This is a genomic window from Limosilactobacillus caviae (assembly GCF_014635905.1).
Taxonomy (GTDB): Bacteria; Bacillota; Bacilli; order Lactobacillales; family Lactobacillaceae; genus Limosilactobacillus; species Limosilactobacillus caviae.
On sequence record NZ_BMDS01000003.1, the window covers coordinates 115,344 to 230,686 of the forward strand.

102 protein-coding genes, 2 tRNA genes, 1 other RNA gene, 3 pseudogenes and 2 other annotated features (1 of these 110 only partly in view) are annotated in these 115,343 nt (G+C 38.8%); of the genes and pseudogenes, 87 read left to right on the plus strand and 21 right to left on the minus strand.

What is annotated here, in order from left to right; all coding sequences use genetic code 11:
• A protein-coding gene (locus tag IEU90_RS05355; protein WP_188357833.1) for an NEAT domain-containing protein crosses the window boundary here: on the minus strand, window positions 1-285 show its 5' end (the start). The gene continues 1,524 nt to the left of window position 1, outside the view; only the first 285 of its 1,809 coding nucleotides appear in the window; its start codon is at window positions 283-285; its stop codon lies off the left edge, out of view.
• Between the two features lie 200 nt (window positions 286-485).
• On the opposite strand from IEU90_RS05355, the gene IEU90_RS05360 reads away from it, so the two are divergent.
• The gene (locus IEU90_RS05360; RefSeq protein ID WP_153710132.1) at window positions 486-1,844 is read left to right on the plus strand and encodes an LPXTG cell wall anchor domain-containing protein; all 1,359 of its coding nucleotides are present in this window, start codon (window positions 486-488) and stop codon (window positions 1,842-1,844) included.
• Window positions 1,845-1,968: 124 nt separating this feature from the next.
• Here IEU90_RS05360 and IEU90_RS05365 read toward each other — a convergent pair whose 3' ends face one another.
• Window positions 1,969-2,808: a DNA-binding domain-containing protein gene (locus tag IEU90_RS05365; protein WP_153710133.1), complete on the minus strand. Its 840-nt coding sequence runs from the start codon at window positions 2,806-2,808 to the stop codon at window positions 1,969-1,971.
• 254 nt (window positions 2,809-3,062) lie between these two features.
• On the opposite strand from IEU90_RS05365, the gene argF reads away from it, so the two are divergent.
• Window positions 3,063-4,070, plus strand: a complete 1,008-nt coding sequence (gene argF, locus IEU90_RS05370; RefSeq protein WP_182597764.1) for an ornithine carbamoyltransferase — start codon at window positions 3,063-3,065, stop codon at window positions 4,068-4,070.
• A gap of 16 nt (window positions 4,071-4,086) precedes the next feature.
• Window positions 4,087-5,019, plus strand: a complete 933-nt coding sequence (gene arcC, locus IEU90_RS05375; RefSeq protein WP_153710135.1) for a carbamate kinase — start codon at window positions 4,087-4,089, stop codon at window positions 5,017-5,019.
• Between the two features lie 46 nt (window positions 5,020-5,065).
• On the opposite strand, the gene IEU90_RS05380 is transcribed toward arcC, so the two are convergent.
• Both IEU90_RS05380 and IEU90_RS05385 read right to left on the minus strand, forming a co-directional pair.
• Window positions 5,066-5,974, minus strand: a complete 909-nt coding sequence (locus tag IEU90_RS05380) for a DMT family transporter (protein ID WP_188357834.1) — start codon at window positions 5,972-5,974, stop codon at window positions 5,066-5,068.
• Between the two features lie 87 nt (window positions 5,975-6,061).
• A complete protein-coding gene (locus IEU90_RS05385; protein ID WP_225431294.1) occupies window positions 6,062-6,586 on the minus strand; it encodes a matrixin family metalloprotease in 525 nt (174 codons plus the stop codon).
• 328 nt (window positions 6,587-6,914) lie between these two features.
• On the opposite strand from IEU90_RS05385, the gene IEU90_RS05390 reads away from it, so the two are divergent.
• The 10 genes from IEU90_RS05390 to IEU90_RS05435 all read left to right on the plus strand — a co-directional run bounded on the left by IEU90_RS05390 (window position 6,915) and on the right by IEU90_RS05435 (window position 16,843).
• A complete protein-coding gene (locus IEU90_RS05390) occupies window positions 6,915-7,286 on the plus strand; it encodes a cupredoxin domain-containing protein (protein WP_153710137.1) in 372 nt (123 codons plus the stop codon).
• A complete protein-coding gene (locus IEU90_RS05395; RefSeq protein ID WP_153710138.1) occupies window positions 7,286-7,573 on the plus strand; it encodes a cupredoxin domain-containing protein in 288 nt (95 codons plus the stop codon). Before IEU90_RS05390 ends, IEU90_RS05395 begins: the two co-directional genes overlap by 1 nt.
• Window positions 7,573-9,519, plus strand: coding sequence for a copper-translocating P-type ATPase (locus IEU90_RS05400; RefSeq protein WP_153710139.1), 1,947 nt, complete (start codon window positions 7,573-7,575; stop codon window positions 9,517-9,519). The genes IEU90_RS05395 and IEU90_RS05400 overlap by 1 nt, the downstream gene beginning before the upstream one ends.
• 108 nt (window positions 9,520-9,627) lie before the next feature.
• On the plus strand, window positions 9,628-10,107 hold the full coding sequence (locus IEU90_RS05405; protein WP_188357836.1) for a DUF7679 family protein: 480 nt from the start codon (window positions 9,628-9,630) through the stop codon (window positions 10,105-10,107).
• 64 nt (window positions 10,108-10,171) lie between these two features.
• Window positions 10,172-10,244: transfer RNA gene (locus tag IEU90_RS05410), tRNA-Gln, on the plus strand.
• 97 nt (window positions 10,245-10,341) lie between these two features.
• Complete coding sequence (locus IEU90_RS05415) at window positions 10,342-10,671, plus strand: hypothetical protein (protein ID WP_153710141.1); 330 nt, start codon at window positions 10,342-10,344, stop codon at window positions 10,669-10,671.
• Window positions 10,672-10,731: 60 nt separating this feature from the next.
• Window positions 10,732-12,288, plus strand: a complete 1,557-nt coding sequence (locus IEU90_RS05420; protein WP_153710142.1) for a cation:proton antiporter — start codon at window positions 10,732-10,734, stop codon at window positions 12,286-12,288.
• A gap of 53 nt (window positions 12,289-12,341) precedes the next feature.
• Window positions 12,342-12,414 (plus strand) — tRNA-Glu (locus IEU90_RS05425).
• Between the two features lie 151 nt (window positions 12,415-12,565).
• Window positions 12,566-13,447 (plus strand): hypothetical protein, encoded by an 882-nt coding sequence (locus IEU90_RS05430; RefSeq protein WP_229723605.1) that lies wholly within the window; start codon window positions 12,566-12,568, stop codon window positions 13,445-13,447.
• A 285-nt stretch (window positions 13,448-13,732) separates the two neighbouring features.
• On the plus strand, window positions 13,733-16,843 hold the full coding sequence (locus tag IEU90_RS05435) for a mucin-binding protein (RefSeq protein ID WP_188357837.1): 3,111 nt from the start codon (window positions 13,733-13,735) through the stop codon (window positions 16,841-16,843).
• Between the two features lie 112 nt (window positions 16,844-16,955).
• Here IEU90_RS05435 and IEU90_RS05440 read toward each other — a convergent pair whose 3' ends face one another.
• Window positions 16,956-17,522, minus strand: a complete 567-nt coding sequence (locus IEU90_RS05440) for a hypothetical protein (protein ID WP_153710154.1) — start codon at window positions 17,520-17,522, stop codon at window positions 16,956-16,958.
• Window positions 17,523-17,727: 205 nt separating this feature from the next.
• On the opposite strand from IEU90_RS05440, the gene IEU90_RS05445 reads away from it, so the two are divergent.
• The 5 genes from IEU90_RS05445 (at window position 17,728) to IEU90_RS05465 (ending at window position 23,662) form a co-directional block, all read left to right on the plus strand.
• Window positions 17,728-18,753 (plus strand): serine hydrolase domain-containing protein, encoded by a 1,026-nt coding sequence (locus tag IEU90_RS05445; RefSeq protein WP_188357876.1) that lies wholly within the window; start codon window positions 17,728-17,730, stop codon window positions 18,751-18,753.
• 206 nt (window positions 18,754-18,959) lie between these two features.
• Complete coding sequence (gene arcA, locus IEU90_RS05450) at window positions 18,960-20,189, plus strand: arginine deiminase (protein WP_153710155.1); 1,230 nt, start codon at window positions 18,960-18,962, stop codon at window positions 20,187-20,189.
• Between the two features lie 114 nt (window positions 20,190-20,303).
• On the plus strand, window positions 20,304-20,765 hold the full coding sequence (locus IEU90_RS05455; protein WP_153710156.1) for an arginine repressor: 462 nt from the start codon (window positions 20,304-20,306) through the stop codon (window positions 20,763-20,765).
• 20 nt (window positions 20,766-20,785) lie between these two features.
• A complete protein-coding gene (locus IEU90_RS05460; protein ID WP_182602919.1) occupies window positions 20,786-22,207 on the plus strand; it encodes a basic amino acid/polyamine antiporter in 1,422 nt (473 codons plus the stop codon).
• A gap of 48 nt (window positions 22,208-22,255) precedes the next feature.
• Entirely contained in the window at window positions 22,256-23,662 is a 1,407-nt protein-coding gene (locus IEU90_RS05465) for an amino acid permease (protein WP_188357838.1), read from the plus strand.
• A gap of 150 nt (window positions 23,663-23,812) precedes the next feature.
• Here the strand turns inward: IEU90_RS05465 and IEU90_RS05470 are convergent, their stop codons facing one another.
• Genes IEU90_RS05470 through IEU90_RS05480 form a run of 3 tightly spaced genes read right to left on the minus strand, consistent with a single transcriptional unit; the run spans window position 23,813 to window position 26,132 of the window.
• The gene (locus IEU90_RS05470; protein ID WP_188357839.1) at window positions 23,813-24,073 is read right to left on the minus strand and encodes a hypothetical protein; all 261 of its coding nucleotides are present in this window, start codon (window positions 24,071-24,073) and stop codon (window positions 23,813-23,815) included.
• A 14-nt stretch (window positions 24,074-24,087) separates the two neighbouring features.
• Complete coding sequence (locus IEU90_RS05475) at window positions 24,088-24,795, minus strand: type 1 glutamine amidotransferase (RefSeq protein WP_153710158.1); 708 nt, start codon at window positions 24,793-24,795, stop codon at window positions 24,088-24,090.
• Complete coding sequence (locus tag IEU90_RS05480; RefSeq protein ID WP_188357840.1) at window positions 24,795-26,132, minus strand: Mur ligase family protein; 1,338 nt, start codon at window positions 26,130-26,132, stop codon at window positions 24,795-24,797. The genes IEU90_RS05475 and IEU90_RS05480 overlap by 1 nt, the downstream gene beginning before the upstream one ends.
• Window positions 26,133-26,360: 228 nt before the next feature.
• Here IEU90_RS05480 and IEU90_RS05485 point away from each other — a divergent pair, with 228 nt between their 5' ends.
• The 27 genes from IEU90_RS05485 to IEU90_RS05615 all read left to right on the plus strand — a co-directional run bounded on the left by IEU90_RS05485 (window position 26,361) and on the right by IEU90_RS05615 (window position 51,476).
• On the plus strand, window positions 26,361-26,933 hold the full coding sequence (locus IEU90_RS05485) for a thymidine kinase (RefSeq protein WP_188357841.1): 573 nt from the start codon (window positions 26,361-26,363) through the stop codon (window positions 26,931-26,933).
• Between the two features lie 24 nt (window positions 26,934-26,957).
• On the plus strand, window positions 26,958-28,040 hold the full coding sequence (gene prfA, locus IEU90_RS05490) for a peptide chain release factor 1 (RefSeq protein ID WP_182597494.1): 1,083 nt from the start codon (window positions 26,958-26,960) through the stop codon (window positions 28,038-28,040).
• A complete protein-coding gene (gene prmC / locus IEU90_RS05495) occupies window positions 28,033-28,899 on the plus strand; it encodes a peptide chain release factor N(5)-glutamine methyltransferase (protein WP_153710161.1) in 867 nt (288 codons plus the stop codon). The genes prfA and prmC overlap by 8 nt, the downstream gene beginning before the upstream one ends.
• Window positions 28,900-28,904: 5 nt before the next feature.
• Window positions 28,905-29,933, plus strand: coding sequence for an L-threonylcarbamoyladenylate synthase (locus IEU90_RS05500; protein WP_153710162.1), 1,029 nt, complete (start codon window positions 28,905-28,907; stop codon window positions 29,931-29,933).
• Between the two features lie 110 nt (window positions 29,934-30,043).
• Window positions 30,044-31,279: a serine hydroxymethyltransferase gene (gene glyA, locus IEU90_RS05505; protein ID WP_153710163.1), complete on the plus strand. Its 1,236-nt coding sequence runs from the start codon at window positions 30,044-30,046 to the stop codon at window positions 31,277-31,279.
• A gap of 92 nt (window positions 31,280-31,371) precedes the next feature.
• On the plus strand, window positions 31,372-32,007 hold the full coding sequence (gene upp, locus IEU90_RS05510) for a uracil phosphoribosyltransferase (protein ID WP_153710164.1): 636 nt from the start codon (window positions 31,372-31,374) through the stop codon (window positions 32,005-32,007).
• Between the two features lie 136 nt (window positions 32,008-32,143).
• Window positions 32,144-33,871, plus strand: coding sequence for a phosphoenolpyruvate--protein phosphotransferase (gene ptsP, locus IEU90_RS05515; RefSeq protein ID WP_153710165.1), 1,728 nt, complete (start codon window positions 32,144-32,146; stop codon window positions 33,869-33,871).
• 100 nt (window positions 33,872-33,971) lie between these two features.
• Window positions 33,972-35,087 carry a YibE/F family protein gene (locus IEU90_RS05520; RefSeq protein WP_188357842.1) on the plus strand — a complete coding sequence of 372 codons (1,116 nt, stop codon included), beginning with the start codon at window positions 33,972-33,974 and terminating at the stop codon, window positions 35,085-35,087.
• Window positions 35,084-35,857: a YibE/F family protein gene (locus IEU90_RS05525; RefSeq protein WP_153710166.1), complete on the plus strand. Its 774-nt coding sequence runs from the start codon at window positions 35,084-35,086 to the stop codon at window positions 35,855-35,857. The genes IEU90_RS05520 and IEU90_RS05525 overlap by 4 nt, the downstream gene beginning before the upstream one ends.
• 148 nt (window positions 35,858-36,005) lie before the next feature.
• On the plus strand, window positions 36,006-37,277 hold the full coding sequence (locus IEU90_RS05530; protein WP_188357843.1) for a solute carrier family 23 protein: 1,272 nt from the start codon (window positions 36,006-36,008) through the stop codon (window positions 37,275-37,277).
• 296 nt (window positions 37,278-37,573) lie between these two features.
• Window positions 37,574-38,281, plus strand: a complete 708-nt coding sequence (gene atpB / locus IEU90_RS05535; RefSeq protein WP_153710168.1) for a F0F1 ATP synthase subunit A — start codon at window positions 37,574-37,576, stop codon at window positions 38,279-38,281.
• Between the two features lie 24 nt (window positions 38,282-38,305).
• Window positions 38,306-38,524 carry a F0F1 ATP synthase subunit C gene (atpE, locus tag IEU90_RS05540; protein ID WP_003666561.1) on the plus strand — a complete coding sequence of 73 codons (219 nt, stop codon included), beginning with the start codon at window positions 38,306-38,308 and terminating at the stop codon, window positions 38,522-38,524.
• Window positions 38,525-38,566: 42 nt separating this feature from the next.
• A complete protein-coding gene (gene atpF / locus IEU90_RS05545) occupies window positions 38,567-39,085 on the plus strand; it encodes a F0F1 ATP synthase subunit B (RefSeq protein WP_153710169.1) in 519 nt (172 codons plus the stop codon).
• Complete coding sequence (gene atpH / locus IEU90_RS05550; RefSeq protein WP_153710170.1) at window positions 39,075-39,617, plus strand: ATP synthase F1 subunit delta; 543 nt, start codon at window positions 39,075-39,077, stop codon at window positions 39,615-39,617. The genes atpF and atpH overlap by 11 nt, the downstream gene beginning before the upstream one ends.
• A 31-nt stretch (window positions 39,618-39,648) precedes the next feature.
• Window positions 39,649-41,178: a F0F1 ATP synthase subunit alpha gene (gene atpA, locus IEU90_RS05555; protein WP_153710171.1), complete on the plus strand. Its 1,530-nt coding sequence runs from the start codon at window positions 39,649-39,651 to the stop codon at window positions 41,176-41,178.
• Between the two features lie 35 nt (window positions 41,179-41,213).
• A complete protein-coding gene (locus IEU90_RS05560) occupies window positions 41,214-42,161 on the plus strand; it encodes a F0F1 ATP synthase subunit gamma (protein WP_188357844.1) in 948 nt (315 codons plus the stop codon).
• Between the two features lie 24 nt (window positions 42,162-42,185).
• Window positions 42,186-43,613 (plus strand): F0F1 ATP synthase subunit beta, encoded by a 1,428-nt coding sequence (gene atpD, locus IEU90_RS05565; protein ID WP_153710172.1) that lies wholly within the window; start codon window positions 42,186-42,188, stop codon window positions 43,611-43,613.
• An 11-nt stretch (window positions 43,614-43,624) separates the two neighbouring features.
• The gene (locus IEU90_RS05570) at window positions 43,625-44,056 is read left to right on the plus strand and encodes a F0F1 ATP synthase subunit epsilon (RefSeq protein ID WP_153710173.1); all 432 of its coding nucleotides are present in this window, start codon (window positions 43,625-43,627) and stop codon (window positions 44,054-44,056) included.
• Window positions 44,057-44,183: 127 nt separating this feature from the next.
• Window positions 44,184-44,447, plus strand: coding sequence for a DUF1146 family protein (locus tag IEU90_RS05575; protein WP_153710174.1), 264 nt, complete (start codon window positions 44,184-44,186; stop codon window positions 44,445-44,447).
• An 18-nt stretch (window positions 44,448-44,465) separates the two neighbouring features.
• Window positions 44,466-45,782, plus strand: coding sequence for a UDP-N-acetylglucosamine 1-carboxyvinyltransferase (murA, locus tag IEU90_RS05580; protein WP_153710175.1), 1,317 nt, complete (start codon window positions 44,466-44,468; stop codon window positions 45,780-45,782).
• A gap of 117 nt (window positions 45,783-45,899) precedes the next feature.
• Complete coding sequence (locus IEU90_RS05585) at window positions 45,900-46,892, plus strand: rod shape-determining protein (protein WP_153710176.1); 993 nt, start codon at window positions 45,900-45,902, stop codon at window positions 46,890-46,892.
• Window positions 46,893-46,898: 6 nt separating this feature from the next.
• Entirely contained in the window at window positions 46,899-47,132 is a 234-nt protein-coding gene (gene yidD / locus IEU90_RS05590; RefSeq protein ID WP_153710177.1) for a membrane protein insertion efficiency factor YidD, read from the plus strand.
• A 26-nt stretch (window positions 47,133-47,158) separates the two neighbouring features.
• Window positions 47,159-47,383, plus strand: a complete 225-nt coding sequence (locus IEU90_RS05595) for a DUF2969 domain-containing protein (protein WP_163704866.1) — start codon at window positions 47,159-47,161, stop codon at window positions 47,381-47,383.
• A gap of 48 nt (window positions 47,384-47,431) precedes the next feature.
• Window positions 47,432-48,625, plus strand: coding sequence for an FtsW/RodA/SpoVE family cell cycle protein (locus IEU90_RS05600; RefSeq protein WP_188357845.1), 1,194 nt, complete (start codon window positions 47,432-47,434; stop codon window positions 48,623-48,625).
• 12 nt (window positions 48,626-48,637) lie between these two features.
• Entirely contained in the window at window positions 48,638-48,931 is a 294-nt protein-coding gene (locus IEU90_RS05605; RefSeq protein ID WP_153710179.1) for a glycine cleavage system H family protein, read from the plus strand.
• 142 nt (window positions 48,932-49,073) lie between these two features.
• Window positions 49,074-50,207, plus strand: a complete 1,134-nt coding sequence (locus IEU90_RS05610) for a D-alanine--D-alanine ligase family protein (RefSeq protein ID WP_153710180.1) — start codon at window positions 49,074-49,076, stop codon at window positions 50,205-50,207.
• 423 nt (window positions 50,208-50,630) lie between these two features.
• Window positions 50,631-51,476 carry a helix-turn-helix domain-containing protein gene (locus tag IEU90_RS05615; RefSeq protein ID WP_188357846.1) on the plus strand — a complete coding sequence of 282 codons (846 nt, stop codon included), beginning with the start codon at window positions 50,631-50,633 and terminating at the stop codon, window positions 51,474-51,476.
• Window positions 51,477-51,548: 72 nt separating this feature from the next.
• On the opposite strand, the gene IEU90_RS05620 is transcribed toward IEU90_RS05615, so the two are convergent.
• Window positions 51,549-52,403, minus strand: coding sequence for a helix-turn-helix domain-containing protein (locus tag IEU90_RS05620; protein WP_188357847.1), 855 nt, complete (start codon window positions 52,401-52,403; stop codon window positions 51,549-51,551).
• Between the two features lie 110 nt (window positions 52,404-52,513).
• Here IEU90_RS05620 and IEU90_RS05625 point away from each other — a divergent pair, with 110 nt between their 5' ends.
• From IEU90_RS05625 to IEU90_RS05655, 7 genes and pseudogenes are all read left to right on the plus strand, one after another.
• Window positions 52,514-54,565, plus strand: coding sequence for a glycosyl hydrolase 115 family protein (locus IEU90_RS05625; RefSeq protein ID WP_188357848.1), 2,052 nt, complete (start codon window positions 52,514-52,516; stop codon window positions 54,563-54,565).
• A gap of 18 nt (window positions 54,566-54,583) precedes the next feature.
• Entirely contained in the window at window positions 54,584-56,161 is a 1,578-nt protein-coding gene (locus IEU90_RS05630; RefSeq protein WP_188357849.1) for an MFS transporter, read from the plus strand.
• A 486-nt stretch (window positions 56,162-56,647) separates the two neighbouring features.
• Window positions 56,648-58,072, plus strand: a complete 1,425-nt coding sequence (locus IEU90_RS05635) for a sugar porter family MFS transporter (RefSeq protein WP_369932893.1) — start codon at window positions 56,648-56,650, stop codon at window positions 58,070-58,072.
• Between the two features lie 12 nt (window positions 58,073-58,084).
• Window positions 58,085-59,710 (plus strand): xylulokinase, encoded by a 1,626-nt coding sequence (locus IEU90_RS05640; protein WP_188357850.1) that lies wholly within the window; start codon window positions 58,085-58,087, stop codon window positions 59,708-59,710.
• Between the two features lie 3 nt (window positions 59,711-59,713).
• Window positions 59,714-60,442, plus strand: coding sequence for an L-ribulose-5-phosphate 4-epimerase (locus IEU90_RS05645; protein WP_153710186.1), 729 nt, complete (start codon window positions 59,714-59,716; stop codon window positions 60,440-60,442).
• A 53-nt stretch (window positions 60,443-60,495) separates the two neighbouring features.
• Window positions 60,496-61,917, plus strand: a complete 1,422-nt coding sequence (araA, locus tag IEU90_RS05650; protein ID WP_188357851.1) for an L-arabinose isomerase — start codon at window positions 60,496-60,498, stop codon at window positions 61,915-61,917.
• 99 nt (window positions 61,918-62,016) lie between these two features.
• Window positions 62,017-62,573 (plus strand): annotated as a pseudogene (locus tag IEU90_RS05655) (sugar O-acetyltransferase).
• A 99-nt stretch (window positions 62,574-62,672) separates the two neighbouring features.
• Here the strand turns inward: IEU90_RS05655 and IEU90_RS05660 are convergent.
• The 7 genes from IEU90_RS05660 to IEU90_RS05685 all read right to left on the minus strand — a co-directional run bounded on the left by IEU90_RS05660 (window position 62,673) and on the right by IEU90_RS05685 (window position 67,686).
• Entirely contained in the window at window positions 62,673-63,515 is an 843-nt protein-coding gene (locus IEU90_RS05660; protein ID WP_153710189.1) for an aldo/keto reductase, read from the minus strand.
• Window positions 63,508-64,605, minus strand: coding sequence for a GntR family transcriptional regulator (locus IEU90_RS05665; protein WP_153710190.1), 1,098 nt, complete (start codon window positions 64,603-64,605; stop codon window positions 63,508-63,510). The genes IEU90_RS05660 and IEU90_RS05665 overlap by 8 nt, the downstream gene beginning before the upstream one ends.
• A gap of 111 nt (window positions 64,606-64,716) precedes the next feature.
• Window positions 64,717-65,205 carry a universal stress protein gene (locus IEU90_RS05670; RefSeq protein WP_153710191.1) on the minus strand — a complete coding sequence of 163 codons (489 nt, stop codon included), beginning with the start codon at window positions 65,203-65,205 and terminating at the stop codon, window positions 64,717-64,719.
• Window positions 65,206-65,288: 83 nt separating this feature from the next.
• Complete coding sequence (locus IEU90_RS05675; protein WP_153710192.1) at window positions 65,289-65,585, minus strand: hypothetical protein; 297 nt, start codon at window positions 65,583-65,585, stop codon at window positions 65,289-65,291.
• 80 nt (window positions 65,586-65,665) lie between these two features.
• Window positions 65,666-65,853: non-coding RNA, 6S RNA (gene ssrS / locus IEU90_RS11560), on the minus strand.
• A gap of 36 nt (window positions 65,854-65,889) precedes the next feature.
• Complete coding sequence (locus tag IEU90_RS05680; RefSeq protein ID WP_153710193.1) at window positions 65,890-67,194, minus strand: replication-associated recombination protein A; 1,305 nt, start codon at window positions 67,192-67,194, stop codon at window positions 65,890-65,892.
• Between the two features lie 3 nt (window positions 67,195-67,197).
• Window positions 67,198-67,686, minus strand: a complete 489-nt coding sequence (locus IEU90_RS05685) for a YueI family protein (protein WP_188357852.1) — start codon at window positions 67,684-67,686, stop codon at window positions 67,198-67,200.
• 136 nt (window positions 67,687-67,822) lie between these two features.
• Between IEU90_RS05685 and IEU90_RS05690 the strand changes: the two genes are divergently transcribed.
• Window positions 67,823-68,095: a hypothetical protein gene (locus IEU90_RS05690; RefSeq protein WP_153710195.1), complete on the plus strand. Its 273-nt coding sequence runs from the start codon at window positions 67,823-67,825 to the stop codon at window positions 68,093-68,095.
• Between the two features lie 48 nt (window positions 68,096-68,143).
• Here the strand turns inward: IEU90_RS05690 and IEU90_RS05695 are convergent, their stop codons facing one another.
• Window positions 68,144-68,551, minus strand: coding sequence for a VOC family protein (locus IEU90_RS05695; protein WP_153710196.1), 408 nt, complete (start codon window positions 68,549-68,551; stop codon window positions 68,144-68,146).
• A gap of 22 nt (window positions 68,552-68,573) precedes the next feature.
• Complete coding sequence (locus tag IEU90_RS05700) at window positions 68,574-69,317, minus strand: DUF6198 family protein (RefSeq protein WP_153710197.1); 744 nt, start codon at window positions 69,315-69,317, stop codon at window positions 68,574-68,576.
• 252 nt (window positions 69,318-69,569) lie between these two features.
• Between IEU90_RS05700 and yaaA the strand changes: the two genes are divergently transcribed.
• Complete coding sequence (gene yaaA, locus IEU90_RS05705) at window positions 69,570-70,325, plus strand: peroxide stress protein YaaA (protein WP_188357853.1); 756 nt, start codon at window positions 69,570-69,572, stop codon at window positions 70,323-70,325.
• 159 nt (window positions 70,326-70,484) lie between these two features.
• On the plus strand, window positions 70,485-71,801 hold the full coding sequence (locus IEU90_RS05710; protein ID WP_188357877.1) for an NCS2 family permease: 1,317 nt from the start codon (window positions 70,485-70,487) through the stop codon (window positions 71,799-71,801).
• A 94-nt stretch (window positions 71,802-71,895) separates the two neighbouring features.
• Here the strand turns inward: IEU90_RS05710 and IEU90_RS11475 are convergent.
• From IEU90_RS11475 to msrC, 3 genes and pseudogenes are all read right to left on the minus strand, one after another.
• Window positions 71,896-71,997 (minus strand): annotated as a pseudogene (locus IEU90_RS11475) (adenosine deaminase); the annotation flags it as partial.
• A 112-nt stretch (window positions 71,998-72,109) separates the two neighbouring features.
• The gene (rpsD, locus tag IEU90_RS05720) at window positions 72,110-72,715 is read right to left on the minus strand and encodes a 30S ribosomal protein S4 (RefSeq protein WP_188357854.1); all 606 of its coding nucleotides are present in this window, start codon (window positions 72,713-72,715) and stop codon (window positions 72,110-72,112) included.
• Between the two features lie 196 nt (window positions 72,716-72,911).
• Window positions 72,912-73,368: pseudogene (gene msrC / locus IEU90_RS05725) on the minus strand (free L-methionine (R)-S-oxide reductase MsrC).
• 114 nt (window positions 73,369-73,482) lie between these two features.
• On the opposite strand from msrC, the gene ezrA reads away from it, so the two are divergent.
• The 32 genes from ezrA to IEU90_RS05885 all read left to right on the plus strand — a co-directional run bounded on the left by ezrA (window position 73,483) and on the right by IEU90_RS05885 (window position 115,323).
• Complete coding sequence (gene ezrA / locus IEU90_RS05730) at window positions 73,483-75,186, plus strand: septation ring formation regulator EzrA (RefSeq protein ID WP_308738382.1); 1,704 nt, start codon at window positions 73,483-73,485, stop codon at window positions 75,184-75,186.
• 226 nt (window positions 75,187-75,412) lie between these two features.
• Window positions 75,413-76,561, plus strand: a complete 1,149-nt coding sequence (locus IEU90_RS05735; RefSeq protein ID WP_153710201.1) for a cysteine desulfurase family protein — start codon at window positions 75,413-75,415, stop codon at window positions 76,559-76,561.
• 21 nt (window positions 76,562-76,582) lie between these two features.
• Window positions 76,583-77,803 carry a tRNA uracil 4-sulfurtransferase ThiI gene (thiI, locus tag IEU90_RS05740; protein WP_188357856.1) on the plus strand — a complete coding sequence of 407 codons (1,221 nt, stop codon included), beginning with the start codon at window positions 76,583-76,585 and terminating at the stop codon, window positions 77,801-77,803.
• 42 nt (window positions 77,804-77,845) lie between these two features.
• Window positions 77,846-78,064 (plus strand) — a binding site (T-box leader).
• 72 nt (window positions 78,065-78,136) lie between these two features.
• Window positions 78,137-80,791, plus strand: a complete 2,655-nt coding sequence (locus IEU90_RS05745; protein WP_188357857.1) for a valine--tRNA ligase — start codon at window positions 78,137-78,139, stop codon at window positions 80,789-80,791.
• Between the two features lie 362 nt (window positions 80,792-81,153).
• Window positions 81,154-82,572, plus strand: coding sequence for a cytochrome ubiquinol oxidase subunit I (locus tag IEU90_RS05750; protein WP_153710203.1), 1,419 nt, complete (start codon window positions 81,154-81,156; stop codon window positions 82,570-82,572).
• Window positions 82,573-83,589, plus strand: coding sequence for a cytochrome d ubiquinol oxidase subunit II (gene cydB / locus IEU90_RS05755; RefSeq protein WP_153710204.1), 1,017 nt, complete (start codon window positions 82,573-82,575; stop codon window positions 83,587-83,589).
• A 5-nt stretch (window positions 83,590-83,594) separates the two neighbouring features.
• Window positions 83,595-85,325, plus strand: coding sequence for a thiol reductant ABC exporter subunit CydD (cydD, locus tag IEU90_RS05760; RefSeq protein WP_188357858.1), 1,731 nt, complete (start codon window positions 83,595-83,597; stop codon window positions 85,323-85,325).
• Window positions 85,318-87,063 carry a thiol reductant ABC exporter subunit CydC gene (gene cydC / locus IEU90_RS05765; protein WP_188357859.1) on the plus strand — a complete coding sequence of 582 codons (1,746 nt, stop codon included), beginning with the start codon at window positions 85,318-85,320 and terminating at the stop codon, window positions 87,061-87,063. The genes cydD and cydC overlap by 8 nt, the downstream gene beginning before the upstream one ends.
• A 53-nt stretch (window positions 87,064-87,116) precedes the next feature.
• Window positions 87,117-88,331, plus strand: coding sequence for an NAD(P)/FAD-dependent oxidoreductase (locus IEU90_RS05770; RefSeq protein ID WP_188357860.1), 1,215 nt, complete (start codon window positions 87,117-87,119; stop codon window positions 88,329-88,331).
• A 102-nt stretch (window positions 88,332-88,433) separates the two neighbouring features.
• Entirely contained in the window at window positions 88,434-89,747 is a 1,314-nt protein-coding gene (locus tag IEU90_RS05775) for a bifunctional folylpolyglutamate synthase/dihydrofolate synthase (RefSeq protein ID WP_153710208.1), read from the plus strand.
• Between the two features lie 66 nt (window positions 89,748-89,813).
• Window positions 89,814-90,431 carry a JAB domain-containing protein gene (locus IEU90_RS05780; protein WP_153710209.1) on the plus strand — a complete coding sequence of 206 codons (618 nt, stop codon included), beginning with the start codon at window positions 89,814-89,816 and terminating at the stop codon, window positions 90,429-90,431.
• A 141-nt stretch (window positions 90,432-90,572) separates the two neighbouring features.
• Window positions 90,573-91,574 (plus strand): rod shape-determining protein, encoded by a 1,002-nt coding sequence (locus IEU90_RS05785; RefSeq protein ID WP_153710210.1) that lies wholly within the window; start codon window positions 90,573-90,575, stop codon window positions 91,572-91,574.
• A 132-nt stretch (window positions 91,575-91,706) separates the two neighbouring features.
• A complete protein-coding gene (gene mreC, locus IEU90_RS05790; protein WP_153710211.1) occupies window positions 91,707-92,564 on the plus strand; it encodes a rod shape-determining protein MreC in 858 nt (285 codons plus the stop codon).
• A gap of 5 nt (window positions 92,565-92,569) precedes the next feature.
• Window positions 92,570-93,106: a rod shape-determining protein MreD gene (mreD, locus tag IEU90_RS05795; RefSeq protein ID WP_153710212.1), complete on the plus strand. Its 537-nt coding sequence runs from the start codon at window positions 92,570-92,572 to the stop codon at window positions 93,104-93,106.
• Between the two features lie 50 nt (window positions 93,107-93,156).
• Window positions 93,157-93,498 (plus strand) — a binding site (T-box leader).
• Between the two features lie 71 nt (window positions 93,499-93,569).
• Window positions 93,570-94,217, plus strand: a complete 648-nt coding sequence (locus IEU90_RS05800; RefSeq protein WP_163704835.1) for an amino acid ABC transporter permease — start codon at window positions 93,570-93,572, stop codon at window positions 94,215-94,217.
• A gap of 15 nt (window positions 94,218-94,232) precedes the next feature.
• Window positions 94,233-94,883: an amino acid ABC transporter ATP-binding protein gene (locus IEU90_RS05805; protein WP_153710213.1), complete on the plus strand. Its 651-nt coding sequence runs from the start codon at window positions 94,233-94,235 to the stop codon at window positions 94,881-94,883.
• Window positions 94,884-94,900: 17 nt separating this feature from the next.
• Window positions 94,901-95,749: an amino acid ABC transporter substrate-binding protein gene (locus tag IEU90_RS05810; protein ID WP_153710214.1), complete on the plus strand. Its 849-nt coding sequence runs from the start codon at window positions 94,901-94,903 to the stop codon at window positions 95,747-95,749.
• Between the two features lie 216 nt (window positions 95,750-95,965).
• Window positions 95,966-97,213, plus strand: coding sequence for an EF-P 5-aminopentanol modification-associated protein YfmF (yfmF, locus tag IEU90_RS05815; protein ID WP_188357862.1), 1,248 nt, complete (start codon window positions 95,966-95,968; stop codon window positions 97,211-97,213).
• Window positions 97,214-97,217: 4 nt separating this feature from the next.
• Window positions 97,218-98,516 carry an EF-P 5-aminopentanol modification-associated protein YfmH gene (gene yfmH / locus IEU90_RS05820; RefSeq protein WP_153710215.1) on the plus strand — a complete coding sequence of 433 codons (1,299 nt, stop codon included), beginning with the start codon at window positions 97,218-97,220 and terminating at the stop codon, window positions 98,514-98,516.
• Window positions 98,517-98,602: 86 nt separating this feature from the next.
• Window positions 98,603-99,637 (plus strand): helix-turn-helix domain-containing protein, encoded by a 1,035-nt coding sequence (locus IEU90_RS05825; protein WP_153710216.1) that lies wholly within the window; start codon window positions 98,603-98,605, stop codon window positions 99,635-99,637.
• A gap of 26 nt (window positions 99,638-99,663) precedes the next feature.
• Window positions 99,664-100,251 carry a CDP-diacylglycerol--glycerol-3-phosphate 3-phosphatidyltransferase gene (pgsA, locus tag IEU90_RS05830; protein WP_153710217.1) on the plus strand — a complete coding sequence of 196 codons (588 nt, stop codon included), beginning with the start codon at window positions 99,664-99,666 and terminating at the stop codon, window positions 100,249-100,251.
• Window positions 100,252-100,520: 269 nt separating this feature from the next.
• A complete protein-coding gene (locus IEU90_RS05835; RefSeq protein ID WP_188357863.1) occupies window positions 100,521-101,768 on the plus strand; it encodes a competence/damage-inducible protein A in 1,248 nt (415 codons plus the stop codon).
• Between the two features lie 89 nt (window positions 101,769-101,857).
• Window positions 101,858-102,946, plus strand: a complete 1,089-nt coding sequence (gene recA, locus IEU90_RS05840; RefSeq protein ID WP_153710219.1) for a recombinase RecA — start codon at window positions 101,858-101,860, stop codon at window positions 102,944-102,946.
• Window positions 102,947-103,208: 262 nt separating this feature from the next.
• Window positions 103,209-104,732: a ribonuclease Y gene (gene rny / locus IEU90_RS05845; protein ID WP_153710267.1), complete on the plus strand. Its 1,524-nt coding sequence runs from the start codon at window positions 103,209-103,211 to the stop codon at window positions 104,730-104,732.
• 174 nt (window positions 104,733-104,906) lie between these two features.
• On the plus strand, window positions 104,907-107,552 hold the full coding sequence (mutS, locus tag IEU90_RS05850) for a DNA mismatch repair protein MutS (protein WP_188357865.1): 2,646 nt from the start codon (window positions 104,907-104,909) through the stop codon (window positions 107,550-107,552).
• Between the two features lie 11 nt (window positions 107,553-107,563).
• Window positions 107,564-109,564 (plus strand): DNA mismatch repair endonuclease MutL, encoded by a 2,001-nt coding sequence (mutL, locus tag IEU90_RS05855; RefSeq protein ID WP_153710220.1) that lies wholly within the window; start codon window positions 107,564-107,566, stop codon window positions 109,562-109,564.
• A 12-nt stretch (window positions 109,565-109,576) separates the two neighbouring features.
• Window positions 109,577-110,176, plus strand: coding sequence for a Holliday junction branch migration protein RuvA (gene ruvA, locus IEU90_RS05860; protein WP_153710221.1), 600 nt, complete (start codon window positions 109,577-109,579; stop codon window positions 110,174-110,176).
• A 14-nt stretch (window positions 110,177-110,190) separates the two neighbouring features.
• Window positions 110,191-111,210, plus strand: a complete 1,020-nt coding sequence (ruvB, locus tag IEU90_RS05865; protein ID WP_188357879.1) for a Holliday junction branch migration DNA helicase RuvB — start codon at window positions 110,191-110,193, stop codon at window positions 111,208-111,210.
• 8 nt (window positions 111,211-111,218) lie between these two features.
• Window positions 111,219-112,298 carry a tRNA-ribosyltransferase family protein gene (locus IEU90_RS05870; protein WP_153710223.1) on the plus strand — a complete coding sequence of 360 codons (1,080 nt, stop codon included), beginning with the start codon at window positions 111,219-111,221 and terminating at the stop codon, window positions 112,296-112,298.
• An 80-nt stretch (window positions 112,299-112,378) separates the two neighbouring features.
• On the plus strand, window positions 112,379-112,846 hold the full coding sequence (gene yajC / locus IEU90_RS05875) for a preprotein translocase subunit YajC (protein ID WP_188357866.1): 468 nt from the start codon (window positions 112,379-112,381) through the stop codon (window positions 112,844-112,846).
• Window positions 112,847-112,975: 129 nt separating this feature from the next.
• Window positions 112,976-113,947: a DHH family phosphoesterase gene (locus IEU90_RS05880; protein ID WP_153710224.1), complete on the plus strand. Its 972-nt coding sequence runs from the start codon at window positions 112,976-112,978 to the stop codon at window positions 113,945-113,947.
• Window positions 113,948-113,949: 2 nt separating this feature from the next.
• Window positions 113,950-115,323: a DEAD/DEAH box helicase gene (locus IEU90_RS05885; RefSeq protein ID WP_153710225.1), complete on the plus strand. Its 1,374-nt coding sequence runs from the start codon at window positions 113,950-113,952 to the stop codon at window positions 115,321-115,323.
• Window positions 115,324-115,343 lie beyond the last annotated feature (20 nt).

Here is a 115,343-nt window from a genome sequence, read left to right on the forward strand (position 1 = left end):
ATAATCAGCTCCATTATCCATGTGCAGGATTAGTTGCAAATGATTATCCTTAACTTGAACTTTTACTTGTTGAGCAAAAAAGTTTTGTGCAACCGAGTCTTGCGTTGGATCGTCAGCTTTCTTAAACGCGCCCGTAACTTCATATTCCCCATCTTGGTACTGTTCATCTGCATGGACAGTTATTGCAGGAATGAGTGGAGTGAGAGCGATGCAGGTTGGACTAGTCAGTAAAGTGATACTGGCAAGTAGCGAAAACCAGGTTGAGCTTGTAAATGAGTGCTTCAAAGTTATTACTCCTCCTTGATTAAGCAAATGATAAAAAAGTGAAGGATTAAATTTTGTTTAAAAATAATTTCTCCACCGCCTATTTTAGCAGACTTATCAAACAATTTGGGAATTAAGTTTTATTAAGTGCTTGCGTTTACATTAGAATACTGTAATAATTAAAATGATTTTTGGTTATATTTTTTGGAGGTATTTTTATAATGGTTAATAATTTGAAAAAGAAAATCCTGATGGCAGCGACCGTTTCAGGAGCATTAGCATCTGTTACAATTGCTGGCAACGTTACAGCTTATGCCGATTCAAACGATCAATCATCTGATAACGTATCTATTAAAACAAGCACTGATAACGCTGTAACAAATGCTCAGGCTACAGTTACAACAGCTAAGACAAACGTAGAAGATACCCAAACTTCATTAAATCAGGCTAAGGGCCTTCAAAGCGATGCTCAGCAGAAAGTTCAGCAGGCAACTGATGGGGTAAACAATGCTCAAAATCAAGTAGCTACTGCACAAAAGGCACTTGAAAATGCTAAAGCTGCTCAACCTACAGCGCCAACAAATAAGCCAGTAACGGTTGATATGGAATTCGTAAAACCTGATGGCAGCCGTTCTTTAGCACAAAATTTCTTTGCAAATAAGGCTACTGCAGAATTAAATGATAATCAAAATGCTAATATTACAATCCATATGACAAAAGGAACCCAATATGTTAAAGGCCTTTCATACAACGGAGAAGCACTTACACAAACATCAACGGGTGATTGGACCTTTACAGCACCGCTTGAGAGTGAGTATCAAATTGATATGAACTTAAATACGCCAATTGGAGCGATGAAACAATCAGCTATCCTTAAGGCAGATGTCAAAGGGGCATTGCAAGATCAGCTTGCGGCACAAACACAAGTGGCAAATGCTGCGAAGGATGTTGCAGATAAGGAAGCTGCCCTTCAAACAGCACAACAGAATTTGAAGGATCAGGAAACCGCTTTGGCTAATGCAAATGCAGAATTAAAAGACGCAGATGCAAAGGTAGCTAATGCACAGACACAGTTAGACCAAGCTCAACAAGCATTAGTTGCTGCTAACGAAAAATTAAAAGAAGCCCAAAGCAAAGTTGAAATTCCAGCTAACCATTCTAAAGACACACCTACTGACCAAGGGAAAACTGAAGTAAAGAATAATGACGATGGTCAAGCTACCAGTGACACAAACAATGTTAACGATACTAAAGCATCGACAACTGACAACGATGCAAAACCAGAATCAGTCGTTAACAAGCAAGAGAATGCAGCTGCTAGTGATAACCAACAACAAAAGACACAGACAAAGCCGGTTATGGTTGTTACAAAGGATGTAGCTGCTAATGAAACAGCAGCACAAAAGAATGTTACTAAGGTAACACCTGGTAACACCGAAAAAGTTGTTGTTCGTCAGGCTAACACAAATAATAATGTTAAGTTGCCTCAAACTGGTAACCAACATCAAGTTATTGCATTAGCTCTTGGTAGTGCAATGCTTGCATTTGCTGGTGTTATTCTTCGCAAAAAGTTTAATTAATAAAAAGAAAGATAGGACATAGAGCCTATTCCTATTATTGATATAAAAAGCGAATAGTATGGTATAAATATGGCCTCTAAAGCTCGGGATAGCCGAACCTTAGAGGCCTATTTATGATTTCTTTTTACTTTACCTCCTGAATTAACCCATTGAAAAAGTGTTTGAGTGATACTTGTCCGCCTGTCTTGCGTTCTTCTTTGAGAAATTGCATTTCATTATGGATATTCTTGTACTCATACAGGTTATTGGCATATTCGAGGATAATATCATTTTCTGGATAGTCCATGCACATATGGGCAAGGTTACTGAGACCAGTTTTTATATCGCGACGAATTCGCTGAAAAATAATTTTCTTTTCCCGATCATTACATTGAAATAATTCTTCAAAGTCAACTTCATCAAAATTAATATCACGTTCAATCATTGTATTAATAAGCCTGTTAATTGCAGTTGCTCCATTTCCAGACGTAATACCGAGAAAACGCAAAATAGATTGAGCGTTTTCTTTTTTTTTGTTTTTACCACTAATTGTTACTGTATTATTATTTGTCGCTGCTCCGCTAACAAGGTCTAAAACTTGAAGAAGACGATTGGACATATTAATATTTTGCGCCGCTAGTTTAATAACCGATTTAACTTCTGCAATATTTAAGGGCTTTTCAATAAAGAAATCAATACCATGTTGGTATGCGCTTGTTTTTACAGAAGGGAGGATTGCCTGAGCAGTCATAATGAAATGCGGATAATGATGACTATCCTGGATCTTTTGAATAAGCCGCACTCCATCCATTTCCGGCATTGCATAATCAATAAACATAATATCAATTCCCAACCGCATTGCGTCATCATAGGCCTGCTGCGGATTGGAAGTTGTCCCGACTACGGTATTATTAAAATCATTTTCAATAATATTGGATAATAAATGAATAATTTTACTGTCATTATCTAAAATATAAAAATTCATGTATTTTCACCGATTTCTTGATGTTATTTGAAGTATTTTGAAACTTAGCTTTATTTTACACTTTGTGAAGATTGGGGACAATAGCAACGTTATTTTACAAATGTGAAGCTGTTTCCGCTTACATCACTGTGAACAAAGGACTTGATGTTAGAAAATATCTAAATTTTTTGAAGGTATTTTTTGAAGCTGTTTGAAGTATTTTGAAACTTTTTCCTATTATAGTAATTGTATTAAGACCTTAGGAGGAAATAAAAATGGCTTTTAATTTACGTAATCGTAGTTTCTTAACTCTTGCAGATTTTAACACTCGGGAAATGGAATACATGCTTGACCTTGCAGAAGACCTAAAGAAGGCTAAGTATGCCGGCACAGAAGGAAAGAATCTTGAAGGCAAAAACATTGCTTTGATCTTTGAAAAGAGTTCTACTCGTACCCGTTGTTCTTTTGAAGTTGGCGCAAAAGACGAAGGTGCTCATGTAACTTACCTTGGTCCTTCAGGCTCACATATTGGTCACAAGGAATCAGTTAAGGATACTGCTCGTGTTCTTGGTGGAATGTTCGATGGTATTGAATATCGTGGATTCTCCCAACGTAATGTTGAAATTTTAGCTAAGTACTCTGGTGTTCCCGTATGGAATGGTTTAACTGATGAAGATCACCCAACACAAGTACTTGCTGACTTCTTAACAGCTCATGAAGTTTTGAAGAAGCCATACAAGGATATTAAGTTTGCTTTTGTTGGCGATGGTCAAGATAATGTTTCAAATGCATTGATGCTTGGTGCTGCAGTAATGGGCATGGAATACCATGTTGTTACTCCTAAGGAATTGGAACCAACTAAGGAAACATTAGATAAGGCTAACGCAATTGCTGCCAAGACTGGTGCAAAGATTGTCGTTACTAATGACATCAAGGAAGGTGTCAAAGGAATGGACGTAATCTATGCTGATGTTTGGGTATCAATGGGTGAATCTGACGATATGTGGGAAAAGCGGATTAACCTCCTTAAGCCATACCAAGTAACGATGGATGTTATGAAGGCAACTGAAAATCCTAATGTTCTCTTTGAACACTGTCTTCCTGCATTCCACAACCTTGATACTGAAGTCGGTAAGGAAATCGAGAAGAAGTTTGGTTTAAAGGAAATGGAAGTTACTGATGAAGTCTTTGAAAGTGAACATTCAGTTGTCTTCCGTGAAGCTGAAAACCGGATGCACACTATTAAGGCAGTCATGGTTGCAACTTTAGGTGAAAAGAACTAATTAGGAGGCATTTGCCATGGCTAAAGTAGTCGTTGCTTTAGGGGGAAACGCATTAGGCAAATCACCCGAAGAACAGTTAAAACTTGTAAAAAATACAGCTTCTTCCTTAATTGGTTTAATTGCCGCGGGAAATCAAGTGGTTATTAGTCACGGTAATGGTCCCCAAGTTGGTGCCATCAATTTAGGAATGAATTTTGCTGCCGAAAATGGTAAAACTGCAGCTTTTCCATTTCCAGAATGCGGTGCTATGAGCCAAGGATACATTGGCTATCATTTACAACAAAGCTTAGAAAATGAATTGCACCGTCGTTGGATGAATAAGAGCGTTGCAACAATCGTGACCCAAATTGCGGTTGATCCTAATGATCCAGCTTTTGAGAATCCATCAAAGCCGGTTGGTGATTTTTACACTAAAGAGCAAGCTGATGAGATTGCAAAAGAAAAGGGTTATACCTTTAAAGAAGACGCTGGACGTGGGTATCGTCAAGTTGTTCCATCTCCATTGCCGATGAAGATTATGGAGCTTGATAGTATTAAGACTTTGATTGATGCAGATAAGCTTGTTATTGCCGGTGGTGGCGGTGGTGTACCTGTTATCATTAGTGATAAGGGACTAAAAGGAGTTCCAGCGGTTATCGATAAGGACCGTTCAAGTGCACTTTTAGCTGACAATATTGATGCTGATAAATTAATCATCTTAACTGCGGTTGACCATGTTTATATTAACTATGGAAAGCCGGATGAAAAAGCACTCAAGACATTGAACGTTGCGGAAGCTCAGCAATACATGAAAGAAGACCAATTTGCTGCTGGTAGTATGTTGCCTAAGATTGAGGCGTGTCTTTCATTTGTTGAAGGTCATCCAGAACGTGAGGCATTAATTACTTCATTAGATGGTCTTGATGATGCTCTTGCAGGCAAAGTCGGCACAGTTATTCGCGATAATTAATAAAAGGAAAGTGGTTAGGTAAAAAATCCTAAATCACTTTCCTTTTTTATTCTTTAATTTTCTGTGGAATACGAATATTAATTGCCAGAACTGCAACAATAACTAAGATTGATCCAAGAATATCTGCTCCTGTCATTTGCAAATGAAAGATTAGGACAGAACCAATCGTGGCCGATAAAGGCTCAAATGCGTCCATCAAACTAAATGTTGTTGCATCAATATATTTCAATGAATTATTAGCCAATTGGAAGGGGATAATCGTCCCAATAATCAGAATTCCTAATGTGTATAGCCAAACTGATGGAATGTTGGGAACTTGTGGTTGGTTGGGATGGATAAGTAATAAAATTAGCCCGGCAAATAGTAGTCCCCAGCCAGTAATAATCAGTGAAGGAACCTGCCCTTCTCGAAGCATGTCTTGCGGAATAAGGGTATTGGTTGCGACACCAATTGCAGAAATTATTCCCCATATAAGAACACTAAGCGTCATGGCTAAATGGTTGAATTGCCCATGAGTTGCGATAATAAAAACACCTAAAAAAGCAATAATTGCACTAATTATTTCAATCCGTCGTGGTGGAAGGTGACGAAAGACAGCTTGATAGGCAATGATAAAAAATGGGCCAATAAACTGGAGAATTGTTGCGATTGATGCATTTCCATATTGAACAGCCATAAAATAGGCATATTGAACGGGAACAAGCCCAAAAACGCCATATGCAAAGATAATCCATGCAGAGTGAAGATCCTTAAAAATTCGGAAGGGATGTTCACCACGAATTTGGCTTAATAAGACTAAAATAATTCCTGCCGATATCATCCGTACCTGTGTTAGCCACATGGATGTAATTGAACTGCTGACATTAAAAAGGGCCTTTGCGAAAAGCCCTGAAATACCCCAAAAAGTACAGGCAGTGATAATCATTGCTGTACCTAAAACTTTTTTATTTGACATACAAATACTCTTTCCAATTAGATTTTCTATTTCATTTTACCATACCAATTCTTTAAGGAGGGAGTCAGACTTTTTTTATTTTGTTGCTCATTTGTTCGTATTTCCCTCTACAATGACAGGGTGTGGAGTGCTGGAATATAAGGCTTTAACAGCTTGAATGTCCCGTGGTTGAATAGGGTAATATGAACCAGCTGGCTGCATTACAGAAGTTTTGTCAGTATGTTGTAGACCAATTGCGTGTCCTAGTTCGTGTTCTGCAGTATTGACGATTCGTTCCTGGGAGTACCCAAAAGCAGGATTCAATAGATAATAGGAATTTAGTTCAACCGTGGCATGAAGGTAATATCCGGTTGCAGAGTTCATACTTGTATTAGTAAGCCCAGCTGCTCCATTATTTGGATCATTTACGGCTGAAACAGTAATATTAGCGTTTTTATCGTTAACTACTTTGAAGGTAAAAGCTGCGGTGTTGTTCCATTGGGTAATTGCGGTTTCAGTAGCATTCTTTAATACTGGATTCTTGATGTCGATATAAATAGTCGCAGAGTTCTGCTGCCACCGTGCATCGGTAGGCGTATCTTGTGTGTCTGCTTGCTGATCGGTGCTTTGCATAGTTGGCGTGGCGATTTCTTTGCCGGTTATTCGGTGTAACCATGATTGAGTGAAGACTTGTGCATTATGGATGCCAATATTAAATTGTTCTTGAAAAGTAGAATTATTTTGATAAAACCAGATAATACCACCGAAGAATAATAAGTAAAATAAAATTAATGAGAAATTAAATCGTTTGATTAGTTACACCTCCTGACAATCAAATTTTAATTAAAAACTACTAAAACGTCCATTATTTAATGTCGTTCTTTATATGTTGACATTTGTAAACTTAAATAGTAAGCTATAACCATAATATGATTACAATTGTAAACGAGAGAAGGTGGGAATGTTGAGGATTGCAGTTATTATTGTTGCGCTGCTCTTAATTACCTTTATTATTTGGTGGTTCTTTGGAAAACACACAGAAGCTGCCGCAAATTCAACAATTGTTAATGATGAACAAACGGCGACAATTGTAGTTAACGGTGGGTATTCACCATCAACGGTGATTTTGAAAAAGGGGATACCAGCACAGGTTAACTTTGATATGCGTGACTCTACTGCTTGTTTATCACATGTAGTTTTTGAACAATTAGGAGTTAATAAGGACTTAACAAAGCAAAAGATTACGACAATTAGTATTCCTACAGATAAGGCACAAACGTTTAATTTTGCTTGTGGGATGGATATGTTTCATGGAAAGGTGATTGTTAAATAATGAGTATTTTTTCAAAAGATCAAACTAAAAAAGTAGTAGTTAATGCTGAAAACCATGGTTATAAGCCGGCAACAGTTACTTTTAAACAAGGTAAACCAGCGCAATTAAAATTTATTTCATCAAATAATATGGGCTGTATGAATGAAGTTGTATTTAAAGAGCTTGGTATTGATGAAAAACTAGATGGCAAAAAGGAAGTAACTATTGATATTCCAACAGATAAACCGGCAACCTATAACTATGCTTGTGGAATGGACATGTTTCATGGAAAGGTTGTTGTGAAGTAATGAAGCTTTCAAACATTCAGCGATTTTGGATTTCATTTGTCTTAGCGATTCCAATGCTGATCCAAATGCTTGCAATGCCCTTTCACTGGATGATGCCGGGCTATAATTGGATAGCATTGATTACTACCACCATTATTATGGCAATTTCAGCATTGCCGTATTGGAAGAGTGCAATTGCTGCTTTTAAGAAGCATAGCGCAAACATGAACACCCTAGTAGCGACGGGAACTGCGGTAGCATATTTCTATAGTATCTTTGCAATGATGACTGGAAGGGCAGTTTATTTTGAAAGTGCAGCTTTTGTTACTGTTTTCGTTTTGCTGGGAGATGCAATGGAAGAAAAGATGCATAATAATGCGTCTAGTGCCCTTGGTAAGTTAATGGGACTTCAAGCAAAGGATGCGGAGGTCTTAAGAGACGGGAAATTTGTAAAAGTACCGTTAGACCAAGTACAGGTTGGTGACCTTATTCATGTAAAACCAGGCGAAAAAGTACCGGTAGACGGGAAAATCTTAGAAGGGATAACTTCATTAGATGAATCGATGGTTACCGGTGAGAGCATACCTGTGATGAAAAAAGCAGGTGATACGGTTATCGGGTCTACGATTAATGGCAACGGAACAATTACTTTTAAGGCGACTAAGGTAGGTACCGATACTATGTTGGCACAAATTGTCGATTTAGTAAAAAAGGCGCAGACTAGTCATGCACCAATTCAGAATTTGACAGATAAAATTTCAAATATCTTTGTTCCGGTAGTAATGATTGTTGCGATTATCACATTTGTGGTCTGGTATTCATTTATTGGTGCTACGTTTGTACAAGCATTGTTATTTGCTGTTTCGGTAATTGTGATTGCTTGTCCCTGTGCCCTTGGTTTAGCAACGCCGACTGCTTTAATGGTTGGAACTGCGAGAAGTGCCAAAATGGGGGTTCTCATCAAAAATGGTGAAGTTTTACAAGAGGTCAGTGATATTGACACTGTTGTATTCGATAAAACCGGGACTATTACGGTTGGAAAGCCAGTGGTGACTGATATCGTTGGTGATCCGACAAGAGTACTGACAATTGCTGCTAGTCTTGAAGAGTCATCGGAACACCCCTTGGCTGCTGCAATTCTCGACGAAGCACAAGCTAAAGAAATCTCGCCCGTGAAAGTTGATCAATTTGAAGCAATCGAAGGAAAGGGTGTTCGTGCTAATTATAATAACCAAATTGCGTTCGTCGGTAGCAACCGTTTATTAGTTGATGTAAATATTTCCCAGGAAATGATTACCCGTGCAAAGCAATTGCAAAAAGAAGCCAAGACGGTTGTGTACGTTGGACTAGATAAAAAAATTATCGGCCTAGTTGCAATCCAAGATGTACCTAAGACAAGCTCAAAAGAAGCAATTACTGAATTGAAAAACCGCGGTCTTATGACAGTAATGTTAACAGGAGACAATGAACGAGTAGCCCACGCGATTGCTGATGAGGTAGGAATTGATAAAGTGATCGCAGAGGTAATGCCAAATGATAAGGCACAGCAAATTAAGAAGCTTCAGGATAAAGGTCGGAAAGTTGCCTTTGTTGGTGATGGTATTAATGATGCCCCTGCGCTATCGACAGCGGATGTTGGGATCGCAATGGGATCAGGAACAGATATTGCAATTGATTCTGGCGGAATTGTCTTGGTTCAAAATGATTTACGCGGTGTTGTCCGCGCACTAGATATTTCCAAAAAGACCTTTAACCGAATTAAATTAAATCTTTTCTGGGCGTTAATCTATAATGTTGTTGGAATACCGATTGCCGCTGGGTTATTTGCTTTTGTTGGCTTTACCCTTAGTCCTGAACTTGCAGGACTCGCAATGGCATTTAGTTCTGTTTCCGTTGTCAGCTCATCTTTATTACTGAATAATGCAAAAATTGCAGGAGAAGATACTGTTCAAGAGCCAATCAAGTAATATAGAATTAGGAAGAATTAATTTTTAAACACTTTTTGTTATAAAATGCACAAAGTAACGAGCTTTTGCGGTAAAATGTTATCGAAGTGATATTGAGGAGTGTTTAAAATGTCAACAGTATTTTTAGTTCGCGTTCAATTAAGCTCGGGAGTAGAACGTCATTATTTATTAGCAAATGATGTTGAGCCGGGATTGATGCATCGTTACCAGACTCGTGAAGATTGGCAAGAAGTAATTATTGATGCATTAATTAATGTTCCGCTTGCTCCATATTTACCAAGTAAGAAAATAACTCCGCCGATTGGGACAGCCAAAGTTATGGGTGTAAAAGCAGTCGACTTAGCAAATGTTGATAATAAAGTTCAAAGGACGCGAAGTCAATTTATAATGGCGGCAATATGGAAAAAGCAATCTGCCTTAGCAAATTATAATTATTTGCATCATGACTATGATAAGTGGACTCAGCGCCAGATTCAGGCGGATGTCGATTATTGGTGTAATTCAAAGCATCATTTGTTTGTTAATTTAGTTACAAAATGGCGATGCTACCGTCAACGACAACGTTTACAAGCAGAACTCAGAAAATAATAAAAAATGGTTGACTATTAGGTAACTTACATGTATAGTATATATCGTTGTAAGTTTATCTTATTGGGCATTCGCCAAACTGGTAAGGCAGTGGACTCTGAATCCATAATTTACTGGTTCGAGACCAGTATGCCCAATTATAACAATAGGTCTGTTAGGTTCATCTAACAGGCTTTTTATTTATGTCTTTTTACTAGTTATTTGTTATAATTACAGTCAAGTGAGGGGAAGAATATGGCTAGTAATTCTGATTCTATTTACTATGTTTTAACAAAACTAAAAAATCATCCAGAATTAATTAGGAATATTAAAGCACGGTATACTAATACGATTATGATTTTATTTGATGATTCGCTAAAAATAGCTGATGCATCATTTTACTTTCCAGTTGATCGTTTTATGGTTAACCGTTTATCTAATGACTTCGTGGCTAAGAATGGCGAATTACTTGATAAATATTTTGCAATGACTAACGGAACAAAGACAAATTATCATGATGTATGGGTAACGACTTGTCATATACCAGAGAAAAAAGTATATTTGTTAGAACTATCATTTGAATAACATAAGTTTGAGCTGCGACAAAAGAAGTCACAGCTTTATTTGTATTAGGAGAGATTTGTAATGCTTGTTTCCGCGATTGTTTTATTACTTGCATCAGTATTTAGCAGCATTATTGCTGGCTTTATTCCGCGTTTTTCAATTAACTATATAAGTATTCTTGTTGGGATTGTACTTGCGTTAATTATTCCACTGGACGAGCTTGTTGCACCGTTCAAGTCTGAGGTTTTTATGTATATTGTCGCCCCGTTAATTTATTTTGAAGGGCAAACAACGAGAATGAATTTAGTCGGTAAAAAATTTTGGCAAATTATTCAAACAGCAATTTTCTTGGTGCTTGTTGCCACTATCTTCACGGGCTTTGCAGTATCGTTGTTAGGGGTACAATTGGCTCTTGCTTTTTTAATGGGAGCATTAAGTACACCAACAGATGCGACGGCGACTGAATCTGTTTCAGAAGGATTGATTGTCCCAGAAGAACAAGAGAGTATCTTAAAAGTTGAGTCGTTATTTAATGATGCTTCAGGAATTATCCTAGTCAGTGCGATGGCATTATGGGTAAAAAATGGTCACTTTAATTATCAACAAACTCTTGTAGACTTCTTGCGTTCTGCTGGTGGCGGCGTGTTGATTGGGATATTGGCGGCACTTTTAATGATTAGCTTTCGACAATTGTTGACACGGTCAAATCGTTTTGCATATAATGCGCAAAATATGTTATTTTTAATTACTCCATTTGTGGTGTACTTTATTGCGGAAGAAGCTAAAGTGTCAGGAATTATTGCAGTTGTTTGTGCTGGCTTAATGCAAAATAGTGAGGGAATGCGGAGTAGATTTGTGTTGCCACGCCAGTATCACAATGGGATCACCTTAATGAACTTATTTCGTGAGATTTTGAATAACATGGTCTTTATTATTTTAGGATTATTAGTCGTTCGAATTATTAGGGCTGATTTAGTTGTCGGCAACACTAATATTGAATGGATAAGTATCGGGATAGTATTGTATGTGGTAAATCTTATTATTCGCTATTGCTATGGCTTGATCGTAAGAATGACTAACCGAGGAAGCATTATTTTTGCTCTAGGTGGTGTTCACGGGGCAGTAACGCTTGCACTAGTCTATATGATTATTGACAGTGTTTCTTCTTCACAGTTTGGTATTATAATTCTTGCTGAAATGTTGATGATTGTGTTAAGTATGGTCGTGCCGTCAATTATTTTTCGTTTTTTGCTGCCGCATAATTTATCAGTTAAAGAAAGTATTCGGCAAACAAATCGGTTACGGGACGAAATGGTTGAAGAGGGAATAAATGCTGTTAAAAAAATCTATCTTCCTGAGAATGTTCGTCAAAGTGTTTTGTACGATTTACAAGATCAAAAGAACGCCAATTCATTTAGTGATTTTTGGCGTCAGTGGATTCAGGCTAGTTGGCGGACAGAATTTAGTGACCAGGAGCGTGAATTAGAACAACGGGCACTCCTGTGGGCTTTCCGTGCAGAGCGCCAGTATCTTGATATGGTTTCACAACGGGAAAATATGCAAGAGTATGTTTACGAGCTGTTTAATGATGTGTTACTAGCAGAATCGATCCTGCTTGATCAGGATAAGTTTTATTGAAATAATGATTGACGAATATGGGAGGATAACGTATAATCATACTTGTACGTTATTGCCCGCTGGTCAAATTGGTTAAGACGTCGCCCTCTCAAGGCGGAGTTACGGGTTCGATCCCCGTGCGGGTGATTACACTTGTGTCTGTTACTCAGGAATATTGGGTAGCAGATTTTTTTATTTGTATTACAAATTTAGGAAAAGCGTTAAGAAAAGATTTAATTAATGCTATGATGGATTTGAGTAAAATAGAAAAGAATAGGACGGATTTGGTGAATTAATTATGCGAGTAATGAATTTAATGATAGTATTAGCAATTATTGCGATTGTTATTTTAGCTGCTCAATATATTTCACAGCTACGAAAGAACCGTAGCGGCAATAATTTTGTTAGTGGGGGACGTGTCTTTTTAAATTGGACATTAGTGGCCGTTTTAGTGATTTGTGTCGGTGGGATTGCTTTTGGAAGCATCCATCATTCACATCGTCAGGAAGCAAAGCCGGCTCAGACTGATAAGACTGAAAACGTTGAATATGCCGCCTCAAATAATGATAGCTTAGGAGAGGTTTCGGTTCAGTTTGATCGTAAGGTATCTTTGAATGATAATGGTGAAGCAAAGGTTAAGTTTAAGGTTTCTCCACAAATAACTTTAACGATTCGTGGGCATAAGAGCAAAGAAATTGTTAAAACCTTTAAGGCAAGTAAAGGCCAATCGCTTGTTAATCATAGTTACACATTTGATGTAGCAGGAACCTACGATATCATTGCAGAACGTGGTAACCAAAAAGTAACTAAAAAGCTAAAAGTTAAGGGTAACAGTAACTTAGAAAGTTCCTCTTCTTCTAGCGCTAGTTCGACTAGTAACAATTCTTCTTCAGCTGTTTCTTCCTCAAGTAGTTCTGCAGCATCGTCACACGCTAGTTCTTCAACTGCTTCTACTCAGAATAATAGCAGCAATAATACTTCTAATAATTCTACGACTGCTACATCGAACAATGGTGGCGCATCACGGAATTATGGTAGAGCTTATAATGCTCCAACTCCGCATTACAATGTTAATAGAGATAGCTCAAACCATGGTGAAGCTACTTCTAATCAGAGAGCGGAAGTTAACAATAGTACTAATTCACATGCCGAAGTAGTAAATGATGGAGATTATTACTGATGGACCTCAATATTAATAATGAACATTTAAATATCTTGTGATAAAAAAACTATCACCTTAAAAGAACAAAAGATAATTTTTTTATATGAAAAATTATTCTTTTGTTCTTTTTTATTATATTTAAGGTGCCCTTAGATACCTATATATCAACAAAAATGATATGAAATAAAAAAATGATTCCAGCAGTAAAATATTTATCAGTGTTGAAATAAGAAATGATTATATTATACTCAATGATGAAATAATGTTTATCGAACTATAAAAGCATATAAGGGGGATAAGAAAATGCTTGAGACAGAGGAAATGAAAAAAGATAAGGTAATTGGCGTCAAACTTACTCCAACTGAAACTATCGGGAGACAAATTAAGTTGAGAGATGCATCTGCTTCAAGTGTTGCTTTACTTAGCGATTCACAATTACTAGAAACCGAATTAAAATCGGTCCCTAACTTTGCAGCACAACAGCAGGAGTTAAGTGGTAGGGAACCAGTAATAAAAAATAATCCTGAATTAGGAGAATACCAATTAAATGATGATTTAGATGGGTTACAACATGGAACGTATCTACAAGCAACAAATAGCGAAAGTCATACGAAAGACCGTTCACTAGTCAGCCGAAATGAATTAAAAAAGACTGCTGCTTTGGTTAATTATCGTTCAGCGAGTGATTTTAGCGGTTATGGTCATTTGAAAAATGCCACAGAAACTGCTAAATCAGTAGAAGTAGTATATACTTTACCGTCTTTTGAAAGCAATGCGGGGGCAACTCAAATTGTTATTGATGGTTCACGAGTTAATGAATTTGATGGATTAGAATATAAAGATGAAAAAGGTAATGTAATTCCTGGATTTGACATTACATATAGTTATCAGGGGCATGAAGGTGAATATTCTACAATTGATACCTTAAAGCAACGGGATGATTTTAGCTGGGAAAAGGTTACTGCGGTGATGGTGTTCGGTTCGCTATTACCAAATAGTTCATACCGAGTTGAATTTCCGTTTAAGATTATCAATATTGAAAATCTTAATAGTCAAGAAACCTTTAACCTAAATGAGTACGCTTTTTATGATTTAACGGTTAATAAGCACACAACCTCTAAACTGAATTTCCGTCTGAGTACGCCGATTTTTGCATATGATGACTATAAAAATGTTCGTTTCATGGCCCTTGATCGAACTGAAGATAATGGGTATCAAGTGTTTGACCAAGATATTCAAGAAATAATGCCAACACTTGGTGAAGTTCCTTACGCGATTAGTAATTTTAATGATGAGGTCACAATTGATGATGATTCTGAGGATGTTTTGTGGCAGGGGGGCCAATACTTCTTTACTTTAGATTCTATTCAAAGTGCTATCCAAGAAAAGGGATATTCAGTTGATGTTGATGAAACAGGTCGAAAATTAATGGGTGCCTATGCGTTTACGACATCAAACTCCTTACTTGATTTGGAAAAATTAGACTTTATTCCATACGTGGTTATCCACCAATTACTTATTACTCAGAGCTTTACTTTAAGAGCGGAAACAAAGGATGAATGGAATTCATATGCGGGAGTTGTAAAAGTTAGCGGACTTTCTGCTAATAATAAGGAATTACCGGTTAGTCCTGAGCAAACGTTTATCGTTGATGATTCTGAATTGGAAGATGCTAACCCTGGTACCTATCCAGTTACAATTGGGTATTTCCTTAATGGAAGTGAAGACGATAATATGTTGATTACTTCATCAACTGATGTTTCAATTGTTGAAAATAAGCAAACTATTAACGTTTACTATGTTGACTTGGTTACTGCTACTAGCAAGGCAAAAGAAGACTTACAACCTGACGACGGGAAGATACTTGAGGAACGAACTCAGACTTTTACTGGTAAAGGCGATGAATCGTACCGTAATAAATTATGGGGAGCAGAAAGCGGCTTCGAGATTTTTAAGTACGACAAAGGTGCCGAGACAGGGACTTATGCTGGTGGGCAGCCTGCTAAGGATTACTATGTATACCTTACCCATAAAATTGAAAAAATTGATGAAGATCACCAAGTAACAAGAACGATTACTTTTAATATGCCGGATGGAGCCAAACAGGTTATTAAGCAAGATGGCCGAATTCAACGGTATGGTGTTATTGATAAAACTACTAATGAAAAAACATGGAGCGATTGGAGCAAAGCAAGCCTTCCAGCTGTGATTGCTCCAACCATTCCTGGATATTCAAGTAAGAATGTTGATGCCCAACCGATTTCGCTAACTTCTAAGGACAGCAGTATCGATGTTACCTATCGTCCCAAGAAAGTCGATGTCAAGATCAAGTTTGTTGATGAAGAGGGCAACCAAATTGAAGAACAAACTGTTACCGGCTTGACTGGTGAACCAATTGATCATCTTTCGGCAATCAAGATTGATCATTTGGCAGAAGAAGGCTATGTGGTTGTCGATAATGAATTATCTAATGATGCGCGATTCACTGCTGAAGACGGGAACCAAGTAAAAGAGTATCAAATTGTTATCAGCAAAGAAGACCGTCAAGCACAACCTGTTACAATTTTTTACGTTGATGTTCCTGATGACCGGCTACCAATCGTTAGACCAACTTCTGGGCAAATTATTAAAAGCCGCACACAAAAGTTAGAAGTAGCTGAAGGTAAAAGCTATACAAATAAACTTTGGAAGTTTGAAGAAGCTGGTTACAAATTATTTAAGGCGGATAAAGGAGCGTCAAAAGGAAAGTACCTTGCAGGAAGTCTTGAACAGCAATATTATGTTTACCTGACTCACCAGACAACGCCGCTTAAAGAAGAGCATCGTGTAACAAGAACGATTAAAATCACAATGCCGGATCAAACACAGCAAGTAGTAACCCAGGAAGCTATTGCAACTCATTTAGGCGTACACGATGAAGTAACAGGAGAAGACGTTTGGCAAGACTGGACTGCTGGCGTATTACCAGAATATATTCCAACACCAATTGATGGTTATGAAGCATCGACTCTTCCAGCAGAAAAGGTTGATGAGAATGCTGAAAATCGTGAAGAAAGTGTTCTTTACACCGCTAAGCCAGCAGAAGTTTTAGTTAAGTTTATTGACCAAAACGAAAAAGAATTAAAGACCGAGTCAGTTAAAGGCACGACTGGCGATGAATTTAGCTATGATCCAGCTGATCAAATTAAGTCTTTTGAGGAACAAGGATATATTCTTGATGAAAATAACTTCCCAACGGACCATCATTTTATTGCTGGTAAGCAAACCTATGTTATTAAATTAAAGAAATTAGTGGCTGTAACACCACATGGAACTAATGATTCTGAAGCTGTAGTAAAGGAAGAACAACCTGTTAGCAGCGAAAATACTGCAAATAAAAAGGGAATCTTTGCTGCATTTAAGGGATTATTCTAAAGCAACAATGTCGTAGTCGTTGCTGTCTAAGTAAATATAAAAAAGCAAAATGGGCTTCAGAGTTCGGTAAAATCGAACGCTGAAGCCCATTAGTAATAAAAGTAAAAATTAATTATTTATCATAATTGCCAGTAATTGGGTTCATTTCTTGAATTTGATTTGTGGCAGGATCATATTGATAAGTACCGGTTAGGTGAGCGATATTCGGGTCGCCACCCTGATTATTACGTACTTCGATTTGGTAGTTATTATTTTGCTTATTCGGTGTTACATAGTAATGATTACCATCTTTTTGTACCCCGCTTGACTTAACAAAACTAGTTAAAACTTGTTGATCGCTTTGCGCAGGGGTGCTACTTGAAGCTGCCTGATTTTGGGATGAGTGATTAGCAACAGCTGAGTAAGTAGCAGAGCTTGCATTCTGCATGTTAGTTGAATTGGAAGTTTGCGATGATGTACTTGCTTTTTGGTCATTACTGGATTCTACGCTTGAAACATCAGAATGAGACTTAATTGCTTTTTGACTGTTTGTTGAAGAATTTGCTTGCTTACTTACCTTTGTAGCAGCAGTTGAGGTTTTTGTTGCTGGGGCCGCTGCACTATTTGCACATCCTGCTAGTCCGAAGGCGGTTAAAATTACTAGCGAACTTGTTAAAACTTTATTTGTCATCTTCATCATTTTCATGACCCCCTCATTCTCTCTTAATATAATTTCTGAAAATTATCACACTTATATTATACCGCCTTTTGAAATCTTTTTGTAACATTTTTAACTTTTTTGTTACAATTAATTGGCTGTTATCTTCTAATTGTTTAGAAATTTTCCCTCACCAGGAATTTACGTTAAAATTATTAACACTTAAAGGATTAAGGAGCTTTTAATGATGAATAAGTATGACTTGACGATTACTAAGCTGCATCAAATGGTTAAAGAAGGGATTGTTCCAGGGGTTAGCTATTTGATTTTTGACGGTAACGACACGATAAAAGAAGTAACGGGGATGGCCCAGATTTATCCAGACGTAGCCAAATTAAAATCTAACATGTTATATGATGTTGCCTCACTTACAAAGGTAGTCGGAACTGTTCCGGTTATTGCAATGCTGGTTCAAGAAGGAAAAATAGGACTAGATGATCCGGTTAATAAGTATCTTCCAGAGTTTAGTGATGGGCGACCGACAATTCGTAACTTATTAACGCATACGTCTGGAATTGCGGGGTATATACCACATCGAAACGAACTTAATGCCGCGGAACTAAAGAAGGCTTTCTTAACAAGAATGCATGTTGAGGATAGCTTAAACCGCCAAATAAAGTACGCTGATGTAAACTACCTATATTTGGGGTGGATTATTGAACGAATTTGTAATGATCCGGTTCAAAAAGTAATTACTGATCGAGTCTTGAAACCATTAAATATGCCGACAGCAACGTTTACTCCTGATCCCGCCAAGTGTGTACCAACGGAGATCCAGGCTAAACGTGGAATAATCAAGGGGAAGACTCATGATCCCAAGGGATATATTCTTGGCGAGCACTGTGGTTGTGCTGGTTTGTTTGCATCGTTAGAGGACTTGACAATTTTTAGCCGAGCATTAATTGAAACAAACCTAAATAATCTTTTATCCTCCGCGATGATTGATGCCTTCTTTAGGGATCAAACTCGTATTCCGGGGTCGCACACACGCTCACTTGGTTGGAAACTTTTCCATGCTCAAAGTCCTGACCGTCATCTTTTAATTAGTCATACTGGTTTTACGGGGACTTGGATGGTTTTAGACCGTCAAGCTGACCAAGGATTTATTGTCTTAACAAATCGTGTCCATCCAAGTGCTAAAAATCAAGAATATTTGGATGCCCGTGACAATCTCTTTGCCATTTATTTGAATGAAAAAGAAAAAACTTTGTGAAATTTATATACAGTTATGTGAATAAGCGTTTTCATGAAATATACGTTTTGAATGAACAGAATGTATAAAAACTGTTAATAATTTATATTAATAACTTCTTTTTATTTAATTCACTAAATGTTGATATATCGGCATTTGACAACGGTTACACAAACTAATAACATGTAATTGTAGTCAAGTGATACTTCAAAAAGGAGTGATATTGTATGCAAAGTCCAATTCATGTTACATCAGAAATTGGGAAGCTTAAGACAGTTATGTTGCATCGACCAGGTAAGGAAATTGAAAATGTTTATCCTGACATTCTTCACCGGATGCTTGTAGATGACATTCCATACTTACCGATCGCTCAAGAAGAACATGACCTTTTTGCACAAACATTACGGGACAATGGTGCTGAGGTATTGTATCTTGAAGATTTATTAACGGATGCATTGGCAGATAATGATATTAAGGAAGAATTCCTTGAAAAGATCATTGCGGAATCAGGCTATGCTGCTGGAGCAATTCATGATGGGTTAAAGGAGTACTTGCTTAGTTTTAACACCAAGGACATGGTTGATAAGATCATTGCAGGTGTTCGGAAAGATGAAATTAAGACTAAGTATGCTTCTCTTGCTGAATTAGCAGAAGACAAGGATTACCCATTCTACATGGATCCAATGCCAAATGCATACTTTACTCGTGACCAACAGGCATGTATCGGGGACGGAATTACTATTAATCGCATGACCTTCAAGGCACGTCAACGTGAATCTCTCTTTACTGAATACATTATTAATCATAACAAGCGATTTGCTGATAAGGGTGTTGAGGTATGGCGTAACCGGTACCCAGAAGGCCGCATTGAGGGTGGGGACGAATTAGTTCTCAGCGACCATGTATTAGCAATTGGTATTTCTCAACGGACATCAGCTAAGGCCATTACTGAATTAGCTGAAAGCCTCTTTGAAAAATCTAATTATGATACAGTAATTGCTATTCATATTCCTCATAACCATGCAATGATGCACCTTGATACTGTATTTACAATGATTAATTACGATCAATTTACAGTTCATCCAGCAATTTTACGTGATGGTGGTCATGTTGATGCATACATTATGCACCCAAGTAGTAATGGTGAAATTTCAATTACTCATGAAACGAACCTTAAAGAAATTTTGAAGAAGGCACTTGATAAGCCGGAAATTGATTTAATTCCTACTGGTGGCGGCGATCCGATTATTGCTCCACGTGAACAGTGGAATGACGGTTCTAACACGCTGGCAATTGCCCCTGGTGTAGTTGTAACTTATGACCGGAACTATGTCTCAAACGATTTGCTGCGTAAGCATGGTATTCTCGTTCATGAGGTTCGTTCAAGCGAATTATCACGTGGTCGTGGTGGTCCACGGTGCATGTCATGTCCAATTGTTCGTGAAGATCTTAAGTAGTAAATAAGATATTAAAAGCAGCAAATTTATCTGAGTTATTTTAGAAAGGGTATAATTTTGCTGCTTTTTCTTGTATTATTTTAGTGTAATTAACTTGATAAGAAGGGGACACGAATGGATCGAAAGGCAAGACGAAAATATATTGAACAAGTGGTTAATGACCGCAAGATTGAAACACAAGAAGAGTTGCTCAAATTGTTGGCGGATGCGGGTTTTGAAACAACCCAGGCAACTATTTCACGTGATATTCACGCACTAAATATCGTTAAGGCAAATGATGGTAATGGTCATACACACTACGTTCAATTACATGTGACACCAGAACACAACTTTGAACGGCTATATCAGGGTATTCATGATAATGTCCGGACAATTGAAACAGTTCAATTTATGAATGTAGTTAAGACGGCGCTTAATTCTAGTTATGCAACAATCTTAGCGGGGATGTTTGATGAACTTGATATTCCGGAAGTTGTAGGTACGCTTGCTGGCAACGATACCTTGATTATCATTAGTAAAAATAGTGATGATGCTAAAATGGTCTATGATTTAATTATTCAACACATGCATTCATAAATTGAATAGGAGGGATTTCTATGGATGGACAAAAGAAAGGTATCGGTAAAGGCGAACTAATTGCCTTAATTGTAAGTTCATGTATCGGTACCGGGATATTTGGTATTACTAGTGATGTTGCTGCAGCTGCGGCACCAGGTCCTGCTTTATTGGCTTGGATTTTCGTTGGTCTTGGTTTCTTAATGTTGGTTCTTTCCCTAAATAATTTGTCAGAAAAACGACCAGACCTTACTTCCGGGATCTTCTCGTATGCCGGAGCCGGATTTGGGCCACTAGGCGAGTTTATTTCCGGATGGTCTTACTGGCTGTCTGCATGGTTGGGAAACATTGCCTTTGCGACAATGCTAATGAGTTCAATCGGGACCTTTTTCCCAACGTTTAAGGGTGGTCAGAATTTACCATCAATTATCGTTGCCATCATCTTCTGTTGGCTATTAACGATTTTGGTTAACAATGGTGTTGAAAGTGCCTCTTTTGTTAATATGATCGGAACAATCTGCAAGGTGTTACCATTAGTTATCTTCATCATTATGATGGTTGTTTGCTTTAAGGCTGGAATGTTCACGACAGACTTCTGGGGACGTGTTGCTAACAATGCTTCTCAAGGAACGACAACGGGTTCTGTTTGGGAACAAATGAAGGGTACCTTAATGACGCTGATTTGGGTATTTATCGGGGTTGAAGGTGCTTCTGTTATGGCTAGTCGTGCTAAGTCGCTTACAGCCGCTCGGGAAGCTTCTTTAATTAGTTTTGGCCTCTTAGTAATCATCTATGTTTTGATTTCAATTTTGCCTTATGGTACATTAACCCGGGCAGAATTAGCTGGAATGGGTCAGCCTGCTATTGGACATGTTCTTCAAGCAACTGTTGGTAACTGGGGTTCAATCCTAATTAACGTTGGTTTGATCATTTCAACAATTGTTTCTTGGCTTTCCTGGACAATGCTTCCAGCTGAAACGACGATGCTGGTTGCCGATGATAAAGCAATGCCTAAAGTTTGGGGAAAGGTTAATGCTAAAAAAGCACCAACTGCTTCCTTAATGATTACTGCGGTATTACAAACAATATTCTTGTTCTCATTGCTTTTCACTGATAAAGCCTATGAATTTGCATATTCACTATGTAGTGCAGCAATTTTATTCTCATACTTATTTGTTGGACTTTACCAAATGAAATACAGTTCTGCACATCAAGAATGGGGACAATTCACGATCGGTTTGCTTTCTGCAGCATTCATGTTCGCATGTATGTTCCTTGCTGGATGGCAAGAAGTATTATTAGTTTCAATTAGTTTTATTCCTGGATTCTACATTTATTACTTAGCATGTAAAGAAAATGATCGTAAAGTTACAACTGCTGAAAAGTGGACAATGGCATTAATCTTAATTCTTAGTGTCATCGCAATTTGGCTTGTTGCCAATGGAACTATTGCCATTAGCTAGGTAAATAATGTATAATTATTCCGCATTTGAAGAATATTTATAAGTGAGGTGATTAAGGTGAAGGAAAAGAAATTAAATCTCTTCCTCTTAATCACCTTAATTGTAGGAACGATTATTGGTGGTGGGATTTTTAATAGTCCGACCGATTTGATTTTGAAAGCAAACCCAATGGCAGCATTAATCGCATGGTTGATTGGCGGCCTAGGAATTTTAACGCTGGTATTAGTCTTCTATAAACTCTCTGTTATTAAGCCGGAGATGAATGGTGGAATTTATACTTATGCAAAAGAAGGCTTTGGTAATTACGTAGGTTTCAATTCCTTTTGGGGATATTGGATGGGGGCAGTATTTGGTAACATTGCCTTTATTTCACTCTTCTTTAAAACCTTAAATAGTATGTTAGGTTCGCACCAGCTTTCACCGTTGATGTGCTTTATCGGTGGCTCAATTATCTTATGGGGATATACAGCTATCACATGGTTTGGTGTTCATGAAGCAAGCATCTTAAACGCGGTCATTACGATTATAAAAATCCTACCGTTGCTCTTGGTAGTTGTTATAGGGATTTTTGCTTTCCAGCCGCATATTTTTAATGTTCCGGATTGGACTACTGTTCTTGCGGTCAATCAGACGCATGTATCATTTGGTAACCAGATCAGTGGTGCGATGAGTACGATTGTCTGGTGTTTTGTTGGAATCGAAGCTGCTGTTTCAATGTCCCGACGAGCAAGTCGGCCACGAGATGTTGGGAAGGCGACAATTATTAGTTTTGTGATTGTGTTAGTCCTTTATATCTCAATTTCAATTATTCCAATGGGGATTTTAACAGCTAAGGAGCTAAGTCAGACCTCGGTTCCGCTTGCTGCTGCTCTGAGCCATACTGCATTAGGCGTTGCTGGAAGCCTAATTATCAAAATCGGCTTATTAGTTTCGCTGCTGGGTGCTCTTCTAAGCTGGTTTATGATTGGACCGGAGATTGCATATGTAACAAGCTACGATCGGGACATGCCGCGCGCGTTTAAGATTGTTAACCGTCATAGTGTTCCGGGGTTTGCATTGATTGTATATACGATAATTATGCAGGGATGCTTGTTGGTGTTATTACTTCCCCAGCTTCAAACCGCGTACACAATTGCTTATACCTTAGCCGCAACAATGACATTAGTTGCTTACTTGTTGTCCGCATTATATGGCTTGAAATTAGCTATTCGCGAAAACTTGGGGATTGGCTTTAAGCTTATTGCTATTCTCGCGTCACTGTATTCTGTTTATATGTTAGTTGCTTCTGGACTTGAATATGTATTTGCTAGTGCGATTATTTTTGCACTTGGAATACCATTATTTGCAGGGGCTCCTAATAAAATGAGCAAAAAGGAAAAATGGTTGGCAGCTGTTATTGCACTAGCAGGTGTGATTGCGCTCATTTTGATCATTAATGGGAAAATTAGTTTTTAAGGACATGATGTCGGAAATTAAATTAGAATAGTATAGCTCAAAAAGGCTCCAGAGTTCGGTTTTGCCGAGCACTGGAGCCTTTTATCGTTCTTATGTTTTTTCTAAATTTTAATCTTCACTATTCATTTTACTTTTCATGTTATCCATTCGTCAAACAACATAGGTTTCAACTAATGTGATGAGGCTTACCCATAAAATTGTGAAATTCGATGAGGTAAGAAATAGTAAGATGATTAGTATCCAGGAGATCCAGTTCCAACGGCGCTCAAGACGTATTACTTTTACAAACCGTGGTGGAATCTTTGCCGGATTTTGAACAGCTAGTGCTTGAAGCTGCGAGAAGAGTCGAACTTCCCAAAAACTTTCAAGCAGGAAAATAATGGTAAATACAAATGTTATTGTTTGATTCACTGGTTGTCACCTTACTAAAATGTAGGCTTTATTTTAAGCGCTTTTTGACTACTCAAGTCTGCATCTGGGTATTTATGTTCAAGGGCTGCTAAAAGAATCTTTTTAGCAATTTCACCATTTCTTGTAAGAATTGGTCCATGGAAGTAGGAGCAGTATGTGTTTTTATAAATTGCCCCTTCAGTGTGGTCTTCGCCGTTATTCCCATTACCAGAAATAACTTTTCCAAGCGGCCGTTCATCTTTTCCTAAGAAGGTTCGACCGTTATGATTTTCAAAACCGTGATATTCTTGGCCGCTTTCTTCATTTTTAATAGTGATATCACCGATGAAACGATGGTTATCCTGGCTTAGCGTGTAGTGATCAAGGATGCCAAGTCCCGGAATCTTTTCACCGCCAGCACCGATATAATAGTGACCGAGAAGCTGATAACCACCACAAATAGCAAGAAGGGGTTTCCCGTCGTTAATAAACTTACTAATTCCTGCTTTCTTATTTGGAAGGTCTTTGGAAACAACGAGTTGCTCGTAATCCTGACCACCGCCAAAGAGTGCTAGGTCAAAGTCCTGGGGATTAAACTCATTGTCGATACTAATAACTTTGACGTCGATATCTGTATCCATTTGTTTAGCATAATATTGAAGAGCAATAATATTGCCAACATCACTATAGGTATTCAACAAGTCGCCATAAAGGTGGGCGAGGTGCAAGTGATATTTTGCCATCAGTCCATTCCTCCCTTAATATAGCCTTTATCTGCTAGTTGCTTACGTAATTGAAGAACCGCTGTATAGGTAGCGAGAATATAAACATGCTCAGTAGGCATTTCTTTAATTTTATCAATTACTTGTGTTAAGTCCGGCTCATGCCACATTTCGTTCACGCCAGCCATTGTTAACCGGGTTGTAATATCTTTATACCGTTCGCCACCAGTCATATATTGCGGAATTTGGTGACGAGTAAGCTTTTCAAAGTCACCGTCCCAGATCCAACTAGTATCAATACCATCAGCATAATTAGCGTTCAGTAAGAAGGCAAAACTAAATGGCTTTTCATCGGTTTCAATCATATCTAAGACTTGATTAAGGCCAACTGGGTTTTTAACAAGAATCAAAGTGACCTGCTTTCCATCGATATTAATCACTTCTTGTCGACCAAAGACTCGTTCATCTGATTCAAATGCATCCTTAATCTGTGACTGGCTTACTCCTAAGAAACGACCAAGCGAATAAGCGGCTAAAGCATTATAAATGTTGTATAGTCCGCCGATTCCAATTGTATATTCCTGTCCATCAATCTCAAAAGTTGAGTGTGTGGGGGTAAGTTTATTAATCTTTGTAACGGCATACGTTAATTTTGGACGATGGAAACCGCAGTGTGGACAGAAATAGTTACCTAGCCCGGCATAAGTACGCATCCGATATTTTAAGATATGCTGGCACTTGGGACATAGTAAGCCATCGGTGTTAGCAGGCGCGTTAAAAGGTTCTTTTTCCTCATGGTTGAAGCCATAATAGATAATTGGGTTAGGTAATTCTTTACTATTGAAGAGCTGCTCATCCCCATTAGCGATAATCGTTGCCTTTGATGCTAATTTGACCCCCTGCAAAATCTTATTGTACGTGGTATAGATTTCACCGTACCGATCCATTTGATCACGGAAAATGTTGGTAAAGACAAACGCAATTGGCGTGATGTGTTTACATACTTTGACTACGTTTGCTTCATCAACTTCAAGAACAGCAAGTCCTTTTTTCTTTGGACGTGGTGCAGTAATAAAGGTTGTCACAATTCCTTGCTCCATGTTAGAACCGGTTGGGTTAGTGAGAACCTGGTCATATTTTTCACGGAGAACTCGTACGCTTAATGCGGTAGTTAAAGTTTTTCCATTAGTTCCTGTTACAATTACAAGGTCATACTTTTTGCTAAAGGCTTGCAGAATATTTGGGTCAAGCTTTAAAGTTAATTTTCCTGGGAGCGAGCTTCCGCCGTTCATAAACGTATGGAGGAACCAGTAGCTTGACCGTCCGGCAAATTCGGCAAATGAATTTCGAACTGTCATGAATAGATGTATTCCTTTCGTATCAATTGTAAATAATACAATATTGATGATTAAATTACCGTTTAATTCTAAACTTTACGATCACAAAAAGAAAGTTATTAAACTGAAATTATTATAAGATTAAAGTTATTCAATGTAAAAAACTCTTTCCTAATGTAGAAGTATTTAAATGATCCAAATTTTTGGATATAATGAAGGGTACTATGCAAACAAAAAGGAGCAATTGTAGTGGCACAACTATTCTTTAAATATGGCGCGATGAATTCTGGAAAATCAATCGATATTTTAAAAGTTGCTCATAACTATGAAGAGCAAGGGAAGCCCGTTGTCTTGATGACTAGCGGCGTTGATGACCGTTCAGGGCGCGGAATTATTGCCAGTCGGATTGGGTTAGAGCGTAAAGTGACGCCGATTATGGATGACACGAATATTTATGATTATGTCAACAAAATGGATCATAAGATATATTGTGTATTGATCGATGAAGCACAGTTTTTAAAGAAAGAGCACGTCCTACAATTAATCAAAATTGTTGATGACCTGAATATTCCGGTAATGGCTTTTGGATTAAAAAATGATTTTCGTAATGAATTATTTGAAGGTTCAAAATACTTACTGATTTATGCTGACAAGATTGAAGAGATGAAAACAATTTGCTGGTTCTGCCCTCATAAAGCAACGATGAATTTGCGAATTCATAATGGTAAGCCGGTATATGAGGGTGAGCAGGTCCAGATCGGGGGAAATGAGTCATATTACCCGGTGTGCCGGAAACACTATTTTCATCCCAAATTAAAATAATAGGAGGAATAATAAAGAATGGAAATGGAAGAAATTTTCGACAAGCTTCAAGCGGTTGCCGACCGTTACGATGAATTAAACGAGTTGATCAGTGATCCAGAAGTAATTGCCGATTCCCAGCGTTTTATGAAGCTTTCAAAGGAAGAAGGAAGCTTGCGTGAAACTGTTGAGAAATATAATCAATATAAAAAAGTTACGCAAACCATTAGTGATGATGAAGAATTATTACGCGAGACTAATGATGATGATTTAACCGCCTTAACTAAGGAGGAACTGGCAGAAGCGCGAGAAGAACAGGCACAACTAGAAAAAGATCTTGAGTTGCTTTTAATTCCTAAAGATCCAAATGATGATAAAAACATTATTATGGAAATTCGTGGAGCTGCTGGTGGGGATGAAGCGAGCCTATTTGCGGCTGACCTTTATAACATGTACCTTCACTATGCTGAAAAGCAGGGTTGGAAAGTAGAAGTTGTCGACCGTAATGAAACTGAGGTCGGTGGTTTTAAGGAAATTGCCCTGATGATTACTGGTGATAAAGTATATTCTAAGCTTAAGTTTGAAAACGGGGCACACCGGGTTCAACGGGTCCCTGTTACTGAATCAGCCGGCCGGGTTCACACGTCAACTGCAACCGTTGGGGTAATGCCAGAAGCTGAAGATGTGGACGTTGATATTGACCCTAAAGATATCCGTGTCGATGTTTACCGTTCAAGTGGTGCGGGTGGTCAGCACGTTAATAAGACATCGTCAGCGGTTCGGATGACACACTTGCCAACGGGGATTGTTGTAGCAATGCAAGATGAGCGTTCCCAACAACAAAACCGTGCTAAGGCAATGCGGATTTTAAAGTCACGGGTTTATGATTATTACCAGCAACAAGAACAGAGCGCCTATGATCAAAAACGGAAAGACGCAATTGGGACGGGTGACCGGTCAGAGCGGATTAGGACTTATAATTATCCGCAAAACCGGGTTACGGACCACCGAATTGGTTTAACCTTAAATAAGCTTGATAAGATCATGGCTGGTGATTTAGATGAAATCATTGAAGCTTTAATCGTTGCTGACCAAACGCAAAAATTGGAGCAGCTCCGGAATGAGTAGGTTCGTGCCAACTAATTACTTCATGGCTCAGCGATGGGCAAAAGAACAGCTACAAGGAACTGATATTGATCCAAGTGCACCGCAATTTTTACTTCAACAGCTACATGACTGGGATGCAACTCACTTACTATTACATAATCGTGATGAAATGCCGGTTGATGAAGTAAAATGGTGGGAGGACGCAATTACAAGGTTGCTTAAACATGAGCCTGCTCAATATATTGTTGGGCAGGCCCCATTTTATGGACGAACTTTTAAAATTAACAAAAATGTTTTAATTCCAGAAGCTGAGACGGCGGAACTGATTGATTGGGTACTACAGGAAATGCCAGCTAGCCCGCTAAAAGTTTTGGACTTAGGAACAGGCAGCGGGGTGATTGGCATTACTTTGGCGCTAGAACGTCCAAACTGGAAGGTAAGCTTAAGTGATATTTCGCCCGCTGCTCTTACCGTTGCTCAAGAAAATATGGCGCATTTTAACTTAGAATTACCATTGATTAAAAGTGACCTATTTGAAAATATCGGTCAACGATATGACTTAATTGTGACTAACCCTCCGTATATTGACCCAGATGATACTATGGCAATGGATCAGGCTGTCCTTGAAAATGAGCCTAAGCTGGCTTTATTTGCTAGTGAGCACGGCTTAGGATTTTATCATCGCTTATTCAAGCAGGCAGGGCATTACCTAACATCGTCTGGTCAAATTTTTGGTGAAACTGGTTATGATCAAGAGGACTCAATTCAAAAATTACTACATCAAACCGATGAACACGCACAGATATGCCCACGATATGATGTGGCAGGAAAAATGAGGATGATACACGCATGGGATTTTTCAAACGCAGGAGGAAGATAGTAAGAATGGATACGAGAATTTTTCGACATGGTGAGATTGCCCAGGCAGCAGCTGCAATTAAACGTGGTGAATTAGTTGCATTTCCGACAGAAACTGTCTATGGGTTAGGGGCTGATGCAACAAACGAAGAGGCGGTTAAAAATGTTTACTTAGCAAAAGGACGGCCAAGTGATAATCCGTTAATTGTCCATGTTAATTCAATTTCAATGGTTGAAAAATATGCTGCAGAAATTCCTGATAATGCTCGAAAGCTAATGGCTGCATTTTGGCCAGGCTCTTTAACCATTATTTTAAAGATTAAAAAAGGTGTCCTTTCAAAAACGGTAACTGGTGGTTTAAAAACAGTTGCTTTCCGTTATCCAGATTGTCAGCCAACGCTTGACCTTATTGAAGAAGCGGGCGTCCCAATGGTTGGACCATCTGCTAATACTTCTGGAAAACCAAGCCCGACTACTGCTCAGCATGTCTACCATGACTTGCATGGCAAAATTGCGGGGATTCTTGACAACGGTCCGACACGAGTAGGGGTTGAATCGACCGTTCTTGACATGTCAACAGCCCATCCGGTAATTTTGCGTCCTGGTGCTGTTACTAAGAAAGATATTGAATCAGTAATCGGCTCAATTGATATTAATCATCATAAAGTCGGAAAAAATGAAGTTCCTAAGGCGCCGGGGATGAAATATAAGCATTATGCTCCTAAAGCTCAGGTGTATATTGTTGACGAGGGCACTGATTGGAACAAGGTCGTTGAATGGATTCGCCAACAGCCATTCGATGTCGGGATGATGGCAGAGGGCAAAATTCTCCAGCAAGAAGTATTACCAATGAATGCGATCCAATTCTCATTAGGTAAAAATGTTCAAGATGCCAGTGCCCGTTTATTTGATGGTTTACGGCAATTTGATGATCAGCCTAACGTTAAGGCAATTGTTACCCAAGCATTTCCAGCGTATGATTTAGGTGGTGCGTATATGAATCGGTTAAATAAGTCTGCTGGTGGTATGCACTTTGATAGTAATGCGGTAAAATAAAGACAGTTGAGTGGAAGAGAAACCACTGTCTAATTAAAAATCTCAATAAAATAATAAAGAGACTGAGTAGTTACCAGCCTCTTTATTTATAACCAGAGGAGATGTCGTGAATGAACTACGGTAAGAAGTCACCCCAGCTATGGGCAGCAATTAAAAACGAAGAACAGCGGCAACAAGATACGATTGAACTAATCGCATCAGAGAATATTGTTTCAGACGCTGTTCGCGAAGCACAAGGATCAGTTTTAACTAATAAGTATGCTGAAGGGTATCCTAATAAGCGTTATTACGGTGGTTGTGAATTTATCGATCAGGTTGAACAGTTAGCCATTGATTATGCTAAAAAGTTATTTGACGCGGCATATGTTAATGTTCAACCTCACTCTGGATCACAAGCTAATATGGCAGTGTATCAAGCACTGCTTAAGCCTGGCGATGTAATTCTAGGGATGGGAATGGATGCTGGTGGTCATTTGACCCACGGAGCAACTGTTAACTTTAGTGGAAAGTTATATAAAACGTATGGCTATGGCCTTAATTCAGCAACTGAAGAACTTGATTATGATGAGATCATGAATTTAGCTAAGAAAGTAAGACCCCAATTGATAGTAGCAGGAGCATCTGCATATAGCCGGATTATTGATTGGCAGGCATTCCGCAAGATTGCTGATGAGGTTGGAGCTTACTTAATGGTCGACATGGCCCATATTGCCGGCTTGGTTGCCACAGGGGCGCACCCAAGTCCAATTCCGGTTGCGGACGTTGTAACGACAACAACTCATAAAACATTACGCGGACCACGAGGAGGAATGATTTTATCTAAGTCGGTTGAGCTAGGCCGGAAGATCAATTCGGCGGTTTTCCCAGGTATTCAGGGTGGACCGTTAGAACATGTTATTGCAGGGAAAGCACAGGCATTTTATGAAGATTTGCAGCCCGAATATACTAAATATATTCAACAGGTAGTAAAAAACGCTGCTGCAATGGGCCAAGTATTTAAGGCAAGCGAACAGGTTCGCGTAGTTTCAGGAAAGACCGAGAATCATCTCCTTGTTTTGGACCTTACTAAAACCGGTTTGACAGGAAAAGATGCGCAAAATCTTCTTGACCGTATTCACATTACAACAAATAAAGAAGCGATCCCAAATGATCCCCGAAGCCCATTCATTACCAGTGGTTTACGAATCGGAACTCCAGCAATTACGAGTCGTGGTTTCAAGGAAGAAGATGCACAGCAAGTTGCTGAACTGATCATTACTGCCCTAACAAATCCAACTGATGAAGAAAAATTACAGCAGGTAGCGGAGCAGGTTCAAAAACTGACTGCTAAGTACCCAATCAACTAGGAAAATATGAATATAAAAAGTTGTTAGGATTCTTTGTCACACCTTGATTTTTTTGGTAGAATAGTGAAGAAATTTAAAGGAGTGTATTTAGCATGGGCAAATTTGAAGTTATTGATCATCCACTGATTCAACACAAGTTAACAATGATTCGGGATAAAAATGTAGGGACAAAGTTTTTCCGGGAAACTGTTAAAGAAATTTCAACTTTAATGGCTTATGAAGTTGCGCGTGACATGCCATTAAAGGATGTTGAGATTGAAACCCCGATTGCTAAGACGACTCAAAAAGAGCTTGCAGGGAAAAAAGTTGCTATTATTCCGATCTTACGTGCCGGATTAGGGATGGTCGATGGGATGACTGACCTTATTCCTGCAGCCAAAATTGGCTTTATTGGAATGTATCGGGATGAGGAAACATTGAAACCTCATGAATATTTTGTAAAGCTTCCAAATGATATTACAGAACGGCAATTATTTATTGTTGATCCGATGCTTGCTACGGGTGGTTCTGCAATGATGGCGATCGAAGCATTAAAGAAGCGCGGCTGCCAAGAACAAAATATGAAATTTGCATGTTTAGTTGCTGCCCCTGAGGGAGTTAAGGCTGTTCGTGAAGCTTATCCAGATGTTGATATTTATACTGCTGGATTAGATGACCACCTTAATAAAGATGGTTATATCGTACCAGGATTAGGTGATGCTGGTGACCGGCTTTTTGGTACTAAGTAAAATTTAAATATTTATCAGGTAACTGAGGAGATTGGGAAGCTTAATGTTTCGCCAATCTTTTTCTTTTAAATATGATTTTGCGTTGAAAAGGCTTTCGCTTATAATAGGTACTATATTAGAAAAGAGGGATTGATGAATGGTAACCCGAGTTAATGGGATTGCTGCAAGTGATGGGGTTGGGATTGCTCCGGCCTACTTGTTAACAAAACCTAATTTAAGTTTTGAAAAGTACCATGTTAGTGATGCGGGCAGTGAAAAGAAACGCTTGCATAATGCTTTTGACAAGATTGTTCGTAACTTGGAAACGACTAAAAAGAACCTAACTGGTAAACTTAGTGATGAAGATTTGGCAATATTTGATACCCATATTGCTATTCTTAATGATCCGGAAATGATCAAACAAGTAGAGAACCGGATAACTAATCAACGGTTAAATGCAGAGTCTGCTTTTGCTGAAGTAATAACAAAGGCGATCAAAACACTTCAGGCAATGACAGGAAATGAGTACATGCAGGAGCGGGCTGCTGACTTTCAGAACATTCAAGATCAGGTGCTTGCTGAATTAGAGGGGAAAGAGCTGCCTAATTTACGAGCATTAGATCACCCAGTAATTGTGATTGCTCATTCGATCGGTCCTTCTGATACTTCCCAGATGGATGCTCGTTTTGTAAAGGGGATCATTACTGATCTTGGTGGCCGGACCAGTCATGCAGCAATTATGGCGCGCTCTTTGCAGATCCCTGCAATTGTTGGATGCAATGATATTACAAGAAAAGCGGCAAATGGTCAGAATGTAATTGTCGATGGGTTTGAAGGCAATGCAATTATTGAGCCGGCAACTACTGAAATTAGTCAATACCAAAAAATTGCCGATAAATTTATGAATGTTCGTCAACAATGGCAACAAATGGTAGATAAGCCATCAGTAACGGCCGATGGCTCTAAATATAAAATTGCTGCTAATATTGGTTCTTCTGTTGATATTTCTTCAGCAATGGAGAATGGTGCGGACGGTGTTGGCCTATTTCGTACTGAATTTCTTTACATGAAAAGTGATCATTTACCAACCGAAGATGAACAATTTAATGCTTATCGAAAAGCTGTTGAGCAGTTAAAAGGGAAACGATTAGTTGTTAGAACTTTGGATATTGGTGGTGATAAACCATTACGCTTTATGCCGTTACCAAAAGAAATGAATCCGTTTTTAGGGTATCGGGCAATTCGGATCGCTCTTGACCGACCGGAGATGTTTCGAACACAATTAAGAGCGCTTCTTCGTGCATCTGAATTCGGAAAGATCAGTATTATGTTTCCGATGATTACGACACTGGAAGAACTTCAAGCTGCCAAGAAAATTTACTACGAGGAACAGCAAAAGTTGGCGGTTGATCATCCTGAAATTGGAAAAGATATTCGATTGGGAATAATGATTGAAGTTCCATTAGCGGCTTTAAATGCTGAACGATTAGCTGCAGAAGTTGATTTCTTTAGTATTGGAACTAATGACTTAATTCAATACTGTTTTGCAGCAGACCGTGGTAATGATTCTGTCTCGTACCTTTACCAGCCTTTGAATCCAACTTTTCTTAAGCTGATAAAGCACATTATTGATTCTGGCCATGCTCACAATACAACGGTTGAAATGTGCGGTGAGATGGCTGGTGACCGGTATTCGCTGCCCTTATTGATCGGGATGGGTCTTGATGTTTACTCAATGAGTGCTAGTTCAATTTTACGAACAAGATCGATGATGCGACAGCTTGACCGAAAAAAGTGTCAGGAACTTTATCAAGAAGCGATTACTACCTGTGATTCAATGCCAGCAGTAAAAAATTTAGTTCAGCATTGGTTAGTAGAAAACTAAAAAAGGATTTAGGAAAAGTAAAGATTTTTCCTAAATCCTTTTCTTACAAATTGTTAATAGTAAAATAACAATAGTTTGCTGTTGTTAAGGAGATGTGGGTGTGGTTAAGCAATACTGGACGAGACGAAGAATATGGCTGCTTATTTCCCTGGTTATATTAGGACTAGCAGCAGTCTTATTTACTAGTCATAACGAACGTTTTTACCGGCAGCCCATTGCAAAGGTAATGAGTGAACGAACGGTCGGTAAGCGAAGGGTAAAAGATCAATTTGATAATGTCGATCATCAATATAGCCAGCAATTGCGGGTAAAACTGATGAACGGAAAGTACCGCAATCAAGAATTAACGGTGCAAAATACCTATAGTGATTCACAACCGATGGATCAGCATTATCGAGTGGGAAACGAAATTTTTTTAACCCAGGTTCGTAAACAAAATGGTAAGTTAACGGCGAATGTTGATGGTTATAAGCGTGATACAGTGATTGTCTTTTTACTATGGCTTGTGATTTTAATGCTTCTTTTGCTGATGGGCAGGCCGGGATTATTTGCGCTTTTGAGTGTCGTAATTAATGCGATTCTCTTTTTAATTGCCATTGAAATTGATTTGAGACAAAATGGGCAGCATATTATGATGCTTTTCAGTATTTTGGCTGTCATTTTTACCTTTATTAGCCTTTTATTAGTTCTTGGTTTTAGCAAACGAATGCTAGCTACTTTTGCGGCAACAGTTATGGGAACATTCATTGCATTAGGCGTTAGTATGCTGGTATTCGCATGGACTCATGAGCGGGGGGTCTATTATGAATCCATGGAGTATGTAACTCAGGTACCGCGGCCTTTGTTTTTAGCTGAGACGTTGTTGGGTTCATTAGGAGCGGTTATGGACGAATCAAGTGATATTATCGCAACGTTGTTTGAGTTGAAACAACTGAATCCTCAAGTAACTCGTAAGCAATTATTTATTTCCGGTCGTAATGTTGGAAAATCGATTATGGGACCGCTAATTAATGTCTTATTCTTAATTTTTATGGTCGAAACTTTTACTGGCAGTCTTTTATACATTAAAAACGGTAATTCGTGGGGGTACACTTATGCAATGAATATGAGTTTAGGAACGATTCAAAGTCTAATTAGCGGGATTGGGATTGTCCTCTCCGTTCCACTTGTAAGCTTATTTGGTGCGTTATTACTTGGGAAGAAGGTGCCAAAATGACGACAATTACTGGCTTAGGATTAGTTTTGCTTGTTTTAATGATTCTTGTTGGTGGAAAACAGGGGTGGACAGCATTTTTAAGTTTGTTGCTTAATTTTGGCTTTCTATATTTTGCAATTATTCTAGTAGCATTTCATGTTCCGCCATTATTTGTTACTACGACAATCGGAATTACCATTTTAGCAATTACAATTTTTATGGGTGAAGACGACCTACGAACGACGGTTACTGCGTTCTATTCGTCCTTAATCGTATTAAGCTTGATTTTGATTTTAATTTTTGTTGTTGAACACTGGGCAATGGTTCAAGGGTTTGGAACGGAAGATAGTGACGAATTGGAAGGAATGTCAATCTTAATTGGGATTAGTTACCTAAAAGTTTCGGTTACTACTACTATTTTGAGTTCATTGGGAGCAATTGCTGAAGCTGCTATGGCAATTTCATCCGGTTTAACTGAGATTCTTGAAAATCACCCTGATCGAACTGACCGGCAGTTGATTCATAGCGGGATGGCGATTGGTCAGCAAATTATTGGGACGACATTTAATACCCTCTTCTTTGGATTTTTTGGTGGCTTTTTAGCCTTATTTATTTGGTTCTTAGGGCTTCACTATTCGTTTGGAACAATTATGAATAACAAAATTTTTGTTGCTGAAATGATCGAAATTCTAATTGCCTTTATTGGCGTCCTAATTACTGTACCGATGACAGCTTGGGTAATGACTAAGCGAAGAAAATCAGTTGTTGACAATCAAACAAAAACAAAGTAATATACGAATAACTTATAAATAGACCTTTAATCGGAGTCCCGTGAGGCTTCAAAGGTGCGGATAAAATCTTACTGTCTCGATAGGGATATTCTAGGATAAAACGACTTTGGAGCTGGATTCCAAGGTCGTTTTTTCTTAGGAGGATATTATGGCACATCGTGATAATGTTGTGTTGGACGTTGATGAGCGACCAGCTCCCTGGCATTGGTTCGGGTTATCCTTGCAGCATATGTTTTCAATGTTTGGTTCAACCGTCTTAGTTCCAATTTTGGTCGGACTAAATCCAGGAATTGCCTTATTTAGTTCTGGTGTTGGTACTTTAATGTATTTATTGATTACCAAACATAAAATTCCCGCATATATGGGATCGAGTTTCTCGTTTATTGTACCAATGATGGCTTTGATGAAAACTACGGGATATCCGGGGATTGCGCAAGGAACAATTGCCGTGGGCTGCGTTTATTTAATTGTTTCCGTGATTGTAACATTATTAGGATCAAAGTGGATTGATCACGTACTGCCGCCAATCGTTGTCGGACCGATTGTTGTTGTAATTGGTCTTTCGCTTGCTGGAACTGCTGCTAAAGATGCAACGATTAATTCAGCAACTGGCCATTATGACCTGCGTTTCTTTGCGGTTGCAATGCTGACAATGGCGATAACCGTAATTTTTAATATGTACTTTAAGGGATTTCTTGGATTAATTCCAATTTTGATGGGGATTGTTGCAGGGTATATTATTGCTGTATTATTTGGAGTTGTCGATTTTGCCCCGGTAATGAAAGCACACTGGTTTAGCCTTCCTGATTTTCAAATTCCTTTTGTTGATTACCATCCGCAATTATATTGGGGTGCGATTTTAAGTATGGCGCCGATTGCATTTGTGACAATGACTGAGCACCTTGGTCATATTATGGTCCTAAATGAGCTTACAGAGCGAAACTATTTTAAAGATCCAGGATTAAATCATACTCTTGCAGGAGATGGAACGGCCTCCATTATTGCCGGATTTGTTGGTGGACCTCCTGTTACCAGTTATGGTGAGAATATTGGTGTAATGGCAATTACCCGTGTGCATTCTGTCTATGTTATCGCTGGAGCAGCAGCATTTGCCATTTTCTTTAGTTTTATTGGTAAGCTCAGTGCGTTAATTGAATCAATCCCCTCTCCAGTTATTGGCGGAATTTCTTTCTTATTGTTTGGGGTTATTGCATCAAGCGGTTTGCGAGTGATGATAGAGAATAAAATCGACTTTAATGAAAAGCGGAACTTGATGATCGCATCTGTAATTTTAGTGATCGGAATCGGTAATGCTTATCTTCAATTAGGCAAATATCAATTCTCTGGTTTAGCAGTTGCAGCAGTTTTAGGAATTTTAATGAACCTTATACTACCGCAAAAGGCAAAAAGCGAAGTGTAAATTTAGAGCAGGATGAGAAATCTCCCATCCTGTTTTTTCGTTTGATAATGCGACAGAGTAATTAAGTAGTTGCAGAAAAATAAAGATTAAAAGAAAAGTTTGCAAAAAATGTTGAAATCGGTTTCTTTGTAGGGTTATCAACCGATTAGTAGTGTTATCTACTACTAATATTTTTTTGAATTTTAATCAAATTAATGATATATTAACATTCGTAACTTGGGGTAGTTCGTTTTATTTGCAACGTTCGTCCAATTTACAAGCCAAATTATTGTTATAAGGAAAGAGGTGGAATATGAATGGGCGGTGATGCTTTAACTTTTAAGCTTTTCGGACTCACTTTCAATACAACGAATATTGTTTCTGGACTGATTATCTACGCAATCGTGTTCTTCACTCTTTACGGGATGTCACGAAAGATCCAGATGAAGCCGACTGGTGCGCAAAATGTCTTTGAATGGCTAGTTGACTTCACTAACGGAATTGTGCGGAGTCAGATGCCGGCATCAGAACAAGGACATTATAGTTTCTTTGCTTTTGTTTTGTTTGTCTTTATCTTCTTTGCAAACCAATTCGGTTTAATTTTCCAATTCCATTGGAATGGGGCTGAAGTACTTAGAAGTCCAACGGCAGATCCAGTTGTTACGTTAACACTTTCTCTAATGGTAATGGTATTAGCACATGCTGCTGGGGTAGCACATAATGGCCTTGGCGGGTATCTTAAAGGATACACCAAGCCATTTACATTAATGTTGCCTGTTAACATTATTGAGGACTTTGCTAACTTCTTAACTCTAGGTCTCCGTATCTTTGGTAACATTTTTGCCGGTGAACTTTTGATGAGTTTAATTGCCAACATGGCACTCTCACATGGAGCCTTAACCATTATTCCAGGATTACTTTTGGAACTTGCATGGCAAGGATTCTCCGTATTTATCGGTTCAATTCAGGCATATGTCTTTGTAACATTAACGACGGTTTATATTTCTCGGAAGATTTCCGAATAATAATCCCTAAGGAGGAATTTTAAAATGGCATTAGGAGCAATTGCTGCAGGACTCGCGGCTATGGGTGCCGCTATCGGTGGTGGTATCGGTGACGGTATCTTAATCGGACACACTGTTGACAGTATCGCACGTCAACCAGAATTACAAAGTAGATTACAAGCAACGATGTTTATTGGTGTTGGTTTGATTGAAGCCATGCCTATTATTGCCATCGTTATTGGCTTCCTTGTTATGAACAAGTAATTATTTTAAGTTTTTAATTTTAAGATAAGGAGGTGTCAATAGATGTTTGTAAACAGTGTGTTAGCTGAATCAAACAGTTTATACATTGGTGACTTAGTATTCTACATCGTTACTTTTATTATCTTGATGCTACTGGTTAAGCATTTTGCTTGGAAACCGGTAACTGATATGATGAAGAAGCGTGCGGATAAGATTGCTAATGACATCGATAATGCTGCCCGTTCACGTGAAAGTGCTGAAAAAATGGCTGCAAAGCGTCAAGCTGAGTTACAAAGCTCCCGGCAAGAGGCTGCTGATATCGTAAGCAACGCTAAAAAGTCTGGTGAGACTCAACGAGCACAGATTGTTGAAACGGCGCAAAAAGATGCACAAGCTCTCAAGCAACAAGCACAAAAAGATGCTGAACAGGCACGTCGCGATGCATTAAACAGTGCTAAGGATGACGTTGCAAACTTATCTATTGAGATTGCTTCCAAACTCATCCAAAAAGAACTAAAGGCAGACGATCAAAAAGAATTGATCGATTCCTATATTGAAGGGTTGGTAGAACATGAGTCTTGATAAGAAGACGGTTGCTGATCGCTATGCGAAGGCACTGTTTGAATTGGTCGATGCTGATAATGAACTCGATCAAACTTATCAAGAATTAATTGCTTTACGCCAAGTCTTTGAGGACAACGAGGGATTGGACACCGCACTTGCGGGAGTTCAACTGTCACTTGATGAAAAGAAATCATTGATTAAAGATTTACAGCAGGGTGCTTCAAAGTACGTTGCCAATTTAATTCAAATGGTTTTTGATTACGGCCGCATTGACTGCATGGTCGCAATTATTGATGAGTTTGAACGGCGGTATGACCGTAAGATGAAACGGATGCATGCTGACGTTATCACAGCGATCCAACTCGATAAACAACAAGAGGATCAACTTAAAGCTAATCTTGCAAAACGTTTTGGTGCTAATGAAGTTACCTTAACTAAACATGTTGATCCAGAAATTTTAGGTGGGGTTATTGTCCACGTTGATAATAAGACATTGGATGGTAGTCTCAGCTCAAAGATTAAGCAAATTCGTCGTTTACTAGTTAGATAAATATATCTTTTTTCAAAGAGGTGAGACCTTTATGAGCATTAAAACTGAGGAAATCAGTTCACTCATCAAAAAACAACTCGCCAACTACCAAGACAAAGTATCTGTCGAAGAAACGGGTACTGTTACCTATGTTGGTGATGGTGTTGCTCGTGCCGATGGCTTAGATAATGCTATGGCAGGTGAGTTGCTCGAATTTAGTAACGGGGTCTACGGAATGGCTCAAAACCTCGAAAGTAATGATGTGGGTATTGTTATTTTAGGGGATTACACAGGCATTCGTGAAGGAGACACCGTTAAGCGGACGGGTCGAATCATGGAAGTACCCGTTGGCGATGCATTATTGGGACGGGTTGTAGACTCACTAGGTCGTCCAATTGACGGTCTTGGTGAGATTAAGACAGATAAGACTCGCCCAATTGAACGTAAAGCTCCAGGTGTTATGGAGCGTAAGAGTGTTAGTGTACCACTTCAAACTGGTATTAAGGTTATTGATGCCTTAGTTCCAATTGGACGTGGTCAGCGTGAATTGATTATTGGTGACCGTAAAACAGGTAAAACTGCTATTGCATTGGACACCATTATTAACCAAAAGAACCAAGATGTAATTTGTATTTATGTTGCTATTGGTCAAAAGGAATCAACTGTTCGGGCTAGTGTTGAAACCCTTCGGAAATATGGGGCATTAGATTACACAATTGTTGTTTCAGCTAGTGCTTCTAACCCTGCACCTATGTTATACATTGCACCATATGCAGGGGCAGCGATGGGTGAAGAATTTATGTTCAATGGTAAAGATGTCCTAATTGTTTATGATGATTTATCAAAGCAAGCGGATGCTTACCGTGAACTTTCATTAATTCTTCGTCGTCCTCCTGGTCGTGAAGCTTACCCTGGTGATATCTTCTATACTCACTCACGGTTGCTAGAACGTGCTGCTCGTTTGTCTGATGATCTTGGCGGAGGTTCTATGACTGCTTTGCCAATTATTCAGACACAAGCTGGTGACGTTTCTGCATATATTCCAACTAATGTTATTTCTATCACTGATGGTCAGATCTTCTTGGATTCTGATGAATTCTATGCAGGTCAACGTCCAGCTATTGACGCTGGTACATCGGTTTCTCGTGTTGGTGGTGACGCTCAGGTTAAGGCAATGAAGAAGGTTGCTGGTACTTTACGTTTGGATATTGCTTCATATAACGAATTGGCATCATTTGCTCAATTCGGTTCTGACCTAGATGCAGCTACACAAGCTAAGTTGGCTCGTGGTCAACGGACTATGGAAGTCTTAAAGCAAGGCTTACATGATCCGCTACCAGTAGAAGAACAAGTTGTAACATTATTTGCTCTTTCACGTGGCTTTATCGATAAGGTCGAGATTGAAGATGTTCAACGTTATGAAAGTGAATTGGCTGCTTACATGCATGCTAACCACCAAGACCTCTACGACACCATCAAGAAGACTGGTAAATTACCAGAAGGCGACGACTTGCAAAATGCTGTTGCTAAGTTCTCTGAATCATTTCAAGGAACCAAAAAGCAAGCCGCTGAAGAAAAATAGTTAATGATGATTAGTCGAAAGGACGGTGAGATTTAGTGCCAGCTTCACTCGCTGCAGTTAAACATAAGATTGATTCCACAAAGAGTACGCGTCAAATTACTTCGGCGATGCAAATGGTTTCAACCGCAAAACTGAATCAAATTCAACACCATACTCAGACCTACGAAGTATATGCTGAGAAGGTTAAGCAAATGTTGTCTGATCTGGTTAAATCTCACAGCGCAACATCTGCAGCTTCGCAAGATGATGTTTACGCTGCACTGTTTAAAAAGCGCGCAGTTAAAAAAACTGGGGTGCTTGTGATTACGTCTGACCGGGGTTTGGTTGGTAGTTATAATAGTAATATTATCAAGCAAACGCTAGATATGATGGCTAAGCACAATCTTGATAAAGACAACACCGTTTTCTTGACGGTTGGTAAGACAGGAACAGAATTCTTTAAGAAGCGAGGAATGAATGTCGTTTACGAATATTCAGGAGTTAGCGATGTTCCGACATATCGTGAAGTTCATAGCATCGTAAAGACTGCTGTTCAAATGTACAGTGACCAAGTATTTGATGAAATGTATATGGCTTATAGCCACTATGTTAACCGTATTACATCAAAAGTTATTGTTCACGATGTACTTCCAATTACCGAAAAATCATTACTTGAAGATGATGAAACAATTGCAGAAGATAATACAGAATTAAGTAATTCTGATGTAAGTGCTGCTCATGTTTCATCCGAGTATGAATTTGAACCGTCAGATACGGAAATCATTTCTGCATTGGTTGCTCAATACGCAGAAAGCTTGATTTATGGAGCGATTCTTGATGCAAAGACATCAGAACACTCGTCAAGTGCTAATGCAATGCGCTCAGCAACGGATAATGCTGATGACATTATCTCGACTCTCGAATTGCAATATAACCGAGCACGGCAAGCAGCCATTACCACTGAAATTACTGAAATCACTGGTGGTATGACTGCCCAAGAATAATTTTCTAACGTAGGAGGAAACAACATGAGTTCTGGTAAAGTTTTACAAGTTATCGGACCAGTTGTTGATGTTGAATTTCCCTTAGACGAAAAACTTCCTGAAATTAATGACGCTTTGAAGATTAAGGAAAGCGATGGTAAGACTTTAACGACTGAAGTTGCCTTGGAATTAGGTGACGGCGTTGTTCGAACAATTGCCATGGACGGTACTGATGGTCTTCAACGGGGTATGGAAGTTGAAAATACTGGGGCATCAATTAGTGTACCAGTAGGTGATGATACTCTGGGACGAGTATTTAACGTCTTAGGTGAACCTGTTGACAACGGACCGAAATTTGGTCCTGATGCAAAGCGGATGCCTATTCACCGTGATGCACCAAAGTATGATGACTTAAACAACGCTACTGAAATTTTGGAAACTGGTATTAAGGTTATTGATTTGCTAGCTCCATATGTTCGTGGTGGTAAGATTGGTCTATTTGGTGGTGCCGGTGTTGGTAAGACCGTTTTGATTCAGGAATTGATTCACAATATTGCCCAAGGTCATAATGGTATTTCTGTCTTCACAGGTGTTGGTGAACGTACCCGTGAAGGTAACGATATGTACTATGAAATGAAGGCCTCTGGGGTTCTTGAAAAGACGGCCATGGTTTATGGTCAGATGAACGAACCACCTGGTGCCCGGATGCGGGTTGCCTTAACCGGTTTAACAATCGCGGAATACTTCCGTGATGTAAAAGGTCAAGATGTTCTTCTCTTTATTGATAACATCTTCCGGTTTACTCAAGCCGGTTCAGAAGTTTCTGCCCTTTTAGGCCGAATTCCTTCTGCCGTTGGTTACCAACCAACATTGGCTACTGAAATGGGTCAGCTACAAGAACGGATTACTTCAACTAAGAAGGGATCAATTACGTCTATCCAAGCCGTTTACGTTCCTGCCGATGATTATACCGACCCTGCACCAGCTACAACATTTGCCCACTTGGATGCAACTACTAACTTGGAGCGACGGTTAACTCAGATTGGTATTTACCCAGCTGTTGACCCATTAGCTTCGACTTCAACTGCTCTTACTCCAGAAATTGTTGGTAAAGAACACTATGAAGTTGCTACACAGGTTCAGCACGTTCTTCAACGATACCATGAACTTCAAGATATCATTTCTATTTTAGGTATGGATGAATTATCTGATGAAGAAAAGACTATTGTTGCTCGTGCACGGCGGATTCAAAACTTCCTCTCACAAAGCTTTAGTGTTGCTTCACAATTTACTGGTTTACCAGGCAAATATGTTCCATTAAAAGAAACAATCAAAGGCTTTAAGGAAATCCTTGCTGGTAAGTATGATGATCTTCCAGAAGAAGCTTTCCGTTTAGTTGGACCAATTGAAGACGTTGTTGAAAAGGCAAATAAAATGAAAGCTGATACTGACGAAGATAGCTCAGAAGACTAGGAGGGATAATTATGGCTGAAAATACTTTTAAGGTCACTATTATTACTCCAGATGGCACCGTCTATGATAATGAAAAGGTTACAATGCTCGTTATGAACACTGCAGGTGGACAAATGGGTATCATGGCTAACCACGTACCATTGATTGCTGCGCTAGAAATCAGTACAGTCCGAATTAAACATTCTGAAGGCACTGATGAAGTTGCTGCAGTTAATGGTGGGATCATTCAATTTGATGGTCATAATGCTATAATCGCAGCTGATAGTGCTGAAATGCCTGAAACAATTGACGTTGAGCGGGCACAGAAAGCTAAGGAGCGATCTGAGTCTGCAATTGCCGAAGCGAAGAAGAAGCATAATCAAAACGACTTATCACGTGCTGAGGTTCACCTTAAGCGTGCTATCAACCGTTTGAATGCTGCTTCCAAACAGCGCAATATTTAAGGTAGAATATTAATATAAAAAAGGGATTGTGGTTAACGCCATTATTCCTTTTTTATTTATCTGGAAATCTTATTTAATATAACATTAAGCTTTTTTATAAAATGCTAATTTGATCTTATGATATGATATGATTAAATTTAGTTTAAAAGAAGGTGATCGATTGCAAATTACAGGATTACGGGCCTTAATTGAAATAGTGGTCCAACTTGCCTTCGTTTGGTTAGCATTTGCGGCCATTCAAGGGATTCATTTTGAACATTTTTTTAACCGACCACCGCGAACATTACCTTTACTCATTGTTTTGATGGCCACTGGACTAGGATATTTATGTGCAACGTTTTTCTTAAATATCTTAAGTGCAATTGGTAATTTGACATATTTAATTCGATAGTTATTACTGGAGGAACTTATGGAAAAAATTATTGTCAAGGGCGGTCAGCGATTAGCCGGTCGAGTGAAAGTGGAAGGGGCTAAGAATGCTGTTTTACCGATTCAGGCAGCAGCAATTTTAGCTTCAAGCGGGAATGTACAATTAACAAACGTTCCAATCTTATCAGATGTAACAACGATGAATCAGTTGTTGCGCTTCTTAAATCTTAAAGTAGATTTTGACGAAAGAAATCATTCGCTTACACTCGATGCATCTAACCCTGTCTCTTCAGAAGCACCCTTGGAATATGTTACTCGGATGCGGGCTTCAATGGTTGTTCTTGGACCGCTCCTTGCCCGAACTGGACATGCGCAGATTGCATTGCCTGGAGGATGCGCGATTGGTTCGCGACCGATTGACCTGCATTTAAAAGGATTGCGTCAGCTTGGTGCAATCATTGAACAGCATGATGGATATTTAGAAGCACGTGCGGATCATTTAATCGGTGATCATGTCTACTTAGACTTCCCAAGTGTAGGAGCTACACAAAACATTATGATGGCAGCTACTCTTGCTCAAGGAATAACGACAATTGAAAATGCAGCCTGTGAGCCAGAAATTGTTGATTTGGCAAATATGCTAAATAAGATGGGAGCACGGGTTCATGGTGCCGGAACCGAGATTATCCGTATTCAAGGAGTAAACTTCCTTCATGGATGTGAACATTATGTAATACCGGATAGAATTGAAGCTGGTACATTTATGATTGCAGCCGCGATTACAAATGGTGATGTTGTTGTTGAAGGAGCCATCGCTAAGCATAATTCTTCATTAATAGCTAAGCTGGAAGAAATGGGCGTAACAGTTGTTGTTCAAGAAGACGGGATTCGTGTTTTAGGGACTTCAGTTTTAATCCCCACTAATATCAAGACGCTTCCTTATCCTGGCTTTCCTACTGACCTCCAGCCACAGATGTCAGTTTTACAATTGTTAGCTAATGGAACGAGTATGCTCGATGAGACCATTTTCGAGAAAAGATTTATGCATCTTGAAGAATTAAGACGAATGAATGCCGATTTTCAAATTAATGGTCCGGTTGCCGTTCTCAATGGTCCAACACATTTTAGCGGGGCGGAGGTTGCTGCCTCTGACTTGCGTGCCGGAGCTGCTTTGGTTTTAGCCGGCCTAGTAGCTGATGGAATAACACAAGTCCGTAACCTGAAATATATTGACCGCGGTTACTATCATTTTCACCAAAAATTACAACAATTAGGTGCGAAGATCGACCGGGTTGATTTTGAAGATAAAATTAAATTAGATGTAAAACCATCAAAAAATAAAACTAACCAGGACTAGGGGAAATGCTTGAAGTCGCAAGCCACTCCTGTATTGACCCCTATTTTGTGGTATAATTACGAACGATATTAACGAGTTTAGTGTTAACACTTTACTAGCTAAAAGGAGAATAAATTAATGGCAAAGGATATTGGAATTGATTTAGGAACTGCCAATGTTTTGATTTATGTTCAAGGTAAAGGCATTGTTCTAAATGAACCGTCAGTTGTTGCGGTTGATACAAAGACCAATAAAGTATTGGCTGTTGGTTCGGAAGCTTACCGAATGGTTGGCCGGACCCCTAGCAATATTCGGGCTATTCGTCCATTAAAGGATGGAGTTATTTCCGATTTTGATGTGACCCAGGAAATGCTCTCATACTTTATTGGTAAACTGAGTGTTAAAGGGTTTATGTCAAAGCCAAATATTATGATCTGTGCCCCAACTAACATTACGGAGATTGAACGAAAGGCTATCATTCAGGCAGCTGAGCAGTCAGGTGGCGGAAAGGTTTATCTTGAATATGAACCTAAAGTTGCTGCAATCGGGGCTGGCCTTGATATCTTTAAACCTCGTGGAAACATGGTTATTGATATGGGTGGTGGAACTAGTGATATTGCCATCCTTTCATTAGGAGATATTGTTTCTAGTCAATCGATTCGGATGGCTGGTGACAAGATGAATAGCGATATTGCTTCTTACATTAAAAATAAGCATGGGTTAGTCATTGGTGAGCATACTGCTGAAAAGATTAAGATGGATTTAGGAACAGCTCTTCGTGTGGATGATCCAGAGACAATGGATGTTCGTGGACGGGATGTTGCTACTGGTATGCCAAAGCAAATCACTGTTAATGAAAATGAGATTGAAGAAGCATTGCATGATACACTTGAGCAAATTGTATCAGCAGCGATCAGTGTGTTGGAAACTATTCCACCAGAATTAGCTAGTGATATTATTGACCGAGGAATTATGTTAACTGGTGGGACCTCATTATTAAAGGGAATTGATCAGTTATTTAGTGCTCGGCTAAAGGTACCAGTTGTTGTTTCTCAGGACCCATTAGATAACGTTGCTAAGGGTGCTGGTGAGATGTTGGAACGGATGCAAAAAACTGAGCGAAAGAAGTAATAAAAAATGGTCGGGATGTTATGTCGGTTTATTCGTTGGTATCAGCGTACAATTTCGGCACGTCGCCAATTTCGAGTATGTCGGTTTATGCCGTCATGTTCACAATATATGCTTGAAGCTCTCCAACGATTTGGCCTAAAAGGGTTATTACTTGGATGCTGGCGTATTCTTCGGTGCCAGCCTTTTTGCCGTGGCGGATATGATCCTGTCCCAAATCATTTTACTTTTCGTCGTCAGTAGCAATAATAGTTATTAAGGGTGAAAAAGTGTCAAAGAAAGATAAAAAAATAGAAGTCAGCGTTAAAGATATTGAACGTCGTAACCAACCAGTTCAGCAAATATTTATTGGTGACCGGTTGATTGGTGAAGTTGTAACCGATAATGAACGTTTCAAAGCAATGCTGATAAATGACCAGAGCGAATTTTATGTTCGTTCTCAAGAAGAAGGTTTAGAAATAATCCTTCAACAATACCATCTTCACCAGCATTAGTTTGGTGAACCATCCTCTTTAATTAATATTTTGTAAAGGAGTTTGGTAATGCAACGTTCACAAAATGATGTAGAGAGTCGAATTGATTGGGGAATTATATTCTGTGTTCTCTTACTAGCCTTAATTGGTCTTGCTTCAATATATGTGGCTGCGGTTCATGACCGTCAGCAAACTAGTGTTGCTCGACAGGTTATTACTCAATTAGTTTGGTATGCGGTTGGAACCATTTTAATTATTGTTATTATGCAGTTTGATGCTGAGCAATTATGGAAATTAGCGCCGATTGTATATTGGCTAAGTGTGTTCCTAATGTTTGCCATACTGGTCTTTTATAGTCGGGCTTATTACGCAAGTACAGGGGCTAAAAGCTGGTTTGCGATTGGACCGTTCACATTTCAACCGTCAGAAATAATGAAACCTGCGTATATTTTGATGATGGGGCGGGTTATTACGACTCATAATAATCGTTATAGCGTTCATACGGTTGATTCCGACTGGCGTTTAATCGGGACCATGTTTTTATGGTTATTGCCAATCTTGATTTCCCTTAAGTTTCAAAATGACTTTGGGACGGGGTTAGTATTCTTCGCTATTTTCTGCGGAATGGTATTAGTTTCAGGAGTGACTTGGCGAATTTTGGCTCCCGCTGCAACAGTCTTAGTGGTTGTGGGGGGATCTGCTTTAGCAATGGTGACAAGTTCCGTTGGTCGTCAAATTCTTGAGCACGTTGGCTTTCAGGCTTACCAGTTTGACCGTGTTGATACCTGGCTCCATCCTGAACAAGATACTACTAATCAGGGGTATCAGTTATGGCAAAGTATTAAGGCTGTAGGTTCAGGTGGAATTACTGGAACTGGATTCAATAATTCTAAAGTGTATGTTCCAGTTCGTGAATCAGATATGATTTTTTCTGTTATCGGTGAAAATTTTGGGTTCATCGGTGGAGTTTTATTAATTCTTATCTACTTGTTACTAATTTATTTAATGATTCGGGTAACATTTGATACCAAGAACGAATTTTATGCTTATATTTCAACCGGGGTTATCATGATGATTCTATTCCACGTGTTTGAAAATATCGGGATGAATGTTGGACTCTTACCATTAACCGGGATTCCGCTACCATTTATTAGTGCAGGGGGATCTTCATTAATCGGTAACTTGATTGGGATTGGGATGGTAATGTCGATGCGTTACCACCACCATTCGTATATGTTTAGTAGTAATCGTGAATTTAGATAGCGAGGTCATAAAATGTCAAAGAGTTATTTTTGGGTAAAAGAACAAGCTGATGGTACTAAGCGGATCGGGTTAAATGATGCTGGCCGTGATGAACTAGGCGAAGTAAGTTTTATTGATGTACCAGCAGTAGGAACGACTCTTAAGCAAGCTGATAAGTTTATTGCAGTTGAAGCAGAAAAAGCAGTTACTGATGTTGATAGTCCTGTTGATGGCAAGATTACTAAGATAAATGAAGCGGTTGTTGATGATCCAGCAGCCTTAAACTCAAAAGATGAAAATAAGAACTGGATTGTTGAAGTTAAGTAATTGAATAGTTCAAAAGACTGAGAAAAAATAATTTTCCCAGTTTTTTTATTTTGACTTAATTGTAGCGGACAAGTGAAGTTCATGGTATACTTAAAGTTCTAGGAAAACGGTTAAGATAAAAATATTTAAGGTGGTATTTATAATGACCAAAAAACTACATATCGCTTTATTGTTTGGAGGAAATTCCTCAGAGCACGATGTATCGAAGCGGTCGGCGCACAATATTTATGATGCCTTGGATAAAGATAAATATGATGTAAGCCTCTTTATGTTCACTAAAGACGGAATTTTACTTAATAATGAGGACTCACAAAAAATCTTTGATGGTCAACCTGAAGACCAGGTAGTAAAAGAAGCTTATCAAAAGATGGATTTATCTAGTCCTTTAGCACCAATTATGGCGTTAAACGAGCAAGAAGAGATTGACTTCTTCTTCCCGGTTATTCATGGAAACTTAGGGGAAGACGGAACAATTCAAGGCCTCTTTAAGTTATTAAATAAGCCTTACGTTGGTTCTAATATTTCAGCAAGCGCAATGGCTTTTGATAAGGACCTTACTAAAAAGATTATTACCCAAGCCGGGATTCGCAATACTCCTTATGTTTTAGTTACTCCAGAAAATCGAGCAGATTACTCATGGGGTCGGATTGAAGAGCAGCTTGGTAATCTTACTTTTATTAAACCTGCAAAACAAGGTTCATCGGTTGGTATCCACCGGGTTACTAATGCTGAGGAATATGAAGCGGCACTTAATGATGCATTCAAATATGACTATAAGGTGTTAGTAGAACAAGGAATTGACCGTCCACAGGAAGTTGAAATTTCAATTTTAGGTAATGAACATCCAATTGCTTCAAAATTAGGAGCGGTACGGGTTCCTGAAGATGACTTATTCTACGATTACGAAAATAAATTCGTTGATGCTAGTGGGGTCGTTTTTGAATTACCAGTTAAGTTGCCACAATACTTAGTTGATGAAATTACTGATATGGCCCTAAAAGCATATAAGGCATTGGGGATGAAAGGATTGGCTCGCATCGACTTCTTAGTTGATAGCAATAATGTGCCATACTTGGGTGAACCAAACACATTACCTGGATTTACTAATATCAGTCTATATCCTCAAATGTGGGAAGTTTCAGGGATTTCATACTCAGAACTAATTGATCGGTTAATTCAGTTAGGGCTAGAGGAATTTAAGCGTAATAGCAAGATTAAATATGACTTCCGTAAACTTGGCACAGAACGTGTTGGGCAAAAGAAATATAATAATTAGTAAAGATACCGATAGAGGTTCAGAGTTCAATTTATCGAGCTTTGAACCTCTATTATGTACAATTCACAATCAATATATTTAGAATAAGCAAAAGTCTGATATATTAGTATTGAAGTGCAACGTTTTTATAATATAATATAGGTACATAACAATGTGAACGTCAATTATGCCAGTATTGACGCTGTTTATAGCGATTGAGATCACACGGGGGTGACTTTAGTTAGCGATTTTATGTAGTTATTTTTTATAATATTATTAAGGACAAGCATTTAATTAGTATTAATTTATTTAGTGTTTTATAATAATGTGACTATTAATAAGTTAATGATTGCTAAGTCCTTAATAGTGGTATAATACGATTGGCAATAGTCCGTTTTATAAAGGATTTTTATATTCAACAATTATGATTAAGGAAAGTAAACAATGAAACTCCGAGGAGACGTATTAAAACAAATTCGTCGCAAGCGTGGATTGTCCCAGACAGCCCTAGCTGAAGGGATTTGTACCCAGGCGACGATTAGCCTAATGGAAAAACAAAATCGCTTACCCAAAATGGATATTTTAACGGCAATATGTGAACGCTTAAATATTTCTTCTGATCGAATTGTCGAAAATGAAGTTAGTGGAATCAATGAAACATTTAACCAAATTGTTGATAGTTTAATTTCACGTAATTTTGAAGATGCTTCAACTCTTTTAAAAAAGGTTCATGTTAAAAATCTAGAAAGTGATTTTGATAAGCAACGTTACTACTACCTTGTTGGGATGGTTCAGGTAGAAAGTGATCAGCTTGATGAAGCTATTTTTAATTTTGAATTGGTATTGACACAGTTTACTACTACTAGTGCTAATATCTACTTAGCAATGACAACTGCCGGGATGGCATTAGCATATTTAAAGCGGGGAGATAAAGAACGAGCTGCACGTTTAACTAATCGTTCAGTAAAATTAATTGATAATAAGAAGCTAATTGGTAGTCTTTATCAATGGGCTTCAATTGATTGTCAAATTTCAGAATTATACCTTCAACTTGATGATCCTGATAACGCTATTGATGTTGCGAATAAAGGGATTGAGCTGTGCCGTGAACATGATTCTTTATTCTTGTTGGATGAGCTTTACCTATGCATAGGTCGGAGTTATCTTTTAAAAGACGAACCAGAAAAGGCTAAAGAATCATTAGAGATTGCCAAAAGCCTTAGTATTGCTCGTCATGGCTCTGTAACTGAGAATACAATTTTATTAGAATTAAAGAATTTAGAAGTTTAAAAAGAGGCAGTATTTAGGAAATGAATTTTTCTTAAATACTGCTTTTTTATTAGCTTTGTAGTTTGATAGAAGCTATTTAATATTAAGCTTACGAAATTTTCCAGGGGAGATTCCGACAGTTTCTGTAAAGGCACGGATAAAACTGCTGTAATTTTTATAACCACACATTTGAGCAGTTTTACTGAGTGTTTCGCCTTCTGCTAGTAAGCGGCGAGCTTTTTCTAACCGACTTTGTTTAATGTATACATGAATAGAAAGGCCGATTTCTTTACGGAAATAGCGATTGAGATAATCGGGATTTAAGAAAAAGTAATTAGCTAGATGGTTAAGCGAAAGATCGTGATCGAGGTTAGTATCAATATAGTCTAAAAGTTGTTGAAGTTTGGTTGGCTGAGGATTAATTTCCTCGGCTTTTTTTCTATGCACAGCTTTATTTGCGATTAACAATAATTCTGCCTGAAGGATATTCAAATTGATATCAACGCCAAATCCATTTTTTCCAAGCATCATTATTACTTGATGACAAAGATTGACAAAGTGATTTGCTGTTGTCTGATCTAGATGTACAACATTGATATCCCACTTTAAGGGAAGTTTTGTAAAACACTGCATTAAGTTTGTATCGGCAGTAGAAAGTTCCTTGATTTTTGTAGTTTGAATATTAATAAAAATTCGTTCATATTTTGTCGCTGTTAATGTGTAAGCACGATGCCAAGTACCGGCAGGAATAATGATTAAGTCAAAAGGATGCGGTTTAAAAACAATTTTCTTAGAAAAGAATTGAACATTGCCGCTCAGAAATAGAAGTAATTCAACATGGTTAATATGATGATGGAATGGACTTGCATGGTGCTTATCTAGGTGATGAAAACATACTATCTGTTGATTAATTGTTCCATCTAGCGGGAAATCATCATAATGTTTCAATTTAAAGGTCTCCTTTTGCAATAAATGAGTCTTATTTAGCAAAGATTATATCTTATTAAGCGCTTACAATCAATGGTGTAAAGTTAATTAAGCAGTAAAGGGGGATAAAGATGACGACAGCAGGATTTGAAATTTCAAGGAATACGCAGGTAACGATATCAGATGTTACAAATCCAATTTTAAAAAATGCTCAAGCTATTCTTCAACGGGATATTAGCAAAACAACATTTGCTGGCAAAGAGCAAAATGAGATTTGTTTGGTACTTGATCATGACACAGCGTCGCAGTCAGAAAGATATTACTTTAATTTAAAAGAGGGGAAGGTGACTATTAAGTCAAAAAGTTCTATTGGCGTGATGTATGGGGTCTTAGCAGTCTCTCGTTCGGTTCTTGGAATTGATGACTTTTGGTACTGGATGGATACGCCGGTTGACCGGAAAGAGAGTATTTTATGGACTAATTTTAATTTGAATTTGCCAAAATATAAAACTAAGTACCGTGGATGGTTTATTAATGATGAATTGCTTTTGATGAAGTGGGAGGATCATGATTCTAACTCATATGTATGGCAACGTGCCTTTGAAACTGCTTTAAGGGTTGGGTGCAATGTAATTATTCCTGGAACGGACCTGACCTCTCATAAGAATCGTCAAACTGCTAGTGAGTATGGATTGATTATTGCTCAACATCACGCGGAACCACTTGGAGCAGCAATGTTTGCTCGAAAGTATCCTAACCTGACGGCCTCATATATTAAGTATCCTAACTTATTCCGCCAATTATGGAAGGATGCTATTTTAGCACAGCAAGGACTAAAAGTTGTCTATAGCCTGGGCTTTCGTGGTCAAGGTGATAAGCCTTTTTGGGAGGATGATGATAGTCGGGAATGGACGAAAAAAGCTATTTCCCGGGTAATAAATCAGATTATTAAAGAACAATATGAAATGGTAAAGAAGTATGATCCAGATGCTCCGATGGCAATTAATATCTATGGAGAATTGACAGGACTTTACCGTGACGGACTTCTTGAATTACCAGATGATGTTATTGAAATATGGGCAGATAGTGGGTATGGGAAGATGGTTTCTCGTCGACAAGGAATTGATAACCCCCGAGTACCAATTCTTAATGTTCCCAATCCGCACCACCGCCAACGGGGATTATATTGTCATGCTGGTTTTCACGATTTACAAGCATCAAACTTTTTAGGTTTAATGTCGAATAGTCCGGCTTTTGTATCGAGTGAACTATGTAAAGCACGGCAAAATAACATGGATACAATTGAACTAGTAAATACAGGAAATATTAAACCTCATATTCTTCATCTTCGCGAATATGCAAAATCATGGCGTGAAGATTATCAAGAGCGGAGTTTAACCGAAATCCTTAGTGAGTATGTTGAAACTTATTATAGTGAGTCGAGGGGTAGGCTAGTTCAATATTACAAGCAATATTGGGAGAATGTCGTTCAGTATGGAGAGTATGAGGATGAAACAGCTGGTGATGAGTTTGCTCCATTTCTTATTCGCCGAATTATTCAAGCATGGGTTACGCCAAATGGAAAATTAACTGACGCTGGTTGGCTAGTTAATGAAGGATCGCTTAGTGCTGATTTAAAGAAGATTAAAGCAATGGTTGAACCATCATTACCAGGATGGGCAGCACTTATTCGTAATTTAGAAATACTATTGTTGGAAATGAAGGATCAGCATAATCGTAATGTTCTTTATGGTGATTTATATATGAGTGCCATTAACCAATCGGCTGGTTTACATGCACTGGTAAATTTAATTAAGGCATATGAGACTACTCAGGAAGCTCATGAAAAAGATGACTTAATTTATGCATTTTTACAAGCTGATAATGCAGTTCGAATGATGAATAAGATTTTGGTAGTAATTAAAAATAATCCATCACCAAAATGGCGTGATTTTTATGAAAATGATGCGGACAATGATGTGCCGTTAACTGTCAAAAAATTAAAGTTTTTACGTCAATATTTACGTAACCTTGGTGATACCGCTGATGAAGATGACTGGGAACGACGGTTTGTAAAGTTACCAGGTGATGCGCGGGTAATGACTTTGTGGACAACGCATCGCGAAATGTCAGATGCCAAATTAGCAGATAAACTACGCGAAATTTTAATTGATAAGCTTTAATAGTAAAGGAGAAATATTATGAATAATGATCATAGTTCTCAATCAGTTATTCATGATGGTTGGGATGAATATAAGAACCGTAAAATCTATCAGAAACGTGGCAAAATTGGAATTTGGCGATCAATTGGGTTTGGAACGTTTTCATTTTTCAGCATCTCAATGCAAGGGTTAGTTGGTGCCTGGTTGCTATTCTTCTATACGACTTTCTGTGGACTATCGGCTGGACAAGGGGCAACGATTTTCCTAATCGGACGAGTTGCCGATGCAATTGCTTCACTATTTATGGGAAACATTTCCGATAATATTTATAAGTATAAGCTTGGCCGTAAGTATGGTCGTCGTCATATCTTTATTCTTGCGGCTATTCCGTCAGTACTAATTCCGATTACCTTATGGGTTGCTGGAATGTCATATTGGTATTATTTAATTACATACTTAGTTACCACGATTTTAATGTCGGTTCTACAAATTCCATGGGAAACATTACCAAATGAAATGACTAAGGATTTTAATGAACGGACATACTTATCAACTACGCGGATGGTAATTGCTGGCCTTGGCGGAATGTTAACCCAATTTATCCCAGCATTACTCTTTAAATTTTACCCTAAGACTTCACCAAAACCGTATTTCTTAATGCAGGTTATCTTTTCTGTTGTAACAGTTTTCTTAATTTGGATCTGTTACAAGACTACTTGGGAACATTTTGTTACTAAAGCGGAGGCTAAGCGTCTTGATGAAGAAGCCAAGGCTGAAAACGGTAATGGCAATGGGATTAAAGCAGAGATCAAAAACTATTTCTCAACCTTTAAGATTAAGACGTTTCGAATTCATATGGGAATTTATCTTAGTTCATACTTTGCTTCAATTCTGTTTAGTACTGTTTTCGTTTACTACATTGTTTATGTACTTGGCAAGTCAACTAGTACTTCTGGATTCTTACAATCATTAAGTATCGTTTCAATTCCAGTTACAATAATTGCTGGGATTGTTATTACCAAAGTTAGTTATCGTGCAATGGATCTCTTTGGTTATTCATTAATTTTAATTAGTGCAATTATGTGGGGATTAATTGCGATGTTCAGACCAGAACACATAATGGTATATCTTACAATTGGGATGGTCCTTTATGAAATTGGCCTATATATCCTTTATTTCACACCATGGAACGCGTTTCCGTTTATTCCCGATTTAGATACCTTAGTTACTGGGAAAAACCGATCTGGATTATTTGCGTCTGTGATGGTCTTTATTAATCAGATTAGTCAAGGTCTAGCTGGCGTAGTTGCTGGATACTTATTAGATTTTGCTGGCTTTAAGCAATCAGCAACCGGTGCCTTAGCACAACCACACAGCGCAATTTTAATGATTACCTTAATCATGTCGGTCGGTGTTGGTGGCATGATCCTCTTAGCAATGTTTTTTGCTAGCCGTTTTCACTTGAGTAAGAAGAATTTTAAGGTACTCTCAACTGAATTAGTGCGGCTCCAAAAGGGTGGCAGTATGAAAGATGTTGATTTGCATACGAAAGCGGTTTGTGAGGATTTAACAGGTGTAAAGTACGACTCAATTACTTACTGGAAGAAAAATGATTAATAATGGATGAAAGAGAAGCTGACAATTGAAAGGGGGGATAAATTAGATAGTTAAGCCATTATAATTCAACATTCTCATTCCACAACTAAAATATCATTCAAAAATGACTGGCTCAGCGGGAGAGTCAGTCATTTTTATATCCGACAATTCATCCGTACAAATTCAACAAATTCATAAATTATTTTAGATAGTCTTCAAATAATATCGATGATTTTTACATTAATTAATATACATAATAAAGGATATTAGTATAGAAAGCCTTTAATTAACCAAAAAATAAATTATTTATTTCACATGCATAAACTGATTCAACTATAAGATAGACAAAGATTTGTTGAATGTATAAAATTGCTTTTCACAATTGGTCAGCATTAATTTAAATAATTACTCTTGATTTATACGTACAAATACTTTATAGTTATAGTTGTTCAATGAAAGCGCGTTCATGTTCATGGAATAATCTATCACTTTTAGTTTTTAAGGAGGATGAATGTGATGGCAAAAGCCGAAAAGAAAATATCAAGTGCATTTATCTACTTCTTCGGATCATTTGGAGGAATCCTATTTGGTTACGATATCGGTGTTATGACCGGAGCCTTGCCATTTTTGCAAGCCGACTGGCACCTTGAAAATGCAGCTTCGTTAGTTGGTTGGATTACCTCCGCGGTTATGTTCGGGGCAATCTTTGGTGGAGCATTAGCTGGTCAGCTTTCTGATAAGTTTGGCCGCCGGAAAATGATTTTAATGTCTGCAATCGTCTTTATGGTCTTCTCTGTTTTATCTGGTGTTTCACCGGATATGGGCGAGACTAGTGCTTACTACTTAATTATCGTGCGGATGCTCTTAGGTTTGGCGGTTGGGGCTGCTTCAGCATTAGTTCCTGCTTATATGTCTGAAATGGCGCCGGCCAGTGCGCGGGGACGATTATCCGGATTGAACCAGACAATGATTGTTTCCGGAATGTTGCTTTCATACGTGGTTGACTTCTTATTAAAAGATCTTCCTGGTGAATGGGCATGGCGTTTGATGTTAGGATTAGCTGCCGTTCCTGCTTTGATCTTATTCCTCGGTGTTCTTCGTTTACCTGAATCACCGCGGTTCCTATTACGTAAGGGAGACGAAGCACAAGCACGACGGGTCCTAACTTATATTCGTAAAAATCCAGCAGAAATCGATCAAGAACTAGCAAGTATTAAAGAAACTGCTAAAGAAGAACGTCAGGCAAATTCAAAGACAAGCTGGTCAACACTATTTAGCAGCAAGTATCGTTACCTTGTTATTGCGGGGGTTGGGGTAGCCGCCTTCCAACAATTCCAAGGTGCTAATGCAATCTTCTACTACATCCCATTAATTGTTCAAAAGGCAACTGGTCAAGCAGCTTCTTCAAACCTAATGTGGCCAATTGTACAAGGGGTTATCTTAGTTATCGGTTCCCTAGTTTACATGTGGATTGCTGATAAATTTAACCGTCGGACATTGTTGATGGTTGGTGGTGCTGTTATGGGACTTTCCTTTATCTTGCCAGCAATTATTAACTGGATGATGCCAAACATGAATCCAATGACAATTGTTGTGTTCTTATGTATCTATGTTGCTTTCTATTCTTTCACTTGGGCTCCATTAACGTGGGTACTTGTTGGAGAAATCTTCCCGCTCGCTATTCGGGGTCGGGCATCTGGATTAGCTTCTTCATTTAACTGGATTGGGTCATGGTTAGTTGGTCTGATCTTCCCAATCATGACTGCAAGTATGCCTCAAGAAGCTGTCTTTGCGATCTTCGGTGTTATCTGTATCTTAGGAGTTATCTTTGTTAAGACCTGTGTTCCTGAAACTCGTGGTCATACGCTCGAAGAAATTGAAGAACAAGGAACCAATCGTGGCCGAGTAAAAGCAGGCAATCCTGAAAATTAGGAGGAATATTCAATGAATTTACGTGAAACAGCGACCCAAATTAAAAATGGTCAGACTTCACTTGGAATTGAATTAGGGTCAACGCGAATCAAAGCCGTTTTAATTAATACCGATTTTGAAACGATTTCATCAGGTAGCTATACTTGGGAAAATCAATTTAATGATGGAATTTGGACTTACCCCCTTGATCAAGTATGGGAAGGAATTCAATCGGCATACTCCCAAATTAAAGCTGATGTTCAAAGTAAATATCATACTAGCTTGACAAATATTAGTTCTATTGGTGTCAGTGCTATGATGCATGGTTATCTACCTTTTGATAAGGAAAATCAACTACTAGTACCTTTTAGAACCTGGCGGAATAATATTACCGAAGAATCTGCTGACAAATTGACAGAGTTATTTAACTTTAATATTCCGCAGCGGTGGAGCATTGCGCACCTTTACCAGGCAATTCTTAATCAGGAACCGCATGTTAAAGATGTTGATTTCATTACAACCCTAGCTGGATATGTTCATTGGAAGCTTTCTGGTGAAAAGGTTCTTGGAATCGGTGATGCATCTGGAGTCTTTCCAATCGATGATCAAATATTAACTTATCGCCAAGACCTTATCGAGAAATTTAATGAATTACCAGAAGTACAACAATATTCATGGCAGCTAAAGGATATCCTGCCATCAGTAGAAATTGCTGGTCATAATGCTGGGAAATTGACGGCTGACGGAGCTAAATTACTAGATCTTAGCGGCACCTTAACTGCAGGCAGTTTAATGGCTCCTCCAGAAGGGGATGCCGGCACCGGAATGGTTGGAACAAATAGTGTTCGGAAACGAACCGGTAATATTTCCGTTGGTACCTCAGCATTTTCAATGAATGTTTTAGATGCGCCATTGAAGAAGCTCCATCGTGATATTGATATTGTTACGACGCCAACCGGTGACCCAGTCGCAATGGTTCATATCAATAATTGTTCATCTGACATTAATGCATGGGTTGGATTATTTAGAGATTTTGCCGATGCGATTGGGGCTAAGATTGATACCAACACATTGTACGAAACATTATTCGACTCAACGGTTCGTTCAGATCCTGATGCAGGCGGACTTATCAATTATAGCTATCTTTCTGGTGAAAACATTACCAAAATCCAAGCAGGACGACCATTATTTGTTCGGACACCAAATAGTAAGATGAACCTTGCCAACTTCTTCCTAACACAACTCTATGCGGCATTTGCGCCATTGAAGATTGGAATGGACATCTTATTAAATGAGGAACATGTTCAAACAGACGTTATGGTTGCACAAGGGGGGCTCTTTGGTACACCGGTTATTGGTCAACAGGTTCTTGCAAATGCTTTGAATATTCCAATTACAATCATGAATACTGCTAGTGAGGGTGGCCCATGGGGAATGGCTGTTCTTGCCAAATATGCAGAAACAAATGCAATAGAATCATTAGCTGATTACTTGGATGAACAGGTATTCAAGAATCCGGAAAGCATGACCTTGACACCGGAACCGGCAGGAGTAAAGGGCTATGAAAGTTTCATTAAACGTTATCAAGCTGGCTTGCCAGTCGAGTCGCTTGCCGGAAAAGACATTAGTGAACGTGATACGGAGAAAGGAAGTAATTAATAGATGCTAGAAGAACTAAAAAAAGAAGTCTATGATGCAAATATGAGACTTCCTAAGTTAGGATTAGTTTCCTTTACCTGGGGGAATGTTTCTGGAATCGACCGTGAAAAGGGCTTGTTTGTTATTAAACCTTCTGGAGTTCCATACGATGAGATGAAGCCAGAAGATATGGTTGTTGTTAACTTGGATGGTGAGGTAGTCGAAGGTGACTTGAATCCATCCAGTGATACCCCGACCCACACCTATCTTTATAATCATTTTCCAAAGATTGGCGGGGTTGTTCACACCCATTCACCATGGGCGGTATCTTTTGCGGCAGCACGGATGGATATTCCAGCGATGAATACTACTCATGCGGATACTTTCTATACCGATGTGCCAGCTGCTGATGCCTTAACGAAGGAAGAAATTGAAGAAGATTACGAGGGTAACACCGGAAAAGTAATCGTTCGTTCTTTCAAGGAGCGGGGGCTAGACTATGAAGCTACACCAGCTGCATTAGTCATGCAACACGGTCCATTTACCTGGGGACCCACACCTGATAAGGCAGTTTATAACGCAAAGGTGCTGGAAGTAGTAGCAGAGGAAGACTATCATGCAATGCAATTGACGCATAAAGACCTTCACCTGCCACAATACTTGCTTGATAAGCACTATTACAGAAAGCATGGTGCTAATGCTTACTATGGACAAAACAATGCTCATTCTAAGGACCATGCAACTCACGCTTAATTAATTTTGGTAGCTACATTTAAAACTTTTTAGGATAAAAGGAGTGTAATCTCATGGATATTAAGAATTATGAATTTTGGTTTGTTACTGGTAGTCAATTCCTTTATGGTGAAGAACAATTAAAGTCTGTTGCTGCTGATGCTGAAGACATCGTTAACAAGTTGAATGAAAGCGGCAAATTACCATATAAAGTTGTTTTCAAGGGTGTAATGACCACTGCTGAAGGAATTACTAAGTTTATGAAGGAAGCAAACTACAACGACAATGTTGCCGGTGTTATGACATGGATGCATACCTTCTCACCAGCTAAGAACTGGATTCGTGGGACAAAACTTTTACAAAAGCCATTACTTCACTTGGCAACTCAATACTTAAACAAGATTCCATATGACACGATCGACTTCGATTACATGAACTTAAACCAATCTGCTCACGGTGACCGTGAATATGCTTATATTAATGCTCGTCTTCAAAAGCACAACAAGATTGTTTACGGCTTCTGGGGTGACAAAGAAGTTCAAGAAGAAATCGCTGATTGGCAAAATGTTGCTGTTGCTTACAACGAAAGCTTTAACATTAAGATTGTTCGTTTCGGTGACACAATGCGGAATGTTGCTGTTACTGAAGGGGACAAGGTTGAAGCTCAAATGTTCCTTGGCTGGACAGTTGACTACTGGCCAGTAAGCGAATTGGTTGAATATGTTAACGGCATTAGTGAAGATGAAATTGATGCTGCATACAAGGACCTTGAAAGTAAGTATGAAATGGTTCAAGGTGACAATACTAAGGAACACTATGAACACTCAGTACGTTACCAACTTCGTGAATATCTTGCATTGAAGAAGTTCATGGACGAAAAGGGCTACACAGGCTTTACTACTAACTTTGAAGACTTACATGGTCTTGAAGAATTACCTGGGTTAGCTGCTCAATTATTAATGCGTGATGGTTACGGCTTTGGTGCTGAAGGTGATTGGAAGTCTGCTGGAATGGACCGCTTATTGAAGATTGCTGCTGATAATGTAGCTACTGCCTTTATGGAAGACTACACACTTGATCTTCGTGCTGGTCACCAAGCAATTCTTGGCTCTCACATGCTTGAAGTTGACCCAACAATTGCTTCAGACAAGCCACGGGTTGAAGTTCACCCGCTTGACATCGGTGGCAAAGATGACCCTGCACGTTTAGTATTTACTGGTCGTGAAGGTAAGGCTGTCGACGTTACCCTTTCATACTTCAATGATGGTTACAAGGTTATCGGTTACTCTGTTGATTGCCACAAGCCAGAAGCTGAAACACCACATCTTCCAGTTGCTAAGCAGTTATGGACACCAACTGTCGGCCTTAAAGAAGGGGCAGAACGGTGGATGCATGCTGGTGGCGGACACCATACAATTTTGAGCTTTAGCTTGAAGCCGCAACAAATTAAAGACCTCTTTGAAATGTTAGAAGTTAAAGTTGATTTTATTGAATAATAAATCCGCATAATACTTATGAGAGAGAAGCAGTTATCTTCGGTGTACCTCGAGTCGAGATAACGGCCTCTCTTTTTTATCTATGAGGAGCAATGAAATATGAAAACTGAAAAAGAAAAAATGTTAGCTGGAGAAGTATTTAATGTTTATGATCCAGAATTAGTTAAGGAACGTCGATATGCCCGTCAATTAGTTGAACGTTTCAATGCCCTTGGCGAGATGAACCCAACTGCAAGCATTACTTTGATCCGTCAATTGTTTGGCCATGTTGGTACCAATTGCGAAGTTCATGCACAATTTAAATGTGATTATGGTTACAACATTTATGTAGGCGATGACTTCTTCGCTAACTATGATTGCGTAATGCTTGATGTGAGTCCTATTAGGATCGGTAAGCATTGCTTGTTAGGCCCACGGGTCCTAATCATCCATTGAATCCTAAATTACGTCGCAACGGTGCTTATGGACAGAGTGAGGACATTAATATTGGCGATGATGTGTGGATTGGTGGCGGAGCAGTTATTTGTCCTGGTGTGACTTTGGGCAATAATGTCATTGTTGGTGCGGGAAGTGTTGTTACGAAATCATTCGGTAATAATGTAGTTATTGCAGGTAATCCAGCACGCGTAATTAAAGAAAATCCATATTCTGAATAAAAAGCAGGGATTATTTCCCGGGTTATTTTTAATTTGAAATGTATATAAAGAAGGAGCCAACGTAAGATCAATTATGTGACCTTATCTTGGCTCCATTTTTTAATATTTAAGGTTATATTCGTAAACTAATGCTGGTTCTTTACCGACCCGCGTAAAGTTATTTAAGTTGTTAATCGCTGTCATTTCATCATCGCTCAGTACAAAGTCGTAAATGTTTATATTTTGTTTAATTCGTGCTTCGTGAACTGATTTTGGAATAAAAGCAACACCGCTTTGGAGATGCCAGCGAAGGACAATTTGGGCTGCGGATTTATTATGTTTAGCCGCAATTTTGTTTAGCGTTGGGTTATCAAGGATAGTGCCACGACCAAGGGGACTCCATGCTTGGGTCACAATATTGTGTTCTTTATCGTACTGCACCAATGGCTGTTGGTTCAAACGCGGGTGCCGTTCAATTTGATTAATAACCGGCATTTCCCGTGCTTGTGTAGCAAGATATTGAAGGTGAATCATTTGATAGTTGCTTACGCCGATTGAACGAGTTAATCCTTCCTTTTTTAATTCCTCCAGAGCTGCCCAGGTATCAAAGAAAGCCCGTTCAATTGGCCAGTGAATAAGAAGAAGATTAACATAGTCAAGCTTTAACTTTTGGAGTGAGTCCTTGATGGAAGTAATTGTTTGCTTAAATCCTTGATTGGGCTCGGATACTTTAGTAGTAATAAAAAGTTCTTCACGTGGTAGGTTAAGTTCTTTAAGTGCAATTCCAACTTCTGCTTCGTTTTTATATAACTGTGCTGTATCAAAAAGGCGGTATCCCGCATCGTAGGCATATTTAATTGCTGACGTAATCGTACTTTGATCTGTGATTTTATATAAGCCAAAGCCCTCTTGCGGCATTGATTGACCATCTGCGAGTAACAGTTGCTTTACTTTGTTATTCATTTGTCTTCTCCTTTGCAGTGAGTGGGGCGGTTGATTGTCCCTTGATAATCGTTGGTGTATAGACTTTTGATTCAACTTCTTCGCCGGCAATCATTTTTAGGATCATCTTACCAGCATCTTCCCCAAGTTGCCGTTTGGGATGATTAGCTGTTGTAAGGCTAGGAGAAATGATTTGCGCCATTTCATAGTTATCGAAACCAATTACTGAGATATCGTTTGGTACTTCTTTTCCCTGCCTCTGGAGGTGGCTAATAATTCTTGTTGCTAACTGATCATTATAGCAAGCAATGGCAGTGATTTCCTGGTTACTATTGAGCATCCTATCAACCTTTTTAATAATATTTTCATAGGGGTCGCTTGACTGATACATGATAACGTTTGAGCTTGTAGTCGGGATATTATTATCTTGATATGCTTTAATCATTCCTGCCATTCGATCGATACCTTGTTGGTCATTAATTTGAAATACGCCAAGGATGTTAGTGTGCCCGAGTTCAAAAAGATAGGTCACCAGTTCTTCTTCAGCTTCGCGATCTTTTGTTAGCAAGGACGGAAACTCAAAGCCTGGATAAGTAGAATGAAAGAGAATTGTTGGAATTTTATACTTTTGAACTTGGCGATATAGGTCCAAGTTTGGATTAGGCATGGCACTTTCAGTTGGTTCAATAATTAAGCCGGCAATTTGAAGGTCAAGCATATTTAAGATTGTTTGCCGTTCCCTATTATGGTCATTAAGAGTATTACCGACAATCATTGAATAACCTTGTTCAGTGACGATACTGTCGATACCAGAAATAATTGGCGGGAAGATATAGTCAGCAATATGAGTACTAATAACCCCGATTATCTTATTCTTTTCGTTTTTTGTCCAGTCGCGTTGCCAATCCTGAACAAACATCCCGCCACCTTGAATTCGATAGATATAGTGTTCGTTTTCAAGGTCGCCGACAGCCCGTCGAATAGTATAGCGGGAGACATTAAAACGTTTCATTAAGGCACTTTCAGTTGGTAATTTTTCATTAATTTTATATTTTCCGTCAATGATTTCGTTCCGTAAAGTTTGTTTTACTGTTTCATATTTCACTTCCAATGCTTTGCGCTCCTATCTTAATAGAATTAATTTTAAATATATAAAAAATGCTTCATATAATTAGCGGAATGCTAACGTTTATGAGGCATTTGATCGATTTTATCTTGATATTTAGAACCGGCGCTTCTTTGGATTTTCAATTTGCTTGTTATCCAAATCGGTCCGTACTACTAAAACATCACAAATAGCTGTCCGAGTAACAAATTCAGTAACTGAACCAATTAAAATTCGTTCAACAGCGTTTAGTCCAGTAGCACCAATCATGATTAAGTCAGCACCCATTTCTTTTGGCACATCCCGTGCGATAATTGTCTTAGGAGCACCATATTCAATTGAGTAGCTAGCGTTTGCAACACCGTGTTCTTTAGCATAGTCAATGTACTTATCTAAAGTCTTCTTTGCAGTTTCTGTAACCTGCTCAACCATTGAAGTATCAAAACTAGAGATATTTTGAAATGCACGGGTGTCAACAACGTGAAGTAAACGTAATTCAGTGTCTGTACCGTTACGCTTTGCAACAGCAACAGCCTTCTTAAAAGCTAATTCAGCTTCTTTTGAACCGTCGACTGGAACTAAAATGTGTTTATATTCTTGTGCCATAATTTTAGTGCCCTCCTGAAATCTTTATATTATATACTTATTATACACTTTTTCACTATTGAGCGTAAAGCGCCAACGAAACATTACTTTCGGTGATTTACACGAAGATCAGCAGTAATCGCAAACGCCATTAATGTCTCGCAGACACAGCCGATAATTACCATAACAACAAGGAAGCCGGTACTATTGGTCCATCCCGCGATGACACATAAGATCCCGACAATTGTCATAACAATTCCCCAGTTTTTTAGTTGGGGAGCCAAGTACTTGCTTTTGTTTGGATCAAAAACAAGAAATGGCTTATGGATATGAGTTAAAAGAAAAATTCCTTCAAAAAGAGCGATGAGGCCGAATAGCGTCATTAGCAGTGATAACAACATAAAAAATCTATCCTATCTATAATAAAATTAAAAATGGCGTGGTAGTAAGTTTGCCTACTATCACGCCACTGAATATGTACGAAAACTCCGTTGGTGCCGTTAATTGTCATTCAGTGTTGACCTGTGTTTAAGACAGGTGGGACACGGCTGCCTAATATTCAACTACCAAGTGTAAAGGCATGTTGTCCAAAAGGCGATGCACTAGTCCCAAAGTAATAAGACTGTAAGGCAAACCTGCGTTTAGACAACGCGTACACTACAGAATTTTCACCTTTATAATAGCATTTTTACTTGATTGGTGCAATTATTTACGCGGGTGATGCTGACCGCGTAAAGTTTGTTGTTGAGCTTTTCGTATTTGCCAATATTGGCGCCCTAGGCTTGTTTCAAAACGACCGTTGCTTTTAGGCTGGTAGTATTGAGCGTCTTTAATTCGGTCAGGCAAATATTGCTGAGCTACCCAATCATGGGGATGGTCATGTGGAAAGTCGTAATCAATCCCGTGTCCTAACTTAGCAGCTCCCTTATAATGGGCATCCTTAAGGTGGGCAGGGACATCGCCAAAACCGCCTTGACGGACTTGCGCAAGGGCTTCATCAATTGCGTTAATTCCTGAATTAGATTTTGGTGAGAGACATAGCTCTATTACAGCATCAGCAAGTGGAATTCGTGCTTCCGGGAAACCAACTCTTTCTGCTGTTTGAACTGCAGTAACAGCTCGTTGCACAGCAGGCATATTGGCAAGTCCAATGTCTTCATAGGCAGTTACCATTAGGCGGCGTGCGATAACAGTAAGGTCACCGGCTTCAATTAACCGTGCCAAGTAATGAAGTGCAGCATCCGTATCTGAACCACGGATCGACTTTTGAAATGCTGAAATAACATCATAATGCGCATCGCCGTTTTTATCAGCAGCCAAGGACTTTTTTTGGACACTTTCTTCAATGATCGGTAGTGTAAGATGAATCTTGCCATCTTCACTTGGATCAGTTGATTTAGCAGCGAGTTCCAAACCGTTTAATGCGCTACGAAGGTCGCCATTCGTTGCTGCAACTAGTTGATTTTCTGCATTCTCCTCTAAAACTAGTGGTAAATTGCCTAAGCCACGCTCTTTATCGACTAACGCACGGTGGATTGCAATCTTCATTTCATCTACCGAAAGAGGATGGACAGGGAAAATTTGCGTTCGACTGCGGATTGCCGGATTAATACTAATATACGGGTTCTCTGTTGTTGCGCCGATTAAAATAATCCGTCCGTTTTCTAGGTGTGGTAAAAGAAAGTCTTGCTTCACCTTATCTAAACGGTGGATTTCATCGAGTAACAATATTACAGTTCCACTCATTTTGGCTTCTTCAGCTACAATCTGTAAATCTTTTTTCGTATCCGTTGCTGCGTTTAGTTTCCTAAAGGCATATTTGGTTGACCCGGCAATAGCACTAGCAATACTTGTTTTTCCTGTTCCTGGTGGTCCATATAAGATCATTGAAGAAAGCATTTTCGCTTTAACCATGCGTGAAATAATTTTTCCTGGGCCGACAAGGTGTTCTTGACCGACCACTTCGTCTAATGTTCGGGGACGCATTCGATAAGCAAGTGGTTGCTGCATATTTTATCCACGATCCTTTCTGTGAAAAAGGCGATGAAAAAAGCTTTGACGCTGGTCAACAGATTCTTCATCATTATCAATATTTGTGGCCTTTAAATTAGGGTATCTTTTTTTGACGTCAACTGGTGATTGATATACAGCTGTTTTGGCGGCAATTACAATTGCTAATGATTCCGGATCAGTTTTATATTCGGGATCAGTCTTTAGTGTAAAGTGAGCATTGGCCTTAGCTGCTGCTTGAATATATGGGTGAATTTCATCATGCGGGAGCTTGCCGTTGATGAAAATAAGATCACCGATGCCACGATTTACTTCTGTGGTTAGTGCCGTTGTCCAGTCTTGTTCTCTTAATTCTTGAATACTAATTGTTAAACAGACGCGTTCACGGAATGTTCCGAGGTATTTTCGCTGTTCGTCGGGTTTAATTTTAGGTGTACCATAGACAGCATTATCGATTCGTTGCTGAGTAGCACTTTTTTCTTGTTCAGCCATGTTGAACGCCTCCTTATCATGCAATTGTAACATGAAATAGGGGAAACTATATTTCTTGATAATATTATAATTTTTGTTATATCATAACTAGTGAAGGAGTAAAAATATAGGCTAACGTATAAGGAAAGTGATTATTATGTTTAGTGCAGTATTTTGGGTTTTAGCATTTTGGTTTATTGTCAATTTGGTTTGGACGATTGCACGCCTTAATAATCGGATGATGTCAAAAACATTTGCTTGGATTAATGTAGTTGCTGTCATAATTGGATTTTGGACGTTTTACGCTGCAAGTAACGGTGGCGGGGGAGTTACCCCTTGGTTCCGTCTGATTAATTGGACTAACATTGTTCTTGCAATCTTTCAATTTTATAACGGATATCGTCCACACCAATATAGTAAGAAATCATAATTAATGCAAGTAAAAACGAGGCTAGAAAAAATTCCTAGTCTCGCCTTTTTATTTTACAATTTCACAGAATTCAATTGTTTCACTATTTGGCCCTTCAATATTAAAGAACTTGATTCCCTTATCCCAGAAGTCAAGATGTTGAACTTCATTATCTTTTAGCTTAAAACCTTCTGCCTTGGCAGCCTTGAAAGCAGCGTCAGCGTCACTGGTATTAAGGGAGATGTGGTTAATAGCACCTGTCTTGTGAACTGCACCGTCACCAGTCCAGATTTCTAAGGTGAGGTGTCCATATTGCATGAATACTACTTCATTGCCTTGGTCATCGGTATCGAATTCACCGAGTTTCTTAAACCCAAGCTTTTCCCAAAAAGTGATTGTTTTTGCCATGTCATCAGTTGGAATACCAATGTGTTGAATGTCGTCAAAGTAACCTGCTAAACTCTTATTAAATGCCATAATAATTCACTCCTGTATAATTTTAATTACCAATATCAAGTGCTTGGTGCTTTAACTTAGGGAAGATAAAGCGGTCGGCCCAACCAGTGATTGCCCCCTGAAAGGCAAGGGCAAACAATGTTCCTAGTCCAAAGTTATAAATACCGCCCTGCATGAAAGCAGCAATGATTGCCATAATCGTTGGCGGAATGTATGATAACCACATCGCAATCGTTGCATTACCATGACAATAGCGGAAACGGATAATTTGGAAAAGGTCATCAGCTGGGTGCAGCACGAGGTTAACCCGCTGATAAATTGAAATGGCGGTTCCGATGAAAGCAACCCCTAAGAAGTTAATGAAAACGTATAGGATAATCATCGGTAAAGTTGTGGCATCTGGCATAATTCGGTTAAAAATGTCAGAGAACCATTGAATAAAAATAGAAAATGGCAACATGAAAATAAAATTACCACCAATTCGGCGCCAGTCCCACTTATGCATCAAAATTGCGTTTAGGACAGAAGTTAACATTCCTAAAACCATGAAAGCCCAGAAAAGGGTCATTGAATTATTTCCCAAAACGGCAATCCCTAGGTTGTTTTCTGCAGCGGTCCAATAAGCGGAGCCAAGAAATTGTGGGTGAACGTGTGAACTTGTAACAAGCGTTAAAACATTCCCCATTGAGTTAATAATAATTGACAGTGCAAAGTATGCCCAACTAGTAGTTAGCGAAATCGTTCGTTCAGCAACTTGACCTTGTACTGGAACTTTTTCCTGTTCCATTCAAATTCTCCCTTCCAACTTGACCAATTATCTGGTGAAGTTATTCACTTTCTCTCTACGATGAACTAATTTACAACCAACAAAATAGCTTGTCAAGCGCTTTATAAGTTGAAATAACGGGATTTATCCTATACCAAAATTATTGAAACGATTTACTGAAAGCGCCATCATCAAATGGACGTAGGAAACATAAATCTAATTAGACCAATTAGCTGAAAAAGCTTACAGAAAATTCTTGAAAGGGTGATATATGTGAAGATAATTATTTCTCCAGCTCGAACAATGCAGGTTGATACAGATTCCTTACCTTATAAAAACTTACCAAAATTTATTCATCAAACTGAAGATATTTTGGCGTGGATGAGGAGCTTGTCTTATGATGAACTGCACAAGGTATGGGGGAATTGTAGTACGCGTCTAGCAATGAAAAATTACCGTTGGCTCCAACAAATGGACCTTCACCAAAATTTAACACCGGCGATTATTGCCTTTACGGGGTTGCAGTATCAATATATGGCACCAAGTGTTTTTTCGGAAGACGGATTGAAATATGTTGAGGATAACTTGCGGATTTTATCTGGCTTTTACGGTATGCTGCGGCCATTCGATGGAATTGTTCCCTATCGATTAGGGATGGGGGATGCGGCAACAGTTAATGGTGACAAGAACCTCTATCAATTTTGGGGCGATCAACTATATCATGAGCTTTACCAGAATAATGATTTAGTGATTGACCTAGCATCTGTTGAATATGAAAAGGCAATTACTCCTTATATGCAGCCACAAGACCGGCTTATAAAATGTGTTTTTGGCGAGATAGTTGATGGCAAAGTAAAGCAAAAAGCGACGTTAGCAAAAATGGCTCGTGGCAACATGGTACGGTATTTAGCAGAAAATCAGGTTAAAACAATTGAGGAGTTAAAACTTTTTAACATCGGTGGCTATCGTTTTCGAGAGGATCTTTCTAATGACTCAAAATTGATTTTTGAATCACCTGCAAGTATCTAATAATGTTCGCGTTTTTTTTGGCCTTCAGCTGCGATCAACACACTTTTTATATTTGCTTTAGTTAAAATACGAATATTACTATTGAAAAATAAAAGGATATATGCAATAATCGCACTATCATATTTATTTGAGGTGGATAACTTGGAAGAAACACGAACAATGGGCTTCTTAGATAGTACTTTTCATCTATCGGAGAATAACACGAACATTAAACGCGAAAGTTTGGCCGGATTGACAACATTCGTTTCTATGGCTTACATCCTTTTTGTTAACCCTAGTGTTCTAGGAGCTGCTGGAATGGATAAGGGAGCAGTTTTTACGGCCACTGCTCTATCAGCAATTATTGGCTGTCTTTTGATGGGAATTTTGGCTAACTATCCGATTGCAATTGCTCCGGGATTAGGTGATAATGCCTTTTTTACCTATTCAGTTGTTTTAGCAATGGGGATCCCGTGGCAAAAGGCAATGGCGGGAGTGTTTGTTGCCTCTGTTTTATTTACGATTTTATCTTTTCTTAAGGTTCGGGAAATTGTAATTAACGCCATTCCTAAAGATTTGAAATATGCAATGGCTGCTGGAATTGGGATATTTATTTCTTTTGTCGGCTTACAGGGTGGCGGAATTATTGTTTCAAGTAAATCATCGCTGGTTGAATTAGGGTCGCTGACTGTTCCGACTACCTGGATTACAATTTTTGGCGTATTTTTAATTGCTATTTTGATGGTGAAAAAAGTTCCAGGGGCAATTTTTATCGGTTTAGTAGCGACAACAATTTTAGTGTTGGTGACTGGCTTAGTGAAGATGCCTACCCATATTATGTCAGTTGCACCAAGTATGGCGCCGACATTCGGTGTAGGAATTAAGTATTTGCCAACGATGGCTGATCCTAAAATGTGGGCGGTAGTTTTAATTTTCTTATTAGTTGCTTTCTTTGATACTGCGGGAACCCTAGTTGGTTTAGCACAAGAGGCCGGATTAATGAAAGATAATAAGATGCCACGTATTGGTCGTGCATTGATGGCTGATTCGTTGTCGATGCTTGGCGGAGCAGTGATGGGAACAACTCCAACGTCTGCATATGTTGAATCATCAGCTGGAATTGCAGTCGGTGGAAAGACTGGTTTGACAGCGATCGTAACCGGATTATTGTTTGTGTTGAGCATGGCCTTCTCACCAATGTTAGAAGTAGTTACGACTCAGGTAACATCAGCAGCGCTAATTGTTGTAGGAGTATTAATGGTTTCAGCACTTAAGGATATTAAATGGGATAAGTTTGAAATTGCCCTGCCATCATTTTTAGTTGTAATTGGCATTCCGCTGACTTATAACATCTCGTACGGAATTGCATTTGGCTTTTTAACCTACCCAATTTTGATGCTTGCTGCAGGTCGGCGAAAAGAGATTAGTGCTGTAATGTGGATAATGTTTATTGTCTTTATCGCATTATTATATGTTTTGAATATTTTACCGAAATAATAAGAAAACTACTTACTCGCTTTTAAAACGTTGTAAGTAGTTTTTTATTAGTTAATTTTTTAATAACGTTATTTTTAACTGCTCGGTAGAGATAATCCATATGATTACGTTGTGCTAGTTTGAATCGTAAAGAAGGGGTTAGGGTCCCTTCAATATGGACGTGGAGTTCGGCTTTTGGTAAATTACGGGTAAATTTAGGGGGAAACTGTGGTTGACATTATTGAACCTCCTAATATTTTAGGCAATTTTACCACAAAAAAAGAGGATTGGAAGAACCAATCCTCTTGGAGATAACAAGCAAGTTAATCTTACTTGTTGTAGAATTCAACGATGAGGGCTTCATCGATATCAGCGTTCATATCTTCACGTGCTGGAATGCGGTTAAGCTTACCTTCAAGCTTGTCGGCATCAAAGTCAACGTATGAAGGGCGAGAAACAACAGCTTCCACAGCGTTCTTGATAATGTCTAAGTTCTTGGACTTGTCGCGAACAGCAATAACTTGACCAACCTTAACTTCGTATGATGGAATATCAACACGCTTGCCATCAACAGTGATGTGACCGTGGTTAACTAATTGACGAGCTTGACGACGAGTAGTAGCCAAACCAAGACGGTAAACCATGTTATCAAGACGACGTTCAAGCAATGCCATGAAGTTAGCACCGTGAGTACCTTCCTTGATCTTGCCGGCACGAACGAAAAGGTTTGAGAATTGACGTTCAGTCATACCGTACATAAAACGGAGCTTTTGCTTTTCACGTAATTGTGTACCATATTCTGAAAGCTTACCGCGACGATCATGACCGTGGTCACCAGGAGCGTAAGCCCGACGTGCTAATTCTTTACCAGTACCTGAAAGTGAAACGCCAAGACGACGTGAAACACGCCAGCTTGGACCAGTGTAACGAGACATAAATAAATTCCTCCAATAATTTTAGTTGGAGTAAAATAATCCGATTGTGAGCTTGACATTCGTGCAGGCTGATTTGAATTTTTCACCCTAGCAGCCGGGTTACTAAAAACACCATCCGGCACCAGTCTGTTGACGAGCTTGCCCCTCACTGCTGCATTATTTTACACAAAAACTAGTTTACAACGGATTGCCAGTATTAGTCAATCGTTTTTACAAGGACTCGGCAAAATTCTTCTAATTCATTAGCAAGCGTACTATTAAATCGCTTCTTGATAGGGGAATCCAGATCTAATACGCCAAGCAACTGGTCACCTTTTAGCAATGGAATGACTAATTCCGACTTAGCGGCACTATCACAAGCAATATACCCTTTAAATTGCTGGACATCATCGACGATTAGGGTTTGTCGTTGCGCAGCAGCAGTACCGCACACCCCGTTACCAATTTTAATATGCATACAAGCGACTTTGCCTTGAAAAGGACCAAGGATCAGTTCGTCATCTGTTTTGCTAAAATAAGTAGAAACCTGCCCAATTGATGTCGGTAAGACTTTGCATTAATAGGGCACTAGCATTTGCGAGGTTAGCAATAAGGTTATGTTCACCAGTTAGGAGACTTGCTAATTGTTTATTTAATAATGATTTTTCTGACATAATTTTTCCTTCTTTCTAAGCAGTGTAACTGTGGTATGCTATAATTTTAAATAGGATTATACGGCTAATTGTTGTGCAATAGCAATAAACAATAAAAAGTAGTAGGTGGAAAAAGTGGTTTTTCAAGTATTGATTGGTATTTTAATTATTGTAGTGGCAATTTTAATTTGTGTATATCTTTATCAGCGTCGTGTTGTCAAACAGATCAATGACTTAATGGCAAGTGAAAAGAAATTAACAGATCAAAAAATAGGGCAGCAAATTAAAAACGTCGAAGAAATGCAGTTGATCGGTGATGCTAAGAAGCAGTTCGAAACGATAAAGAATAAGTACGAAAAACAATTGCAGCCGGCAATTACGGCTTTTAATAAACAAGCTCCACAATTATTAGCTGACACACGGTCAAGTAAATTGCTGACAATTAATGCACAAATTCGCGATATGCAAGCTGATTTAGCAAAGTTAACAGCATCTCTTCAGCAAATACAAAAGGAACTACAGCATTTGCGTCAACAACAGCATACGCACAAGCAAGCAGTTGAACAAATAAAAAATAAATATCGGCAATTTCATCGGCAGTTAAATGAAAAAAGCTTTGAATACGGCGGTAGCGAAGAAAAATTAAATAATCGTTTAAACGAATTGGAAGAGCAATTTGCGAAATTTACTGACCTTACTAATAAAGGTGATATTGAAGCTGCTCAAGAAATTCTGATTAGTTTACAAGCTGAAAATTCAAAGTTTGAGCAACAGCTTAAAAAGATTCCCGAACTTTATAAGCCGATTGCAACTGAGTTTCCAGAACAATTAGCTGAATTAAAAAACGGCTACGAGACCCTTATAAAACAAAATTATCACTTTACAGAAAAAAATATTGATAAGCAAATTGAACAATTACAATCAAAACTGGATGAAACAATTGAACAGCTTAACGATTTACAGTTAGATATCGTTGAACAATCTAATAAAGATCTTAGCGAACAAATTGATTACTTATACGGAGTAATGCAAAAAGAAATTGATGCTAAGAATGAAGCTGTCCACCTAATTGGCGTAATGAAGGACTTCACGCAACATGCACAACGGCAAAATGATGAACTGGGAGTAGAGTTAGACCGGCTAAGTTTAAACTATACTCTTACCAACCATGAGCAAGAAACTGTTCGGGAATTAGGTGAGCAGATTAAAGCGATTATTAAACAGTATTGTGATGATGCCGAAGCGATTACGAACAATAAGGCTGTTTATAGCCAAGTTCTTGATCGTCAAAAATCTAACCAAAAGAATTTAACAGAGATTGAAAAAAGTCAAGAAAAGCTTAATGACGAGGTTGCTAAGTTGCAAACCGATGAACAGCGGGCTCGACAGATGCTGCAAAAGTATTCTACGGAAATCCGGACGATCCATCGCCAGGTTGAGCAGTTAAATCTTCCTGGTTTACCAAAGGATTATTTAGATTACTTCTTTGGCGTAAGTGATGAGATTAAAAAATTAGCTGATGAATTGAATGAATATAAAATTAATATGGATGAAATTACTAAACAGTTAATCATTGTGGAATCCGATATTGATACACTGAATGACAAAACTGATATCTTAAGGGATAGCGCAGAACTCACGGAACGTTTCCAACAATATGCTAATCGGTTTAGTGACAATGAGAAGATCGCGGCAGCGGCTAAAAAATCTCAGGAACTTTTTGATCAGTTCAACTATACAGCTAGTTTAGAAGCAATTGCGACGGTTTTAGAAGAAGTAGAGCCTGGCAGTTATAAGCGGATTGAAGATAGTTATTATCGCGAAATTGGTAAAAATTAAGGAAAGCGGATAGGGCAGAATAGAAATTCTATTTGTCACTACCCGTTTTTCTTAATTAAATGATATTAATAATTAATGATGAACGGGTGATTTTCTGTTATAATATACAACCGTTTTAAGAAGAGTCGAAATCTTCAACAGTGGCCTATCCTTAACTGTTGAATTTTAATCAGAATGGGTGCTCATTTGTAGCTATTCTGTGTACTATTTTAGAAAGGAAATTAGTATGATCTATTTTGATAATAGTGCAACGACAAAAATACTACCTGAAGTTTTGTCAACATACGAGACTGTTAGTCAAAAGATTTGGGGGAATCCTAGTAGTTTGCATAACTTTGGTGAAAATGCATGGAACCTTCAAGAACAAGCACGCCAACAAATCGCTAAATTACTAGGTGTTAAGCCAAGTGAAATCATTTTTACTAGCGGCGGTTCTGAGGGTGATAATTGGGTAATTAAAGGAACGGCAATGGCTAAGCATCGTTTCGGCAAGCATATTATTACGACAAGTGTGGAACATGCCGCGGTAAAAAATGCGATGGAACAGCTTAAGGACCTCGGTTTTGATATTACCTACCTTCCTGTTGATAAGCAGGGAAGAATTAATCCGGCAGACGTAAAGGCAGCAATTCGTCCGGATACTATCCTTGTATCGATTATGGCGGTTAACAACGAAATTGGTACGATTCAACCAATTAAAGAAGTTGGTGAAATTCTTAAAGACTATCCTAATATTCACTTCATGGTCGATGCCGTGCAAGCAATTGGTAAGGGACTAGATGATCAAGTATTTAGTGACCGTGTCGATTTTGCTACTTTTTCTGGTCACAAATTCCATGCTCCCCGTGGAACAGGCTTTGTTTACTTTAAAACCGGACGTAAGCTAGAACCGTTAATTGCTGGTGGCGGTCAAGAGCGGACACTACGAAGCGGGACTGAGAACACCCCCGGAAACGTAGCGATGTCAAAGGCAATCCGGTTGGTAAAAGAAAATGAAGATAGTGCGGTTAAACGCGAGCAAGCAATCAAAGAGCGAATTTATGATCATTTGAGCAAGTTCGACCATGTTAAGCTAATTTCTGGACGGGATGAAGGGTTTGCTTCTCATGTGTTATGCTTTGCGATTGTGGGTGTTCGTGGCGAAACAATTGTCCATGCATTTGAAGATAAGGATATCTATATTTCAACGACTAGTGCTTGCTCATCTAAAAAACATTCAGAAGCAGGAACACTAGCTGCAATGAAAGTCCCAGAAAATGTTGCAACAAGTGCTGTCCGGATTAGTTTGGGCGATCAAAACACTCTTGAAGAAGCTGACCAGTTTAATAAGACATTTGATGAATTATATGCTGGTTTTAAAAAGATTATTGAATAAGTTGAGAAAGGAGGACGTAACGTGCAATACACAGAAATAATGGTTCGCTACGGTGAGCTTTCAACGAAGGGGCATAATAAAAAGTCATTTATTGACCGGCTAGGCGTAAACGTACGAAAAGCCCTTCATAGTTTTGATCAAGTAAAAGTCCATGCTCAACGTGACCGTCTTCATGTTGAACTAAATGGTGCTGATTATGATTCCGTAATGAAGCGATTGAAATTAGTATTCGGGATTCAAAATTTTTCACCATCAATTAAGGTTGAAAAAACATTTGAAGCTACCGCTAAAGCAGCTGCTCAGATGATTGAAGAACAAGTAGATAAGCCGATTACTTTTAAGGTGGAAACACGACGGTCGGACCACCAATTTGCGATGGACACTTTTGAGATGAATAACAAGCTAGGGGGATACTTGCTAGAAAAATTCCCAGAAAAGCTTAAAGTTGATGTCCATAACCCAGACTTGACGTTACGAGTTGAGATTCGGCTTAATGGTATTTTCTTATCCAGTGAGACGATCAAGGGGGCAGGTGGCTTGCCCGTTGGAACTGCTGGTAAGGGAATGATGATGATGTCTGGCGGAATTGATTCACCGGTTGCGGCATACCTAGGAATGAAGCGGGGCGTCTCAATGGAAATGGTTCACTTCTTTAGTCCGCCATACACAAGCCCCCAAGCATTAGCAAAGGCAAAACAATTAACAGAAAAGCTTGCTAAGTATAGCGGAAGTATCAAGTTTATTCAGGTACCATTTGCTGAAATTCAAGAAACGGTGAAGGAAAAGGTTCCGGAAGGCTACTTAATGACGATTCAGCGGCGGATGATGCTTAGATTAGCCGCAGCATTAATGATTAAACGTCACGGACTTGCAATCTTTAATGGCGAATCACTTGGCCAAGTTGCATCGCAAACAATGGAAAGTATGCTAGCAATCAACGATGTAACATCTTATCCGGTTTTGCGACCGGTTTTGTCATTTGATAAAACTGAAATTATTAAAATAGCGCAGGATATTGATACTTATGAACTTTCAATCTTGCCATATGAAGACTGTTGTACCGTCTTTACGCCACCTTCGCCTAAGACGCGGCCAAACGTTGATCGGTCTCGTGAGTATGAAAAACGTCTTGATATTGAAGGATTAATGCAACGGGCCCTTGACGGGATTGAAATTACTGAGATTCATCCTGGCGATGATTACTTAAACCAGAACGAAGATGTTTTTGCTGAATTACTTTAAATAGGGCTTGACGAGATTTGATAATTTAGCTATGATACATTTTAATAAGCATTGACCGAAAGAGTAGTAGAGTGGCACTTAATAAGCGAAGTCCTGATAGTGTAAGAGGGCTAGTTAAGCTTTATGAAGGTAGTTCGGGAGCTGATATGCTGAAACATGTAGTAGGCGTATCCGGTTCATTTACCGTTACTAAATGATAAAGCGGAGTGCGTACTGGTACGTACTCAATTTAGGTGGTACCGCGATTAATTCGTCCTATCGATTGTGATAGGGCGTTTTTTTAGTTAATGCATGGATAATAATGATGATTGATTTTTGAAAGGAGTTTCTGTTATGACAGAAAAAGACATGTCTACCAAGTACGATCCGTCTACTGTTGAAAAGGGACGGTACCAATGGTGGATTGACCAAGGATTCTTTAAGCCAAGTGGAGATAAAAAGGCTCATCCATATTCAATTGTTATTCCGCCACCGAATGTTACTGGGAAGCTTCACCTGGGTCATGCTTGGGATACGACCTTACAAGATATGATTATTCGGCAAAAGCGGATGCAAGGGTATGATGTTTTATGGGTTCCAGGGATGGATCACGCTGGAATTGCTACTCAGGCTAAGGTTGAAGCCCGTCTTCGCAAACAAGGCATTTCTCGTTATGATTTAGGCCGTGAAAAGTTTGTTCAGCAAGTTTGGGATTGGAAAGATGAATACGCTGATATTATTCACCAACAGTGGGCGAAAATGGGAATTTCCGTTGACTATGACCGTGAACGATTTACCCTTGATGAGGGGTTGAACAAAGCGGTCCGAAAAGTTTTTGTTGACCTTTACAACAAAGGCTTGATTTATCGCGGAACTTACATCATTAATTGGGACCCGCAAGCCCGGACTGCTTTATCTGATATTGAAGTTATTCATAAAGATGATAAGGGTGCATTCTACCATGTTAAGTATCCATTTACTGACGGTACTACTTTTAATGGTAAGGATTACATTGAAATTGCGACAACTCGTCCTGAAACAATGTTCGGTGATGAGGCTGTTGCCGTTAACCCTAATGATGACCGGTATAAAGAATTAGTTGGTAAAAAAGTCATGGTACCGCTGGTTAATCGGGAAATTGAAATTATTGCCGATGATTATGTAACGCCTGATTTTGGTACTGGGATGGTTAAGATTACTCCAGCTCACGATCCAAACGACTTTAAGGTAGGGAAACGCCATAACCTTCCTGAACTTAATACGATGAATGAGGATGCTTCAATGAACGAAAATGCTGGTAAATACGAAGGCATGGATCGTTTTGAAGCCCGTGAAGCAATCGTTAAGGACCTTCAAGATCAAGGTTACATGTTAAAGGTTGACCCAATTGTTCACTCTGTTGGTCATTCTGAACGGACTGGTGTTCAAGTTGAAGCCCGTCTTTCAACACAGTGGTTTGTTAAGATGAAGCCATTAGCAGAAGCTGCCCTTAAAAACCAGGATACTGATGACCGGGTTAACTTTATTCCTGAACGATTTGAACATACCTTTACTCAATGGATGGAAAATATTCATGATTGGGTTATCTCTCGTCAGTTATGGTGGGGGCACCGGATTCCAGCTTGGTATAACAAGAAGACCGGTGAAATTTATGTCGGAATGGAAGCTCCTAAGGATATTGAGAATTGGGAACAAGATAAAGATGTCCTTGATACTTGGTTCTCAAGTGCGCTTTGGCCATTTTCAACGATGGGCTGGCCTGATACTGATTCAGCAGACTTTAAGCGGTATTTCCCAACTAACACTTTAGTTACTGGTTATGATATTATCTTCTTCTGGGTTTCACGGATGATTTTCCAATCTCTTGAATTTACAGGCCGTGCACCATTTAAGAACGTTCTTCTTCATGGTTTGATTCGTGATGAACAAGGGCGAAAGATGAGTAAATCACTTGGTAATGGTATCGACCCAATGGATGTTATTAAGAAGTATGGTGTGGATGCGCTTCGGTGGTTCTTAATCACTGGGTCAACCCCTGGACAAGATATTCGGTTCAGCTACACTAAGATGGATGCGGCTTGGAACTTTATTAATAAGATTTGGAACGCTAGTCGTTACGTTATTATGAATCTTGGCGATATGCCAGCTCCTGTCCTTCCAGATAAGAGTAAGTGGGATTTGGCTGATCGGTGGATCTTAAGCCGGTTAAATGCAACGGTAAAGCAGGTTAATGAACAATTTGATAAGTTTGAATTTGGGGAAGCCGGCCGTGCATTATATAACTTTATTTGGAACGATTTCTGTGATTGGTACATTGAAATGACCAAGGAGAAGCTTAATAATGGTACCGATGAAGAAAAGGCGGATACTAAGAACATTCTTGGTTATGTATTAGACCAAACCTTAAAGATGCTGCACCCGATTATGCCATTTGTTACTGAGAAATTATGGCAATCGATGCCTCATGATGGAAAGTCGATCATGATTGCTAAGTACCCGGTAGCTCATGAAGAACTTGATGATCCAGCGGCTACTGAACAGATGAATAGTTTAATTGAATTAATTAAGGCCGTTCGGAACATTCGGAGTGAAGCTAATGCACCAATGTCTAAGCCAGTTGATATTTTAGTGAAGGTTGATAATGACCACCTAGCTCAGATGTTAACTGACAATCGGGACTATATTGAACGTTTCTGTCATCCAGAAAAATTGACAATTGGTTCAGACGTTGAGACACCTAAGCTAGCTATGAGCGGGATTTTAGCCGGAGCAGAAGTTTACATTCCGATGGCTGAACTAGTTGACCTTGATGAAGAACGTGCTCGAATGGAAAAAGAAATTGCCAAGCTTGAAAAAGAAGTAGAACGTTCACAAAAGAAACTTAGTAACGAAAAATTCGTTAACAATGCTCCAGAAAAGGTTGTTGAAGCTGAACGGCAAAAAGCAACTGAATGGCAACAAAAGTTAATGGCGGCAAAAGAACGTCTTGCATCGCTCCAAGAAGCATAGTGTAAATTTATAAGCGGATAATCAATATAATAGACAATAAATGATAATTAGATCATTTGATTATTGGCGGTAAGACTACTGATACTAGACTTTTAACTAATAACGGTAAATAAGGAAACAAGGAAACTTGTTTCCTTATTTGTTTAACATGAAGAAATAATCATATATTATTTAAAAATGTTTATCAATCGATAAGAGTTAAATAACTGATAATTAAGCGTTTTAATTACAAAATATTTCACATATTTGCCATTTATTTATTGTAATTATTTATCACAAGTATTATGATTAAAAGTGTAGAAACAGGAAACGGTTTCAACTATTACTTTTATTTGATGTACTTCGGAGGGAGGTATTTTATAATGACTATTCTTAGTCTGGCACGTTTCCAATTTGCCATGACGACGGTCTATCACTTCTTCTTTGTTCCATTTTCTATTGGGACAGCATTTATCGTCGCCATTATGGAAAGTATGTATGTTTCAACTAAGGACGAGACATACAAAAAAATGGCAAAATACTGGGGGAATATTTTCCTGTTGAGTTTTGCTGTTGGTGTTGTTACAGGTTTGATTCAGGAATTCCAATTTGGGATGAACTGGTCTGACTACTCACGGTTTATGGGTGATATTTTCGGTGCCCCGCTTGCCTTAGAAGCATTGCTATCATTCTTTATGGAATCTACATTTATTGGCTTGTGGGTATTTACCTGGAAAAAAGTTAGACCCGGTGTACACCTATTCTTTATTTGGATGACTAGTATTGGTTCGTTAACATCTGCTTTATGGATTTTAACTGCTAACTCATTCATGCAACACCCAGTTGGCTATGAAGTAAAAGGCGGCCGTGCTGTTATGGTTGACTTTGGAGCATTATTAAAGAACCCACAATTATGGTATGAATACGGACATGTTATTCTTAATGCCATTATGATGGGCGGAGTTATTATTGCCGGTTTAACAGCATTCCAGCTTCTTAAGAACAAAAAGCTTTCTGAAGCTAATAAGAAGTTCTACAAGAAGTCAATGCGCCTTGGGTTGCTTTTTGCACTAATTTTCTCCATTGGCGGAATTGTGTTAGGTGATGTGCAAATGCAGTACCTAATCAAGGAACAGCCAATGAAGTTTGCAGCTACTGAAGATGTATTTACGACTACTGGTAAACATGCACCATGGACAATTGTCGGAATTGCAGATATGAAGGATCATGAAGTAAAGGACAATATTGATATTCCATATGCTTTAAGTATTCTGTCATATCACAAGACTACTGGTGCGGTTACAGGGATGAACGAGCTTAATGCGCAGTATAAGAAAAAGTATGGGAAGAACCTTGATTACTATCCACCAGTAAACACCTTGTTCTATAGTTTCCGGATTATGTGTGCAATCGGTGCTTGGATTTTCTTAGTTTCATTAGTCGGTTTGATTATGACAAGGGAAAAGAGCAAGAAACCGCTGGCACAACGCCGCTGGGCACTTTGGTGTATTGCAATCACTACTTTCTTACCATTTATCGGTAACACTGCTGGTTGGTTTGTAACTGAATTTGGTCGTATACCATGGACAGTTTATGGCTTATTTACGATTGCTGAAAGTGTATCGCCAAATGTTTCGGTTGGATCATTGTTAACATCAAACATTGTTTACTTCGTATTATTTACTACTCTTGCAATTACCTTGATTTGGTTAATTGTTCGCGAATTACGGAAAGATCCATCAGAGGCGATTGAACCTAAATTTAAGAAGGTCCTTGACCCATTTGACAAGGAGGCGTTCTAAATGAGTTTTCTTCAATTACTATGGTTTGTATTGATTGGAGTGCTATTTGCCGGCTTCTTCTTCCTTGATGGATTTGACTATGGGGTAGGAATGGCTGTTGAAACACTTGCTCATAATGAATCAGAGCGTGATCAGCTTGTCCGGACAATTGGACCGGTTTGGGATGCTAATGAAGTATGGCTAATTACGGCTGGTGGGGCAATGTTTGCCTCATTCCCATATTGGTACGCCAGTCTTTTCAGCGGATATTACTTAATTCTGATGATTATTTTAGCTGGCTTGATTATTCGTGGTGTTTCTTTTGAATTCCGTAAGAATAGTCCAATGCCTAAGAAGCGGATTTGGGACTGGGCATTAGCAATTGGTAGTGCAATTGTTCCATTCTTCCTTGGAATTATGTTTGTTAGCATGATTCATGGAATGCCAATTGATGCTAACGGTAATTTCCATGCTGGCTTCTTTGATTACTTTAACTGGATTTCAGTTGTTGGTGGAATTGCTTTATTACTATTGACCTACTTACATGGAATTAATTATATTGCGTTGAAGACGACTGGTCCGGTTCAAGAACGGGCACGAAACTATGCTGAATTTCTATACTGGATCCTTTATGCCGGTGAAGTTGTCTTTGCATTGTTGCTGATCTTTATGACCGACTTTATGGCAGTTCATCCAGTTGGGACAATCTTAATGCTTGTTCTGATTGTTGGCTTCTCAGTCCTTGCACATGCGGAAACCTTTGCTGGTCATGAACTAGTTGCTTTTATTTCCAGTGGATTAACATTGGTATCATTAGTTGTATTGATCTTCATTGGTCTGTTCCCTCGTGTACTGATTAGCAGCATTAGTCCGAAGTACAGCATTTTAATTCAAAACGCTTCATCAACGGAGTACACATTAACGGTAATGACCATTGCAACGTGCTGTCTTTTACCATTCGTTTTGGCATATACAATTTGGGCTTACTGGATTTTCCGCAAGCGGATTGCAATGCCTGCTATTCCGGAGGTTAAATAAAATTTATGATTGATCGACTACTCTTCAAAATAAAGGGGAGCAGACATATCATGATTAGGCTTGTGGGGCTTTATGTCCTGCAAGCTTTTCTTATCCTTGGTCAGGGATTAAGCTTAGCAGCATTGTTAACTGGCTTATGGCAGGGACACACCCTCCTAAGCCAGGTTTACTGGCTAATTGGATTTATTGTTTGCTATCTTTTACGACACGGATTAACAGAGGTTGGAAATGGTTGGTTAGACCGGTATTCCTCAGTAGCTGCGCAAAACTTTCGTCAGCAGTTATTAAAAAAGGTTTTTGAATTGGGTCCAGTAATTGTCCAACGTGAGGGAACGGGGAATATGGTAACCCTTGCACTAGATGGAATTAAGGAAGTTGAAAATTATATCCAATTAATCTACAGCAAGGTAATTAGCATGATGATTATTCCAGTGCTTCTTTTAATTGCCTGCTTTTGGCTAGACTGGATTTCTGGAGTTGTTATGTTGCTGGTCTACCCCTTAATTGTTTTGTTTATGATTATTCTTGGCTATGCCGCCAAGGCAAAAGCTGATCGGCAATTCGCGGCTTTTCAAGTATTGTCGAACCACTTTATTGATTCATTACGGGGAATCGATACATTGAAGTATTTTGGCCTTAGTAAGAGGTACTCGCGAAGTATCTACCGTTCAAGCGAACAATTTCGAAAGTCGACAATGAGTGTAATAAAGGTGGCAATGCTGTCAACTTTTGCATTAGATTTTTTCACGACATTAGCGATTGCAGTGTTAGCCGTCTTCCTTGGACTACGGCTAATAAATGGACACTTATTATTATTCCCGGCATTAGCAATTTTAATTTTGGCGCCAGAATACTTTTTGCCAATTAGAAACTTTGCAAGTGATTATCATGCGACTTTGAATGGTAGGAATTCTTTCCATGCTGTCCTTAAAATTCTCAATATGCCATTACCTAAAAAGCCAGTCGTTAAGCTTCATCAATGGTCGGACAATGATCAATTAATTTTTGATGATATAAAGTTTACTTATCCTCATGAGGGTAGTGAATTAGCGAATCTCAATTTGACAGTTAAGGGTTATCAAAAAATTGGGATTATTGGCATGAGCGGTGCTGGAAAGACAACTTTAATTAATCTTTTAAGTGGGTTTTTAGCGCCAACAACTGGAAAGATTAATATTCAAGGTCAAGAAGTGGCAACCTTGGATATTAATAACTGGCAAAAACAAATTCTATATATTCCGCAAACACCATATATTTTTGCTGACACGCTAAAAAATAATATTGCTTTCTATACTCCTGATGTTAGTGAGGATAGGATAAAAGAAGCAATTCATGTTGTGGGATTAGATGACCTAGTTGCTGAATTACCCCAAGGATTGTTAACGATGATTGGAAGCGGTCATCGGGCATTAAGCGGGGGACAGGCACAACGGATAGCGTTAGCCCGTGCTTTTCTTGACCCATCCCGAAAAGTAATGATTTTTGATGAGCCGACTGCCCACCTTGACATTGAGACTGAACTTGAATTGAAAAAAAGGATGATTCCTTTAATGGAAAATAGGTTAGTCTTTTTTGCTACTCACCGTTTACACTGGATGAAACAGATGGACCACATTCTGGTACTTAAGAACGGTAAGTTGATTGAACAAGGAACCTATCAACAGTTGCTTGATAAACAGGGGTATTTTGTAGAACTTATGAATCAGACGAAGGGAAAGGAGACTGCCCATGGATAAAATACCATTATTAAAGGCGATGAAACATGATCGGTGGGTAAAACCATTCCTTAAACGATATAAGTGGACGCTTGTACTTGCAATTACGCTTGGAATTATTACTTTTATCTGTGCGAGCGGGTTAATGTTTACTGCTGGATACCTTATTAGTAAATCTGCAACAATGCCGTTTAATATTTTATTGGTGTACGTACCAATTGTTTTAACCCGTGCTTTTGGAATCTTTCGTCCTGTAACTAATTATTTTGAACGATTAGCTAGTCATAATTGGGTTTTTAAAATGACTTCTGCTTTTCGGAAGAAACTGTATGACTCTTTAGAACAAGATGCAGTTTTCTTTAATAGCAAATACCGAATTGGTGATATTTTAGGATTGCTTTCTGAAGATGTTGCCCATATTCAAAATTTATACTTACGAACCATTTTTCCGATGTTAGTAGCATTTGGTATTTACGCACTTATTGTTATTGGCATGGGGATTATCTCGCCTTTAATGGGACTATTGATGTTAATTTTATTTGGGTTGATTATCATTGCAATTCCAGTGTGGTCGGTATTAGTTAACGGTGCTCGTCAACAGTTGGAGAAACAATATACTAATACGCTTTATGCTGACTTGACAGATAATGTTATGGGAATTACAGACTGGGTGTTTGCTGGCCGAAGCGCAGATTACCTGCAACATTATAACAAGAGTGAACACCATCTATTAGCGTCCCAAAAAGCAATGAAACGTTTTGAACATTGGCGTGACTTCGTATTACAGGCAATGATCTTATTAATTGTAGTTAGTTTGATTGTTTGGGGAGCGGCTCGTTTTGGTGGTCATTGGGGCGGCAGTGCTAATTGGATTGCAGCCTTTGTACTTTGTGTTTTCCCGCTTGATGAGGTGTTATCAAGTTTACCGACAGCCGCTCAGCAGACTAATGTGTATGCCGACTCATTAAAGCGATTAAATAACCTGCCTCAACCTGCAGAACCCTCAAAGGTTAATATTGAGATTGCAGCACCGTATACTCTTAAAATTACTGATTTGCATTATCGTTATCCAAAAACTGAAAAAATGGTTTTGCGGGGTATTAACCTTGATATCAATCCCGGTGAAAAGGTTGCTATTCTCGGACGAAGCGGTGCGGGTAAGAGTACGCTGGCTAGTTTAATTCGTGGTGACCGGACACCAACCTCTGGAGCCGTAACTTTGAATGAGGTTCCGACTGATAAATTTGGCGATGAAATTTCTAACTATATTGGCATTGTTCACCAGTCGCCATATTTATTTAATACAACAATCCTGAACAACATTCGTTTAGGAAGTGAAGATGCAAGCGAAGAGCAAGTGTGGGAAGTCCTTGATCGGGTTGGCTTAGCACCAATGATTAAACGATTGCCTAAGGAACTGCATACGATGGTTGATGAAGCTGGATTGCGTTTTTCTGGTGGCGAGCGGCATCGGCTATCATTAGCGAGAATCTTATTAAAAGATGCACCGATTATTTTACTTGATGAACCGACTGTCGGATTAGACCCGTTGACAGAAGAAAAGGTTATTGAAACCTTTATGGAACAATTACATGGCAAGACATTAATTTGGATCACCCACCACTTACAAGGGATTGAAATGATGGATCAGGTTGTTTTTATTGAAAACGGACAGATATCAATGCAAGGAAGCCCTGCTGAACTACAAGAAACAAATCAACATTACCGGATGCTAAAAAAAGCAGATGAAGGTAATTAGTTAGTTTAGAATGTTATAATAATTACGAATCAATGATGGAAGGATGAACGACAATGAAAGAAGTTGTTGTACTCGGAGCTGGTTATGCTGGCCTAAAAACTGTTGTATTATTGCAAAAGAAATTAAAGAATAATATTCATATTACTTTAGTTAACCGTAATAGCTATCATTATGAGGCAACTGATTTACATGAAACAGCTGCAGGAACGCAAAGTGCATCCAGAATTTCTTATCCGATTAGTGATGTTATTAACCCGCAGATTACAACATTTATTCAAGATGAAGTTGTAAAAATTGATTCAGAGAAAAAGACCGTTAAGCTTGCTGGTCATGAAGAATTACTTCACTATGATTACTGTGTTCTGGGCCTTGGATTTGTTTCCGAAACATTTGGCATTCCAGGGGCAAAAGAAAATGCTTTCCCAATAACTAATGTTAAAGAAGCTTTAGCAATTTACGATCATATTATTGCCAAAATGAAAGATTATCGGACAAGTCATAATCCAGAAGACTTGCATATTATTATTTGTGGTGGTGGATTTACCGGTATTGAGTTAGCTGGGGCCCTTGTTGATGCTCGTCCAAGTTACGCCAAAATTGCGGGCGTTTCACCAAATGAAATTAAGATTACAATAATTGAAGCTTCGACAAGATTAATGCCAATGTTTAGTGAAGATTTGGCTGATTATGGTGTTAACCTTGTTAAGAATTTAGGCGTTCAATTACTTGATGGGTCGCGGATTAGTAAAATTGAACCAGGAAAAGTAAGTTATCGCCACGCCGATGAAGAAGAACAGTCAATGACTGCTGGAACTATTATTTGGACGACTGGTGTTAGCGGTAACCCATTAATGGAAGAATGTGGTTTTAATGCTAAGCGTGGCCGGGTATTGGTAACAGATCATCTAACAGATCCTCAGCATGATGATATTTATATTATTGGGGATGTTGCAGCAGTAATGCCGCCTGATGGTAAGCGTCCTTATCCGACTACCGCGCAAATTGCATTGGCAATGGCAGACTACACAGCAGAAGATATTGTTTCGCGGATTAAAACCGGCAAACATGAAGAAAAGCCATTTACTTATAAGTCATTAGGAACGGTGGCTTCGGTAGGTAATACCCATGGTTTTGGTGAAGCAATGGGACACGAACTTCGTGGCTACTTGGCTTCGGTAATGAAGAAGATAATTGCTGACCGTTCTTTAATGGAGACTGGAGGCATAAAAGAATTGCTTTCCAAAGGTCGGTTTGATTTATATCACTAAAAATATGAAAAGGAAGGGATGGGAAAATTTTCTCTCAGTCGCTTCCTTTTTTATTTGTTGTTAAAATGATAAAGATAATTAGATGATTAATAGGTGATGTAAATGATAGAAACATACGACGAAGCGTTATCTTTTATTCATGGACGGACGCAATTTAAAAAAATTCCTACACTTAAGAGGATGCGGAGATTTTTAGCAGAATTGGGTAATCCGCAAGAAGGACTTAATTATATTCATGTAACTGGAACAAACGGCAAAGGATCGACTGTTGCAATGATGCGGTCTGCTTTATTAGAGAGCGGCCTTACAGTTGGAAGTTTTACTTCGCCATTTATTACTCGCTTCAATGAACGGATTGAATACAATAACATCCCAATTAGTGATGAAGATCTTTTGCGAATGGTTCAAAAAATTGCACCGATTGTAAAAAAACTTGATGTTGAATTAGCGACAGGTGGTCCGACTGAGTTTGAAATTGACACTGCGATAATGTTTTGTTACATGGCGGAAAAGAAGCCTGATGTGGTATTACTTGAAGTTGGTATTGGCGGACTCTATGATTCGACAAATGTTATCAAGCCGGTTGTTAGTGTCATAACCACGGTTGGCTGGGACCATATGAAGTACTTAGGGAACACTATTTCAAAAATTGCTACCCAAAAGGCGGGGATAATTAAAACAAAAGTGCCCGTAGTGATTGGTAATTTGCCGGAAGAAGCACGGACAACAATTAGAAAAGATGCGCAGAAAAAATCCTCACCGGTATTTGAATTAGACGAGGACTTTTCGGTGCGGAAGCTTAATGGTCACCATCTTCATTCCAAGGTTCAATATCAAGGAAAGAAGATTAAAGCTTTAGAAGTTACGCTTGGTTTATTAGGAGAGTATCAGGTAGAAAATGCCGCAATTGCTCTTATGACGATTGAGCTTTTTATGACCAAGATGGGGCTGTCAATTGATCGGCGGGCCCTAATTGAGGGTTTAGAGCATACCAGCTGGCCGGGCCGTCTCGAAGAAGTTAATACAACGCCATTGGTTTTACTTGATGGAGCACATAATTTGCCGGGAATTCAGGCGCTTGTTAAGACAATTAAAAAGGATTTTGCTGATCGTGAAGTTTACTTACTTGTAGCTATTTTGGCAGACAAACAGTATGAGCTAATGCTTGGCGAGTTAGCAAGCCTTGGTAATGTCCATTTAACTGTTACGCACTTTGCTGGACCGGGTCCTAAACGGCCGAGTGCAGATTTAGGGGCAGCTGTTGATAGCATTCCGACTAAGTATCCTGTCCAGGTTGTAAATGATTGGCAATTAGGTATCGGTCAGGTCGCTAGTCAGATGAGTGAAGAAGACGTAATGATTATTACTGGTTCGCTTTATTTTATTTCTGATGTTCGTAAATTATTTTTAAATTGAAAAATGCAAAAGCCTAAATTTTCCGTATTTAAATATATAGAGAGTAAAAAGGAGAATTATTTATTTATGGAAAATGAATTTGCAAGTAATTATGTAAAGATGGTATTTGATTGCTTTGCTGATGATTTAGGTCACCAAAAGCAGGAACTATGTCAGCGGCTTTTAAGAAAATGTCCTACACCATTAGCGATTAAACGTCTAACACGGGTCGAAAAAAGAGAAATTTGTGAATGGGCACCAGAAATGAAACGGTTATTTGCTGCTATTGATTTAGGGCAAGCAGTAACTAAAAGTCATGAAGATATTATTGGTCATGCATATTCCAGTGTTGAAGTCGGTCAGGAAATGGTCGCACGTTTTCAAGATGAAGAACAAGAAAACATCTGTATTGCATGTACCGATGTTCATAATGATATTATTGCCTGGAAAGTGCTGTTTATTGGCGGAGGTAGTGAGTGTGTTCTTTATCCTGATAAGATTTTTCAATACGCCCTTCAATGTTCAGCGCACGGAATTATTATGATTTATAATCATCCAACAGGGGATATTCGCCCTTCAAGTCAAGATGACTCATTTGTTCGTCGATTAGAACGAGGATGTGATTTTGTCGGGATCAATCTGATTGACTTTATGATTGTCGGTCGGGATTCTTATTATAGCTGGCAAGAAGATACAGCGCTCTAAAAGTAAAGAAAAATTTAATTTATGTGGTAGTTGCAGTCTCTTTGCCTAGATTAATGTATATTAATGTTCGTATGTACCGAGTGGCTATGGTATAATATGCACGATATTAATTTGATTTTTAAGACGAAGGGAAGAAGCAGATTGCTAGGAATTGGAACAAAAAATCTTGGCATTGACCTTGGAACTGCTAATACAATTGTCTATCTTGAAGGTAAAGGCATTGTATTACGTGAGCCATCAGTTGTTGCTCGTAACGCTAAGACCAACGAAGTGATTTCTGTTGGCAGTGATGCTCGTGACATGATTGGACGGACACCAGAAAGCATTGTTGCCATTCGGCCAATGAAAGATGGAGTTATTGCAGATTATGACACGACTGTTGCAATGATGAAGTACTACATCGATAAAACACTAGGAAATAATGGTAAGCCATATGTAATGGTATGTGTTCCTAGTGGCATTACCGAAGTTGAGAAACGGGCCGTAATCGACGCTACTCGTGTTGCAGGTGCTCGTGACGCTTATGTTATTGAAGAACCATTTGCAGCTGCTATCGGTGCCGGACTTCCAGTAATGGATCCTACAGGTAGCATGGTTGTTGATATTGGTGGTGGTACTACTGATGTTGCCACAATCTCGTTAGGTGGAATTGTATCTAGCCGTTCGATTCGGATGGCCGGTGACAAGATGAATGATGCGATTGTCCAATATGTTCGCCAAAATATGAATTTATTAATTGGTGAACGGACTGCCGAAAAGCTTAAGTGGGATATTGGTTCAGCATCAGTAGAAGCAGCTGAAGAAATGGGGACAACTCAGGTTCGCGGACGTGACCTTGTAACCGGTTTGCCAAAGACAATGCAGGTATCTGCAACAGATGTTTCTACTGCCTTGCAGGATGTTGTTGACAGCATTATTACAGCAATAAAAGGAACCTTGGAAGAGACATCCCCTGAAATTGCAGCGGATGTTATTGACCATGGGATCGTATTAACTGGTGGCGGTGCATTACTCAAGCATTTACCAGATGTAATCGCTGATGCAACCAAAGTACCAGTGTTTATTGCCAATGATCCGCTTGATTGTGTTGCTATTGGTACTGGTGAGTCATTAAAGAGTATTGATGTAATGAAGAAGAAATAAAAATGATTCTTGGACAGCAATGTCATTATGAATCATCATTGGTACTAACTAATGATTAACGGGGCTGATTGCCAAGCAGAAGTGTTTGGCAGGCCCCGTCTTAATTACCTTGTTATGCATTGGAGGGACATAATGCAGAAATTTTTTTCCAACCGCCGATTAGTTATCGCTGTGATAATTCTGGTTGTCTGCTTTGGGCTAATGGCAGGTTCTGTCTCTTTGCGGAATAGACGAAATACACCACCACTTATTCAACAATTTGGAAATGATATTGTTGGCTTCGTTGATAGTGCAGTTGCCCTCCCCGTAAATTGGGCACAGACAAGTGTGAGTTCAATAAATGGTTTAATGAATACTTATTCTGAAAACCGTGAACTTAAACAACAGGTAACTGAATTAGCGCAAACTAAAGTCCGTGATCAGACTTTAGCACGTGAAAATAAGCAATTAAAACAACAATTAAAACTTAATAATTCAATGACTGATTATAATACGGTTACGGCAGCTGTACTAATGCGTACGCCGTCTTCATGGCAACGACAATTAGTAATTAATAAGGGTCAATCTAGCGGTATTAAGAAAAATATGCCCGTAATGAGCGGTAGCGGATTGATTGGCCGGGTAACTGAAGTAAATAAAACTAATAGTAAAGTTGAACTATTGAGTGACACTAGTGAATCATCGAACCGTTTTGCTATTACACTTAACGGTGAAAACGGAAAAGTTATTAATGGTATTATTACCGGATATAGTGCCGCAAATAATGAACTAGAAATGGGACAAGTAACTTCAAAGGCGAAAATAAAGAAGGGGACAAAGGTAATAACAAGCGGAATGGGGGGCATAACTCCTAAAGGTCTTTACGTTGGGCGTGTATCACGTGTTGGTAAAGATGATTATGGCCTTGCGCAAAAAATTTATATCACTCCAGCAACAGACTTTAATGATATTAATATTGTTACTGTCGCTGAATCTGCTGCACAGGAGTGATAAATATGTATCGACTATCACGTTTAAAATATATATTTCCAATCGGTCTCTTCGTTTGCCTGTTTTTAGATGGTGCGTTGAGCCACGTATGGGCTTCTTTCTTTTTTAGTTACCCATATTCAATGGTAAGTGAACTGGTTTTGCTGTGGCTAGTGTTATCATATTTCTTTCAAGATGATATTGAAATTCCGCTAATTCCCTTTGCAATTGCAGCGGGAGCGGTATATGACCTTTATTTTTCCGGAATCTTAGGTTTGTATATCTTTTTGTACCCGTTAATAGTTGAAATAACCAAAATTCTTTCCCGCTATTTTAGTTCATCATTTTTATCGATGATTATGATCTTCTTTGTAGATATTGTTGTTTTTGAAACACTTAATTATTGGGCTTATTACCTAATTGATATTACCAATGTTGGGTTTGGTGATTATCTCGTCTATACGTTAGCGCCAACATTGGCATTGAATTTAATTTATTTTGTAATTCTGTTCTGGCCAATTCGTGCATTGTATCGCTGGGCATTAGATAATAATCAAATTTAAAATAATGCTTGACACAACCGATATTCCAGTATAGGATATTTACAACATCATAAATGACAGTGAACAGACTAGTAGAACTTAAAGTATTGTTAAGAGAGTCCTTAATGGTGGGAAGGGACCAATACATGGGTTTGAATCACATCTGTGAGTTGATCTTCTGAAATCCTTAGTAGGAAGATCCGGGGAAGCCCGTTACAGCACGGAGTTTATTTATTGAACTCACTGAGGCTATTTTTCGTGAGAAAGTAGCATGATGAGGTGGAACCGCGGAGACGCCCTCGTAGCCATTTGGCTCGAGGGCGTTTTTTAGTTCATATAAGTAGACTTATTGAGGCAGACATTGCGAGGTGCCTGCAAACGTGAGGTGGAACCGCGATGAATTCGCCCTCTAGGAGTAACTTCCTAGAGGGCTTTTTCTTTACTGTTATTTTAATTAAGTAGTGATTTTAAGGAGGCAATAGAAATGTCAATGCAATATATAAGTGAAATTTTACCTTCATTATTTCAAGGAGCAATTCTTACATTACAAATTTTCTTCTGGACATTGGTTGGGTCGCTCCCCCTTGGTATTTTAGTTAGTTTAGGTTTAACTTCAAAGATTAAGCCGCTTAAATGGATCCTAGAAATTTATGTATGGTTAATGCGGGGAACACCGCTGTTACTACAATTGATTTTTGTATTCTACGGGTTACCGATTATTGGAATTGTTTTTGAACGTTATGACGCAGCATTAGTTGCTTTTATCTTAAATTATACGGCTTACTTTGCTGAAATCTTTCGTGGTGGTTTTCAGTCGGTTGATCAAGGCCAATTTGAGGCAGCACGTGTTTTACGGTTGAGCTACTGGCAAACGCTTCGTAAAATTATCATTCCACAGGTTGTAAAAATTGTTATCCCATCAATCGGGAATGAAGTTATTAACTTGGTAAAAGATTCATCATTAGTTTATGTAATTGGTTTAGGCGACCTATTACGGGCAGGAAATGTTGCCACTTCCCGCGACGTTACCCTTGTTCCGCTGATGTTAGTTGGATTGATTTACTTGATCCTAGTCGGAATTTGTACTTTAATTTTACGTCGAGTTGAAAAATGTTACGCATACTTTAAGTAAAGGAGGAGACACAATATGTTAGAAGTTCGCAACCTGAAAAAAAGTTTTGGTAACCGGCAAATTTTAGATGGGGTTAACTTAACCGTTAAAGATGGTGAAATATTATGTATCGTTGGTCCATCCGGAGCTGGTAAGACAACGTTACTTCGTTGCATTACCGGCCTAGAAACACCAGATAGCGGCGACTTCTTTATCGATGGTCGAAAGTTTGATCCACAGGGAACGGAAGCACCTGATCGTGTAATTGGTGTTGTTTTTCAGGACTTTAAGCTTTTTCCCAACCTATCAGTAATGGAAAATATTACGTTAGCACCAATCTTAGTTTTGAAAAAGAGTAAAGAAGAAGCGGTTGCCGATGCTCAGAAGCTGCTTGAAGAATTAGGACTTAATACAAAGGGTAACTTATATCCCTACCAGCTTTCTGGCGGGCAAAAACAACGGGTAGCTATTGCTCGTGCATTAGCAATGGAACCTAAAATTCTTTGTTACGATGAACCAACATCAGCACTAGATCCAAACCTGCGAAAAGATGTTGCTAATATTATTTTAGGATTAAAAAAGGACGGGATGACCCAATTAATTGTTACTCACGATTTAGAATTTGCACAGGATATTGCAGATGATATTTTGCGGGTTCAACCACTTGACCAGCGCAAAGCTGAATAATAAGGGAGGGATTACAGATGAAAAAATTAAAAGCAATCTGGTTGCTCCTTCTGTTAGTTGTTCCTGTTGTGCTCTTGAGTGGCTGTGAAAGCGTGACAGAACGTGCTGATACCCAGGATACATGGAATCGAATTGAAAAAAGAAAACGCGTGATTGTGGGGCTTGATGATAGTTTTGTTCCGATGGGTTTTCGGCAAAAGAATGGAAAATTGGTTGGTTACGATGTAGACCTTGCCCGAGCTGTATTTAAGCAGTACGGAATAAAGGTTGATTTTCAACCAATCGATTGGTCAATGAAAGAAACCGAATTAAAGAACGGAACGATTGACCTCTTGTGGAATGGATATTCAGTTAATCCAAGTCGGGCTAAGAAGGTAGCGTTTAGTCGGTATTATTTGGAAAACCGGCAAATTCTCGTTACTAAGAAGAAAAGCAATATTAAGAATTTAAATGGCATGACAGGAAAGACGCTTGGAGTGCAAAATGGATCAACTGGGTTAACAGTCCTAGATGAAAAGCCTAAATTATTAAAGGATAAAATTAAAAATCATACTCCTGTACTTTACGATACGTTCCCCAATGCATTTATTGATTTAAATGCAAATCGAATCCAAGGTATTTTAATGGATGAGGTTTACGCTAATTATTATATTAAGCACCAGCCTAACAGTAACTCTTATCGGACATACATTAGTAAAGAATTACCAATGGAGCACTTCGCTGTTGGAATGCGTAAAGGAGATAAGACATTAAAGAAGAAGATTAATCAAGGACTTGGCAACCTCCAAAAGAATGGCGAATTACGCAAAATTAATGAGAAATGGTTTGGTCAAGATAGTAATTACTTGGGACCGGATAATGATTAAAAGAGTGGCCTAGCGGGTTGAATTGTTCAACTTCTAGGTCATCATTGTCTTTTAGCATAATAAACAAATTAACAAAAATACGATGAATTTTCTCAATCAGTTTGTAATTTGTTCATAATTAACGTATCATTATTCAGTATGATAATTCGAACGTAACTAGGTTGCAGCTAGTGGAACCCCTCTTGCTGCATTTTATATTGAAGGGAGAAAGAGAACGTGGATTTTAATCTTGCCCGTGGCGTGGATCTGCACATTATACCCACAAAGCAATTTAAGATGAATCACGTCTTAATAGATTTTGCGACTCCGCAAACACCAACAAATGCTACTGCACGAAATTTATTGGCAAACCTATTAGAGACCAGTACGCATCGCTATCCAACACAGACGGCTTTGGCCCGCCAATTAGCATCTTTATATGGGGCATATGTTAACTTATTTGTTAATCGTCTTGGAATGATGCACACAGTCCGATTGCGAGCAAGCTTTGTTAATAATCGTTTTGTTAATGAAGACTTGTTTGAAAAAATTAGCGGTCTGATAAATGAAATATTATTTCACCCACTGATTGATGATGGTGAATTTGATGGCCCTACTTTTAGGATTCAAGCAAATAACCTGCGAAGTACGATTAAATCGTTCTATGATGACAAACAATTTCTGGCAAGTCAGCGATTGATGGATTTATATTACCGAAATGATTCAGTAATGAAGATTCCAAGCTTTGGACAAATTGCTGATCTTGAAAAATTAAATGCAAAGAGTTTGGTTGCAACATATCAGTCAATGATCAACCACGATAAAGTTGATATTTTTGTTTTAGGTGATATCGATCCAGAACTTGCCCGCAGAGTTTTTGCAAGGCTGCCGTTTAATAATCGGGTTCCGCTTAGCAATTCGCCTTTATATCACCAGTTGCCTTATGATCAAGTTCAACGTAAAACCGAATATCAGCAGGTTAGTCAGGCTAAGCTAAATCTTGCATACTCTTTACCGGTTTATTACCATGATTCAGATTATTATGCGGCGTTGGTCTTTAACGGTCTTTTTGGTGGTACGCCATATTCAAAACTTTTTACAAATGTTCGGGAAAAAGCCAGCTTAGCTTATTATGCTTCAAGTCGTCTTTTGCCATTTAACGGAGTAGTGAGCGTTCAAACGGGGATTCGTGCTAGTGACCAAGAAAGAGTTCAAGATATGATTCAAGAGCAGCTTAAAGATTTGCAGAATGGCAATTTTTCTGATGAAGCCTTAAAAGAGGTCCAAGATAGTTTGATTAATCAATATCGTGCTGGTCATGATCTAGCAAGTAATATTTTGGAACAGCAACTAGTAGCTAAATTAGTTAATGAAACAAATAAAGATTTTGTAGCTGAAATAAAAAAGGTAACACCAGCTGATATTTCTCAAGTTGCAAACAAAATGAAACTTCAAGCAGTTTATTTATTAAGTGGTGAGAGATAGTTATATGGATAAACAAGTTTATCAAAATTTTAACCAGTCCATTTATCGTGAACAATTATCAAATGGGCTAAAGGTTCAGCTTCTGCCAATGGAAGGGTACCATAAGACGTATGCAATTTTAACAACTGACTTTGGCTCGATTGATAATCATTTCATTCCATATCATCAGGAGGAAGCAATTACCGTTCCAGACGGAGTTGCCCATTTTCTTGAACATAAAATGTTTGAGAAAAAAGACCATGATGCGTTTGATTTGTTTGGTAAATTGGGAGCTGATTCTAATGCCTTTACTAGCTTTACTCAAACAAGCTACCTTTTTTCAACTACTAGCAATCTTCACGAAAATTTAGATGTTTTGCTAGATTTTGTTCAAGATCCGTACTTTACCGACCAAACAGTAAAAAAAGAGCAGGGGATAATTGGTCAAGAAATTCAAATGTATGAGGATGATCCAAGTTGGCGTTTATATTTAGGAATTTTAGGTAATTTATACCCTAACGACCCGATGCGGATTGATATTGCAGGGACGATTGAATCAATTGGCCGCATTACACCAAAAATTTTGATGGATACTTATAAAACGTTCTATCAGCCTGCCAACATGAACTTATTCCTAGTTGGTCGCCTGGACCCAGAGGAAACAATGGCGTGGATCAAGCAAAATCAAGAACAAAAAATCTTTGCACCGACGGAAACGCCACGCAGATTATTTAAATTAAATGATCCGACTGCACATGATGTAATTCCTTTCCGCTCATTAACAATGGATATTGTAAGGCCCAAAGTAATGGTTGGTTTGCGGGGAACAAAGCAATTCGATGATGGGAAGCAACGATTGCATTATAAATTGGCAATTGATTTATTGTTAGATGTTTTGTTTGATGATACATCGGATAACTATTTGCGTTTATACAATAATGAAACACTTGATGATACATTTGGCTATAATTTTGAAATGCAACGAGGCTTTCATTTTGCCTATTTTAGTTCTGACACTGATCAAATGGAACGCTTTGCTGACGAAATTATTGATATCCTTGAGAGTGCTGATCAGCAAATCGAGGCCGCGCGAACAAGATTTGAAGGAATCAAAAATGCTGAATTAGGACGATTGATTGGACTTTTAGATTCTCCAGAGGCTATCGCTAATCGGTATGCTGGAGATCTATTTGCAGGAGCAAGTTTAATGGATGAAATCCAGATTTTAGAGACCATTACAATTGACGACCTTTATCAAGTGGCAAAGGATTTTATTACTCCCCAAGGAATTTCGGTATATCAAGTAGTACCACAACATCAATAAAATTAACTTTTCTTGTGAATTTATTATATATTGTGAGCATGATATAATATCCAAGAGTAAAGATAAATGAAAATGGAGATAGAATAATGAGTGAGAACGAGAACGATCAAAAACGACTTGAGATTGGCAAAATTTTACGAAAAGCTCGAGAAGAAAAAGGATATACCCTTGATGATCTTCAACAAATGACAAAAATCCAAAAGCGGTATTTAATTGCTATTGAAGATGAAAATTTCGATGAACTACCTGGGGACTTTTATGTTCGTGCGTTCATTAAGCAATATGCAAATATGGTTGGATTAGATGGTAATGAATTATTGCAAAAGTATGATGATCAATTACCAAAGACGAAGACAGAAGAATATTCTGATCATCTTGCTCAGGCGGTGGAGACACGGGCGAGTCAACGAAAGACTGTTAGTGGCAGTGTTGATAAGGTGCGGAATTATATGCCAACCATCATCATTGCGTGTGTGATTGTTTTAGTATTAGCTGCTATCTGGCTTACTGCAATTGCTCGTAATCACCGGGACTCTTCTACACGGATTGATAATAGTTCTGTTTCGGTATCCGGTGAGAGTCGCAAAAAGGCATCGTCTTCTTCTAAGAAAGAAAGTACAAAACAGAGTAAGTCAACAGCGATCAAGCTTCAAGAAGCACCTAATCGAAATGACACTAGCGTTACCTACACCGCTAAACAGCTTACGGCAGATACAACCTTACAAATTGAACCAAGTGATCGGTCGTGGATGCAGGTACGCGCAAATAACAATAACTTATTAAACAAGACCCTAAATAATAATGAAAAGACTAGCCTTAAGATTAATCGTGACACAACATCATTAGTAATTACAGTTGGTAACGCTCGGGCTACAAAATTAAAGATTGGTGACCAAGAAATTGACTTTACTAATAACGGTCGTTACCAAAACACACGGAATGTAACGATTAATTTTGGTCAAAATCAATCAAGTAGCAGTGCAGCTAGTCAAGCATCAAATAATTCAAATCGAAACGCTTCTTCGACTAGTCAATCAAATAATGCTACGCAACCATCTGCAGCAAGCAGCAGCCGTCCTCAGACAAATGCTAGTCGACAGGGTAGCCAACCTACTCGTTAATCTGGAGTGCTAAAGGAGTTAGAACATTGAATTTACCTAATAAATTAACTGTTGTTCGTTTAATTATTATCCCCTTTTTCTTATTATTAATGGTGTTGCCATTACAAAGCTGGGGAGCTGTTAGCTTTTTAGGGGCAACTATTCCAATGGCTCAGTTTATTGCTGCCATTTTGTTTATCGTTGCTACAATTACTGATAATCTTGACGGACAGATTGCGCGTCGTCAGCATCTTGTAACTAATTTTGGAAAATTTACTGATCCATTAGCGGATAAACTATTAGTAATGACCGCTTTTATTGTCTTGACTGGAAGCGGGGTTGTACCGTCATGGGTAACCTCAATTATTATCTGGCGTGAATTAGCCGTTACGGGGCTACGATTATTGCTGGTAGAACAAGATGGGATAGTTTTAGCTGCCAAAATGCCAGGTAAAATTAAAACGACAACGCAGTTTATTGCAATTATCTTCTTACTCTTAAATAACGTAATTTTTGCAATGTGGAATATTCCATTTGGCCAAATCATGCTATATATTTGTTTATTCTTTACTATTTACTCGGGAATAGACTACTTCATTCAGGGACGCGACGTTTTCTCGGATGGATTTAAATAATTTAAGATTAAGTCAGAGACTGGGAACTAACCCGGTCTTTAACTTTTTAAAGATAAAAATGCCAACGCGGTAACTGACTGGTAGTTCAAACGTTAATAGATCAGCATTTGTCTAATCTAATCATTCTTGCAATAGGCGGTGCGTTGACGACAGCGGGATAATGAACTAGGTAAGCTGGTTCTGCCCCGCTTATTTTATTTGAATTAAAATTTTATGATTTTAGTGAAAATGGTTATACTTTACGTATATATATTATAGGGGTGAACTTTATGGATGCGGAAATAATTTCAGTTGGAACAGAAATTGTACTAGGTCAAATTGTTAATACTAATGCAGCCTATTTGGCAAGAAAGCTTACTCAACTAGATCTACCAGCTACGTACCAGACGACTGTTGATGATCAGCCGCAACGACTTGAGCGGGTTATTAACCATGCATTGACACGAGCACAATTAGTTTTTGTCTGTGGTGGTTTAGGCCCAACCGCTGACGATATTACAATGCCAACCGTTGCTAGGACATTAGGAGTAGATTTACAAACGGATAACCAGCACTGGAATTGGATCCAACAAACTTTTAAACAACGGCAAATTAAAATGGAACCTGATAATATCCGCCAAGCTCAATATCTTAAAGGGGGCACGCCACTGAAGAACCCAGTTGGTCTTGCTTTAGGGTGCTGGGATGAAATTAATGGAAAGGTAGTCGTTGTATTGCCTGGACCACCAGCAGAATTCCAGGCGATGGTTGAAGAAAGTTTGATTCCTAAGTTAAAGGAGCATTTTCAAACTGGAAAACAAATTACTAGTCGGACCCTAAATTTCTTGGGTCGTCCTGAATCGCAGTTAATGAGCGAAATTCAGGAAGCAACTCAAAATGAAACGGGGATAAGCATTATTTCCTATGTTCAACCAACAGCAATTCAGGTGCGCTTAACAGTTCGGGACTTACCGAAAAAAGAAGCAACCGCGAAAATTGATCGGGTTCAAAAATCTATTTTAGCTTTTGAAAAGCCTTATTTTTTTGGTGTTGGTGATGATCTTACCCTTGCCAATGTAGTTGTTGAGTTATTAAAAGAAAAAAATTGGAAATTAACAGCTGCTGAAAGTCTAACAGGAGGAATGTTTCAAAGTACAATTTGTTCTGTTCCGGGGGCATCGAATATTTTTGATGGCGGTTTTGTCACCTATGCTGCCGGTGCTAAGGAAGAGCTCTTGGGAATACCTAATGGATTAATCGATCGATATGGTGTGGTAAGTTCTGAAACGGCAGCGGCAATGGCTGAAGGATGCCGTCAAAAATTGAATACAAAAATTGGTATTGGGTTTACTGGGGTTGCAGGTCCAGATGCATTAGAAAATCACCCCGCTGGTACAGTTTGGGTTGGATTAGCAATTGAGGGGCAGCCAACAAAGACGGTTCAGTTGCATCTTGCTTCTTATATTGGTAGACAGGCTATTAGAACCTTAAGTGTCCAGTACGGGCTGCAAATGATTTATCGTGAATTAAAAAAATAAACGAACTTTTGTTCACTTTTTTCTTGTTTTTTTTGCTAAAACTGTTATTATTAGTTATCGGATAAACCGTAAAAAAGGAGGAATTTGATTTGGCTGACCAACGAAAAGCAGCATTAGATGTTGCCATCAGAAAGATCGAAAAGAACTTTGGTAAAGGTTCAATTATGCGTATGGGTGATGCCACAGATATGAAGATTGCATCTGTATCTAGTGGCTCGCTTGCAATTGATAAAGCACTCGGCATTGGTGGGTATCCTCGTGGCCGGATAGTAGAAATTTATGGCCCAGAGAGTTCTGGGAAGACCACTGTTGCTTTACATGCAGTAGCAGAAGTTCAACGCCAGGGTGGAACAGCAGCATATATTGATGCTGAAAATGCACTTGATCCTCAATATGCTGAGGCATTAGGAGTTAATATTGATGATTTATTACTTTCCCAGCCTGATAGTGGTGAAGAAGGACTAGAAATCGCTGATGCATTAATTTCTAGTGGAGCAGTTGATTTAGTTATTGTTGACTCAGTAGCAGCATTAGTTCCTCGTGCTGAAATTGACGGTGATATGGGTGATACTCATGTCGGCTTACAAGCGCGTTTAATGTCTCAGGCGCTTCGAAAGTTATCTGGTGAGATTAATAAAACAAAGACGATTGCTATCTTTATCAACCAGATTCGTGAAAAAGTCGGGGTTATGTTTGGTAACCCTGAAACTACTACTGGTGGTCGTGCCTTAAAATTCTACTCAACAATTCGTATGGAAATTCGTCGTGCAGAACAGATTAAGAATGGGACAGACGTTGTTGGTAATAAAGCAAAAGTAAAAATTGTGAAGAACAAGGTTGCTCCGCCATTCAAGCGTTGTGAAGTTGACATTATGTACGGTGAAGGTATCTCTAAGACAGGGGAATTATTAGATATGGCAGTTGAAAATGACCTTGTTGATAAAAGCGGTGCTTGGTATTCATATGGCAATGAGCGAATTGGTCAAGGGCGAGAAAATGCTAAAAAGTGGCTTAAAGAACATCCTGATAGCATGAATGAATTAATGAATAAGGTTCGTGTTGCAAACGGAATGGAACCTTTAGATGAAAAATCTGCAAAAGATTCAACTAATGGTAAAGATTCCAGTGGATCAGGAGAAAGTAAGCAAGAAACTATTGAAGAAGCAAGTAAAAAATAGTTGGCATTAACGGTATAAAATAACAGGAGGACCCTAACATCTTTACTAATAAAATAAGATGTTAGGGCCTTCTTCGTCTATTAATAGCTCTTTAATATGGATTAAAAAATTCAATAGTTGACACCTTGGTTTGGCAAGCTTAAAATTTAACATGTGTGATGTTTTGAAACATGACACGGTGAAATTAATTTATTCATACCAACAACATAATAGTTGAAGCGGAGGTGAAATAGTGGAAGTATTAATATTCGCCGCGCTTGTTATGGTTGTCGGAATTATTGTCGGCTATGTAATTCGCAAGGTTTCATACGAAAAACAAGTTGCAGAAGCGCATAATGATGCGCAAGGTATTATTTCTAAAGCAAAACAAGACGCAGCAACGGCGAAAAAAGAGGCTATTTTAGAAGCAAAAGAAGAGAGTCATCAATATCGGGAACGTGTTGAAGACGAGTTAAAGCAACGGCGAAGTGAAGTTCAACGTCAAGAGGATCGTCTACTTCAACGGGAAACTTCTTTAGATCATAAAGATAGTGCTCTTGAAAAACGAGAAAATGCGGTTGGTGTTCGTGAACGAAAATTAGATCAAGAAAAAGAACGACTTCATCAATCTAAGGAACAAGCTGAAGCCTTAGTTGAACAACGTAAACAAGAAGTTGAAAAAGTTGCTCAAATGTCACAAGATGACGCTAAACAGTTATTATTATCTGAAGTAAAAGAACAGTTAAAGACTGAACGGGCAGTAATGATTCGTGATAGTGAACAAGAAGCAGAACTTTCAGCAGAACGAAACGCTAAGAAATTAATTGTTGAGGCGATTCAGCGAAGTGCTGCTGATGTTGTCTCTGAGACGACTGTTTCAGTTGTTACCCTTCCTAATGATGATATGAAGGGGAGAATAATTGGTCGTGAAGGTCGTAATATTAGAACTTTAGAGACATTAACAGGAATTGATTTGATTATTGATGACACGCCGGAAGCAGTAGTGTTAAGTGGTTTTGACCCGGTTCGTCGAGAAATTGCTAAAATTGCTCTTGAAAAGTTAATTCAAGATGGGCGTATTCACCCTGCGAGAATTGAAGAAGCAGTTGATAAAGCTCGTAAGCAAATGGATACCCAGTTGCGTGAAACTGGAGAGCAGGCATTGTTTGATTTAGGGATTCATTCTATGCATCCTGACCTTATTAAGACGGTTGGGAGAATGAAGTACCGGACAAGTTATGGTCAAAATGTTTTAGATCATTCGATTGAAGTTGCTAAGTTAGCGGGAATCATGGCTGCTGAACTTGGTGAGGACGTCACAATGGCAAAACGTGCTGGGCTATTACATGATATTGGCAAAGCAATTGACCATGAAGTTGATGGTTCGCATGTTGAGCTTGGAGTTGAATTGACCCGGAAATACAAAGAAAATAAAGTGGTAATCAATACGATTGCTTCACACCATGGAGATGTCCCAGCAACTTCTGTGATCGCTGTTCTAGTTCAGGCGGCTGATGCAATTTCAGGCGCTCGACCAGGTGCGCGAAGTGAATCATTAGAACAATACATTCAACGCTTAAAGAAACTAGAAGGCATAGCAAACAGTTATGATGGTGTCGACCATAGTTACGCAATTCAAGCTGGTCGAGAACTTCGCGTGATTGTTAAACCAAAGAAGATTTCTGATTTGCAAGCAACAACTTTGTCACATGATATTAAGAACAAAATTGAAAAGCAATTAGAATATCCAGGACATATCAAAGTAACCGTTATTCGGGAAGTTCGAGCAGTTGATTATGCTAAATAAACTGGTTTTCAGTTCTAATAAAGAGACTGGGTACATACTACAGTCTCTTTATTATTTTAAAAAACAGTAACTGGTGCTAAACTATAGAGCCTTGCATGAAATTATGGCAGAAAATATAATTAATTTATTGTAAATAATAAGAACGAAATAAAATTATTAACGGGGTGAAAGTTAGTGGCAAAAAAGATGACGCCAATGATGGAACAATATCAAAAGGTGAAGGATCAATATCCAGATGCCTTTTTGTTTTATCGTTTAGGTGATTTTTATGAGCTGTTTAATGATGATGCGATTAAAGGAGCGCAACTACTAGAATTAACATTAACAACTAGAAATCATAGTGCTAAAAATCCAATCCCAATGTGTGGAGTGCCACATAGAGCTGTTAATAGCTATATTGATATTTTAATTGACAAAGGTTATAAAGTAGCAATCTGTGAACAAATGGAAGATCCTAAAAAAGCCAAGGGGATGGTTAAACGAGCCGTTACTCGTCTTATTACCCCAGGGACACAAATGGATCTTAATGGAGAACAGGCGCGAGACAATAACTATTTAGCAGCAATAAGTATGCAAGATAATGCTTTCAATATTGCGTATACGGACTTGTCGACGGGGGAGCTTAAAACGACCACCCTTGATAACGCTAATGACGCGGTTAACGAATTAGTTAATTTACAAAGTAAGGAAGTAGTAGTGGATGGTGAGCTTCCTGCTGAAATAACTACACAATTTAAACAACGGAACATTCTTCAATCTCACCAGCCGACTATCTTAAAAAATTCGGAGATAAGCTATCTTACTCAAGATCTTGAAGCAGCAGGTCAACAGCGTGTGGTTGGCCTTTTGGTATCATACTTATTAACAACGCAAAAGAGGGCACTTGCTCACTTACAAAAAGCAATTGCTTACCAGCCAAGCTCTTTTATGAAAATTGATCATTATTCTAAAACCAACTTAGAATTAATGAAAAATATGCGAAGCGGTAAACGTCAAGGAACATTAGCCTGGCTCTTAGATGAAACTAAAACGGCAATGGGGAGCAGGTTATTAAAACGGTGGATTGATCGGCCATTAATTAACCCGAATGCAATTAGCGAACGTCAAGATAAAGTCCAAGAATTATTAAACCATTATTTTGAAAGGAGCAATTTGCAGCAAGAATTAATAAAGGTATATGACTTAGAGCGTTTAGCAGGAAGAGTGGCTTATGGCAGCGTTAATGGACGGGACCTTATTCAACTAAAGACATCCCTTAGACAAGTCCCCAAAATAAAGTATGTTTTAGAAACACTAGATTCACCCGTGTTTGAGCAACTCCAAAAACAGCTTGATCCGTTAGATGATATAGCTGATTTAATTGACCGGGCTATTGTTGAGGAACCGCCAATTGCAATAACAGATGGCGGCGTAATTAAGGATGGCTATAATACACAATTAGACCAGTATCGTGATGCCATGAATAATGGAAAACAGTGGATTGCTGATCTCCAGGAGCATGAGCGGAAATTAACCGGTATAAGTAATTTAAAAATTGGTTATAATCATGTTTTTGGTTACTATATTGAAGTTACGAAGGTTAATCTTGATAAATTGCCAAAAGACCGCTATGAACGCAAGCAGACGCTGGTTAATGCCGAGCGGTTCTCAACGCCTGAACTGAAAGAAAAAGAGGCATTAATAATGGGTGCTCAAGAAAAGTCAACTGCTCTTGAGTATGACCTCTTTGTAAAAATTCGTGAGCAAGTAAAAAGTCAGATCAAGCGATTGCAAAAGTTAGCGCAACAATTAGCAGAATTAGATGTATTACAAAGCTTTGCTGTAGTAAGTGAAGATTACCATTTCGTCCGCCCAACGATGAATACGGGACATGTTCTGAAGATTAAGGATGGACGACACCCAGTAGTTGAAAAATTTATGGGGCATCAAGAATATGTCCCTAATGATGTTTTAATGGGTGATGATACTGATATCTTACTAATTACCGGACCTAATATGTCTGGTAAGAGTACGTATATGCGTCAACTCGCCCTTATCGCAGTAATGGCACAGATTGGGTGTTTTGTACCCGCTAAGTCAGCTGAATTGCCAATTTTTGATCAAGTTTTTACACGAATTGGGGCAGCAGATGATCTAATCTCTGGTGAAAGTACATTTATGGTCGAAATGATGGAGGCTAATAATGCTTTAATGCATGCAACGGATCGAAGCTTAATTTTATTTGATGAAATTGGTCGAGGAACAGCTACCTACGATGGAATGGCTTTGGCACAAGCAATTATTGAATATGTCCACCAGCATGTGCGTGCGAAGACTCTTTTCTCAACTCATTATCACGAATTAACCGCGCTGGAAGATAGTCTGGCACGATTGAAGAATGTTCATGTGGGGGCGACGGAAAAAGATGGTGAACTGGTATTTCTCCATAAAGTAAGTGCAGGACCAGCTGATAAGTCTTATGGGATCCATGTTGCAAAATTAGCAGGGATGCCAAGTTCATTGTTAAAACGTGCTGATACAATTCTTCAAAAGCTAGAGAGAAAAGATATTAAGCTACCATCGTCCCCAGCAGAAAAAGATGGAAACTATCAGACTGAAACGATTTCTGCAAAAGTAAATGAACCAGTGCCAACAAAACGGAAGGCTGCACCAGTGATTGAAGATAATGGGCAGCTTGAACTGTTTGCGACACCAACAGAAAAAAAGGAAACAGGCATTGACCGGCGTATTCTACACCAATTAAAAGAACTCAACCTGATGGGAATGACGCCTATGGATGTAATGAATCAGATTTATAAATGGCAGCAGAAATTGAAATAGGGTGATATTTAATGGGAAAAATTCATGAACTGGATAATATTTTAGCTGACCAAATAGCTGCCGGGGAAGTAATCGAGCGTCCGGCATCAATTGTAAAAGAGTTAGTTGAAAATTCACTTGATGCCCATAGTCACCGTGTTGACATTATTGTTGAAAATTCTGGACTGGATAGTGTCCGAGTAATCGATGATGGTGATGGGATTGCTGCTGAAGATGTTAAACTTGCTTTTCATCGTCATGCTACCAGTAAGATTAATTCACGACATGACTTGTTTAAGGTCCAGACAATGGGATTTCGCGGCGAGGCTTTACCTAGTATTGCTTCTGTTGCTGACGTAACTTTAACTACTGCTCAAGCTGGACAAGAAGAGGGTGCAATGATTCACCTGCGTGGCGGAAAAGAATTAGCTATGAAGCCGGCAGGAGCGCGCCAAGGAACTGATATTAAAGTAACCGACCTGTTTTTTAATACTCCGGCACGGTTGAAATACCTTAAGTCGCCACAGACTGAATTAGCACGAATTACGGATATTATTAACCGGTTGGCACTGGCTAATCCAGCAGTTGCTTTTAGCTTTACCCATAACGGCCGTGAACTATTCCGCTCGGCTGGTAATAATAACCTTCAACAAGTTGTTGCAGCTATTTATGGTGTTCAAGCTGGACGAAAAATGTTAGAAGTAAAAGGCGAGGATAATGATTTTAAAATAAGCGGTTTTGTTTCTTTACCTGAATTAACCCGGGCATCGCGACAGTATATTACGATTACGATCAACCACCGTTATGTTCGTAATTTTGAGTTAACTAAGGCAATCATTCAAGGGTATGAATCAAAGTTAATGGTTGGGCGTTATCCATTGGCGGTAATTAATATTGACCTGGATCCTGTTTTAGTCGACGTTAACGTCCATCCGGCTAAACGCGAAGTCCGATTGAGCAAAGAACAACAATTAACAAAATTAATTTCCAAAGTAATTCGCAAGCGGATTGCAGTAGAGAATTTAATTCCGAATGTGGATGCAGATCAATTTATGCCGAATGATGATGAAATAGCCGACCTGGATCGACGCTTGAAAGAGGCATCACCGGCTTACCATGCCAATCCTATTTCAACAGTTCCCGTTCAAGAACAAGTAGCAGCAAATGGTGTATCACCAGTTGCAGATAATCCTGCGAAAGCTGACGCTCATGATAGTGAAATTCCAGCACCAATAGTTATCCATGATGTTAATGATTTAAGAACACCAGCGATGCAAAAATTTGATGAACGTTACCAAAATGAAGGAACCGTTACCCCGTTTCCAACCTCAACGCCACCAATGAGTACTAAGAAACCTGAAAACATTGAATTGGACGTCCATGATAAAACTGATCAGAGTCAGAATCGGTTTCCTGAACTGCAATATATTGGTCAGCTGCAAGGAACGTTTTTGCTAGCCCAGGCAGGTGACGGACTTTATATTATTGATCAACATGCGGCCCAAGAACGGATTAACTATGAATATTATCGGCAAAAGATTGGTGAAGTGAGTCCAAGCCAACAGAATTTCTTAGTACCGCTTGTCCTAAACTATTCTACTGTTGACGCTTTAACTATTACCCAGCACCTAGATACTTTAGCGGCGGTCGGCTTGAATTTAGAGTCATTCGGTCAAAATAGTTTTATTTTGCGGTCGCACCCAACTTGGTTTAAGGAGGGGCAGGAAGAAGATACGGCTAAGGAAATGATTGATTGGCTAATTAAGAATGGTAAGCTAACAGTTAAGGAATTTCGAATGAGGACAGCAATCATGATGAGTTGTAAACGAGCGATTAAAGCTAATCATCATCTTGATGAACGAGAAGCAAAGGCCCTTTTAAAACGGTTGCCTCAATGCGAGAACCCATTTAATTGTCCTCATGGCCGTCCTGTTACCGTCCATTTTGATGATCAGGATTTGGAAAAAATGTTTAAGAGAATTCAGGATTCACATACCCCGTATGCTGATGATTTTGATGATCACGAATTTTAAGGAGGAACTGCTTTGTACGAATACTTAACAGGTTTTGTTTCAATTGTTGCCCCGCAATATATCGTTATTGATGTGCAGGGGGTAGGATATAAGTTATTAGTTGCTAATCCTTATCTTTACCAGGAAGATAAGGAGAAAAAGGTTCAAGTATATGTCTACCAAGCAGTTCGTGAAGACAATATTTCATTATTTGGTTTTAAAGATCAAAATGAAAAGAACTTATTTATGCAATTAATTAATGTTTCAGGTATCGGTCCCAAAAGTGCCTTAGCAATTTTGGCAAATCCTGACCACCAGGGATTAGTGGATGCAATTGCTAATAATAATGTTAGCTACTTAACTAAGTTCCCGGGAATTGGTAAAAAAACTGCTTCTCAAATTGTGTTAGATTTACGTGATAAACTGAGTAAGGAAAGCAGCGGGTCATTATTTGCCGCAAGTCAGTTAGCAGTTGACGTTGAAGTTAATCAAGAATTAAAAGATGCCTTGGAGGCTTTAGCAGCATTAGGCTATAAAGAACGAGACATCAAAAAAGTACAAAAGAGCTTGATTAAAGAAGAAAAAATGGCGACGGATGAATATTTACGGCAAGCATTACGGCTGCTTAATTAGGAGGTGCAATGATTGTGGAGCATGATCATGATGTTTTATCCGATCATTCAACAGGTGAAGAAGAGAGCAGAGTTGAAGTAACTCTTCGTCCGCAAAAGCTAAGCGAGTATATTGGACAACCAAAGATAAAGCATGAACTTAATGTGTATATTAAAGCAGCGCAAACGCGTGAAGAGGCTCTTGACCATGTTTTACTTTACGGCCCGCCAGGTTTAGGGAAAACAACCCTTGCGATGGTGATAGCAAATGAAATGGGGGTTAACATCAAAACTACCAGTGGTCCGGCAATTGAAAAGCCGGGTGATCTGGTTGCCTTACTAAACGAGTTAAAACCCGGTGATGTTTTGTTTGTTGATGAAATCCACCGTTTACCTAAGGTAGTGGAAGAAATGCTTTATTCTGCAATGGAAGACTATTACATTGATATTGTGATCGGCGAAGGACCAACCGCACATCCCGTTCATTTTCCGCTACCGCCGTTTACGTTAATTGGTGCAACAACGCGGGCAGGGATGCTTTCAGCGCCATTGCGGGACCGCTTTGGTATTGTTGAGCATATGAATTATTACACTCAAGAAGAACTAACAAAAATTATTTTCCGCTCTGCTAAAATCTTTCATACGAGCATTCAAGATGAAGGAGCGCATGAGCTGTCATTGCGTTCAAGAGGTACCCCGCGAATTGCTAATCGGTTATTAAAACGAGTTCGGGATTTTGCCCAAGTTGCTGGAAAGCAAAGCATTGATTCGGCAATTGTTAAGCAGGCTTTAGCTCTTCTTCAAGTTGATGACCGTGGTTTAGATGAAATTGATCGAAAGATGCTACTAACGATGATCAACTTTTACAATGGGGGTCCAGTAGGATTAAAGACGATTGCGGCTAATATTGGTGAAGAAACTAATACAATTGAAGAAATGTATGAACCATACCTTTTGCAGATTGGATTTATTAGCCGAACGCCACGGGGCCGATTGGTTACTCCTGCAGCTTATGAGCATTTAGGAATTGTATATCCATCAGGAAAAAATAGTTGAGGAAGATTATGAGCAGTATAAAGTTTACGATTAAAGATAATGATGGGACTGCCCGAACAGGCTGCTTACAAGTTAATGGAAGACAAATTGAAACGCCAGCCCTCGTTTACACAGGAAATGAATTGATGAAATTAGCTCCTGCTCAATTGGAACATGCGGGAGTCAGAGCGTTAAAAACTGCTGGGCTGATGCGGTGGCTAAAATATAATTCAACAATCGAAAAATTAGGCGACCTTCATCAATTATTCCATTGGCAAGGGTTACTAATGATTGACTTACAAAATGACTATGCTTACCGTCTTGCAAAGCCACGAGGAAAAAAGCGAGATGGTGTCCGTTTTCACGATCCGGCAACAGGTCAATTAAAATTTTGGCAACCAGAAACAGCCCTTCATGTTCAACAAGATTTGGGGGCAGATATTTTTCAGAGTTTCGATCGGACTACCGACTATTATGCCCCAGTTGATGATCTTGAAGTTGGCGTAGAGCAAACGGCTAACTGGTTAGCATTAAATACCCCGGTAAAAGAGCAAACTTTTGGCACTGTTGCTGGCGGCGGATTAAAAAAGTTACGGAAAAGCAGTGTTCAAGCAGTTGATCAAGCTGGACTAGCGGGTTACCGTCTTAGTGGTATTCCTGGCAATTTGAATAATGCCGAATTTAAGCGGATAATAAATGAAATTGTGCCCTTGTTATCGCCAATACAGCCGCGCTATATAGACACTGCTGTTACTTTAAGGCAAATGCTAGAAGCCGTTTTATCAGGAGTAGATTTGATTGACAGCGACTTAGCGGCTAAAAAGGCGGCAAATGGTATAGTATTAGTTGGCGACAGATTAATACCGCTTCATTTAGACCGTGAACATTTTAGCTTTGATTCGCAGCCGATCGATAATCAATGTTCTTGTGCAACCTGTCAAGCAGGCTATTCACGAGCGCTGCTTCATTCATTGGTTGCTGATCATAGTTTTTATGGTGAGCAGTTATTACTTCAACATAATCTTTTTACGTTAAATAAGTTAATGAATAATTTGCGACAAGCAATTAAAAATCATCAAATAAAAAGATTTGTTCAAGAATTATTGTAGAATCAATAGAGAATATAGCTTTTTATGATAAAGTTTGTTAAAGTTAATATTAGTTAACTTTTTGAAGGGATGGATAGACTGTGAATAGTTTGAGTAGTTTTGTTCTTGGTGCTGCTTCATCTAACAATGCAAGTAGTTACTCATCAATTATTTTAATCATCTTAATGGTTGCTTTGATGTACTTCTTTATGATTCGTCCACAACAAAAGCAACGTAAAGAACACCAAGAGATGATGAACGAGTTGCACCCAGGTGATGAAGTAGTAACGATTGGCCGAATGCATGGTAAGATTGATTCAATTAATAAAGCTGATCGGACAGTTACTTTAGACTGTGAAGGAATTTACCTTACTTTTGATATGGTTGCCATTGCACGGGTTGTAAAGCGCGCCGATGCACCAGCAAGTGAAGCACCACAAAATAATGAAGCTGATTCTGCCAGCTCTGCAGTAGACAGTGCTGATGCTGCAACAGCTGATAGTGTTGCTAATGAAACTACTTCGGCCGCTAGTGCTAATGAAGAGCAAAAGAAGAACGAAGAAAAATAATCTAAGAATGAGGATGAAAATAGTCGTAAATAAGCGAAGATTTTCATCTTTTTTGTTTGGTTGTTAATCTCTTTTATTGCTATACTAAAGAATAGTGTTAAATTTTATTCGGGTAAGGAGAATAGCATAATGGCAGATCCATTAACAGCGATTTTTGAACAAATCAAAAAATATAATAAGATAATTATTCACCGGCATCAGCGCCCTGATCCAGATGCGATCGGTTCACAAGTAGGACTTGCAGAAATTTTGCGTGCCTCATTCCCATATAAACAGATCTATGTTGTCGGCAAGCATATTTCAGGATTTGACTGGATTGGTGAAATGGATACGGTTGACAACCAAACTTTTGACGATGCATTAGTGATTGTCACGGATACAGCTAATGCCCCACGAATAGACGATCGGCGTTTTGATAATGGTGATGAGTTAATCAAAATCGACCACCACCCTAATGATGAACCGTTTGGTGATATCATGTGGGTTGAACCGGATGCTTCTAGCTGTTCTGAAATGATTTATAGTTTTTATCAGCGGTTCGCAAAAGAGCTAACTCTTCCTAAAAAAGCCGCCCATGCATTATATGCGGGGATTATTGGTGACACAGGTCGCTTCCTTTATCCCGCAACAACCCCACGGACAATGTTGGTTGCAGGTTCATTAATGGCAGCGGGGGCAAATGCGGCGGAAATAAGCCAGCATGAAAATGAAATTACTTTGCCAGTGGCACGGTTATCAGCGTATGTTTACGATAATTTGAAAATTTTAGATAATGGAGCAGCTTATGTTATTTTAACCAATGAAATTTTAGAACGGTTTGGTTTAACAGAAGCAGGTACATCTGCAATCGTATCTTTACCAGGTCGAATTCATGATGTTACGGCGTGGGCTATTTTTGTGGAACAAGAAGATGGTCATTACCGTATTCGTCTTCGTTCAAAGGGTCCAACAATCAACGGACTGGCTAAGAATCATGATGGAGGCGGTCACCCTCTTGCCAGTGGCGCAAAGGCAAAAGATGAGGCGGAAATTAACCAGGTAATTGATGAACTGAACCAATTAACACAAAGTTATACAAATCAAAAGACGAAAGGGAAATAAGGATGAATGATAAAAATTTTGCTGATTTTAAGTTACAGCCATACTTGTTAACAGCAATACAAAAAATTAACTTCCGTCGGCCAACACCGGTACAGCAAAGTGTAATTCCAGTAATTATGGCTGGCCGAAGTGTTGTTGGTCAGTCAGCGACTGGTAGCGGGAAGACACATGCCTTTCTTTTACCGCTTTTTTCAAAGATTAATCCAGAAATGCAAGCAGTTCAGGCAGTGATCACAACCCCTAGCCGTGAATTGGCATACCAAATTTATAATGCGGCAAAGCAACTTAATAAGTATGCACCTCACCCATTGACAATTCACAATTACGTGGGCGGGACGGATAAACAACACCAAATTGAACAATTAAGCCGAAAACAACCACAGCTGGTAATTGGAACTCCTGGCCGTGTATTAGATTTGATTAGGAGTCAAGCATTAGATATTCACACTGCTAAAATGTTTGTTGTAGACGAAGCAGACATGACCTTAGATATGGGATTTTTACACGAAGTTGACCAAATTGCTAGTCACTTCCCAGAAGATCTTCAAATGATGGTTTTCTCAGCAACGATCCCGCAAAAGCTCCGACCATTTTTGAAGAAATATATGGAAAATCCTGTCGTTGAAGAAATTCCAACTGAAGCAGTAATTAATCCAGATGTTGACAATTGGCTAATGTCGACTAAAGGACAGGATCGTAACCAATTAATTTATCGCCTGCTGACTCTTGGAGAACCGTACCTTGCTTTAATTTTTGCTAACACGAAGGAACGAGTAGTCGAATTAACGCAATACTTAGAAAACCAGGGATTAAAGGTAGCGATGATTCATGGTGGCTTGGAAGCTCGTCGCCGCAAACGAACCATGCGGCAGATTCATAATCTTGAATATCAATACGTAGTTGCAACCGATTTAGCAGCACGGGGGATTGATATTGATGGGGTATCATTAGTAATCAACGATGACTTACCAACTGATCTTGAATACTTTGTCCACCGGGTTGGTCGTACGGGTCGAAATGGAATGAAAGGGACGGCTATTACCTTATATGCACCCGCTGAAGATGATCTTATTGCTAAACTTGAAGACCGTGGCGTTAAATTTGTTCCAAAAGAATTAAAAAATGGCCAAATAGTTACTACGCATGACCGTAACCGACGAAAACATTATAAGCACCGCAAAAATGAGCTTGATCCGTCAATGAAGGGTTATGTTAAAAAAACAAAGAAAAAAGTAAAGCCAGGGTATAAAAAGCGAATTAAAAGGGCAATTAAAGAGGACGAACAGCAAAAATACAAGCTTGAATTACGGCACAAAATTCGTAAGGCCAAACGAGCACGGCAAAAGCAGCATCGCCGTGAACGAAATTCCCGTTGATTTTAAAGTGATTGTTAGTT

Excerpts from the sequence above, each read along its gene's own strand:
- IEU90_RS05445 (WP_188357876.1), top strand. The coding sequence starts at position 17,728 with ATGAATAAGTATGACTTGACGATTACTAAGCTGCATCAAATGGTTAAA.
- IEU90_RS05640 (WP_188357850.1), top strand. The coding sequence starts at position 58,085 with ATGAATTTACGTGAAACAGCGACCCAAATTAAAAATGGTCAGACTTCA.
- IEU90_RS05390 (WP_153710137.1), top strand. The coding sequence starts at position 6,915 with ATGTTGAGGATTGCAGTTATTATTGTTGCGCTGCTCTTAATTACCTTT.
- IEU90_RS05870 (WP_153710223.1), top strand. The coding sequence starts at position 111,219 with ATGAGCAGTATAAAGTTTACGATTAAAGATAATGATGGGACTGCCCGA.
- IEU90_RS05475 (WP_153710158.1), bottom strand. The coding sequence starts at position 24,795 with ATGGCAAAATATCACTTGCACCTCGCCCACCTTTATGGCGACTTGTTG.
- atpF (WP_153710169.1), top strand. The coding sequence starts at position 38,567 with ATGTTTGTAAACAGTGTGTTAGCTGAATCAAACAGTTTATACATTGGT.
- IEU90_RS05530 (WP_188357843.1), top strand. The coding sequence starts at position 36,006 with ATGGCACATCGTGATAATGTTGTGTTGGACGTTGATGAGCGACCAGCT.
- yidD (WP_153710177.1), top strand. The coding sequence starts at position 46,899 with ATGGTCGGGATGTTATGTCGGTTTATTCGTTGGTATCAGCGTACAATT.
- glyA (WP_153710163.1), top strand. The coding sequence starts at position 30,044 with ATGAACTACGGTAAGAAGTCACCCCAGCTATGGGCAGCAATTAAAAAC.
- IEU90_RS05365 (WP_153710133.1), bottom strand. The coding sequence starts at position 2,808 with ATGAATTTTTATATTTTAGATAATGACAGTAAAATTATTCATTTATTA.
- IEU90_RS05380 (WP_188357834.1), bottom strand. The coding sequence starts at position 5,974 with ATGTCAAATAAAAAAGTTTTAGGTACAGCAATGATTATCACTGCCTGT.
- IEU90_RS05675 (WP_153710192.1), bottom strand. The coding sequence starts at position 65,585 with ATGTTGTTATCACTGCTAATGACGCTATTCGGCCTCATCGCTCTTTTT.
- atpD (WP_153710172.1), top strand. The coding sequence starts at position 42,186 with ATGAGTTCTGGTAAAGTTTTACAAGTTATCGGACCAGTTGTTGATGTT.
- prmC (WP_153710161.1), top strand. The coding sequence starts at position 28,033 with ATGAGTAGGTTCGTGCCAACTAATTACTTCATGGCTCAGCGATGGGCA.
- murA (WP_153710175.1), top strand. The coding sequence starts at position 44,466 with ATGGAAAAAATTATTGTCAAGGGCGGTCAGCGATTAGCCGGTCGAGTG.
- IEU90_RS05735 (WP_153710201.1), top strand. The coding sequence starts at position 75,413 with ATGATCTATTTTGATAATAGTGCAACGACAAAAATACTACCTGAAGTT.
- IEU90_RS05685 (WP_188357852.1), bottom strand. The coding sequence starts at position 67,686 with ATGGCTGAACAAGAAAAAAGTGCTACTCAGCAACGAATCGATAATGCT.
- IEU90_RS05420 (WP_153710142.1), top strand. The coding sequence starts at position 10,732 with ATGCTTGTTTCCGCGATTGTTTTATTACTTGCATCAGTATTTAGCAGC.
- IEU90_RS05400 (WP_153710139.1), top strand. The coding sequence starts at position 7,573 with ATGAAGCTTTCAAACATTCAGCGATTTTGGATTTCATTTGTCTTAGCG.
- ptsP (WP_153710165.1), top strand. The coding sequence starts at position 32,144 with ATGGTAACCCGAGTTAATGGGATTGCTGCAAGTGATGGGGTTGGGATT.
- IEU90_RS05810 (WP_153710214.1), top strand. The coding sequence starts at position 94,901 with ATGAAAAAATTAAAAGCAATCTGGTTGCTCCTTCTGTTAGTTGTTCCT.
- cydD (WP_188357858.1), top strand. The coding sequence starts at position 83,595 with ATGATTGATCGACTACTCTTCAAAATAAAGGGGAGCAGACATATCATG.
- upp (WP_153710164.1), top strand. The coding sequence starts at position 31,372 with ATGGGCAAATTTGAAGTTATTGATCATCCACTGATTCAACACAAGTTA.
- cydC (WP_188357859.1), top strand. The coding sequence starts at position 85,318 with ATGGATAAAATACCATTATTAAAGGCGATGAAACATGATCGGTGGGTA.
- arcC (WP_153710135.1), top strand. The coding sequence starts at position 4,087 with ATGGCTAAAGTAGTCGTTGCTTTAGGGGGAAACGCATTAGGCAAATCA.
- atpH (WP_153710170.1), top strand. The coding sequence starts at position 39,075 with ATGAGTCTTGATAAGAAGACGGTTGCTGATCGCTATGCGAAGGCACTG.
- IEU90_RS05770 (WP_188357860.1), top strand. The coding sequence starts at position 87,117 with ATGAAAGAAGTTGTTGTACTCGGAGCTGGTTATGCTGGCCTAAAAACT.
- IEU90_RS05600 (WP_188357845.1), top strand. The coding sequence starts at position 47,432 with ATGCAACGTTCACAAAATGATGTAGAGAGTCGAATTGATTGGGGAATT.
- IEU90_RS05635 (WP_369932893.1), top strand. The coding sequence starts at position 56,648 with ATGAATGTGATGGCAAAAGCCGAAAAGAAAATATCAAGTGCATTTATC.
- IEU90_RS05435 (WP_188357837.1), top strand. The coding sequence starts at position 13,733 with ATGCTTGAGACAGAGGAAATGAAAAAAGATAAGGTAATTGGCGTCAAA.
- arcA (WP_153710155.1), top strand. The coding sequence starts at position 18,960 with ATGCAAAGTCCAATTCATGTTACATCAGAAATTGGGAAGCTTAAGACA.
- IEU90_RS05885 (WP_153710225.1), top strand. The coding sequence starts at position 113,950 with ATGAATGATAAAAATTTTGCTGATTTTAAGTTACAGCCATACTTGTTA.
- araA (WP_188357851.1), top strand. The coding sequence starts at position 60,496 with ATGGATATTAAGAATTATGAATTTTGGTTTGTTACTGGTAGTCAATTC.
- IEU90_RS05480 (WP_188357840.1), bottom strand. The coding sequence starts at position 26,132 with ATGACAGTTCGAAATTCATTTGCCGAATTTGCCGGACGGTCAAGCTAC.
- IEU90_RS05670 (WP_153710191.1), bottom strand. The coding sequence starts at position 65,205 with ATGGCACAAGAATATAAACACATTTTAGTTCCAGTCGACGGTTCAAAA.
- IEU90_RS05500 (WP_153710162.1), top strand. The coding sequence starts at position 28,905 with ATGGATACGAGAATTTTTCGACATGGTGAGATTGCCCAGGCAGCAGCT.
- yfmH (WP_153710215.1), top strand. The coding sequence starts at position 97,218 with ATGGATAAACAAGTTTATCAAAATTTTAACCAGTCCATTTATCGTGAA.
- IEU90_RS05405 (WP_188357836.1), top strand. The coding sequence starts at position 9,628 with ATGTCAACAGTATTTTTAGTTCGCGTTCAATTAAGCTCGGGAGTAGAA.
- IEU90_RS05415 (WP_153710141.1), top strand. The coding sequence starts at position 10,342 with ATGGCTAGTAATTCTGATTCTATTTACTATGTTTTAACAAAACTAAAA.
- IEU90_RS05880 (WP_153710224.1), top strand. The coding sequence starts at position 112,976 with ATGGCAGATCCATTAACAGCGATTTTTGAACAAATCAAAAAATATAAT.
- IEU90_RS05645 (WP_153710186.1), top strand. The coding sequence starts at position 59,714 with ATGCTAGAAGAACTAAAAAAAGAAGTCTATGATGCAAATATGAGACTT.
- IEU90_RS05690 (WP_153710195.1), top strand. The coding sequence starts at position 67,823 with ATGTTTAGTGCAGTATTTTGGGTTTTAGCATTTTGGTTTATTGTCAAT.
- IEU90_RS05570 (WP_153710173.1), top strand. The coding sequence starts at position 43,625 with ATGGCTGAAAATACTTTTAAGGTCACTATTATTACTCCAGATGGCACC.
- mreD (WP_153710212.1), top strand. The coding sequence starts at position 92,570 with ATGTATCGACTATCACGTTTAAAATATATATTTCCAATCGGTCTCTTC.
- IEU90_RS05700 (WP_153710197.1), bottom strand. The coding sequence starts at position 69,317 with ATGGAACAGGAAAAAGTTCCAGTACAAGGTCAAGTTGCTGAACGAACG.
- IEU90_RS05805 (WP_153710213.1), top strand. The coding sequence starts at position 94,233 with ATGTTAGAAGTTCGCAACCTGAAAAAAAGTTTTGGTAACCGGCAAATT.
- IEU90_RS05430 (WP_229723605.1), top strand. The coding sequence starts at position 12,566 with ATGCGAGTAATGAATTTAATGATAGTATTAGCAATTATTGCGATTGTT.
- atpB (WP_153710168.1), top strand. The coding sequence starts at position 37,574 with ATGGGCGGTGATGCTTTAACTTTTAAGCTTTTCGGACTCACTTTCAAT.
- IEU90_RS05800 (WP_163704835.1), top strand. The coding sequence starts at position 93,570 with ATGTCAATGCAATATATAAGTGAAATTTTACCTTCATTATTTCAAGGA.
- IEU90_RS05360 (WP_153710132.1), top strand. The coding sequence starts at position 486 with ATGGTTAATAATTTGAAAAAGAAAATCCTGATGGCAGCGACCGTTTCA.
- prfA (WP_182597494.1), top strand. The coding sequence starts at position 26,958 with ATGGAAGAAATTTTCGACAAGCTTCAAGCGGTTGCCGACCGTTACGAT.
- IEU90_RS05385 (WP_225431294.1), bottom strand. The coding sequence starts at position 6,586 with ATGCAAAGCACCGATCAGCAAGCAGACACACAAGATACGCCTACCGAT.
- IEU90_RS05440 (WP_153710154.1), bottom strand. The coding sequence starts at position 17,522 with ATGATGAAGATGACAAATAAAGTTTTAACAAGTTCGCTAGTAATTTTA.
- IEU90_RS05825 (WP_153710216.1), top strand. The coding sequence starts at position 98,603 with ATGAGTGAGAACGAGAACGATCAAAAACGACTTGAGATTGGCAAAATT.
- IEU90_RS05630 (WP_188357849.1), top strand. The coding sequence starts at position 54,584 with ATGAATAATGATCATAGTTCTCAATCAGTTATTCATGATGGTTGGGAT.
- argF (WP_182597764.1), top strand. The coding sequence starts at position 3,063 with ATGGCTTTTAATTTACGTAATCGTAGTTTCTTAACTCTTGCAGATTTT.
- IEU90_RS05610 (WP_153710180.1), top strand. The coding sequence starts at position 49,074 with ATGACCAAAAAACTACATATCGCTTTATTGTTTGGAGGAAATTCCTCA.
- cydB (WP_153710204.1), top strand. The coding sequence starts at position 82,573 with ATGAGTTTTCTTCAATTACTATGGTTTGTATTGATTGGAGTGCTATTT.
- IEU90_RS05695 (WP_153710196.1), bottom strand. The coding sequence starts at position 68,551 with ATGGCATTTAATAAGAGTTTAGCAGGTTACTTTGACGACATTCAACAC.
- IEU90_RS05680 (WP_153710193.1), bottom strand. The coding sequence starts at position 67,194 with ATGCAGCAACCACTTGCTTATCGAATGCGTCCCCGAACATTAGACGAA.
- rny (WP_153710267.1), top strand. The coding sequence starts at position 103,209 with ATGGTTGTCGGAATTATTGTCGGCTATGTAATTCGCAAGGTTTCATAC.
- rpsD (WP_188357854.1), bottom strand. The coding sequence starts at position 72,715 with ATGTCTCGTTACACTGGTCCAAGCTGGCGTGTTTCACGTCGTCTTGGC.
- atpA (WP_153710171.1), top strand. The coding sequence starts at position 39,649 with ATGAGCATTAAAACTGAGGAAATCAGTTCACTCATCAAAAAACAACTC.
- mutL (WP_153710220.1), top strand. The coding sequence starts at position 107,564 with ATGGGAAAAATTCATGAACTGGATAATATTTTAGCTGACCAAATAGCT.
- IEU90_RS05710 (WP_188357877.1), top strand. The coding sequence starts at position 70,485 with ATGGGCTTCTTAGATAGTACTTTTCATCTATCGGAGAATAACACGAAC.
- IEU90_RS05615 (WP_188357846.1), top strand. The coding sequence starts at position 50,631 with ATGAAACTCCGAGGAGACGTATTAAAACAAATTCGTCGCAAGCGTGGA.
- IEU90_RS05660 (WP_153710189.1), bottom strand. The coding sequence starts at position 63,515 with ATGAATAACAAAGTAAAGCAACTGTTACTCGCAGATGGTCAATCAATG.
- IEU90_RS05745 (WP_188357857.1), top strand. The coding sequence starts at position 78,137 with ATGACAGAAAAAGACATGTCTACCAAGTACGATCCGTCTACTGTTGAA.
- IEU90_RS05525 (WP_153710166.1), top strand. The coding sequence starts at position 35,084 with ATGACGACAATTACTGGCTTAGGATTAGTTTTGCTTGTTTTAATGATT.
- IEU90_RS05395 (WP_153710138.1), top strand. The coding sequence starts at position 7,286 with ATGAGTATTTTTTCAAAAGATCAAACTAAAAAAGTAGTAGTTAATGCT.
- IEU90_RS05460 (WP_182602919.1), top strand. The coding sequence starts at position 20,786 with ATGGATGGACAAAAGAAAGGTATCGGTAAAGGCGAACTAATTGCCTTA.
- IEU90_RS05625 (WP_188357848.1), top strand. The coding sequence starts at position 52,514 with ATGACGACAGCAGGATTTGAAATTTCAAGGAATACGCAGGTAACGATA.
- IEU90_RS05835 (WP_188357863.1), top strand. The coding sequence starts at position 100,521 with ATGGATGCGGAAATAATTTCAGTTGGAACAGAAATTGTACTAGGTCAA.
- IEU90_RS05585 (WP_153710176.1), top strand. The coding sequence starts at position 45,900 with ATGGCAAAGGATATTGGAATTGATTTAGGAACTGCCAATGTTTTGATT.
- IEU90_RS05575 (WP_153710174.1), top strand. The coding sequence starts at position 44,184 with ATGATTAAATTTAGTTTAAAAGAAGGTGATCGATTGCAAATTACAGGA.
- IEU90_RS05775 (WP_153710208.1), top strand. The coding sequence starts at position 88,434 with ATGATAGAAACATACGACGAAGCGTTATCTTTTATTCATGGACGGACG.
- mreC (WP_153710211.1), top strand. The coding sequence starts at position 91,707 with ATGCAGAAATTTTTTTCCAACCGCCGATTAGTTATCGCTGTGATAATT.
- IEU90_RS05605 (WP_153710179.1), top strand. The coding sequence starts at position 48,638 with ATGTCAAAGAGTTATTTTTGGGTAAAAGAACAAGCTGATGGTACTAAG.
- IEU90_RS05750 (WP_153710203.1), top strand. The coding sequence starts at position 81,154 with ATGACTATTCTTAGTCTGGCACGTTTCCAATTTGCCATGACGACGGTC.
- IEU90_RS05455 (WP_153710156.1), top strand. The coding sequence starts at position 20,304 with ATGGATCGAAAGGCAAGACGAAAATATATTGAACAAGTGGTTAATGAC.
- atpE (WP_003666561.1), top strand. The coding sequence starts at position 38,306 with ATGGCATTAGGAGCAATTGCTGCAGGACTCGCGGCTATGGGTGCCGCT.
- IEU90_RS05780 (WP_153710209.1), top strand. The coding sequence starts at position 89,814 with ATGGAAAATGAATTTGCAAGTAATTATGTAAAGATGGTATTTGATTGC.